The organism is Brachybacterium sacelli (assembly GCF_017876545.1).
Taxonomy (GTDB): domain Bacteria; phylum Actinomycetota; class Actinomycetes; order Actinomycetales; family Dermabacteraceae; genus Brachybacterium; species Brachybacterium sacelli.
Window position 1 is genome coordinate 397,514 of record NZ_JAGIOD010000002.1, and the last position, 110,591, is coordinate 508,104.

Here is a 110,591-nt window from a genome sequence, read left to right on the forward strand (position 1 = left end):
TACAGTTCGCGCACCTTGCCGGTGACGGCATGGTCCCAGCCCGGCAGCTGCGGGGCCTCGATCAGGGGCGTGGAGGTGGTGGCGCTCATGCGGGGGATCCGTCCTCGGGCGTGGGTGCCGGATGCGCTGCCTGGGCGGCCTGTGCGTCCTGCGCGGCGGTGCGGGCGATGTCGTGGCGGTGATGGCTGCCCTCGAGCGAGATGGCCTCGGCGCCTGCCAGGGCCAGGGCACGAGCGGCCTCGAGGTCCTCCCCGGTGCCGACCACCGAGAGCACCCGGCCGCCGGCGCTGCGAAGAGCGCCGTCCTCGTCGCGGGCGGTGCCGGCGTGGATCACGTGGGTGGCGGGGCCCTCGGTGGCCTCGAGACCGGTGATGACGTCACCGGTGCGGGTCTCGGCCGGGTAGCCGGCGCAGGCCACGACCACGGTCACGGCAGCGGACTCGTGCCAGCTCGGAGCCGGGGCGTCGCCGAGGTCGCCCCCGGCGGCGGCGAGCAGCAGCGGGGCGAACGGGGAGGCCAGACGCTCGAGGACCACCTGCGTCTCGGGGTCGCCGAAGCGCGCGTTGAACTCCACCACCCGCACCCCGCGGGAGGTCAGGGCGAGGCCGCAGTACAGCACGCCGACGAACGGGATCTCGCGGGCGGCCAGCTCGTCGATCGTGGGACGGGCGACGGTCCGGATCACCTCGTCGACGAGGTCCTCGGGCGCCCAAGGCAGCGGCGAGTAGGCGCCCATGCCGCCGGTGTTGGGGCCCTCGTCGTCGTCCAGGGCCCGCTTGAAGTCCTGGGCGGGGGCCAGGGGCAGCACACGGTTGCCGTCGCTGACGCAGAACAGGGACACCTCGGGACCGTCGAGGAACTCCTCGAGGACCACGGAGCCGCCGGCGGCCAGGACGGCCTGGGCGTGGGCGATCGCCCCGTCGCGCTCGGGCGTGACCACGACGCCCTTGCCCGCGGCGAGCCCGTCGGCCTTCACGACGAAGGGCACGTCGCCGAGCGGGTTCACGCGGTCCAGGCCGGCGTCGAGCTCCTCGAGCGTGGTGACGGTCACGGAGGCGGCGGTGGGTACGCCCGCGGTGGCCATGATCTCCTTCGCCCACGACTTGGAGCCTTCGAGCCGGGCGGCGGCGGCCGACGGGCCGAACACCGTGAATCCAGCCTCGCGCAGACGGTCCGCGCTGCCCGCGACCAGCGGTGCCTCCGGGCCGATCACCACCAGATCGGGAGCCAGGCGCCGGGCGAGCGAGACCTGGGCGTCGAGGTCACCGACGGCGACGTCGTGGCAGGTGGCGAGCTCGGCGATCCCGGGGTTGCCGGGAGCGGCATGGAGCTCGGGGGCGGGGCGGTCGGCGGCGAGGCGACGGATGATCGCGTGCTCGCGGCCTCCGGAGCCGATGACGAGGATCTTCACGCAAGTCAGCGTACCGAGCAGGCAGTACATCCCGTAGAAGTGCCCGCACTGCGGCATCGGACGCCAGGACGGGCACCTCCCGGATCCCGGCGGGACCCTCCCGCGCCGTTACGATCTGAGCCATGCCCGCCGCGTTCCCGGACCCTGCCCGCACCGCCACCCCGGTGGAGTGGACCGTGCCTCGAGGGGCCCCTGGCGATGAGCGGACCGCTGCAGTCGGGGCCCCGACTGCCCGGCTGCGCCTGGACCTGTCCTACGACGGCACCGACTTCCGCGGCTGGGCCGCCCAGCCCGGCCGGCGCACCGTGCAGGGTGAAGTGGAGGAGGCCCTGGCTCGCATCTGCCGGGTCCCGCTGCGCGTGAGCGTGGCCGGCCGCACCGATGCCGGGGTCCACGCCCGCGGGCAGGTCTGCCACCTCGATGTGCCGCACGTGGTGCTGGACACCCTGCCCGGACGCTCCGACCGCAGGCCGGTCGATGCCCTCGTCACCCGGCTCGCCGGAGTTCTGCCGTCCGACGTCGTCGTGCACGTGGCCCGAGAGGTCCCCGACGACTTCGACGCCCGGTTCGGCGCCCTGTGGCGCCGCTACCGCTACCGCCTCTCGGACGGGCCCGCGGTCCACGACCCGCTGCGTCGTGACGTGCTGCGCCACCGCCGCCACCTCGACGTGTCCGCGATGGCGCGCGCGAGCACCTCTCTGCTCGGCGAGCACGACTTCCTTTCCTTCTGCAAGCCCCGCGACGGGGCGACCACCATCCGCACCCTGCGCGAGCTGCGCTGGGAGCGTCCGGACATCGGCCGGGCGGACGAAGGCCTGGTCGTCGCCACCGTGGTCGCCGACGCCTTCTGCCACCACATGGTGCGTTCCCTGGTCGGCGCCCTGATCGCCGTGGGGGAGGGGCGACGGGGGGAGGACTGGCCCGCCGAGGTGCTCGCCGCCCGCACCCGCGAGGCCGCCACCCGGGACGGCCGCGGCTCGGCCCCCATCTGCCCGCCGCAGGGGCTGACCCTCGACCACGTCGCCTACCCGCCCGACGAGGAGCTCGCCGCCCGGGCCGCGCTGGCGCGGGCACGGCGGGGCTGACAGAGCCGGAGATCACACCCGTGCCAGGGCCTCCTCGCGTTGACGCTGCCTGCTCGTGCGCACTATCGTTGAGGGTCGTTGTGCCTTGATGTGTGCCCGACTCCGCAGCCGATTTCTCACGCCCGGCGCGAAAAGGGCATCTCACACACATCCAGGACCGCCGTCGCATCGTGTGCGGAGCGGGACGGGTGCAACGTCAGGGCCATGCTTTTACCCGAAGGAAGCGTGCCCACGGTCCATCGAACCGTGTCCGGTCAGCGATCAGCTGCCCGGGCACCATGACGAGAGAAGAAGGCACGAGTGCGTACGTTCACCCCGAAGCCCGACGATGTCGAGCGTTCCTGGTACGTCATCGACGCAACGGATGTCGTCCTCGGCCGGCTCGCTTCCCAGGCTGCTCAGCTCCTCCGGGGAAAGCACAAGCCGGTCTTCGCACCCCACGTGGATGCAGGCGACTTCGTGATCATCATCAACGCTGACAAGGTCGCGCTGACCGGCAACAAGCGGGAGACCAAGCTGGCCTACCGCCACTCCGGCTACCCGGGCGGCCTCCGCGGCATCCCCTACTCCGAGCTGCTCGAGAAGCGCCCGGAGCGTGCGGTGGAGAAGGCCATCCGTGGCATGCTCCCCAAGAACAAGCTTGCTGATCAGCAGATCAAGAAGCTGAAGATCTACTCGGGCTCCGAGCACCCGCATTCCGCTCAGCAGCCCGTCCCCTTCACCATCGATCAGGTGGCGCAGTAAGCGGGGGCGTCCCGCCACTCCGCCCTGCCGCACGGAAGAACCAAGGAGAACCGTGACTGAGACCACCCCCGATACCACCGAGGCCCTCGAAGCCGTGACCGAAGAGACGGACGAGAACTTCCCGTCGAACTTCACCACCGAGTCCACCGGCGAGGCCGCCGTCGGCGCCGGTCAGTCCGCGACCGCGCCGGGCTACGGCACCGGTCGTCGCAAGCAGGCCGTGGCCCGCGTGCGTCTGATCCCCGGCTCCGGCCAGTGGACCATCAACGACCGCAGCCTCGAGGACTACTTCCCGAACAAGCTGCACCAGCAGGAGGTCAACGACCCGTTCACGGTCCTCGACCTCCAGGGCCGTTTCGACGTCGTCGTCCGCCTCACCGGCGGTGGCCCGTCCGGTCAGGCCGGTGCCGTGCGCCTCGGCGTCGCCCGTGCCCTCAACGAGATCGATCGGGACAACAACCGCCCGACGCTCAAGAAGGCCGGCTTCCTCAAGCGCGACGCGCGCATCATCGAGCGCAAGAAGGCCGGACTGAAGAAGGCCCGGAAGGCGCCGCAGTACTCCAAGCGCTGATCCACGGCATCCCCACGGGATGCTGATCCGCGGCTCGTCCGCCGGATCGCTGACGATGCCCTCGACCTTAGGGTCGGGGGCATCGTCGTGTCCGGGGTGCGGTGGGTTGCGGGGCGAGGTGCGTGCAGTTCGGGGGTACATGGTCGGGTACTGGCGCTCAGCGAGGCGCTGTGGCCATATAGCCAGAGCGCATGCCATAGCGCCAGTAGTCGGAGAAGAGCGGGGCGAGACGGGTGAGGCAGGCGGGACAGGCGAGACCGGCCGGGCGAGACCCCCCGGGCGAGAGGGGCAGGCGAGGCGGGTGGGGCAGGCGGGATAGGCGAGACGGGCGGGGCGAGAGGGGCAGGCGAGACGGGTGGGGCAGGCCGGACGGGCGGGACGGGCGGACTAGGCTCCGCCCATGGAGCCCACGCCTCCCACGCCTCCCACGCCTCCCACTTCTCCCGCGCCTCCCGCGCCTCGACGATGGTGGACCGGACCGTTCGACGTGGAGCACCTGGCCTGGTCCGCGGTGACGGCGGTGCGCGATGCCGCCGCGGAGCTGGCCGCCGCGCGGGGCCTCGATCTCACGATCGACACCACTGCCGAGCTGGTCGCCGCCTCCTTCGCCGCCCTCGAGAACCTCCGGATGGACGGCCACGCCCCCACCGCCTGGGGCGAGCTGTCCGGCTTCGTCGCCGCCCGGGACGGCTGGGTGCGCCTGCACGGCAATTATCCCCACCACGCCACGATCCTCCGCGAGGTCCTCGGCGCGGACCGTGCCTCCCTGGAGCGGGCGGTGTCCCACCGCGACGCGGCGGAGGTCGAGCACGCCATCGCCCACGCCGGCGGCATCGCGGTGGCCGTGCGCACCCGCGAGGAATGGGAGGCACATCCGCACGCCCGCGCCACGGCCGAGGCGCCCTGGTCCGAGGTCGTGGTCCGCGGTGAGCGCCCAGCCCTCGGACACGTGGGCGCCGTGCGCGTCGCGGGCGAGGAGGCCGCCGGGGGACGCGATCGAGCCCCGCGCAGTCCGCTCCGCGGGGTCCGGGTGCTGGACCTGACCCGGGTGATCGCCGGACCTACCGGCTCCCAGCTGCTCGCCTGCCTCGGCGCCGACGTGCTGCGCCTGGATCCACCGCACCGGCCGGAGATCCTCGACCAGCATCGCTCCACCGGCATGGGCAAGCGCTCCGCCGTGGTGGACCTGCGCCGCGAGGCCGAGCGGGTGCGCACCCTCGCTGCGGGCGCCGACGTGATCCTCGACGGCTACCGGCCCGGTGCTCTCGCCGGGTTGGGCCTCGGCACCGCGGACCTCGAGGAGCTCGCCCCGCAGGCGATCCTCGTCTCGCTGTCGGCCTGGGGCGAGACCGGTCCGTGGGGAAGCCGCGCCGGATTCGACTCGATCGTCCAGGCGGCCACCGGCATCGCCGACTGCTGCGGAACCTCCGACCACCCCGGCGCGCTCCCGGTGCAGGCCCTCGACCACACCACCGGTCACCTGCTTGCCGCGCACGTGCTCGAGGCGCTCGCCCGTCGCCAGGCCGCCACGATCCACATGAACCTGCTCGGCGCCGCCCGCACACTGCTCGCCGCGCCGCCGGCGCCCGCGACGCCGCCGACCCCTCTCGAGGTGCCGCGGGTCCGGTTCGACGAGGTCGACGGGTCGCTGGACCTGGTGCCCCCGCCCCTGCTGATCGACGGACGTACCGTGGAGCGGCCGGTGGGCAGATACGGTGCGGCGCGGCCGGAGTGGATCCGCTGACCCCCACCGACGACTGGATCAGCTCAGCAGCTCCCGGATGTCGTCGGCGGTCATCGCGGAGCGGAAGGCTTCCCCACCGTCGGTGAAGGCGTCGAACAATTCCGCCTTGCGCTGCTGGAGCGCGAGCACCTTCTCCTCGATCGTGTCCTCGGCGACCATGCGGTACACCATGACCTGGCGGTCCTGGCCGATGCGGTGGGCACGGTCCACGGCCTGGTTCTCCGCCGCCGGGTTCCACCACGGGTCCAGGAGGAACACGTAGTCGGCCTCGGTCAGCGTCAGCCCGAATCCGCCCGCCTTGAGCGAGATGAGGAAGACCGGGGCGTCGCCCTGCCGGAACCCGGCTACCGCGGCGTCGCGGTCGCGGGTGGAACCGTCCAGGTGCGCGTAGCGGATGCCGCGCACCTCGAGCTCGCCCGCGACCCGGTCGAGATAGGAGGTGAACTGGCTGAACAGCAGCACCCGATGCCCATCGCCGATGACCTCCGCGAGTCGGTCGAACAGGGCCTCCAGCTTCGAGCTGGGCACCTCGCCGTACGCCTCGGCATCGACCAGGCGAGGGTCGAGCGCCATCATCCGCAGCAGCGTCAGCGACCGGAAGACGATGAACCGCTGCCGGTCGAGGTCGGATTCGATGATGCCCAGGACCTTCTTGCGCTCGCGCTGCAGCACCGAGTCGTAGACGGCGCGGTGCTCCTGGCCGAGGGTCACCGTCAGCACCTGCTCGTGTTTCTCGGGCAGCTCGGAGGCCACCAGCTCCTTGGTGCGCCGCAGCAGGAACGGTCGCACCCGTCGGCGCAGCAGCTCCATCCGGCCGGGATGCTCCCCGGTCTCGATCGGCAGTGTGTACCGCTGGCGGAATCCGTTCGCGCCGCCCAGCAGCCCCGGGGTGACCAGGTCCAGGATCGCCCACAGGTCATCGAGCGAGTTCTCCATCGGCGTGCCCGTGATCGCCAGGCGGAAGTCGGCGCGGATGCTCTTGGCCGCGCGGTGCGTGCGTGCACGGCGGTTCTTCACGAACTGCGCCTCGTCGAGCACGAAACCCTGGAAGGTCTGCGCGGCGAAGCGCTCGTCGTCGATGCGAAGCACCGTATAGCTGGTCACGACCAGGTCGGCGCCCGCGATCCGGGCGTCCAGGTCCACGCCGTGGGAGGCGGAGGTGCGGTCCAGCACCCGCACGTCCAGGCCCGGGGTGAAGCGTTCGGCCTCGTGCCGCCACACCGGCAGCACCGAGGCGGGGGCGACCACCAGGAACGGGGGCGCCTCGGGCCCGGCACCCTCACGGGCATGAGCGATCAGCGCGAGTGCCTGGAGGGTCTTGCCCAGGCCCATGTCGTCGGCCAGCACGCCGCCGAGCCCGTGCGCGAACAAAGTGGCGAGCCAGGTGAAACCCTCGCTCTGGTAAGGGCGGAGGTCGGCGTCCAGGGTGCGGGGCAGCGCCGGCGGTGCGACGTCCTGCGCGGCCTGCACGCGGCCGACGGACCGGTCCCAGGCGGCGCTCGCGGTGGCCTCCTCGGCCATCTCCTCGAGGTCGTTCCACATGTCCACCTGGAAGCGGCTGAGGCGCTGCTGCTCGGGCTCCCATTCTGCGAGCGCCTCGCCCTCACGGATCAGTTCGCGCAGGGTGTCGAAGGCCGGATGGTCGAGGGAGAAGTAGGTCTTGTCCGGCAGCAGCAGCCTGCTGCGCCCGCGGGCGAGAGCGACGAAGAGGGTCGGGAACGGGATCTCCCGACCCTCGATGGTGATCTGGAAGCCGAGGTCGAACCAGTCGTGCTTGCCCGGGGTCGCCTGCTGGGTGATCCGGACCCGGGGGTCCCCGTCGAGCTCGCGGTAGGCGTGGCGGGTGCCCACCACCTCGGTCTCCACGTGGTCCAGCGCCTCGAGCGCATCGAGCACGTGCTCGGTGAAGCGGGCGGTGTCGGGGCCGCTGAGCAGTTCCGGGTCCGGGGAGCCGGCCCCCGGCCACAGCGTCATGGCCTCGGCGATCACCTCGTCCTCGTGCACGGGGTCGCGCCGCGCGCCCTGGCGCCGGTCGATCGGCAGCAGGCGATCGGGGTCGTGGTAATGCCAGGACCAGCGCAGCGTGAGGCGGTCACCGGAGGCGTAGGAGGCGCTCAGTCGCAGGCTGGGGCGCCGGGCGGCAGGGATCTCGACGCTGTCGTCGGAACTGGTGACGCTGGTGAGGGCGCGCAGCTGGGGGTAGGCGACCTCGAGGAAGGCCACGCGATCCGCGGCCGGGACCTGCAACGGTCGGCGGCGCTGGAGCAGCGTGCGCAGCGCCCGGGGGACCGGGGAGGCCAGCGGCGCGATGCGGGCAGCGAGGGCGTCCTCGCCGTGCGGGGCGACGTCGAGCACCCCGGCCGAGCCCAGCAGCCGGGCCTGCTGGGCGGGCTCGCCGGCGAGAGTGAGGCGGGGGATCACCTGCAGGTCCTGCGCCGTCTCATCGAGGCGCAGGTCCAAGCCGACGTCGGCCTCGTCCAACAGAGCGATCGAGGTCAGGCCCGCTCCCGGGAGGAGCTCGACCCCGGCATCACGGGCATGGGCCAGCGACTGCCACAGCAGCGGGGAGGTGATCGTGTTCAGCCAGAGGTGGTCGATCGCCCCGCTGGAGTAGGAGCGCTCCGCGGAGGCGGAGGCGAAGATCCGCGAGAGGGCCTCGGTCTGGACCGCGTCGTACTCCCGTGCCGACAGACGACCCTCGAAGCTGCGCCAGGAGAGGTCCCCCTTGATCCACGAGCCCGTACGCCCGCGGGTCAGCGGTCGCAGTCCCAGCCACAGGTCGGCGTCGGTCCCCAGATCCGCCGGGACGGCGGTCTCCCGCCGGTTCCGGGACGCGCCCGTGCCGGCGGGACCGGCCTCGAGGTCCACGCCGATGGCCAGGGGGCGGGCCGCGCCGCGAGGGCCCGAGGTGCCCAGCAGGGGACGCAGCACGCTGCGCCATTCGGCGGGCGGATCCGAGGCCTCGGCCCGGGTGCCCAGGTCGTTCAGGCGGTACAGGAGCGCTGCGACGTGCTCGCAGCTGCCCTCGGCGGCGCAGCTGCACCAGGAGGCGCTCGGCCGCCACAGCCCGCCGGGGGCCGACGGCAGGAACCGCCGCGAGACGGCGTCCTCCTCGTACTCGACGAGCACCGCGCGAGGGTGGTGGACGGTGCCGTCCTCGTCGGTGACGGCGGCGGCGACCGTCGAGGCCTCCGCGTCCCAGGCGAGGTCCTCGACACGTCCGCCCCGGGCCCGTGCGAGCCCGCGGCCCGCGGACCGATCGCCGACATGGTGGCTGATGGCCGACGGCAGCAGGCGAGGGAGGAGGACGGCGTCAGGCATACCTACCAAAGTAACCGTGACAGCGGACGGGTGACGAGACGAGACGGGAGCAGCGGGTAGTCTCACAGCGGACGTCCGGCCTGGGCCCCGCCCCGCGGCGGTCCCGCCAGGACGACGACATCCCCGTCCTCATGAGGAGAACCCTGTGGCACGACTGTTCGGAACCGACGGAGTGCGCGGACGCGCCAACGGTGACATCACCGCGGAGCTCGCGGTCGAACTCTCCGTCGGAGCGGCCCACGTCCTGGGCACCCTGGGCGCCTTCGGGGGCACCCGGCCGCGCGCCATCGTCGCCCGTGACCCCCGCCCTTCGGGAGACTTCCTCTCCGCCGCCGTGTGCGCGGGGCTCGCCTCCGCCGGTGTCGACGTGCTCGACGCCGAGGTGCTGCCCACTCCGGGACTGGCCCACCTCGTCCAGTCCACCAGCGCCGACCTCGGGGTGATGATCTCCGCCTCCCACAATCCCGCGCCCGACAACGGGATCAAGTTCTTCGCCCGCGGCGGCACGAAGCTCCCCGACGAGGTCGAGGACGCGATCGAGGCCCGGCTCGGCGAGAAGTGGGACCGTCCCGAGGGCACCGAGGTCGGCTCCATCACCCGGTACGAGGGGGCCGTCGATGCCTACGTGGAGCATCTGGTCGCCACCTTGAACCGCTCCCTCGAGGGGATCACCGTCGTCGCCGACTGCGCGAACGGCGCGGCCTGCGAGACCGGCCCCCAGGCGCTGCGGCGCGCCGGGGCGACCGTCCATGTGATCGGCGACCGCAGCGACGGGGGCCTGATCAACGACGGCATCGGCTCCACCCATCTCGGCCCTCTGCAGGAGGCGGTGCGCGTCCACGGCGCCGACGTCGGTGTCGCCTTCGACGGCGATGCGGATCGCTGCCTCGCGGTCGACGCGGACGGCGAGATCATCGACGGCGACCAGATCATGGGCATCCTCGCCGTCGACCTCAAGGAGAAGGGGCGACTGCACGACGACACCCTCGTGGTCACCGTGATGAGCAACCTCGGCCTCAAGCTCGCCATGCGCGAGCACGGGATCCTGCTGGGTCAGACCGGTGTCGGCGACCGCTACGTGCTCGAGGAGATGAACCTCGGCGGCTACTCCATCGGCGGCGAGCAGTCCGGGCACGTGATCATCGCGGAGCACGCCACCACCGGCGACGGAGAGCTGACGGCGCTGCACCTGATCCAGCGCATGGCCGAGACCGGCCGTGCCGCCCGCGAGCTGGCCGACGTCATGACCCGCATGCCCCAGGCGCTGATCAACGTCAAAGGCGTCGACAAGGCCCGCGCCACCATCGACCGCGGCGTGCTCGACGCCGTCGCCGAGGCGGAGCGGGAGCTGGGGGAGACCGGACGGGTGCTGCTGCGCCCCTCCGGCACCGAGCCCGTCGTCCGGGTCATGGTCGAGGCGCCCTCCGACGAGGTCGCCACCACGGTCGCCGACCGCCTCGCCACCATCGTCCGCGACCGCGTCGGCCTCTGACCCCGCCGGCCGCGCAGGGGCCCGATCGCCGTCTCAGGACCGATGCTGCGCATCACACAGGTCCTGAGCCGGCAATCGGATGCTGTGGGGCGAGTCGGCCGGAAGCTGTGGGGCGGGGTCCGGGTGGCCCGGGGCGGCGGTGCACCCCGCCGGTGCGCCTCAGACCTTGCGCAGGAGCACCGAGTGCACGCGGTGCTGGCCGTCCTTGCGCAGCACGAGGTCGGCGCGGCCGCGGGTGGGCAGTACGTTCTCGGTGAGGTTGGGACCGTTGATGGTGCGCCAGATCCGCAGCGCCGTCTGCACGGCCTCGTCGTCGGTGAGGTCGGCGTAGCGACGGAAGTAGGAGCGCGGGTCGGAGAAGGCCGTGCGCCGCAGCTGCAGGAACCGGTCGACGTACCACCGCTGGACGTCCTCGAGTCGGGCATCGACGTACACCGAGAAGTCGAAGAAGTCGGAGACCGCCATGCCCAGTCGCCCGTCACGGCGCGGCCGGGCCGGCTGCAGCACGTTCAGGCCCTCCAGGATCAGCACGTCGGGCTGCTCGACCACGACCCGCTCGTCCTCGAGGATGTCGTAGGTCAGGTGCGAGTACACCGGGGCCTCGACCCGCTCCTGCCCGGACTTCACATCGGCGACGAAGCGCAGCAGGCCGCGACGGTCGTAGCTCTCGGGGAAGCCCTTGCGGTGCATGATCCCGCGCTTCTCGAGCTCGGCATTGGGCAGCAGGAACCCGTCGGTCGTCACCAGCTGCACCCGCGGTGTCTCCGGCCAGCGCGCCATCAGCTCGCGCACCAGGCGCGCGGTGGTCGACTTGCCGACCGCGACCGACCCGGCCACGCCGATGATGTACGGCGTGCGGTGCTGTCGCTGGGCGAGGAAGTCCTCGCGGTCCCTGCGCAGCGCTTGCGCACCGGCCACCTGGATGTTCAGCAGACGGGAGATCGGCCGGTAGACGGCGTCGACCTCGCGCAGGTCCAGGCGGTCGCCCAGACCGCGCAGCTTCGCGATATCGGCCTCGGACAGCGGCAGGGGGGTCTGGTTGGACAAGCGCGCCCAGTCATCGCGGGGGATCTCTTCGAACGGGGTGACGGTGCTCGACGGTGACGCGGCCTTCATGGTCCCGATTCTTCCAGCATCGGGCGGAGAACCCGGCCAGGGCGCTGTGAGATGAGACCCGCGCCGGGCCCCTGCGTGAATCTGACCGGTCGTGCGCGGGTTCGGCCAGGCGCATGCACGGATCCTCGTCAGGGTGAGGAACGACTCGCGCCGACGACTTCCTGATGCGGCGCACAGGTCGGGAGATCGTTAGCGTGTTCACCATGTGTGGAATCGTCGGATACGCAGGCCCGCAGGCCGCAGCCCCCTCTACCCGTCCCGTCGACGTCGCCCTCCAGGGCCTCGCTCGCCTCGAGTACCGCGGCTACGACTCCGCGGGCGTCGCCGTCCTCGACGACGACACCGTGCGCGTGACCAAGCGCGCCGGGAAGCTCGCCAACCTCCGGGAGGCGCTCGAGAACGACACCGAGACCACCGGGCGCGTCGCCATCGCCCACACCCGCTGGGCCACCCACGGCGGCCCCACCGACGTGAACGCCCACCCCCACCACGGTGGCCGCGAGGGTGAGCTGGCCGTGGTCCACAACGGGATCATCGAGAACTTCGCGACCCTGCGCGCCGAGCTGGAGGGCCAGGGCTACACCTTCACCTCCGAGACCGACTCCGAGGCCGCCGCCCACCTGATCGCCCACGAGATGGAGTCCGCCGGCGACCTCACCGAGGCGATGCGCCGCACCGCCTCCCGGCTCGAGGGCGCCTTCACCCTGCTCGCCGTGCATCGCGACGCCCCGGACACCGTCGTCGCCGCCCGCCGCAACTCCCCGCTGGTCGTGGGCCTCGGCGAGGGCGAGAACTTCCTCGGCTCCGATGTGGCCGCCTTCGTCGACTCCACCAAGGAGGCGCTCGAGATCGGCCAGGACCAGATCGTCACCGTCAGCTCCGACGCCGTGCGCATCATCGACGTCGAGGGTCACGAGGTCACCGACGCCAAGCGCTACACGATCGAATGGGATGCCGCCGCCGCGCAGAAGGGCGGCTACCCGTCCTTCATGGCCAAGGAGATCCACGAGCAGGCCGGCGCGGTCGCCGACACCCTCCTGGGCCGCCTGTCCGACGGGTCCCTCCAGCTCGACGAGATGGACATCGACCCCTCCGTGCTGCGCAGCGTCGACAAGATCGTCGTGGTCGCCTGCGGCACCGCCGCCAACGCCGGCGAGGTCGCCAAGTACGCCATCGAGCACTGGTGCCGCATCCCCACCGAGGTCGAGCTCGCCCACGAGTTCCGCTACCGCGACCCGGTCGTCACCGAGAAGACCCTGGTCGTGGCGATCTCGCAGTCCGGCGAGACCATGGACACCCTGATGGCCGTGCGCCACGCCCGCGAGCAGGGCGCGAAGGTGGTCGCGATCTGCAACACCCGCGGCTCCACGATCCCGCGCGAGTCCGACGCCGCGCTGTACCTGCACGTCGGCCCCGAGATCGCGGTCGCCTCCACCAAGGCGTACCTGGGACAGATCGCCGCCTGCTACCTGCTGGGCCTGTTCCTGGCGCAGGTGCGCGGCAATCTCTACCCCGACGAGATCGCCGCCCTGATGGCGGACCTCGAGCAGATCCCCGACCAGATCCAGCAGGTCCTGGACAACTCCGGCCAGATCGAGCAGCTCGCGGCCGACATGCAGGACGCCAACAGCGTGCTGTTCCTGGGCCGCCACGTCGGCTACCCGACCGCGATGGAGGGGGCGCTGAAGCTCAAGGAGATCGCCTACATCCACGCCGAGGGCTTCGCCGCCGGCGAGCTCAAGCACGGGCCGATCGCCCTGGTCGAGGAGGGGCAGCCGGTGTTCGTCATCGTGCCCTCGCCCCACGGCCGGCACTCGCTGCACTCGAAGGTCGTCTCCAACATCCAGGAGGTGCGTGCCCGCGGCGCCCGCACCCTGGTGATCGCCGAGGAGGGCGACGACGCGGTGCTTCCCTACGCCGACGAGGTGATCCGGGTGCCCGCCACCCGCACCCTGTTCGCCGCGCTGCTGACGGTGATCCCGCTGCAGATCTTCTCCTGCGAGCTGGCCACCGCGAAGGGCCTGGACGTGGACCAGCCGCGCAACCTCGCCAAGTCCGTCACGGTCGAATGAGCATCGGCGGGTGAACGGCCGGACCGTGCGGTGACCGGCCCACACCCCACCTCCCGGGTCGGGGTGTGATACTGCGGGGATGAGCAGCTTTCCGACCGCGACGCCGACGCCCGGCCCCGACGACAGCTTCGGGGGCCGGGCGTTCGCGCCTCGCGAGGACGGCACCGTCGTCGGCGTGGGCGTCGACGTCGTGGACGTCTCGCGCCTGGCCGTGCTGATCGACCGCACCCCCGCGCTGCTGGACCGGCTGTTCACTCCGGGGGAGCGGCAGCTCTCGGCCGCCTCCCGTGCCGCCCGGGTCGCCGCGAAGGAGGCCGTGGGCAAGGCCCTCGGCGCCCCGGGAGACTTCTCCTGGCAGGACGTCACCGTCGAACGCACCGAGGCCCGCCGCCCCTACCTGCGCCTGCGCGGCGCCACCCTGCTCGCCGCCGAGGCCCAGCGGGTCACCCACCTGCACCTGTCGCTGTCGCACGACGGCGACATCGCCACTGCGATCGTGGTCGCCGAACGCGAGGGGGCACGATGATCCGCGGCTACACCGCCGAGGACGTCCGCGCGGCGGAGCGCCCGCTGCTGGATGCCGGTGAGCCCCTCATGCAGCATGCCGCGCGCGCTCTCGCCGGCCGGGCCGCCGAGCGTCTGCGCACCCCTGACGAACCCCAGGTCGTGGTCCTCGCCGGCAGCGGCGCCAACGGCGGGGACGGGCTCCATGCCGCCGCCCTGCTGCGCCGCCAGGGGATCCTCGCCGACGCGATCGCCACCGCCGACGGGCTCCACGCGGGCGGATCGGAGGCCCTGCGGGAGGCCGGCGGCACGTTACGCGCCCTCGAGGACACCGATCCCGAGGACCTCCGCGCCCAGCTCGCCGACGCGGATCTGGTGCTGGATGCGATCGTCGGCATCGGCGGTCGCCCCGAGATCCCCGCCCACCTCACGGCGCTGCTCCAGGAGGTGCGCCGCAGCGGCGTCCCCGTGCTCGCGGTCGACGTGCCCAGCTTCGTGGACGCCTCCACCGGACAGGCGGCCCCCGGTGCCCTCGCGGCCCGGGAGACCGTCACCTTCGGCGCCGTCAAAGCGGGCCTGCTCCTGCCCGGCGGCGCCGACCTCGCCGGTCGCCTCCACCTCGTCGACCTCAGACTGAGCGAGCATCTCCCGCCCGAACCCGCAGTGCTCCGCCTGGGGGACGCCGACGTGCAGGACCTCTGGCCGCACCCGGAGCGAGATGCGACCAAGTACTCACGGGGCGTGGTCGCGATCGCCGCCGGCAGCCCGCGCTTCCCGGGCGCTGCCGTCCTGACCGCCTCGGGCTCGGCACGCACCGGTGCCGGGATGGTGCGCGTCATCGCCCCGCAGAGCGTGCTGGATCTCGTGCTGCGCACCCGCCCCGAGATCGTCGGGCATCCCGCCGAGACGGTGGACCCCGAGTCGATCGGTCGTCTGGACGCCCTCGTCGTGGGCCCGGGCCTGCCGGGTGATGATCCTCGCACCCGCGCCGGTGCGGAGCTGCTGAGCATCTCGGGAGGAGAGCTCGGCCGCGGCGTGCTCGATGCCGGCGGTCTCGACGCGATCGACCCGGAGCACCGCTTCGGCCCCGACGTCGTCCTCACCCCGCACCGCGGGGAAGCGGACCGATTGGCCCAGCGTCTCGGGATCGGCACGGAGCTCCCGGGACCCGAGCTCGCGGCCGCGCTCGCCGCGGCGACCGGGGCGACCGTCCTGCTCAAGGGCGCGATCACCCTCATCGCGCCCGGGGACGGCGGGCCGCTGCGCGCGCAGGACGACGCCACGCCCCAGCTCGCCACCGCCGGCACCGGGGACGTCCTCGCCGGGGTCCTGGGCACCCTGCTCGCCGCCGGGCTGCCCGGACCGGACGCCGCGACCCTGGCCGCGATCCTGCACGGCCGAGCCGGGCGCCGGGCCTCCCGGGACGGGGTGCTGCCCCTGGTCGCCCTCGACGTCGCCGCACACGTCCCGGAGGCACTCGGGACTATCCTGGCGGGCGCCCTGACGTGAACCGAGGAGCTCGATGACCATTCCGATCCCTGCCGAGGACCCTCGGCACGTGCCCAACCGGGCCGTGATCGACCCCGCGGCGATCACCCAGAACACCCGGGCGCTGACCGGGCTGCTCGAGGAGCAGACGGCCCTGATGGCCGTGGTCAAGGCCGACGGCTACGGGCACGGCATGCTCACCGCCGCCCGGGCCGCGCTCGAGGGCGGCGCCACCTGGCTCGGCGTCGCCCATCCCGCCAGCGCGCTCGCCCTCGCCCGCGCCGGCCTCGATGCGCACATCCTCACCTGGCTGTACGAGCCGCGCACCGCCGCCACGGTGCTGCCCGAGGTGCTCTCCTCCGGGATCGACGTGTCGGTCGGCTCCCCGGAGATGCTCGCGCTGGTGGCCGAAGCCGCCCGCCAGGCAGACCGTCGGGCCCGCGTGCATCTGAAGATCGACACCGGCATGGGACGTAACGGCGTCCTGCCCTGGCAGATCCGCGAGCTCGGCCCGGCGATGGCCGAGGACGACTACACCCAGGTGGTCGCCGCCTGGACCCATCTCACCAGCGCGGACGACCCCGCCGACCCCGCGACGGACCAGCAGGTCGAACTGTTCGACTCGGCCTGCGAGGCGCTGGCCGACGAGGTCGGCCCCGTCCCCCTCCAGCACATCGCGAACTCCGCCGCACTGCTGACCCGCCCCGACCTGCACCGGGATCTCGTGCGTCCCGGCATCGCCCTGTACGGCTACCCGCCGGTCTCCACGGACGTGCCGCTGCGCCCCGCGATGACCCTCACCAGCCGCCTGGCCCTGGTCAAGGAGGTCCCCGAGGGGCACAGCATCGGCTACGGACGCATCCACAGCACGGCGCAGCGCACTCGCGTGGGCCTGGTCCCCCTCGGCTACGCCGACGGGCTCCACCGCGCCGCCAGCGACCGCTGCGAGGTGCTCGTGCGCACCGAGTCCGGTGACCGCCGCGCACCGCAGGTGGGCCGGATCAGCATGGACCAGATCGTCATCGACCTGGGCCCGGACTCCGACGCCCGCGCCGGGGACGAGGTGTTCGTCTTCGGTGACGCCGGGGGAGTGCCCAACGCCCCCTCCGCCACCACCGCCGACGACTGGGCGCGCGCCGCGGGGACCATCCCCTATGAGATCCTCACGTCCGTCTCCGGGAGGGTCACCCGGGAGGTGCTCTCGTGAGCGGCCTCGAGGTCCGCACCCACGACGCGGCCGGCACCCGCATCGCCGCCGCGGCGCTCGCCGGCGTGCTGCGCGCCGGGGACCTGCTGGTGCTGGACGGCCCTCTCGGCGCCGGGAAGACCACCTTCACCCAGGGGCTCGGCGAGGGCCTCGGGGTGCGCGGCCCCATCGCGTCGCCGACCTTCGTCATCGAGCGCGTCCACCCCAGCCTGACCGGCGGGCCCGCCCTCGTGCACGTGGACGCCTACCGTCTCGGAGGGGGCGGTGACATCGACGACCTCGACCTCGAGGCCGATCTCGACGCCTCCGTCACGGTCGTCGAATGGGGCCGCGACCGGGTCGAGCACCTCGTGGACTCCTTCCTGCTCATCGAACTGGAGCGGCCCGACCAGGTCGAGGATCCGGAAGATCCCGACGAGTCCCGCGCCCTGCGCCTGACGCCGAGCGGCGGCCGTTGGGACGAGGCGGCGCGGGCCGCGCTCGCTGCCGCTGTGACCGCGCTCGAGGGATCCGCCACCGCCGAGGAGAACCGCTGATGCTGCTGGGAATCGACACCTCCGGAGCGGTGAGCGTCGCCGTCGCCCGCGGCGCCCTCGTCGAGGCCGCGCCACCGGAGGTCCTCGCCGTCCGCGGCGATGACCGCGCCCGTCACCACGACGAAGTGCTACTGGCCCGGATCGACGAGGCGATGCGGGAGGCCGGTGCCGAGCGCCGGGACCTCACCGGCATCGTCGTCGGCCGCGGGCCGGGCCCGTTCACCGGGCTGCGCGTGGGGCTGGTCGCCGCCCGCAGCATCGCCGGGGTGCTGGACCTCCCGCTGCACGGCCTCAGTTCGCTCGACGCCCTTGCGCACCAGGCCCTGGCCGGGGCGAGCGTCGGCGGGGCGGCACCGGTCACGGTCGGTGTCGCACTGGACGCGCGTCGCCGCGAGGTCTACCACGCCCGCTACCGGCGCGCCGCCGACGGCACGGTGACCCGCGAGGCCGGTCCTGCCGTCGACGCCCCGGCAGAGGTCGCCGCCGAGCTCACCGCCTGCGACCTCCTCGTCGGCTCCGGCACCGGGCTGTACCCGGAACTGCTCCCGGCCACCGCCGAGATGGCGCACGCCGACGCCGGGCACCTGATCCTCGCCGCCGCGCAGCTGAGCGCCCAGGGCGCGGACCTCTCCGACACCGCGCCGCTGTACCTGCGGGAGCCCGACGCCGCCAAGCCCACCGCGCGCAAGAGCGCTCTGGGTCGCTGAGATGCCCGCCGGGACGGGCAGCGCGGCTGCCGCGGGGCCGTGGGCCCTGCGCCCGGTCACTCCCGAGGACATCGAGGTGATCGCCCACGCCGAGCTCGAGCTGTTCCCCGACGAGGCCTGGAACGTCTTCCAGCTCGCCGAGGAGATCTCCCACCGCGACCGTCGTTACGTCCTGGCCGCCGAGGGAGCCGAAGCGGGTGGGAGCCTGCTCGGATACGCCGGGATCATGCTCGCCGGCGACCTGGCCGACCTGCACACCATCGGCACTCTCCGCGAAGGCGCCGGCATCGGCCGCGCGCTGCTGATCTGGTGCGAGGAGCAGGCCCGCGCCGGGGGCGCCGTGCGGATGCTGCTCGAGGTGCGGGAGGACAACGACCGGGCGCGCCGCTTCTACGCTGCGGCCGGCTACCGCGAGATCGACCGGCGCCGCGGCTACTACCCGATCCGCGGCAGGCGCATCGACGCGCTGGTCCTGGAGCGCACGCTGACCGCGTGACCGCGTGACCGCGTGACCGCGTGACCGCGTGACCGTCGGGCCGTTCGGCCACGAGGCCGGGTCAGAAGCGGCTCACAGGAAGTCGCGGACCTTCCAGAAGAGTTCCGGATAGCGGGCCTCCAGCCGCACCGTGCCGATCCGCATCCCCACGAGGAAGGCGACCACGCCCAGGACGAGGGAGACCAGACCGGCTACCAGCAGCAGCACCTCGCTGCCCACCACCAGGCCCCAGATCGCGATCCCGATCGTCGGGATCTGCGGGACGAACACGGCGACCATCGCGATCGTCATCGTGAGCATCGCGTTCGCGCTGGAGGCCGACTTGTCCTTCATCGGGTTGGTGCCGGGAGGGGAGGACGGGTACGGCATGATCGCGCCGACCGCGACCGACGCCCCCCATCCGGTGACCATGACCCCCAGGGATGCGAGCGCCGTCAGCGGGATCAGGTGCGCCATGTCGTACAGCAGCGGCATCACGATGGTGATCAGCAGCACCGGCGGGACCATGATCAGGGCGATCGCGGCGACGCGACCGAGGAGGTTCGCGCGGGCGGGCAGATTGGCGGTGATGTTGACCCAGCCGGAGGGGCCGTCGAAGCCGATCTCGTTGCACAGGGTGATGCCCGTGAGGCCGCACATGAAGATCGTCATCGTCAGCATCATCGGCCGCGACTCCGGCAGCATCAGCCCCATCGCCACGAAGAACACGATGATCAGCGGATAGATGCCGATCGAGGCCAGGTAACGGGTGTCGCGCCGCCAGTAGCGCAGTGACTTGCCCATCACCGCCCCGAAGGCCGTGGGCCGGACGAACCGCGGCACCAGGGAGGAGACCTTCGTGGTACCGGAGGAGGCGTCACCGCTCAGCGCGGAGGTGAGGGAGGCGTCCAGCGAGCGCCGCCACCACAGCCAGGTCGCCGCGATGGTGGCCGTGCCAATCAGCAGGCGCACCAGCGCCGGGAGCACCTCGCCCTCGGCGAGGTCCATCGGCACGGCGAACAGTGCCCCGAACGGGGTCCAGGCCAGCACCTCGACCACGCCCGGCAGTGCCTGCCGCACCTGCTCGAAGTCCAGGTCGTCGATGCGCTGCATGCCGAGCGAGAAACCGTATATCGCCGCGAACATGGCCATCATCGCGACGATGCCGCCGAGTTCGCGGCCGCTGCGGGAGGAGGCTCGGCTCGCCGAGTGCGCGAACCAGGCCCGCGGCAGCAGCAGGCACAGCCCCAGCCCGGCGAGGTTGGCGGGGATCAGCAGCACCACGGCGGCGAGGATCCATCCCGCGCCCTGCCCGAACAGCACCAGCCACAGCACCTCGAATGCGGTGGCCACGGCCACGGCGAGCAGGGTGAACAGGCCCGGCAGGCTGAGGGCGGACGCGGCGAACAGCCCCGGCTGCAGCTCCTTCGCGCTGCGGGGGAACAGGGCGAAGGATCGTGGGTCCAGGGTGTCGTCCATGCCGAAGGCCACCACGGGGATCAGGAACCACGCCAGCACCGTCACCGCGCCCAGGCCCCGGATGATCTGCGGGAAGAGCTCGCCTTCCCCGGCCCACAGGGTGGTGCCGAGGAACGCGAACACGAGGGCGACGAGACCGGCCAGGGCGTACAGCGATCCGAAGATCGTGCCGATCAGCTTGCCGATGTTCTTGCGGTAGGACCGCTTCCACAGCGTCCACTTCAGGTGCAGCAGGAGCCGCACGAGGGACTTCTGGGCGACCGCGCCGTGGTGGACGTCGGCCGCCGAGGCGGTCGCGGCATGCTCGCTGCTCAGGACTCCAACCACGACAGGCTCCCCTCCGCGACGTCGCCGCCGCCGACGAGGTCGATGAACGTCTGCACGAGGCTGCCGCCGCGGCGGACCTCGTCGAGCGTCCCGTCGGCCAGCAGCTCGCCGTGCGCGATGATCGCGACATGGCTGCACAGTTCCTCGACCAGCTCCATGACGTGGCTGGAGAGCACCACGGTGCCGCCGCCGTCGACGTAGGCGGTGAGGATCGTGCGGATCACCTGGGCCGAGACCGGGTCCACCGCCTCGAGGGGCTCGTCGAGCACGAGCAGACGAGGCGCATGGAGGAGGGCACTGGCCAACAGGATCTTCTTGGTCATGCCGGCCGAGTAGTCGACGACGAGCTTGCCGTCCTCCCCGGCGAGGTCCAGCGCCGTCAGCAGCGACTCCATCCGCTCTTCGACCACGTCGGCCTGCATCCCGCGGATCAGACCCACGTAGGTCAGCAGCTCGCGGCCGGTGAGGCGGTCGAAGGTGCGCAGCCCGTCGGCGAGCACCCCGAGCTGGGCCTTCGCCGTGGTGGGATCGCCCCACATGTCGGTGCCCAGCACGTGCGCGGTGCCACCGTCGGGGCGCAGCAGCCCGGTGGCCATCGACAGGGTGGTGGTCTTGCCGGCGCCGTTGGGGCCGACCATGCCGTAGAAGGAGCCGCGCGGAACGTCGAGGGAGATCCCGTGGACCACCTCGGTCCTGGCGAAGGACTTGCGCAGTCCGCGGATCGACAGCGCCGCGTCGGCCGGGGCGGCCGCATCGGCCATGACCGGGGCGGCGGCACCTTCGACCGCGGGCGAGCCGACCGGCTGGTCGGCGGCGGCGGACGAGCCGGACGGGGTCGGGGAGGAGGCGTCGGCGAAGTGCATGGGATCACGGTAGCGGGGCTCACCCCGGTCCCGCTCCCCCTGACGGCCATGGGCAGGCCGACCTTCGTCGGGGTGCGGCGAGTGCGCAGGTGCGCAGGCAGCCGACTAGGATGCCCGCAGTCGACCTGCAGCTGATGGAAGGAACCCCATGACGAAGCTGAGCCCGACCCCACGGGCACCTGGCCTCGCCCCCGAGGTCGAGGAGATCCCGCTGGGGATCCGTCGGCTCGCGGCCTGGTCCTGGCGGATCCTCGTGATCGTCGCCGCCGCCGTCCTGATCCTCTACGGCGCGCTGCAGGTGACCGGCATCGTGATCCCCGTGCTGCTGGCCGTCCTGCTGGCGGTGCTGCTGACCCCCGTGGTCAAGGTGCTCACGCGCTACACGTTCCTGGGTCGGGGCGCGGCCAGCGGTATCGCGCTGCTGGGCCTGCTGCTGGTGGTCGCGGGAATGTTCACGCTCGCGGGTCGTCAGCTGATCGCGCAGTGGGCGGACATCCAGTCCAAGGCGGTCACCGGTTTCCAGTCCGTCACGGACTGGGCCACCACCACCTTCAAGATCGACACGCCGATGATCAACTCGGCGATCGACGAAGGGCTCACGAAGCTGCAGGAGAATGCCGACACCCTGCTGAACTCGGCGGTGACCACGGCGGCCGTGGTCGGCAACCTCGCCACCGGCATCGTGATCTGCCTGTTCTCCCTGTTCTTCCTGCTCTCCAGCGGTCCGACGATCTGGCGCTGGGTGGTGGGCCTGATGCCGCCGGCCGCGCGCCTGGGCACCCATGAGGCGTTCCGCCGCGGCTGGAAGGCGCTGTCGGCCTACGTGCGCACCCAGATCCTGGTCGCTGCGGTCGACGCCGTGGGCATCGCGATCGGCATGGTCTGCCTGGGCCTGGGCTCCTACGCGGTGCCGATCTGGCTGCTGGTGTTCCTGTTCTCCTTCATCCCCCTGGTGGGCGCGATCGCCTCGGGCGTCATCGCGGTGCTGCTCGTGCTGGTGCTGCAGAACTGGCTGTTCGCCGTGATCATGGCGGGGATCGTGGTACTGGTCCAGCAGCTCGAGAGCAACATCCTCCAGCCGTTCCTGATGGGCAAGGCCGTCGAGCTGCATCCGCTGGCGGTGTTCCTGGGAGTGGCTGGCGGTGCGATGATCGCCGGGATCCCCGGCGCGCTGTTCGCGATCCCGCTGATCGCCTTCGTCAATGCGACGCTGCTGTACATCGTCGGTCGCGACCCCAGCCCCGAGCTGGGCGTGGACCGACCCGTCGCGGACCACTTCGCCGCCCTCAGCGCCGCGTCCCGCAAGCACGCCCAGGAGACCCGGGCCGCGTTCGCGGAGTCCCTGACCGCGGTGCCGGCCGGAGCCGCAGCGGCCGCAGAGCCGACGGGGAGCGCCGACGACGATCAGACGGTCGACCCGGAGCCCCCCGCCACGGAGCCCTCCGCTCCCTCGAACCCCACGGCGGATCCGGCCCCCGACGAGTCGTCGCAGACTCCGAACGACCCGGAGGACCCGACCTCGCCGCCTCGCCGGGAGTGAGCTGCTGAGGCGGCCAGGATGCACGACGACGGCCCCCGGTCCGGCATGAGCCGGGCTCGGGGGCCGTCGTGGTGCACGGGGCGCGGCGCTCAGGAGGCGAGCGGCGCGCGCCTCACGGGCGGTAGGGGCTCGCCTTGACGATCTCGATCGGGAACGACTTCCCGGTCGGCGCGGTGTAGTCGACCGTGTCGCCCACCTTCGAGCCGTGGATCGCGCTGCCCAGCGGCGACTCGGTGGAGTACACCTCGAGATCGGAGGAACCCTCGGCGATCTCGCGGTTGCCGAGCAGGAACGTGCGGTCCTTGCCGGCCAGGGTGATGCTGACGACCATGCCGGGCTCGACGACGCCGTCGTCCTTCGGCGACTCACCGACCACGGCGTTCTTCAGCAGACGCTGGAGGTCGGCGATGCGCGCCTCCATCTTCCCCTGCTCCTCACGGGCGGCGTGGTATCCACCGTTCTCCTTGAGGTCGCCCTCGTCGCGGGCGGCGGCGATGCGCTCCGCGATCTCGGTGCGACCCGGCCCTTCGAGCTCATCGAGCTCCTTGGCCAGGCGGTCGTATGCGTCCTGGGTGAGCCAGGCGCCATTCGGCTGGCTGCTCATGGGTTCACTCCTGTCGTCTTCGGTCCATGCGCATCGGAACCCGAAAAAGAGCCCCCATACGCGAATCACGGGGCACATGTCCTCATGCGCCCCGTGCTGCGGGTGATGATCCCCGGCACGATGCCGGTTTCGAGATACCTTACACCGCTCGTTTCCGTGTTCCCGGGACCTCCGAGCGCATTTCGCGTTCCGAGGAATCCTCACCCCGCAGTGCGGTGACCGGGCGGGGGAGGCGGGCGAACGGACGCTGCTGCGCGCCTTATGGCTCAGGTGGGCTCGCAGCCCAGCACCTCGGCGGAGACCGCCTCGCCCTGGGTCGAGATCTCCACATGGTGGGCCGTGCGACGGCTGGACTGCGGCGGGATGGTCGTCTCGACGAAGCCGACCTGGGCGCGGCCCTCGTTCATGGCCTGGATCCGGCAGACTGCCTCCGTGCCCGGATCCATCGTGATCGTGTAGTCCACGGCGATGACGTTCTCGGCGAGGTGGTCGTACCCGACCATGTCGGAGCGGATGGGCGGGCTGGCCACCCAGTAACCGACCACACCGACGACGGCGAGGAACACGGCAGCGGCGAGACCGATGAGGACGCGCGTGGCGCGCTTCGAGAGCAGCGGTGCGCCGTAGCGATCCGCCGGACGCTGCACAGTGCCGTTCATGCCCTCATCCTCCCAGAGCCCGACCACGCGGTCTCCCAGGAGCGTGCACCGGTGGCGAGGTACCCGTCACGTCGATGCCCCACCAGGATTCCCGCTCACGACGGCACGACGACTGCTCAGGCACGGTGGCGTAGGATCGGTCGCTGGTGCGGCCCCCGTCCGAGGCCGTACCGGTCCCCGGGGTACCTCGTCCCCGTCCAGTCGTTGCCGAGGAGAATCGTGACCGTCCAGCTGCCCGCCCCTGATGAGACCCTGCGGATGGTTGCCGTCCACGCGCATCCGGACGACGAGTCCTCCAAGGGTGCCGGAACGACCGCCCGCTACGCCCGGGAGGGCGCCCAGGTCACCGTCATCACCTGCACCGGCGGTGAGCGCGGTGACGTGCTCAATCCGCGTCTGCGCGACGATCCCGAACTCACCGTGGACCTCCCCGCGGTGCGCCGCCGCGAGATGGCGACGGCACAGGAGATCCTCGGCGTGGACCACGAGTGGCTCGGGTTCGTCGATTCCGGGCTCCCTGAGGGAGATCCGCTGCCGGCGCTGCCGGAGGGCAGCTTCGCGACCCTCCCCGTCGACGAGGCGGCCACCCCGCTGGTGGCGGCCGTGCGCCGGCTGCGCCCGCACGTGCTGACCACGTACGACGAGAACGGTGGCTACCCCCACCCCGACCACATCCAGACCAACCGGGTCGCCCTGGCGGCCTTCGATCTCGCGGCCGATCCCGACTTCGCCCCGGAGCTCGGCGAGCCCTGGGCGGTCGCCAAGCTCTACTACATCAACGGCTTCCACCGGCAGCGGTTCTCCGCCGTCGCCCGGCACCTGCGGGCCTCCGGCGCGCCGAACGAGGAGCTGGAACAGATGCTGCAGCGCTTCGACGAGTCCACCGATCGGCTCCTGACCACGCGTATCGACGTGCGGGACTACCTCGGAGTGCGTGATGACGCCCTGCGCGCCCACGCGACCCAGGTGGACCCCGACGGCCCGTTCTTCCGCATCACGCACGACGTCGAGTCCGCCGTCTGGGGCACCGAGGACTACGAGCTGCACATCTCCCGCATCGGCGTGAAGCTGCCCGAGGACGACCTGTTCGCCGGTCTGCGCCACGAGCACGTGGAGGCGCGACCGTGATCGGGGCGGGGCTGGACGTCGTGCCCGCGGCCGGCGGAGTCCTGCTCGCGGAGCCGTTCCCCTCGGACGACGGCGGGTTCAACTCCGTCACCGTCTCCCCGGGGTTGGGAGGCTTTCTCGCGATGTTCGTCCTCGCGGTGGCCGTGGTGCTGCTGGTGGTGGACATGACCCGTCGGACGCGTCGTGTCCGTGCCCGCGCCGAGGCAGAGACCCGGGTGGAGGCCGAGCGCGAGGCGGAGAAGGCCGGCGAGGAGCGTGGCGCAGGCGACGAGGCCGAGGCGGCCGCGAGCGGTCCGGCCGGCGGGGAGCCCGGCTCCCGCTCGGACGGCGACGCTGCCTCATCGACCGACGGCGACCGCTCGAGCGAGGTCGATCGCTCTGCCGACGACGACTCGCCGGCCGGCAGCGACCTGGGCACCCCGGGCGACGACCGCCGCTGAGTCAGAGGACGGCGGTGGCGACCGCCGCGAAGTGGCAGCCGAAACCGATGAGCGTGCCGGCGTGGAAGATCTCGTGGAACCCGAACCAGGCCGGTGACGGATTCGGCCTCTTGAGGGCGTAGACGACCGCCCCCACCGTGTAGGCCAGACCCCCCAGGACCAGCAGCCAGACCACGGACCAGCCGCCCGTGGCATGCAGCGCAGGCATGTAGAAGACCGCCACCCAGCCCAGGGCGATGTAGGCGGGCACGTAGAGCCAGCGCGGTGCCCCGGTCCAGAACAGGCGGAAGCACACGCCGATCAGCGCGCCGCCCCACGCGATCGAGAGCAGCGTGATCGCCTGGCGCGGGGCCAGCAGGGTGGCCGCGATGGGGGTGTACGTGCCGGCGATGATCAGGAAGATGTTCGCGTGGTCGAAGCGGCGCAGCATGATCGCGCGCTGCGGGGACCAGGTGCCGCGGTGGTAGACGGCGCTGACGCCGAACAGCAGGCCGGCGGTCAGGACGAAGACGGCGCAGGCCAGACGGATCGCGAGCGTCTCACCCACGGCGATCAGCAGCAGTCCCACCACCAGCGAGGTGGGGAAGGCGATCAGATGCAGCACGCCGCGCAGGCGGGGCTTGGGCAGCTGCAGCCCGAGCTGACGGGCGCGGACCGCCATCGACCGGGTCAGGGTCCGGGGCGCGAAGGGGTAGTCGTCCGCGGTGGGGATGTCCTCGTCGGCCGCTGAACGTGGCTCGCCCGATTCGGCGACGGCCTCGACGGCCTCCTGCAGCGCCGGGTCCCGCGACTCGGAGGAGCTCGCGGGGTTCCCCGGAGCGGACGCCGGGACGCGGTCGGGGGAGGGGTCGGGCGAGCTCGCGCCGCTCTCCCTGCGGGAGCCGGTGTTCATGGCGACGAGCGTAACCTACGCCAGCGTAGGTTCGTGATGCGGCGCTGTGACGATCCGGTGTGGATCCCTCCGGCGCGTCCGGTGCACCCTCCGGCATCGTCGATAATGAGAGAGTGCGGTGAGTGGGTCGGGCCGCACAGCACCGGATCACGGTGCTCGGATGCCCGCGGCGAGTCGCGCACGGGGGAGACACCCGACCCGAGGAGCGGAGGCTGCAGTGGACGACGACGGCCTTCTGTACCGCGTGTACGAGCGCCGGCTCATCAGGGAGCTCGAGGCCTTCGACCTCCCGCAGCACCTCGGCGTCATCGTCGACGGGAACCGACGGTGGGCGAAGGAAGCCGGGGAGACCACCGAGCACGGCCATCGCGTCGGCGCTGCGAAGATCGCGGAGTTCCTCTCCTGGTGCGAGGGCCTGCGGATCCCGCTGGTCACTGTGTGGATGCTGTCCACCGACAACCTCAGCCGCACCCCGGAGGAGCTGGAAGCGCTCTACGAGATCATCACCGCCACCGTCGAGCAGATCGCCGAGGCGGGGTACTGCGTACGGCTGGCCGGAACCGCCGAGGGCCTGCCCGAGGAGGTCCGCGGGGGCATCGCCCGGATCCAGGAGCGGGCCGCGCCGGAGTCGCAGCTGACGGTCAACGTCGCCATCGGCTACGGCGGGCGCGAGGAGATCGTCGACGCCGTCCGGGAGCTGGTGCGCGACCACGGCCAGCGGGGCCGCAGCCCCGAGCAGATCGCGGAGGCGATCAGTGTCGATTCGATCGCCGAACACCTCTACACCCGCGGCCAGCCCGATCCCGACCTCATCATCCGCACCTCGGGGGAGCAGCGGCTCTCCGGTTTCCTGCTCTGGCAGTCGGTGCACTCCGAGTACTGGTTCTGCGAGACCTACTGGCCGGGCTTCCGCCGGGTCGACCTGCTACGTGCGCTGCGCGACTTCTGCCGGCGGGAGCGCCGCTTCGGCGCGTGAGCCGCCCTCCGGCCCACGGCGACTCTCCGTGGCGCAGATCCCTCCCGTCGCGCCCCCGCGGTGGCAGACTGGCCGCACCGGGAGGTCGGCAGAACTCCGGGTGACGATCGGGTGAATGTCGAGCCCGCACACGGCGGGACGCGCCCGAGAGCGGGAGCCGACGGGGCTAAGGTCCAGGCATCCGCGAGATTTCGGGAGGCTCCGATGCATGAGACCACCACTGCCCGCGAGACGATGACCGCCGATCCGGCGCTCACCGGCGCCGGGGCCGGCATCGGCTCCGAGGTGATCGGTGAGGCGAACCCGGACGGTTCGCCCGTGGTGCCGTCGCTGGTGCCCGGGGCCGCCCAGCAGATGCTGGCCGACGTCGAGACCGGGCTGATCACCTACGTGCTGGACACCTCGGTGCTGCTGTCCGACCCGCTGTCGCTGCACCGATTCGCCGAGCACGACATCGTGCTGCCGATCGTGGTGGTCACCGAGCTCGAGGCCAAGCGCCACCACCCCGACCTCGGCTACTTCGCACGCCAGGCCCTGCGCCTCCTCGACGACCTGCGCGAGCTGTACGGGAACCTCTCGGTGCCGCTGCCGATCGGCAAGGACGGCGGCCACGTGCACGTCGAGCTGAACCACATGAGCCCCGCCTCGCTGCCCGACGGTTTCCGACTCGGGGACAACGACACCCGCATCCTCGCCGTCGCGAAGAACCTGCAGCTCGAGGGTCACAACGTCGTGCTGGTCTCCAAGGACCTGCCGATGCGGATCAAGGCCTCGGCCTCGGGGATCCATGCCGAGGAGTACCGGGCCGAGCTCGCCCGCGACCGCGGCTACACCGGGATGGTCACGGCGGGTGTCGACGAGCAGACCATGACCGATCTCTACGACGGTCAGACCGTCGAGATCCCGGAGGTCGCCCACCAGCCCGTCCACACGGGGCTGACCATCACCAGCCCGCGCGGCTCGGCCCTGGGACGCGTGACCCGGGACAAGCAGGTGCGACTGGTCCAGGGCGATCAGACCGCGTTCGGGGTCGCCGGGCGTTCGGCCGAACAGCGCGTGGCGATCGACCTGCTGCAGGACGAGTCGGTCGGCATCGTGTCGCTGGGCGGTCGCGCCGGCACCGGCAAGAGCGCCCTCGCGCTGTGCTCGGGTCTCGAGGCGGTCCTCGAACGTCGCACCCAGCGCAGGATCATGGTGTTCCGTCCGCTGTTCTCCGTCGGCGGCCAGGAGCTCGGCTACCTGCCCGGCGACCAGAGCGAGAAGATGGGCCCCTGGGGGCAGGCCGTGTTCGACACGCTCGGCTCGATGGTCTCCCAGAACGTCATCGACGAGGTGCTCTCGCGCGGCATGCTCGAGGTGCTGCCGCTGACGCACATCCGCGGCCGCTCCCTGCACGACGCCTTCGTGATCGTCGACGAGGCCCAGTCCCTGGAGCGCAACGTGCTACTGACGATGCTCTCCCGCATCGGGCAGAACTCCCGCGTGGTCCTCACCCACGACATCGCCCAGCGCGACAACCTGCGCATCGGCCGCTACGACGGCATCGCCTCGGTGGTCGAGGCGCTCAAGGAGAAGGAGCTGTTCGCGCACGTGACCCTGCAGCGCTCCGAGCGCTCGAAGGTCGCCGAGCTGGTCACCCACGTCCTGGACGAGCCCGTGATCTGACCGCGGCGTCCGCGGGGCGGCTGGCACGGCACGGCACGGCGGAGCTGGTGTTGCCGGCCATGTCCTGAACGGGCCGCTGGTGACGTTAGCTGGCAATATTGCCACTTCGCCTCATCATCGGCCCGTCGGTGCTCGGTGCGGCGCGGCCTGGTGCGGCGGTCCTGGCGGAGGATGGGCGGCACGGTCCAGCCGATGCCGGGGTTGGCGGAGTGGGACATGTCCTGGATGGGCCGCTGGTGATGTGAGCTGGCAGCATCGCCAGGTCGCCTCACCGTCGGCCCGTCGGCACTACGGGAACGGACGGGGCGATCGGCCCAGGCCTGCCGGTGCCGGCAGCACTACGGCGCCGGGAGAGGGCAACGGACGGCGCTGACGGCTCCTCCCCACGTCCCGATCATCCACAATCGTGGCCGTCTCTCCCACCAGACAGCACGGGGATGGTCCGATCGCCGAATGAAGATCCAGGGAGTGATCCTCAAATCAGAGCTGTCAAGGGTCGAGCCGAATCCTCGTCGCCGTCGCGCCTGGCTGCGCGACGGCACGGTTCGTTCTGCGGGGCAGTGGTACGTGACCTCTGAGGCGCCTGACGATCTGGTGGCGCTGCTCGCGCTGGGGGTGCGCCCCACCTGTCTGGAGGCCGCGGCTCTCCATGGTCTGTGGGTTCCGCTCGCGGACGGAGTCCACGCCTACCGCCCCCGAGCCGTGGAGGTCCCGCCTCCGACGCCCCACCTGATACAGATTCGACGTCACGTCGATCCGGAGACGAAAGAGCTGGTGCCGCTCCCGGAGCCCGCCGCCGGCGCACCCCGGCGCAGGCCGCAGCCCCTGGTGCTGCATGGCCCCCGCATGAGGGCGTGGGGAGGAGCCGATCCGGTCCCCGACATCATCCAGGCCCTCGATCACGCGGCACGCTGCATGTCTACCATGAAGGCGGCGATCCTCATCGAGTCCGCGCTCAATCAGGGCAGGCTCAGCAGGGCGGGACTGGAGCAACTTCTCGGGAAGCTCCCGCAGAGGTACCGGTCTCCGCTGTCCCGCGTCCGCTCCGACGCACAGTCCGGCACGGAGACGGCGGTGCGCTGGTGGCTGGAAGAGCGGTGCGTACGGGTCCGCAGCCAGGTGCAACTGGCGCTCGGGATCCGCGTCGATCTGCTGCTGGGCACCAACTGGGTGATCGAGTGCGACAGTCGGCGCTTCCACGACGATCCGGACCAGTACCGAGAGGACCGACGGCGGGATCTGGTGCTGGCTTCCCGCGGGTACCGGGTTACGAGGCTGACCTGGGAGCAGGTCTTTCTGGAGTGGAAGGCGACTGAGCGGATGCTGCAGACGATGCTCCGCCGGCGTGATCACCGTCGTGCGCTGCCCGCGTGAGACGGTGCGCCACGGGAGCGGATGCCGCGGAAGGTCATGTCACACACGGGCCGATGCCGTGACGAGCTGTTGATATCGCCAGCCCGCATCGTCACCGGCCTGTGTGTGACAGGGACCTGGTCGGCTAGGCAACCTACCGTCGTCGGAGCGGTCAGCCGAGCAGTTCGAGACCCTCGAGCGTCGAGTCGCGCAATAGTGTCCTCGCTCCGACGACCTCGACACCCAGGAGACGGCCGTCGGCATCGACATCGAGGATGATCGTGCCTCCGGGTCGCTCGATCACCGTGTTCTCGACGGCCTCGCCGTGCCCGATGTGCGAGACGAGGGAGAAGTACGCCGCGTCAGCCTGTGCATCGAAGGTCGCGGCGCCGTCGTCGAGCAACGTCAGAGGTGCATAGGAAGGGAATTGCTGCAGAGCCTCTACGGCCAGCAGCGAGAGCTGATCGATTGTGCGCCCTGCAGCCAGGACGATCCCATTCACGTCTTCGTCGTCGATGTCGTGGCGGAGATCGCCCTCCACCTGCACTTCGACGATCCTGCCCCGGTGTCGGAGGTCGATCGCGCAGCCTTTGCTATCCGCCGTGACATGGATGTCGAAGGATCGCGGCATCGAACTGCTGAACAGACGGGCGCCTGTCTCCTCGCGGAGCTCACGGGCGAGCGTCTCCGCGGTCGTTTCGCCGGGTTCGGGGGAGCCGCCGGGCAAGTCGAGCAGACCGGTGTAGGGGCCGCGGCTCTTACGGACCAGGACGAGTCTGCCCTGATCCCGCCACAGGCCGTAGATGCCGAAGTGCTGAGTAGTTTCCATCCCAGGATCCCATTCACGACGCGGGCCGGAAGGAATTTTCCGCCACCGCTGGTCGCGGAAGCTGTCTGCGTTGTGGTGGATCACGTCGTGAGGGGTCCGTGTGTCCGGGTGCGCGGTAGCTCTCATGGCGGGCCGCGTCGTGCGATGGCCGTTGGTGCGGTGACCTGGCCATATCGACAGCTCCCCTCACCAGAGGCCTTCCCGCGACACCGCCGGGGCCGGTGCCGGGTAGGACGGCTCATAGTCCGGCGACGGGGCTCCTCCCGGCGACGGGGTGCCCCACCGGCGATGGGACGCCCCGTCGCTGGGGTCGATCTGGAGCTGGGCATCTCAGGGCGTGCCGCGGGGCCAGGCCGAGGTCGGGCCGTGGCCGAGATCAAGCCTTCGGAGCCGTCATCGAGAGCACGTCGAGGGCGGAATCGAGCTGCTGCTCGGTGAGCTCGCCGCGCTCGACGAAGCCCAGCGCGAGGACTGCCTCGCGCACGGAGATGCGCTCGGCCACCGCGTGCTTGGCGATCTTCGCGGCACTCTCGTAGCCGATCAGGCTGTTCAGCGGGGTCACGATCGAGGGGGAGGCCTCGGCGTAGAAGCGGGCCTTCTCCTCGTTCGCGACCAGACCGTCGACCGTCTTGTCGGCCAGCGCCACGCTCGCGTTGGCGAGCAGACGGATCGACTCCAGCAGGCTCGTGCCCATCAGCGGGATCTGCACGTTGAGCTCGAAGGAGCCCTGCGCGCCGCCCCAGGCGACGGCGGCGTCGTTGCCGACGATCTTCGCGCACACCATGAGCACGGCCTCGGGGATCACCGGGTTGACCTTGCCCGGCATGATCGAGGAGCCCGGCTGCAGGTCCGGGATCGCGATCTCGCCCAGACCGGTGTTGGGGCCGGAGCCCATCCAGCGCAGGTCGTTGCAGATCTTGGTGACGGAGACGGCGATCGTGCGCAGCGCTCCGGACATCTCGACGAGACCGTCGCGCGCCGACTGCGCCTCGAAGTGGTTGCGCGCCTCGGTCAGCGGAAGCCCGGTCTGCTCGGCGAGGTTCGCGATGACCTTCTGCGGGAAGCCGGCCGGGGTGTTGATACCGGTGCCCACGGCGGTGCCGCCCTGAGGGACCTCGGCGGTCCGCGGCAGGGCCGCCTCGACCCGCTCGATGCCGTAGCGGATCGCGGCCGCGTAGCCGCCGAACTCCTGGCCGAGGGTGACCGGGGTGGCGTCCATGAGGTGGGTGCGGCCGGACTTCACCACGGCCTTCCACGCCTCGGCCTTGGTCTCCAGTGCCTCGGCGAGGTGGGCGAGGGCGGGCAGCAGCGTCTCGACGACGCCCGCGGTGACCGCGACGTGCACCGAGGTGGGGAACACGTCGTTGGAGGACTGCGAGCAGTTCACGTGATCGTTGGGGTGGACGTCGAGCTCGCCGCCGGAGGCGAGGGTCGCGAGCACCTCGTTCATGTTCATGTTCGAGCTGGTGCCGGAGCCGGTCTGGTACGTGTCCACCGGGAACTGGTCATCGTGCTTGCCGGCGACGACCTCGTCGGCGGCCGCGATGATGGCGCCGGCGATGTCCGCCCCGAGGACGCCCAGCTCGCGGTTGGCGCGTGCCGCGGCCTTCTTCACCTGGGCCAGGGCGTGGATATGCGCGGGCTCCAGGCCCTGTCCGGAGATCGGGAAGTTCTCCACCGCGCGCTGGGTCTGGGCGCGGTACAGGGCCGAGGCGGGCACGCGCACCTCTCCCATGGTGTCGTGCTCGATGCGGTAGCCGTCCTGAGTGGTGTCGGGCGTGGACTGGGACATGGAGAGGCCTCCCTCGGGGTTGCGGTGGCTGGGTGCGGGGTGCAGCGGGTGGGACGGTCGACGGAGCGGATCAGGTGAGCTCGTGGCTCCACGGGGGATTCGCCCCGGCCCGCGAGACGGTGATGGCAGCGAGTGAGGCCGCACGGCGCAGCACGGTCGCGAGGTCGTCCGACGGGATGGCCGCCAGCTGCTCGCGACGGTCCGCGCCCAACAGGCCCTTGGCCGCGAGGGCATCGAGGACGCCGGCGGAGAAGGTGTCCCCGGCGCCGACGGTGTCGACTGCCTTGACGGTCACGGGGGAGACCTGGACCCGGCCGGAGCGGGCGAAGGCGACCGCACCCTCGCCGCCGCGGGTCATGACGGTCAGCGCCGGCCCGTGCGCGAGCCAGGAGGCGACCACGTCCTCGACGTCGTCGGTGCCGTACAGCCAGGCCACGTCCTCGTCGGAGGCCTTGACGACGTCGCTGAGGGCGATGTTCGCCTCGACCCGCTCCCGCACGGCGGCCGGGTCGCCCATCAGGGTGGGGCGGGCATTGGGGTCGTAGCTGATCGTTGCACGATCTCGGGTGCGCCGCAGTACGTCCACGACGGTGGCCGCCCCGGGGACCATCACGGCCGCGAGGGACGAGGTGTGCACGGCATCGACCTGCTCGGGCAGCCCGGAGGGGTCCGGGTCCCACACCAGGTCGAAGGTGTACGTGGCGGCGCCGGTCGGGTCCAGCGTGGCCTGGGCGGTCGAGGTGGGGGCGTCGACCGAGCTGCCGGGGGTGAGCGCGACGCCGGACTCGGCCAGGTGCGCGCGGATCGCCTCGCCGCGGTCGTCGCGGCCGATGCGGGTGAGCAGGTGGGCGGCGTGGCCGAGGCGGCTGAGGGCCACGGCCACGTTCAGGGGGGATCCGCCGGGATGCTCGCGCCGCGCGCCGTCCGCGTCGACGACGATGTCGGTGAGAGCTTCTCCAGCGATGAGGAATGTCGCGGTCACCGCTCGATCATCGCAGGTTTCCCCGGTCAGGGCGAACTCCGAGGACTTCATCGGCCACGGCGGCGCGGATCGCGGGGGATCCGCGTGCTCCCTGGCCCAGGGCCGTGCAGGTATCGCCCGGTGCCCGCGGCACGCACCCTGGGAACGAGACTGCCCGATGGCGAGGACAATGGGGGCATGCACGTGCCCCACGACCAGACCCCGGAGGCGCTCGAGAGCGCGGAGGATCCCGCGACCTCGGAGACCCCGCAGCCGACGGTGGAACCGCGTCCGCAGCCGAAATCCGCCTATGAGCTGCCGTCGAAAAAGAACACGGTGCTGCGCAACATGGTCTGGGCGCTCGCGCTGACCATGGCGGTGGTGGTCGTGGTCGGCATCGCGTTCTTCGGGGTGGGCAGCGACGCAGGGCGGGAGCCGCTGGCGAACTCGGAGCTGGACGTGGCCGCGAGCGCCGAGCGCGCCCAGGACGTCGCGGACTTCCCGGTCGCTGCGCCGGAGCCGGGGGAGGGGTGGACGGAGCGCTCGGCGCGCTTCACGACGGGGGAGTCTGCGCAGTGGACGGTCGAGTACACCTCCCCGAGCGAACATCTGGTGACCCTCACCGAGGAAAGCGAGGTCAGCGCGCCGTTGCTGTCCTCCGTGCTCCCGGGGGCGACGCTCGAGGAGGAGCTCAGCATCGACGGCGCCGACTGCCAGGTGCTCAGCGGCGGCGAGAGCGGGGCGACGAAGCGCGGCATCTCCTGCCAGGGCGAGGAATTCGGCCTGCTCGTGCACGGTGCGACGGACCGCGAGGAGCTCCAGGCCCTGATGGAGCGGGCACTCGCCGGCGTGCGGGAGTGAGACATGCGGGAGTGACCCGCGCGGTCACTCTCCCTGTCGGCGCGCGCTGACGGCCTCGTCGAGACGCTCGCGCGCCCCGTCGAGCCACTGCTGGCAGCGACGGGCGAGCATCTCCCCGCGCTCCCAGAGACCGATCGAGTCCTCGAGCCCGCCCTGCCCCGACTCCAGGCGGCGCACCACCTCGACCAGCTGGTCCCGCGCGGCCTCGTAGGACAGCGCGGCGATGTCCGGAGGCAGCTGGACGTCCTCGGTCGGGGTGACCTCGGGCGCCTGCGCGGCGGCGTCCTCGACGACGTCGGCAGGATCCGCTGCGTCAGCCGCATCGGCGGGTGAGCTCTCGGCGGGGGACTGGGTCATGACGACTCCTCGGGTGGGGCGGACGGTCGGGGGCGGGAACGGAGATGGGTCGAGCCCTCAGGCGGCCGGAGGTATGTATGGGTCCGTCTCGGTGCGCTCGACGCCGAAGCGGCCGCCGGCCACCCGGACCGAGAGCGCCTCGCCCACGGAGGTGGCCTCGGGGGCGCGCACGATCGTCCCGTCCGGGCTCTGCACCACGGCGTAGCCCCGCTCGAGAGTGGCCAGCGGGCTGAGGGAGCGCACCTGGCGGCCGAGATGGTCGACCTCGTCGGCCGCCCGATCCAGGCGGGCCCCGACCAGGGTGCGAGCCAGGGCGATCCGGGAACGGATCTCGTCGGCACGGCCGGCCAGGATGGTGGAGGGGTCCTCCAGCACGGGCCGGGAGCGCAACGCGTCCAGCCCGGACTGCTCGCGCTCCAGACGGGCGCGGATCGCCGATCGCAGCCGAGTGCGTCCCAGGTCCAGCTGTTCCAGCTCGGCCTGGATGTCCGGCACCACCCGCTTGGCGGCGTCGGTGGGGGTGGAGGCGCGCACGTCGGCCGCGAGATCGATCAGCGGGGTGTCCACCTCGTGGCCGATCGCGGAGACGATCGGGGTGCGGGCGCCGACGACCAGGCGGGTCAGCTGCTCGTCGGAGAAGGGCAGCAGGTCCTCGAGGGAGCCGCCGCCGCGGGAGACGATGATGACGTCGACGTCCTCGCGCTCGTCGAGCTCACGCAATGCGGCGGAGACCTCCCGCACCGCCTTGTTCCCCTGCACCGCGACCTCGCGGATCTCGAACTGCACGGCCGGCCAGCGGCGACGGGCATTGACGACCACGTCACGCTCGGCCGCCGATTCGCGTCCGCAGATCAGCCCCACCGCTCGCGGCAGGAACGGCAACGGCTGCTTGCGGGAGGCCTCGAACAGACCCTCCGCGGTCAGCACCCGCTTGAGCTGCTCGAGTCGGGCCAGCAGCTCACCGAGTCCGACCGGACGGATGTCGTCGGCCTCGAGCTGCAGACTGCCCCGCTTGGTCCAGAAGGTGGGCTTGGCGTGGACCACCACGCGCGCGCCCGGGACCGGTTCGATCGACAGGCCGCGCAGCACGTACTCACGCACCGGCACCGAGAAGGACATGTCCACGTCCACGTCCCGCAGCGTCATGAAGGACAGCCCTGCGCCGGGGCGCCGATTGAACTGCACGATCTCGCCCTCGACCCACAGCGGCGACATGCGGGCGACGTACTCACCGACCTTCACCGACAACTGTCGCAGCGGCCACGGATTCTCCGCCGTGGTCCCAGCGGCGGTCGGAGCCGGTGCCGGACGCGGCGTCCCGCCGTCGGTGTCCTGCTCGGACGTGCTCTCGGTCATGGGCACCACTGTGGCACGACGGGCGGACACCTCGCGCGTCCTCCCCGGATTGGGGACGGAGCCTTCCTGGGGAGGGCGGGTCCGTCCCGAGGTCGGCGGTGGGCCTGCGGGGGGCGGGGGATATCGGCATGATGGGCGCGTGAGCTCCCACACGCTGACCCGTCCACCGGTCGTCGCCTTCCTCGTGATCATGCTGGCGTCCCTCATCGCCCTCGCGCCCCTAGGGCTGCCGCGGGCGCACGCCGAAGGGTTCAACACCGGTCGTACTGCTCCGTCGATGCTGGTCATGGACGGCTCCGGGTCGATGTCCGCCGAGGATGTGGGCGGGCGCAGCCGGATGGAGGTCGCCAAGGAGGCGCTCACCACCCTCGTGCCGATGCTGCCCGAGGACGCGAACGTGGGACTGATGACCTACGGCAACTCGGATCCGGCGACGGCCGCGGATCAGGAGGCCGCCTGCCAGGACGTGAAGACGCTGGTGGAGCCCGACGGGCTGGACCGTGACGGGCTGCTCGAGGCGATCAGCGGGGTGAAGCCCTCGGGATACACCCCGATCGGGCTGTCCTTGCAGAAAGCCGCCGGCGCTCTCCCCGAGGCCGAGATGCGCTCCATCGTCCTGGTCTCCGACGGGATCGACGAGTGCGGCGGTCCGCCTCCGTGCGAGGTCGCCGCCGATCTGGCCGCGGCGCATCCCGAGCTGCGCATCCACACCATCGGCTTCAAGGCCGAACAAGATGCCCGCGACCAGCTGGCCTGCATCGCCGAGGCCACGGGCGGCACTTTCGCCGACGCCACCGACGCGGAGACCCTGCGCGATGAGCTGCTGGTGAAGATGACCCGCGCGATCCAGGGGTACGCCTCGCAGGGAAGCCCCATCACCGGCGGCACGACGCCCGAAGAGGCCGTGGACCTCACCCCGGGCTCCTACCTGGACGTGCTGGAGCACGGCAGCGCCGGCATCGACGACGGCGAGGGCTTCTCGCGCTACTACCGGCTGCAGATCGCACCCGGGGAGGTCGCGCACCTGTCGGCGACGATGATCCTGCCCGGCGGTGAGGGCGCCGACAACAAGCTCGCCCAGCTCCAGCTGCGCACGATGAGCCCTGACGGCGTGGACTGCCGCATCGGTGAGGTCAACGCCCGCGCCGAGGCCGATCTGGGCAAGGGGCCGATCACGGCGACGATCGCGACCCCGCGCATGGGGGCGACGGAGAACCTCTCCTGCTTCGGGGAGGACTCCGACGGCGCGGTGATCCTCGAGGTCGAGCGCACCGGAAGCCCCTCGCAGGAGGAGGCGGTGCCGGTCGAGGTGCAGTTCTTCGCCGAGGAGGCGGTGGACCTCGACGGAATGCCGCCGGCCATGCAACATGTGAGCCCGCTGGATCCGCTGCCGGCTCCGACCGATGGCGCGCAGATCCAGCCGGCGTTCTCCTTCGCCTCCGCGCTCCCGGCGACCGACGGACCGATGCGGGGCACGATCATTCCTGGTGAGGTGCAGTTCTTCCGCGTCCCCGTCCAATACGGCCAGCAGGTGCGCAGCGCCCTGACACTGGGGGACTTCGAGACCCCGGAGGGGATGGAGCTGACGCTGCAGGCCACGCTCCTCTCCCCGCTGCGGGACGGGGTCTACTCGACCCTCCCACCGCTGACCGATCCCGACCCGTCGGGGTTCTCCGAGCCCGCGACGCCCGGCGCGACCATGCAGCTGAACCAGGCCACCCCCGTCCAGTTCCGCAACCGGGACGAAGGCGGGACGGCGGCGAGAACGTCGTTCCTGGCCGGTGATTACTATCTGCAGCTCGCCGTGGTGCCCTCCAGCTACTCGGCCGACCGGCTGTTCGAGGTGCCCTATGTGATCGATCTCGAAGCGTCCGGCGAGGTCGGGAAGGGGCCGGAGCTGACCGGTCAGGGGGCCGCCTCGGCCGAGGACCGTACGGCGGAGGACCCAGGTGCGGCCTCGCCGTCGGACGGCGGTGGAGCGACGGTGCCCGAGCTGGAGGATCCGCCGAGCGAGGCGGATACCGCCGGATTCCACCTGCCGGCCGTCGCCTGGGTGGCGATCGGAGGAGCGGGCGGCGGCATCGCGCTCGGCGCCCTCACGATCGGGGCCGTGGAGCTGGTGCGCCGGCTGCGGTGATCTCGACCCGCGGCAGGGGCTCCGGGCCGGCGAAGCCCTGTCGGCTCCGGCTGTTCGATCTCGCGCCGCCGGCCCCGCTCGCGGAGCCGCCGAATTGTTCGGACCGCCGAACTGACCGATCGGTGGCATCCGTGCCCGGAGCGTTCCCGCGGGAACGTCGTCGTGTTGTCAGACTGCGCGGTCCTCGAACCCCGTGTGTCGTCCCCGGTTCTCCGTCGACCCGGCGAGATCGGCGATCTCCGTCTCCTCCAGGGTGCGGGAACGCCGGGTGAGCTGGTCGACCTCGTCGACGGGCGTACCCGCCAGGCCGAGGTCCTCGAAGCGCCGTGCGGTCACCATCACCCGCGACTGCAGGGAGCCGACCGCCTCGTTGAAGGCGGCGACGGAGGAGTCCAGGGAACGCCCCACCTTGCCCAGGTGAGAGGTGAAGGTGCCCAGGCGGTGGTGCAGCTCGCGGCCCGCATCGAGGACTGCCCGGGCGTCACGGTTCAGAGCATCGGTGCGCCAGGTGTGGGCGACGGTGCGCAGCAGCGCGACCAGGGTCGCGGGGGAGGCGATCACGACGTCCTTGCCGAAGGCGTCCTCCAGCAGCGCCGGGTCCGTCTCCAGCGCGGCGGCCAGCACGCCGTCACTGGGCACGAACAGCACGGTGAACTCGGGGGTGTCCCCGAGCGACTTCCAGTACGCCTTCGAGGAGACGACGCCGACGTGGTGGCGCAGTGCCTTCGCATGCGCGGTCCGTCGGGTCGCGGCGCGCGCCGCGTCGGTCTCCTCCGTGGCGTCGAGGTAGGCATCCATCGGGGCTTTCGCGTCGATGACCACGTGCCGGTCCCCGGCCAGGTGCACGACGAGATCCGGGCGCTGGCCGGCGTTCCCGTCGGCCCGGGTGCCGGGCAGCTGCTCGGTGAAGTCGACGTGCTCGAGCATGCCCGCGGCCTCGACGATCCGGCGCAGCTGCACCTCGCCCCAGCGCCCCCGGGCCGTGGGCGCGCGCAGCGCAGCGGTGAGCGCACTGGTGCCGGCCTCCAGGGACTGGGCACGCTGGGACAGTTGGGTGAGATGGGAGCGCAGCGCCCCCTCGGCCTCCCCGCGGGCAGCCTCGGAGCGGGCCAGGGATCGCTCGAGGTGGGAGAGGGTCGCGGTGATGGGCGCGAGCGTGCGCTGCAGCTCCGCCGCGCGCTCCTCCTCGGCAGCGTCCCGGCGCGACACGTCCCGCTCGTGCCGTTCGTCGGCCAGGCGCAACAGCCGGTCGGCGGCGACGGAGTCGGCACGATGACCCTGCTCGAGAGAGCGGGCCTGTTCACGGGTGAGCAGCCAGGTCACCACGGCGCCGAGGGCCGCCCCCAGCACGAGTCCCAGCAGAAGCATCGGTGTACCGCTCATGGCTTCAGGACACCACGGGGGTGTGACACGCGAGCGGCACCACGCCCGCCCGGCGTGGACCTTGACGCCACAGTCCCGCGGGTCATACATTATTCAATGTTCAAGCAGTTCATCGGGTCGGCAGATCGAGCATCGGCCGACGGCGCCAGGGGGCGCGGGAAGGGAGCGGGCATGGCACGCATCGTGGTTCTCGGGGGCACCGGATACGCCGGCGGCCACCTCGTCGCGACGGCCGTGACGCGAGGCCACGACGTCCTCGCCGTCAGCCGTACCGCTCCCGCGGAGCCTGTCGAAGGTGCTTCCTACCGCACCGCCGACGTCCGTGACGAGACCGCCCTGGCGGCCCTGCTGGAGGGGGCCGACGTCGCCGTCTCCGCCCTCTCTCCGCGCGGTGACATGGCAGATCCCGACCTCTTCCGCGGCATCGAGTCGACCCTGGCCCGCCTCGCCCGGTCGGAGGGCGTGCGCCTCGGCGTGATCGGCGGCGCCGGCTCGCTGCTGGTCGCCGAGGGTGGACCGAAGCTCGTCGACACCCCGGATTTCCCGTCGGAGTTCGCCCAGGAGCCGCGGATCCTCGATGCCGTGCTGGAGGACCTGCGGTCCTCGGACGAGGGCCTGGAGTGGTTCTTCGTCAGCCCCGCCGGCGGCTTCGGTGACTTCGCCCCCGGCGAGGCGACCGGCACCTACCGCCTCGGCGGGGACGTGCTACTGACCGATGACGAGGGGAAGTCCTACATCTCCGGCCAGGATCTCGCCCTCGCGATCATCGACGAGGTCGAGGAGCCCGCGCATCGTCGTCGTCGCTTCACCGTCGCGTACTGATTCCTCTCAGCGGTACCGCGGAGATCTGAGACCAGCGGCTCACCCTCTGGATCCCCGGCGCCCCGGAACGGCCCCGTAGAATCTCCTCCCGTGGCTCTTACTATCGGAATCGTCGGGCTGCCCAACGTCGGCAAGTCCACCCTGTTCAACGCCCTCACCCGCGCCGAGGTCCTCGCCGCGAACTACCCGTTCGCGACCATCGACCCCAACGTCGGCGTGGTGCCGCTGCCCGACCCTCGGCTCGGTCAGCTCTCGGGCATCTTCGACAGCGAGAAGCTGGTCCCGGCGACCGTCTCCTTCGTGGACATCGCCGGCATCGTCAAGGGCGCCAGCGAGGGAGAGGGACTGGGCAACAAGTTCCTCGCCAACATCCGCGAGGCCGAGGCCATCTGCCAGGTCACCCGTGCCTTCTCCGACCCCGACGTGACCCGTGTGGACGGATCGGTCGACGCGGCCGGGGACATGGAGACCATCACCACCGAGCTGATCCTCGCCGATCTCCAGACCATCGAGAACTCGATGCAGCGCCTGGAGAAGGAGACCAAGCGCGGACTGCTCGAGCCCTCCGTGCTGGAGAACGTCACCACGGCGAAGGCACTGCTCGAGACCGGAAAGACCCTGTACCAAGGGGCCGAGGCCGCGGGGATCGACGTCGCCGAACTGCGCGAGCTGCAGCTGATGACCGCCAAGCCCTTCATCTACGTCTTCAACACCGACGAGGACGGCCTCGCCGACACCGCGATGCAGGAGCGGATGCGAGCACTGGTCGCCCCCGCCGAGGCGATCTTCCTGGACGCCAAGTTCGAGGCCGAGCTCATCGAACTCGACGCCGAGGAGGCCGCGGAGATGCTCGAGTCCACCGGGCAGGAGGAGTCAGGTCTGGACCAGCTGGCCCGAGTCGGCTTCGACACGCTCGGCCTGCAGACCTATCTCACCGCCGGCCCCAAGGAGGCGCGCGCCTGGACCATCCCCAAGGGCGCGACCGCACCGCAGGCCGCCGGCGTCATCCATAGCGACTTCGAGCGCGGCTTCATCAAGGCCGAGATCGTCTCCTTTGACCAGCTGCTGGATGCCGGCTCGATGGCAGAGGCGAAGGCGCGGGGCAAGGTGCGCATGGAGGGCAAGGAGTACGTCATGCGCGATGGCGACGTGGTGGAGTTCAGGACGGGACTTACGTCTGGGGGTAAGAAATGAAGCCCTACGATCTAAAGCCGATTATGGGCCACGATTCAAATGCATTTGGTCATGGGAGCTACCGTCGTTCCGGCCAAGTGAGAGGAAAGGGTGAATGATGACGTTCCTGCAAGAGCTGGAGGCTGTGCTCCATAATGATGAACGTTTCGTCTCGCAAGATGGCCAGTTACTTAAGCCCCGCATTCAAGATGCTATAACTCGTCTAGACTCCGACCTCCTCCGTGCGTTGCTAGCGTCAACCTCCCTAAGATCCTATTTCTTCAAAGACGTCGATGGCATCACGGTCTTCGACCAGGAGAAGTTCATGTGGGTCGTCAACTCCAAAGAGTTCCTGCCCGACAGCTACACGAGCTACCGCAACAAGATAGGACTCTCCGCCAACGACCACGACCTCCTCACTTCGTCAAACGAAGTCTCCCTTGTCTGGCCATACAAGGATTGCGTACTCGAAGGCGGTCAAGACAAAGAAGACGAAAAGCGCGACGAAGTCTTCTACAACGAGACGCTTGCACCCGACGAAGTAGGCAGACTCCTAGCGCCCAAGGTCTTCAGCAACGCCATCAGGTACACCGCAGAAGGAGAAGAACGCGTCACGGAGTTCGACGAGCACGACAATCTTCTCATCAAAGGCAACAACCTGCTCGCCCTGAGCTCACTGCTGGAACGATACGAAGGCCAGATCAAATGTATTTATATTGACCCCCCATACAACACTGGAAGCGATGGGTTTAACTACAACGACCAGTTCAATCATTCAACATGGCTCGCATTTATAAAGAATCGCTTGTCGCTTGCTCGGCGACTGCTAGCTGACGATGGCGTAATTTTCCTTAGTCTTGATGACAAGGAAGCGCACTATTGCAAAGTTCTCATGGATGAGGTTTTTGGTCGGGAAAACTTTGTGGCTGATATTTCCCATAAGGCGCGATCTTCCGTCTCCAACGACAAAGTTATTTCAGTGAGCCACAATCATCTGCTAATGTTCGCGCGGAACGAACGGCGAATCTATACCCAGCGAGAGAAGTATGGAGTAGCGAAAGATACTTCCACCTTCACCCTGAAGGACGACCGTGGTTATTACAAGCTCGTGCCAGTTGATGGCCCCGGAGGTGCGCGAAAAGGTAACCCCTACTACGAATTCCTAGGGGTGGAGGGCTACTGGAGGTTCTCCAAGGAAACGATGCAAGAAATGTACGACAATGGGCTGATCGTCAAACAAGGTAAATCGCTTCAGCAGAAGTACTACAAGTCAAAGGCAGAGGGGCAGCGGCAAACTATTACAACCTGGTGGGATGAAGGTTTGCTGACTTCAAGTGCTAGCTCGGAGTTGAAGAACAAGCTGGATCTGCAGTTTAGTAACCCAAAAAACGAAGCCCTGCTTGAGCTGGTTCTAGAATTCGCCACCCAAAGTGGAGATCTGGTTCTCGACTTTTTCCTTGGTTCTGGGACTACTGCTGCGGTGGCTCATAAGATGGGGCGTCGCTATATCGGTGTCGAGCAGATGGATTATGTCTCGTCTGTGACGGTTCCGCGTTTGCAGAAAGTCATTGCTGGGGAGCAAGGCGGTGTCTCGAAGACTCAGGAATGGGAGGGTGGTGGCTCGTTCGTCTACGTCGAGCTTGCCGAGCAGGGCGAGAAGTTGATGCGCGAGCTGCAGGATGCGACAACTTCGGACGAGGTTCAGGTTGTGCTTGATCGGGCAACCGAACGCGGACTGTTGCGGCCGTCTGTCCTACCTGAGCAGTTAGCGACTTCCTCATCGGAGTTTGAACAGCTGTCCCTCGATGACCAGAAGCGGACTGTTGCTGACCTGATTGACAAGAACCGGCTGTACATTAACGCTTCAGATGTTGAAGACACTGACCTTGGATTGTCGGAGGCTGACATCGCGTTCACGAAGTCCTTCTACCAGAAGGGCGAATGATGAGCACCCCATCTAACCAGGACATGTTCCTGTTCCAGCAGCTTGACCTGTTTTATGACTTTGGCACGCAACACGAGCTGCCGGCTCATATTGCGCAGAATCTCGCCCCGCACATCGAGCTGCGTGAATACCAGGAGCACGCGTTCTCGAACATGCTCGAATATCTGAGCAATGAGAATTTCTCGAAGAACCGCCAGACGCATTTGCTGTATCACATGGCGACTGGTTCAGGTAAGACCGTGATGATGGCAAGCCTCATCCTGCACTACTACTCGCTCGGCTACCGAAACTTCCTGTTCTTCGTGAACCAGACGAACATCATTGAGAAGACCAAAGTTAACTTTCTGGATACAGCCTCAGGTAAGTATCTGTTCGCCGAGTCAATCGAGATCGATGGCATGCGGGTTCCCATCAACGAGGTCGGCAACTTTGCTGCCGCCGACCCGAACGCAATCAACCTCTGCTTCTCGACGACACAAAAGCTGCACATTGATTTCCTCGCCCCGAAGGAAAACTCCCTCACAAGCGATGACTTCGAGGATGCCCCAGTGGTGATGATTTCTGACGAGTCACACCACGTGAATACACGAACCAAGAGGGCAACGAAGGCTGAGGACGAGGAAGACCGCTCCTGGGAATACACGGTCAGCTCAGCCTTCCTGGGCAACCGGGATAATGTGCTACTGGAGTTCACGGCGACTGTCGATCTACGCGACCGCAACATCCTACAGAAGTACAAAGATAAGATCGTCTTCGACTACCCGCTGGCACGCTTCCGTGAGTCAGGGTTCACGAAGGACTTCCAAAACTTCCAGTCCGCCCTTGACCCGTGGGGAAGGACTCTTCAAGCACTGGTCTTGTCGGAGTATCGCCGCGCATCATTCGCTGACGGCGGCGTCTACTCGAAGCCCGTTGTGCTGTTGAAGTCGCAGCGGATCGACGATTCGGAAGCGTTTTACGACGAGTTCTTCCAGCGACTCCACCGGCTCACTGAGAACGAAATCTTGGACATGGCCACCGACGGTCTGATGAAACAAGCAATCGGCTACTTCCAGGAGAAGGACCCGAGCCTGCGCTCCCTGCGATCGAGCATCCAGCAGGGGTTCGCCGAAGAGAACGCCATCATCATGAACGGCTCGACCGACAACTCGACTGACAAGCAGCTGGCGGTGAACTCGCTCGAAGATCACTCCAACCCGTATCGGATTATCTTCACGGTGGACATGCTCAACGAAGGCTGGGACGTCCTCAACCTCTACGACATCGTCCGCCTCTACGAAACACGTCAGGGAGGCAAAGCAGGCAAGCCCGGTGCGTACACGATCAAGGAAGCGCAGCTGATTGGGCGCGGAGCCCGCTACTTCCCGTTCTTGCTCGACAACGAGTCCGTGGACCGCGATCAAGAAGACATGTTCGTCCGCAAGTACGATCACGACCTTGACAGCCCGAGTCGGCTCCTTGAAACCCTGCTCTACCACTCCAAGCAGGACTCGAAGTACATCACCGAGCTGCGCCTCGCACTGCGCGAAACCGGCTTGCTGCCCGATGAAGTCACCGAAGTCACCTACGAACTCAAACCGTCGTTCAAACAGACGGACTTCTACCACAAAGCGATGGTGTTCAGTAACCGCCGCGAGGAAATCTCCCGCCACGAGGTCACTCAGCTGGATAACCGGGTGAAGTCGGCGATCTACCAGCTTGATGTCCGCCACGCGCCCTCACGGCTCGTGAGCCTCTTTGAAACAGACACTGGGCAAACAGAAGCGTCCAAGAGTCCGAAGGTTCATACGATCCGCCGAAAGATCAACGAGATGCCGTTGAATGTGGTCTTGGGATCGTTGGCGTGTTACGACGCACTGCGCTTCGAGGCGCTCAAGCACTATTTCCCTCACCTGGAATCGACCCGCAGGTTCGTTACATGTAGCGACTATCTTGGTGAAACTGAGATCACCTTCGAAAGCGACACCGAAGACCTCACTGCGGCCGACCTGCGGGCAGGCTTGGACAAGGTGTTCCGAGCCGTCGCCAGCTACCTGGCAGGCATCAAGGCCACCTACAGAGGTACGCACCAGTTCGAAGCCACACGGTTGAATGAGGTGCTCCGGAACAAGCGCCTACAGATCGCGAACCCGGTCGAAGGCGGGATCGGCACCAGCCAAACCAACGATCCCGAGTCCAGCCGCCGCATCGACCTCGAAAACGCAGACTGGTACGTCTACAACGACAACTACGGCACCAGCGAAGAGAAGTCCTTCGTCAAGTACTTCTCGACCGTCGTCGACGACCTCAAGAAGCAGTATGACGAGGTCTTCCTCGTGCGCAACGAACGGCTGGCGCCGTTGGCCATCTACTCGTTCGCAACCGGAGAGAGATTCGAGCCTGACTACCTACTCTTCCTGCGAGAAGGGGGGCAGCCCTATAAGCAGGAACAGATCTACGTGGAACCGAAGGGAACGCACCTACTCGAAACCGACAAGTGGAAGGAAGAGTTCCTCCTCGCGCTCAGGGAGAACGCGGTCCCTCACACAAATTATGTGGACAATACGGAGTATCGGATAATTGGGCTTCCGTTCTATAACTCGGACATTCGTATGGGTGACTTTCGAATGGCTTTGGAAGCGGCAGTCGAGAACTAGCCTTAATGTAGCAATGCGCGGAGTTGAGGGAGGGCCACGAGCCCAGACTTCATGTACCTGCTTAAGCGCGACGATGGCGGGCTCCCGCGTAACCACATCATCGAAACCAAGGACGTCAAGAAGCGCTCCGACCTGCGAGAGAGCGAGAAACTCAAAACGACGGCAGAACGACGGTGCTTCAGGTCGATGAGCTCGGAGGGTATTGAAGTGACGTTCCGTGAGCAGGTTCAGCGGGATGACATCGCGGCGTTGATCAAGCGGGTCTTGGCAGGCTGATCGGTCGGCCTGGGAATGTTCGCGCGTAAAGCGAAGGTTGTCTCACGTGGCTTCTCAAGCCGTGGACCCTGTCTAGACAGTTGGGGCACTCGTGGCTTGGTCGGGGGTCCAGCTCGAGTTCGAGTTTTCTGCCGCGATCTCTTTCGCTCGGTGGTAGAGGGCGCTCGCGTATGTGTCGACCGTTGCCGTCCATGCATGCTGGATGATATCTCGGACATCCGTAGTCTCGCCGCCCTCCGGCGACGTAAACGTCAAGACACGCTTGAAATCATTGTCGGCGTCGATGTTCGTATCGATGTTAGGCAGCCGGCCATCGAGTTGAAGAGCGTTGAGTAGTTTTTTGAATTCGGAGTCAATCCACATTTCCCACAGTGACGCTGACTCTGTGAACCGGGCGCGGTCGGTCTCGACGAATTCTTGAACGAGCCTCTTAAGCTCGGGGTGGAGTCGGCTTGCGTGCTCGGCAAGGTCGGGGAAGCTGAGCGTCAGCTGCGGCATGGTTGTCTCCTGGGGCATCTTGTGCGTTTGGTCGGCTAATGCAACTCTACCATTATGCAGAGTGATGGGGACAGTATCAGTTGCGTACGGAGCTTACGGCATGAGGTAGTCTGGGTACATGAACGAGCGTTCCAGTGCACTACGCAAGGCAGCCATCTACCTCCGCATCTCGCAGGACCGCGAGATGGACGGTCTCGCCATCGACCGCCAGCGCGAGGACTGCGAGAATCTCGCCCGGTTCCGGCGCTGGGAGGTCGTCGAGACCTACGTGGACCAGTCGAAGAGCGCCACCGACCGGACCGCGATCCGCCCGGACTATGACCGCATGGTCGCCGACTACCAGCTCGGGCGCTTTGACGCCATCATCTGCTACGACCTCGACAGGCTCACCCGACAGCCCCGGCAGCTGGAGGACTGGATCGACGCCGCCGAGCTGCGAGGTCTCGCCCTCGTCACAGCCAACGGCGACGCGGACCTCTCCACCGACGGCGGTCGCATGTACGCACGCATCAAAGCCGCAGTGGCGCGCGCCGAGATGGAGCGCAAGAGCGCCCGTCAGTCCGCGGCACAGCGGCAGCGCGCCATGCAGGGGCGTGCCCCGAAGGGCATGCGCCCTCTCGGCTATGCCGTCGACGGCGAGGTGATCCACGACGAAGCCGAGGCCGTGAAGGCGATCTACGACCTGTTCACCAGGATCGAACGTCCAGAGTCTCTGCGCTCGCTTGCCCGGGCGCTAAGTGGCACTGAGAAGATCGAAGGGCTCTCTCCTATTCCCAAGCACACGCACACGGTGAGCGTCGAGCGCGCCGCCGCCCGCGAGAACCAGGGCCTCCACCCTCGACCGATCGTCGAAGACGGTCCGTGGTCCCCTTCGACCGTGCTCGGCATCCTGCGCAACCCGCGTTATGCGGCGCTGAGCACTTACACGCCGAAGTTCGCCCAGGCCGACGGGAAGCGTCGCCGGATGTGGAAGGCGCAGATCCTCCGCGATGACGCTGGAGAGCCGATCCGGGGCCAGTGGGAGCCTATCGTCGATGATGAAACCTGGTGGAAGGTCCAGGAGATTCTCGACGACAAGAAGCGCGTGACCAACACCAGCGGTGCAACCAAACGCAAGCGCCTCGGGAGTGGACTGTACCGCTGTGGCGTTGTCGTCTCTGTGGCTGGAGAAGTCTGCGGCAAGAAAGTCACAGGCGCGCCACGCGGGTACACGTGCCCAGGACACTTGGTCCGCTCTGGTCCTGCCATAGACGAGTACGTCACGGAGGCAATCAGCGCCCGTCTCGCCAAGGATGACGCGGCGAAGAAGATCCTCAAGCCCAAGGACAGCTCACAGACCGAGGCCCTCGACGCTGCGATCAGCGACCAGCGAGCCAGGATCAGTCGGGCGCAGCACGACTACGACGAGGAGATCATCGAGGGGCGCGACCTCAAGCGCGTGCGCGACGCCGCCGAGGAGCGCATACAGGAGCTGGAGGCCCAAAAGGCACTTCGGGGACGGGCCGGTGTGCTGCGACCAATCCTCGGCACCGATGACCCGCCGGGAGCGTTCAGAGACGCATCGCTTGAGATCCGACGTCAAGTCATCGACGCGCTGGTTGCTGTCACGGTGTTCCCGCAGCCGAGAGGACGCAAAGGGTTCGATCCTGCATCGGTCGAGATCGTGTCGAAGTAGGCCGCGGTCCGCGAAGCGGACCCGGGAGGTCTCCCGAGAGCGGCTGACGCGGCGTAAGCGCGTCATTTCACTAGAGCCTGACTGCCCAGTCGCGCCACCGCTCTCCTCAACACAGAGGAGACCGCCATGACAGCGACCATCAATACCACACCCCGGGTTTGGATCGGATGCCTCCAGTGCTACAACGAAGGCAATCTCGTTGGTGACTGGTACAGCGCATCTGAAGCAGACAAGATCACGACCTCGAAAGTGCACGAACGCGTGATCAACCCCGGCACCCATGAAGAACTCTGGTGCCTCGATCACGAGAACCTGCCAATTACAGGGGAGTGCTCACCCTATGAGGCCGCGGAGCTGGCCCGTGCCATCGAGCAAGTTCCTGAAGGCGAGCTCCCAGCTCTTAATGCCTGGGTGCTATCGGGTGACTACATCGAAGATGGGGACGGGTTGCCGAGCATCAGCGACTTTGAAGAGCGTTACTGCGGAGAATGGTCATCATTCCGCGAGTATGCCGAGCAGCTTGCTGAAGACACAGGATTGCTCACCAACGTGCCCGAGGCAGTGGGCCGCTATTTCCACTGGGAGGCATGGTCACGCGACCTCGCGTTCGACTACGTGGTGTTGGACGCAAGCCCGCACTGCGTCCACGTCTTCAGGAATCTGTGATGGCGGGCAACGATCTGAAGCTCTGCCTGTGTTTCGATTGCTCGCCACCTGCGTTCGCCGACCGCGCCTATGTCTTCGTGCCTGACCGAGGTCTCTGGCGCGTCCACACCTGCCACATCCACGGCCCTGTTTCGGTGGCAGAGGTCGCCGTCAAGTCGGACGGTACCTGCGAGGAGGAGTAAAGATGTCCGCTGAAAGCAATGCCCGCGTCCACATCCATGCATTCCGGTGGTGGGTGGGCAATCCGGAGATGACACGTGCCGAAGCTGAATTGCGGGACCTCGCCGCTCTGCGTGACGCCGTTGCATACGAGATCGGAATTCACGCGCACGAGGTCGCCACCTACGAAGGCATCTCCTGGGCAACTGTCGCTGATGCGCTCAGCATCAGCCCCGCCGCTGCCCGCCGCCGCTATGAGCGTTGAGGCGTGTTCGGGTCGTCAACACCGGCCGTTAGCATTGCCAGGTTGTCCACGCGGAGGGCCTCGGCAAGAGCGTCGATCGAGTCGAGCGTTAAGTTGCGTTCGCCTCGCTCGATGCCTGCCAGATAGCGCGGTGTCACATCGAGGTATTCGGCCAGCTTCTCTTGGGTGAGCCCTCTCGACACGCGCAGGGCGCGGAGGTTCCGGCCCAGGCGGTGTTTGAGGGATTCCTTCACCCTTCAAGCCTCAAAGAAGGAAGCGAAGAGTACCAGGTACTCATCACTTCCACTAGGATCAGTAGCGAGACCAGGACATGTACACAGAGAGGAACGCGCTTACCCGCGCATGCGAATGATGATGAGAACACTGCACCGACCAGCGGCGACGATCGCCGCAGCGATCCTCGGCCTCTCCCTTGTGGGATGCGCCTCCGACCCGGCGGAGACCCCGGACGACGAGACCGGCGGTGACTCAACTGCCAGCGTCTACGAGTTCCAGACCAACGGTGTTGAGCCGTCGAGTGAAGTGACGGTCCGTGTTCCTGACGACCTCCGCGAGGTTATGGGAGCGGACGCCGGCGGCTTGGTCATTGACCAGATCGTCGTGACGGCACATGAACTTGAAGATGCTCAGTACTGCGCCGCCGATCTCTCCATGAACTACCTCGGGAACCAGCCACTAGACATGATTGCGGCAAACGATAATCCTACCGACCGGGAGAGCGCGGTGCAGACCTTCATCAACAGAATTCCGAACAGCGGAGTCGATGACGAAGCATCCGTTATCGAATGGCTTGACAGCGCCATCGAAGCCGACATTGCGAATGGTTACAGCGAGAGTGACATCGCCGATTCTTTTGAAAAATTGTTCGGCACGCCTGCCGATCTGGAGAACGATACATATCTCAGTCCATACCAGGACGGCGACACCGGCCAGGACGTCTTCGACCGCTACGTCGGCAGCGCATCCGACGAGCAGGCTCCGGGAACCACCATCGTTGCGGAGAGCCTCGGACTCGATGACGCCCATCCGCAGACCGACCTCGACGAGTCCGCGCCCGAATCAGGCACCTATGTCAGCGAGGACTACACGACTATCACCGTAGTAGGCGACTGCGCTGCATCCGCGACCGACCCGGACAACGCAATCGCGATCGAGCTTCCCTCCGTTGATGCCGACGGGAAGAGCAGCGCTGCTGCGACGGTGGAGTTTTCGGTGATGACGGACGGCACCATCGGTGTTGCAGGTGAAGTCAAGGGCTACATGCGCGACGCAAACGACAATTGGATCACCAACTGAGGAGTACCAGGACGATATTTCAACCACGACACTGAATGCCCCGGGCGGCTATTGCCCGGGGCATTCGTTTTTCTCGTGTGGCTCACCACCCGCGATAGTTCTCGTAGAGCTTCTTCCCGCACCACCACACGGACAAGCCGAACAGCCCGCATCCAGTGAGGGTGCCGACGGCGATCAGCACTTTGGCCCACCAAGTAGTCGCGGTCGCGAATGAGTCCCACGCCCACGAAAACAGCGGACCAGCACCGATCATCTGAGTGACGCCACCGACGAGACCCCCGAAGATGATGAAGACCGCTGCGAAGGGCAGCAGCGCCAGGCACACTCGGCCCACCGTGGTCCAGGTCATCGCGGTCGAGAGCCGGTCGATACGACGCTCTGCGGCGTCCGCCGCCCGCTCCAACTTCTCTGCCCGGGAGGTCACGTTGTCGAGCTTCTCGGTGCTGATGTTCGCGACGCGGCGCTCGAAGCCCTCGACCACCTGCTCCACGCCGCGCACAGGAGCCTCAACGGCATGAGCGAGCCTCGCGTCGAGCACCTTCACCGCATGCTTGGTCAGTTTGTCGGTGTCGATGGTTACCTGCCCGCGCTTGCGTACGGCTTCGGCAAGGTCAGCCGAAGCCGAGGTCGTCGTCTCCAGCTCCGTGCGGACCGTCTTCAATACCGACAGTGCTTCCAGGTCCGACTTCTTCATCGACGATCCGTTGCGCAGCTTCACGAGTGCGCTCTCGCTGAGCTGCTGAGCGACTGCGGCGAGAGTGCTTTCGATCTCGCTCAGCCTTGTCTTCGTGTCGTCGTCGAGCGATACCGTCGAGGGCTGCTCGGGCTGCTGCGAGGTCGACAGCTGACCCAGGCGCTTCGTCTGCTCCTCGTCCATCAGCTTGATATACGCGTTCTGCTCCGCGACGGCATTCGTCAGCTTCTCGATCTGCTGCCTGTCGGCGTCGTGCTCGGAGGTCAAGGCCTCCAGCATCCGAGTAACGCGATGCAGCTCGTCCTCCTGTCCCATCCGTTCCAGTGCTTCCATGCTTCTTTCCTTTCTGTGCGTGGTAGTCGAAGATCTGCTGCGCCCCCTCCGCAGTGAATTCGGTGGTGAGCCCGGAGGCCTTCTTGCGGCCGAGCTTCCCGTTGTCGTCGCGGCGCATCTTGTAGCTCCACCCGTCGCGGTTCGTGACCGCGAGAGCGACGCCGTGCTCGGCGAGCACCTGCTCGAAGGCATCCTGGTTGGCCGAACGAGAGTCGATGAGCGCGGCGAGCACTTTGTCGCCGAGCACCTGCTCGAACCCACCAGGTTTGAACGCCTCCCGGCGCAACTCCCAGTCCGGCTTCGGCTCCTCAGGATCAGGCAGCACCTGCAAACCCTCGTCCCGCATCAGTTCATCGTTGAGCTGGCGCAGACCGTGCTTCCACGCCGTGTACCGCTGAAGACTCCCGCCGGTCAGATCGTCGTGGTTGGTGACGAGGACGTGTGCATGCCCGTGCTTACCAGCCGAGTCGGCGTGGACGACCACCATGAAATCGGCGGAGTGCATCCTCTCCGCGAGTTCAACGGCCACATCCCGGATTCGATCGAGGTCCTCCTGTTTCGTAACGTCGAACTCGTCAGGGCTGAACGCGAGGACGTAGCTCTGAAGCTGGTTCTTCCGGCCATGCGCACCCGCGAGAGCTTGAGCGCGCTCGACGAACGCCAGCGGCGTCGCCGTGTTGTCGCCCGCGACACGGATAGCGAACGACCCCGCCCGAGTCCGAGGTTCTCCGGAGAGCAGCTTCACGCGTCCCTTGTACCCATGGCCGTACAGCACGTAGGCGGCCGATCCTGCAGCATCCCGCGACGGGCGAACATTGATGGTGCTCATGACGCCGTCCGATCCCCAAGTGCGGCCCGCACCTCGTCGACAGCATCGCGCAAGGCGACCACGCGGTCAGCGTCGAGCACCGTCGCCTTGCCGGAGTTGATCGCGCGCATGCACTGGTTGAGGTTCGAGCCGACCCGGCGAAGCTCGGTCACCGCACGTCCGAGTTCGGGGGCAATGGTCGGCACCGCCCCCGACGTGAGCGCTGCCCGTTCGATCTTCTCGATGTTCGAGGAGCGGGCGTCGAGGGCGTCGAGGATGACGGCCCGTGCCCACGAGCTCGGCCGCACACCGAGGACACGAGCCCGCCGGAGAACCGCTTCGCGATCCTCCGCGGACAGGCGAACGTCGAGCTTCGCCCGACGGTTCCGACGCGGTGCGTCGGCAGGCCCTGCCGCTTCCGTATCCCCACGACCGGTGTTCACCTGGGAGTCGTGGGGATGCTCCAGCGTCAGTGCCTGGTCTTCCGTCCACCCTTCCGAACGAACTCGACCAGCGTTGCTTCGGGTGTCGAGTTCGTCCTCCAGGGCGTACGGAAGACTGCCAGCAGGGTTCTTGTCCGACATCTCGCTGACGCTCATGTCGCCCAAGAACCGCTGGCCTCCGTCCTCGGTCGCTGCGCTCCCTGCGGGCGGAGGTGCACCGGGACGCTGGCGCAGGTCCCGGATCGGAGTCGTCAACCGTTCCACGGGGTCTCCTCCTCAGGCTCAGGATCGACGGCCTGCTCGCTCGGTCCGTCGACCACACCCTTCGAACGCGATGCCGCCTTCTTTGCACGCTTCGCGCGCTTCGAACGCTGAGTCCTGAGGTGATCAGCCGACAGCTGAGTGAGCCGTTCGTAGAGATCGCTGTGCTCCTCGCGGAGCAGCTCGACGACCCTGGCATCGACACGGCGCTGCTCTGCGGCAGCGGCGTGCTTGAGCTTCGCGATGCGGTCAGCCGCACGGCGACGCTCCTGCGCGATCAGCTCGTCGATGTTGGTTGAGATCTGGTTAGTCATGGTCAGTTCCTTTCAGTTAGTACGGAAGCCGGTCGGCATCCGTAAGGTGGTTCGCAGTTGACGTTGCTTCCCCGGAGCGACCAGCGGGAAGTGCCAACGGCATGTCACGGCTGTGCTCGGCGAGCCCATCCAGCAACTCGTCGACAGCAGAGTCAGCGTCGCGAGTGCCACCGCCTGCCGGGGCATAACTCAGCGACAACCACTCAGTGTTGCCGTAGTAGCCGTTGCGGATGGCACGTCCATAGGTGGCGACCTTCCCAACGGGCTGCACGAGGTAGCGCAGGATGTCGTCTTCCCGATAAACCCGCACCACTGACTGCAAGCGGCGGATGAACTGGTCGAGTGCTTCGTCGACGTTGCCCTTCTGTCGGGCATAGAAGAAGAACTCGACCGGCTCGATGGTCGCAGTGATCACGATGAGCCGGGGAGCGACCTCCCCCTTGTTCTTGTACCGCGCCCGAGCAGGCGATGCATTGTGCGGATCGAGCAGAAGCAGCCAGTCGTTGGCATCCATAGCTGAGGCCCGCAGATCATCAAGTAGCATGATCTCCTCGCCCCGCCAGTCATCGAGCGGGTTCGTCGTCGCGGCACGGTAGACCTGCCACCGCTCCCCGTATTCCTTGGCACACGAGATCGCCTCCTGGATGAATGCGTTCGCGAACCTGGTCTTGCCGACCCCTGCCTCGCCATGGATGAAAACGACCTGGGTCGAAAACTCCCCAGCACGTAACTTCGCCGCCGCGCGGTAAGCACGGCGCTGCCCATAGGCTGACAGGGCGTCGTCGATCTCCCGCTGATGTCGCGAGTAGATATCGAAGTACTCATCGGTGAGCATGATCTGGTCACGCGTGAGTTCGCCCTGGAGCACCATCTCCCGGAATGACTCGAACTCCAGCTTCGCCCGCTTCGCCTTGACGTGAGCGCGGCCCTTCCGCCACGCCAGATACCGCTCGAGGTACCCCTGCTGATAGTCCATGCCCCGTACCGAGGCAACGTGCTCCGGCGGGTACTGGAACTTATCGGAGTACTTCACGTGAGTGAGGTAGGCCAAGCCGTTATCGTGCTGCTGCGTGATTTTCTTACCGCAGGCCTCGACAGCTGCACCGCCGCGCGACTTGTCGAGTTCGACGTACTGCACCTCGACTCCCAGGAGCGCGGCCAGCTTCTCCACTGTTGCCGAAGTCTCACGGCTCTTGAACTTCAATAGCAGATGCAGGTGCAGGTACTTCAACACCTCGACCATCGCAGCGGTCGCATCATCCCAGCCAAGCTGAGTGTCGTCACCGTGCAGGATGCAGTGAGCCTCTTCGACCACGAGACCAAAAGATTCCAGCAGCGCGACCAAGTACTCCGCGATTGCAGTGGCAGCCTCCCGTAGTGCATCGACACGCGTCGGATCATCCTTCGGGAGACCGTTCGCTGCATGTGCCTGCTCCAACAGACCGACGAACACCGGATCGGCCGAGTGCTGCCAGCACTCCGCCTTGATCTGCTGCACCAGCATGACCAAGGTCGGGTTCGCTGCCTTACGCGCCATGACGACTACCCCCGAGACGGTGAACATCGAGGCGCATCGACTCGCCGATGTACCCCCGATGTACCCCAGGCGACGAGAGGTAGCGAATGGCGGAACGAAGCGGCAGGACCAGCGGAAACGCGCCGGTTTCCGGGTGGCGCGGCGAATCTACAAGCCCTTCGCCGCGCCCGTAGATGGCGTGTAACTGCTCAGGTTCCACAACACTCTTCGCAGCATGGATGCGCACTCGATAACGGGGCTCAGGGGGAATGCGTTCTTCAACGGTTGCAGGAGTAGCACTCACTTGGCACCGCCAAGGAGAGCGCGCAGACGCCTGATCTGCTCATCCGACAGCGGGGGAGAGGACGCGACGACCCGCTCGGCGGCGGACTCCATTGGCTCGAAGCTACTCGCAGGCTTCGGCACGGCCAACGCGTCGAGATCGGCCCGCAGAACCTTGACGCGGCCACCGATCTTTACTGCCGGCAGCTTGCCCTGGGTGATGTATCGACGAAGCGTCTGATACGCACCGTATCCGAGCTGTACAGCTTCGGTCAGGTTGACGTAGTGGGACAGGTCGGACTTGGGCGGAGCGGTGTACCCCATGAGAACTCCAGACAGAAGAATCTGTCCGGAGACGGGGGAATAGTTGTCCGGCTACTTTCCCGGTCGCCGTGCGCGATGCTCCACTGGGTCCTTACGGACCTCCGTGCCTTACGGGAGAAGTCACTCCCAGCCGGGTCGTCTGTCTCTCAATCTCGACGTGGTTCCCGGTGCTACCCGGTGCTGACTAGGCGCTGCTCAACACAGCCCACGTGGGGGTGACCCCCCTTCCTCAATCTTGCGTTCGCGATCTCAGAAGTCTTTTCGCGATCCTATCCGCCTTGTCAAGCAAGGTCAAGCCCGAGTGCTCTTTACGTTAGTGCTGTCCGGAACGTGGTGGAGTTTCGGTTTAACGTCTAGCGTTAATGACGGACTCCGTTATACTCTGGTCCCGTGATCAGATCGTTCGGGAGTAGGGACACCGAACGCATCTGGCATGAGCAGTACGTCAAGCGCGTTGATCGGACCGTGCAGCGAGCGACCCTGCGGAAGCTCGAACTGATCCATGCGGCGAAGGACGTCGAGGACCTGCGGATTCCCCCAAGGAACCGCCTGGAACGCCTCGTCGGGGATCGTCGTGGGCAGCACAGCATCCGAGTCAACGCGCAATGGCGTCTCTGCTTCGTCTGGAGAGATGGAGGTGCGGACAATGTCGAACTCGTCGACTACCACTGAGACCGACCTGATCGAGCCGATCCATCCGGGAGAGATCCTGATGGAGGACTTCATCGAGGGCTTCGGGATCACGCAGAACAAGCTGGCCGTGTCGATCGGTGTGCCGCCGCGTCGGATCAACGAGATCGTGCACGGCAAGCGGGGGATCACAGCGGACACGGCGATCCGTCTGGCGCGGTACTTCGGAACGTCCGAGGAGCTCTGGATGAACCTGCAGTCGAACTACGAGCTGCGGCTCGAGCGTCGGACGCTGCGCGACAAGGTCGCTGCGATCACGCCGCTGGCAGTCGCGTGACCGGTCGCCTCGTCGTTGTCTCCGGTCTGCCCGGGGTCGGCAAGACGAGTGTCGCCGTGATCGTCGCTGTGAACACGGGATCGGTCCACCTTTCCATCGACGCAGTCGAGGATTCGATTCTCGCCTGCGGACTGCCGCCAGGGTGGCAAGTCGGCGTCGCGGCGTACGAGACGGTGCGCGCGATGGCGGAGCAAAATCTGCGGCTCGGTCACGATGTCGTCGTCGATGCTGTCAACGACAGCGAAGAGGCTAGGCAAACGTGGCGGACGGCGGCCGCGCGTACGGGCGCATCCATCGAGTTCGTGCACCTCATGATCTCCGATGCGCTGGAGCATCAGCGAAGGCTCAGCGGCAGGGATCGCTGTCTCACCTACGTCGGCGAACCGACCTGGGCGGACGTGCAGCGCCGTCGCGCTGACTACGCCGCGTGGTCCGATGAGGTCTTGGAGTTCGATACGGCAACGTGGGCTGCGGACGAGGTCGCGGACGCGCTCACCGCGCGCCTCAGCACGAGATGAGGCAAGGTCATCGCTGATGGTTCTCCGTGCCGTAACCCTGTGAGAGTTCCGATTCAACGTGTAGAGGGAAGCTTGTTTCGCGTTATTCATGCGTTCGTCATGTCGCGCCTGTCGGGCGCTATCGCAGCCTACGGCTCATGTAGAGCGCTGTGTCGTTGCTGGGGCAATCTCCATACAGCGTTTGATCAAGGCCCACGATGCGGAACCCCATGCTCTCGTAGGCGCGGATCGCCGGTACGTTATCCACCTGTGTCTCAAGCCAGACATGTTGCGCGTCCGCAGATTCGGGCGCGTTGAACAACGTGTTGAGGAGTGCTCGTCCGATGCCCTGCCCACGCATCTGTGAGTCCACGTACATGTGAAGGAGGCAGAGCCGTCGGTTCCAGGATCTGAGGGTACCCGCAGCGAATCCGCAGACCCGATCGTTGTGCGTCGCCAGATATGCACAGTCCCACCCCGGAGGATCTTCCGCCAAGTACTGAGCCAGATCGTGTCGCTTGACGGTGGGGAAGGCCAGCGTCATCTCTTGCCAGGTGAACGAACCGTTGTGGAATTCAACGTCTGCGTACGTCGTGAGTGGCGTTGCTGTATCAAGGTCGATGACCGCTTCACGGTCGGTGCTGTCGTACGTCCTCACCTTCACATTGAAGAGTCTAGCAGACAGTCGGCGGGCCGAACCGGGAGGCACAGGGTCTGGCGTCGTTGGACGAGAACCCATTCGCGGAACAGTGTCCCTCAGGTCGTGATGTTCTCGGTGCACAACCTGTCCGTTGTTCCTGCCGGTGCTGCCGTGAGCTAACCCAGCGTGGATTACAGATGGCTCTAGGTGCTGGAACTCGGTGGAGTTCCGGTTTAACGTCTGATCATTGTGCACGACGAATAGGTTGGAACTATCGGATCATCCGGTAGAAACCGGGAAGAGCGCGCATTCCGCTTCGCTTGAGCGTTCCGCGCACGACGCGGTGGAAGCTCGGGCGGAGCAACTGATTCACCAGGAAAGCCGGAGGGCTGCTTGGCAGGCGCACGTAGTTGACGAGAGGGAACTTCGAGGCGCTATCGCCGCGGAGCGCAGTTGAGTTGTCGACGCCGATCGCCGTTGTGTACCAATCGGTCAGCCCCAGCCAGGCGTCGATCGGGTCGAGGTCGCCGTCCGTGGTGAAGTGGTTCAGTAGGAAGTCCCCCTTGCCGCTGGACTCGGTCTCGCCGATCTTCGCCGCGTTCGAGCCCGCGAGGAGCGTCGTCGTGTCGAAGCCCGTGAGCGTGTCGCTCTCGCGCACGGCGGCCACGTCTGCGGGAGATGTTGTGCGAATGAGAAGTGTCAGATCGTGCCTCGGCATGCCGTGCAGCGGGGGCAAGATGCGTGAACGGAACACGCGGACGTAGGCCACATCCTCTCGGCTCTCGAGCGATCCGGCTGCCGCGACGACCTGTGCGGCGAGCTGGCGGCGGCGACGGTTCCAACGGACGAGCGGCAACTTCGGCGGCGATGAGGAGTTTACGCCGACGAGCAGGAAGCCCGAGGTCTCTGGGGCGACCAAGGGGAGCGGTGTGTTTGATGGCATGATGATCCTTTCTGAACTGAGTGAGTGCCCACTCAGCCTAGCATTGAGTGTGCACTCACTCAGGTACCATGAAGACATGGATGCTCTGCCCCTCATGCGCGAACGAATCCTCGATGCTGCGCTGGCCTGCATGCGCGAGACCGGTGTGCGCGGTGCAACGACAAAGGCCATCGCGCGACATGCCGGGGTCGCTGAGGGCAGTATCTACAATCATTTCGCGAATCGCTCCGAGCTGATCGTCGCCGCGTTCAGACGAGCCACGCAGGGGGTCCGTGAACATGCGGTCGGGCTCCGAGAGCGGGTGGGCGAGGAAACTGTGGAGGCGAATCTCGTTCGACTCATGGATGAGGCGATCGAGTTTCTCGGGGAGATCCTCCCTATCGCCGGCTCCGTCATGGGCGATCCCTCGCTACGCGAATGGTTCAGTGCTCAGGAGTCGACGGGTGACGGCGACGCAGTGACCCCGCTCCTCGGTGTCGTGGAGATCGCACGGTATCTGGAGGCCGAGGCTCAGCGAGGGCGTATCCCCGTGCGGGAGTCGTGGGTTCCGGCCGCGGCAATGCTCAGCGGGGCGTGCCTGCAGTATGCCTATGCGGGCCACCTGTCGCCCTCGGGAATCGGTGGCATGCTGCCGGGCGATGCGAGCTCCCCCCGGGATTATGCTCGCGCCGTCGTAGGATCACTGTTCGAGTTTCCGGCAAGTTCTTGAGTGCGGTCCGCTGCGCGGTCCGGTCGACGCGCTTGACGTACTGCTCATGCCAGATACCGGCTGGCAGCGGCGATCGCGGCTGCGATCCAGCCATAGCGGGATACGCGTTCGCTGCTCACCTTGGATGATGTTGCGGCTAGGGAGTACGCCGAGGTGTTCGTCGCGCATGAGCGTGCCTGGTTGCCGATCACCATGGCTGATGCCCAAATCGTCGCGATTTGTCGCGTTCGCCATGCCACGTGTGCGACTCGGAACATCAAGGACTTCGCTCATAACGGCGTAGAGTTGGTCGATCCCTGGTCAGGGTCGTGAGTGGCCTGTTTGCGGCTCGCTGGCAGGGGCGGGTACGCGAATCAGGCCGTCCGACTACTGGTCGCCGAGCTCGTGGACCGGGGTGTGCAGCAGGTCGCGCACATTCATCCGGTCACCTGGCGTTGCAGCAAGTCGCCGGATCCATCGGATTCTCTGCGACCGATGAGGTGATCGACGGCAAAGGTCGCTGGGCCGATGCTATCGGCTAAGCGCTCCGGCCCCGTGCCTGCCAGAGGTTGCCAAGTACCAGAACTAGGTGGAATTCAGGTTTGCGCTCTAGCCTCTGGAGCTCTCTCACGGGTCAGCCTCCTCCTATTGCCCCGTAGATCCTGTAAGGTCTACACTGGTGACATGTGAAGCGTGGACATCGAGCTGATTGCTGGGTGGCTCGTTTCGCTGGATGACGGTTCGCGTGAGCAGGTGGTCGCCGCGATCGAGTTGTTGGAGGACAGAGGTCCTCGGCTCGGGCGGCCCATCGTTGACACCGTGAGCGCATCCCGGCACAAGAACATGAAAGAACTCAGGCCAGGTTCGTCCGGCCGGTCCGAGCTGCGCGTTCTGTTCGCATTCGATCCAGAGCGATCGGCGATCATGCTGATCGCCGGAGACAAGGCCGGCGACTGGAAACGCTGGTACAAGAAGAACATCCCGTTGGCCGATGACCTGTTCGAGGACCATTTGAGCAGACTGAGGGGAGAATGACTGCAATGGCAAAGACTTTGAAGGGCTTCGTTGCGGAGCACCCTGTCGACCGTGGGCGTGTCGAGGCGCACAAGGAGCGGATGCTGGCTGAGGTTCGCGCCTACCGCCTGCGCGAGCTGCGGGAGCAGGCCGGACTCACGCAAGCGCAACTGGCAGAGCGTATCGGTGTCGGGCAGCGACAGGTTTCGAAGATCGAGCATGGCGACCTCGACAGCGCGAAGGTCGGCACCATCCGCAACTACCTCGAGGCCGTCGGTGGTGAACTCGCTCTCGAGTACGTGATGGGTGACCAGCGCGTACAGGTCGCCTGATTTCAGACGTTACTCGGCTACGGAACGTGGTGGAGTTCAGGTTCAACGTCTAAAAAGCGCCTCTGACCAGGGGTTTTATCTTCTCGACTTCCTGTTGGGCTCGACGGAAGAGTTTCGATCTACCATCAGCTGCTTAGCGTTTATCCCGCTGACCTGCGCTTTTAGTCGGCCCCTTCGGAACCTCCGCAGGGGGCCGACTCTTGTTTCTGCGGTGCGGGAGCGTCTCTGGGACGCAGCCTCGGCTGGCCAGTGCTGTGGCGGGTTCACATCGTTCGGCGCGCGATCTCTCGGGCGGTGCGCTGACTCAAAAATCAGTTTGACTCAAAAGTCGGGTGTCCCAACAGCGCCGCGGTTCACTGGGGCAGGTCTCGTTCTGCCAGAGTGCGAGTGATCTCGTCCCATTGGGAGCTCGCGACCAATTGGCGGTGCCGGCGCAAGGCGGTCTGCCATGACCCGAACTCCGCTGGCAGCTCGCGCCACGTGATGGCGGTGCGGGTCTTGTAGAGAGCCGCGTCGACGATCGTGCGTATGTCAGTGCGTGGACGCCCGCGGCGAGGGCCCTCTTCTGAGCCTGGATGCGCCGGCCGGATTCTGAGTGCGTTTCGCGGGAGGTTCGGGAGGGAATCCACGGGCGGTTCTGGTGAATGGCGTGGGGTAGCTGCCGGTCTGCCCGGCCTTTCCACTGTCGATTCCTTCTCGTCGGGGCAGGGGCTGCAGGTCACGCTGTCATAGGGAGCTTCTCGGTGGCCTCGAACAGTGCTTCCCAGCCTGATTGCCAGGGCCAGTTCCGCGGTAGGTGCAGTCGCCAGGAGCGGGCCCGGTTGGCGATCCGGGCTGGCACCGCGATCAGCTGGGCAAGGATCGTGGCCGTCCGCGCTTTTGCGTGGAGCTTCGAGGCGAGCACGCCGGCGGCGCGGGTGAGGTTGAAGGCGATGGCTGCCAGGACGGTCCAGGCGCTGTTGGCGGTGAAGACCCCGGAGGGCAGGTGTGCCAGCGGCCCGTTCTTGAGGTCGGCGATGATCTGCTCGACGATCGCGTGATCACGGTGGGAGGCCTCCGCGTCCAGCATCGAGAGCGGGAAGTCGGTGAACACCGCGTGGTGACGGTAGGCGGCCAGTAACTCGTCCTGCCCACCACCGGTGGGGTCCAGGCGTTTGACGCGCCGCACGATCAATCGGGCGGTGACGTGCTGGTCCTGTCTGCGGGAGGTGAAGGCGGTGTAGGGAATCTCGGCGACCTCGGCATCAGAGACCCAGCGCTGCTCACGCTCGTCCCAGATCGCCTGTGGGTACTTGATCCCCACCCACGCGTCCTCGGGGATCCGGGAGATCGCCGCGACCACGCCCGGGTTCATCCGGGCCGTGAGCGAGAAATGCGCTCCGCCGCGGCGGGCGGCGGCCACCACGCTCTGTTGGTAGTAGGCGCTGTCGGCCCGCACCGTCACAAGACCGCCGGCCCCGGCACGTCTCGCGGTGGCCAGGGACTCGGAGATCAGCTTGGCGGCCCCGTGAGCGGAAGCGGACGAGCCCTTGCGCAGCCGGATTCCGGTGATCGCCGGCGCCGCCAGCGGGGTCGAGAGCGTGGCGACCTGGGCGTTGAGTCCTTTGACGCCGCTGTAGCCGTAGCCGGCGCCCTGCTTGGCATACCCGTGGGTGGCGCGGATCGTGTCATCGACATCCAGGTAGGCCACCTGTCCGGCGCCGGCCAGCAGGCCCGGCACCCGGCCGGCCAGGCCGGCCAGGAGCCGGGAGGCGACCGCGTCGAGCTGTCGCACGTGCCCGAAGGTGTAGCTGCGGACATGGGTGCCCAGCGTGGTCGGGGCCCGCCGCTCGGTGAAAGCGCGGCCCATCCCGCCATGGCGCAGCAGGTCCATGTCGGAGATGCTGTCCGCCCCAGCGACCATCCCCGCGACCAACGAGGAGACCTTCACCGTCGCGTTCGCCCCGGGGGGTGCCGGCGACGCTCACATGCTCGGCCACCAGGTCGCTCAGCCCGGCGGACTCGGCCAGGGCCATCACCGGGACCGGGCCCGCCCTCGCGATCAGATTGCCGTCATCGAACTCGGCGGAGAAGTCATGGGATACTCGCACTACCGGTGCTCCTGTTGCTCGGCGATCTGGAACCCTTATCAAGTCCCATTATCGCAGGCCACAGGAGCATTCGGCTGTCACGACCCACCCACCCCGCCGGCGGATCCAGGATGAGTACTAGAGGTTGGTATGTGCGGGAACGTGGTGGAGTTCCGCTTTTCAAACTAACGTCTGGTGAGGTCTGACGGGCAACGGCTGCACATCGCCACACTCCACGTCCCCGTCGATCGGGACGTCGAGCCGTCCGAGCGCATCTACGACGGCCTAGTGTTGAGTTAGGCACTCTGTACGCGCGGCGCGAATCCTGCCCGCTGGCACGGCGTTGGTTTGATCGAAGAAGGTCTCTTGTCTACCTCCTGAACCGCTGTGCCTCTCCGAAGCTCGTGGCACTCGCCTACTGCAGCTTCTCAACCCTGCTCAACCGGCCGAGCCATTCGATGAGGAGCTGGGTCTCCGCCCTGCCGAGGACATCTGGTTGTGCTGCAGCGAGCTCGATGGCAGTGGTGAGCGAGTCGTTGGCTCGTGTTCCCTTGCCGGTGATCGCCGAGATAGCGCCTTCACGGACAGTTTGAGACAGGGCAGGATCCGGCGCTGCCAGGATGATCTGGCGCAGGGTGACGCCGATGTTGGTCACTAGGATGTGCGCGGCAGCCTGCTCAGAGGGCACCAGAAGCCTGCCCTGTTCGGCGGCCCGCGCCGTGAGCGCGCGCAGGATCTCGCTGGGACGGGACTGCGCCTCGGGGGAGTGCCCAGGGCGGACCTTCCCGTACATCAGAGTGTAGAACCCGGGGTTGGCCAGACCGAAGGCGACGTGGGCATCCCAGCCGGCACGGATGTCCTGGATGGGATCGCCCGAGGACTCCATCGACGACTTCTCGTTCAGGTAGAGGTCGAACCCGTGCTCGATGACAGCGTCGATCAGCCCTTGCTTGGAGCCGAAGAAGTGGTAGAGCGTCGGCATCTTCACCCCGACTGCGTCGCACACCGCGCGCAGGGAGAACTCCTCGCCGGGGGCGGCGGCGATGAGGTCGGCGGCTGCCGCTATCAGTCGCTCCCGTGTATCGCTTGTCGGTGCTCCTGTCATAGTGCTACGTTAGCGTATGTAGCAGAGTAATACTGTTGCATACCAACGATATGGAGGGCTGTCATGGCCGATCACACGCTCAACGGCAAGAACGTCCTGATCGCGGGCGGCGCGAAGAACCTCGGCGGGCTGGTCGCTCGTCACGCAGCCGAGGCCGGCGCGAACGTCGCGATCCACTACAACTCCGACTCCAGTCGCGCGGACGCGGAGCAGACGCTGGCCGCCGTCGAAGCGGCTGGAGGCAAGGGCGCGGTGTTTCAGGGGGACCTCACGGTTCCGGCGAACGTGGCCGAACTGTTCGCCGACGCTGAGGCGGCTCTGGGGACGATCGATGTCGCGGTGAACACGGCGGGCAAGGTGCTGCGCAAGCCGATCGTGGAGACCACCGAGGACGAGTACGACTCGATGTTCGACATCAACTCCAAGGCCGCTTACTTCTTCATCCAGGAGGCCGGCAAGAACCTCGCCGACGGCGGCAAGATCATCACCATCGTCACCGCGCTGCTGGCCGCGTTCACCGACGGCTACTCCACCTACGCCGGAGGCAAGTCGCCGGTGGAGCACTTCACTCGCGCCGCGGCCAAGGAGTTCGCCGGCCGAGGCATCTCCGTCACCGCGATCGCGCCCGGTCCGATGGACACGCCGTTCTTCTACGGCCAGGAGACCCCGGAGCGGGTCGAGTTCCACAAGTCGCAGGGTATGGGCGGTCAGCTCACGAAGATCGAGGACATCGCCCCGATCGTCCGCTTCCTCGCCTCCGAGGGCTGGTGGATCACCGGCCAGACGATCTTCGCCAACGGCGGCTACACCACCCGCTGAGCTCGACCCTACGAAATAAGGAGCGCCCCATGGCAGCACCCACCATCCCCGAACCCGTGGCCTCGTTCATCACCGCGGTCAACGACCACGACGAACAAGCCTTCCTCGACGCCTTCGCTCCTGACGGGACCGTCGACGACTGGGGCCGCGACTTCACTGGGCGCGAGCAGATCAAAACCTGGAGCGACAAGGAGTTCATCGGTTCGCGCGGCACCCTCGCGGTCGAGGAGGTCGACATCGCCGCTAGCACGATCACCGTCATCGGCGACTGGCGCTCCAACCACGCGAACGGCCGCTCGAAGTTCGTCTTCGACGTCGACGGCGACAAGCTCGCGAAGATGACGATCCGCGAAGGCTGAGAGCCGGCACGAGCGTCTCGAGCGGGCGTCCAGCCAGTTGGACGCCCGCTCGTCGCTGTCGTCTTCGAGGCCCCCGCACCACACATACGAGGTTCACCAACCATGACTACCGTCCCGCTCGCCCGCATCGGGCACCGTCGATCCGAGGTCGGCCCCGTCGAGCTCTTCTTCGACCTGGTCTACGTCTTCGCCATCATCCAACTCTCGCACCTGCTCATCGAGCACCTCTCCTGGGAGGGCGCTGCCCAGACCATCGTGGTGTTCGCCGCGGTGTGGTGGGGCTGGAACTACACCGCCTGGGCGATGAACTGGCTGGATCCGAGCCGCACCCCAGTGCAGCTGCTCTCCGGGGTGCTCATGCTCGCCGCACTGGGCATGTCGATCGCTATACCCAGCGCCTTCGGCGACGGAGCCTGGCTCTTCGTCGGGTGCTACCTGTTCATGGGCCTCCTCCGTCCTATGTTCATGATGATCACCTACCGCGGCCACCAGCTCGCAGCCAACTACCGCATGCTGCTGCTGTGGACCCTGCTGGCCGGCATGTTCTGGGTCCTCGGTGCGGCACTGCCCCTCGAGTGGCGGCTGGGTCTCTGGTTGATCGCGGTGCTCATCGACTACGCGGCCCCGCTCGCCCACTACCGGATCCCCGGTATCGGCGCAGCCCCCATGCACCAGTGGGACACCGACGCCGAGCACCTGGCCGAGCGCAACCGACTCGTCTTCATCATCGCCCTGGGCGAGTCCATCCTGCTCATGGGCGGCAGCATCGTCTCCCACGGGCAGCTCACCCCCGGCCTCGCTCTGAGCTTGATCGTCGGCTTCGCGTCCCTGTTCGTGCTCTGGTGGAACTACTTCGCCCTCGCTGGCCCTGATACCCACGGCGGGGACTCGTCAACTGGGGCTCTCCGATCGGCCTACGCCTATGCGCATGCTTTTATGGTCTTGGGCGCGATCCTCGTCGCCGTCTCCATCGAGCTGCGGCTCTCCCACGACCACCTCACGCCCGCAATCGTTCTCGTGACGGCCGCAGGTCCGCTCGTATACCTGGCAGGGAACCTGCTGTTCCTCCGGTCCCGATTCGGACGCCTCGCACGGTCACGATTCATCGCAGCAGCCGTGCTGGTGGGGATCATGATCGCCGCGATGCTGCTGATCGATCACCTGCCGGTGATTGCGTTGAGCGTCGCTGTACTCTCCGTGACGGCTATTCTCGCCGCCCACACCGCGTACACGACATCGAAACAGTCGGCGCTCGATAACCGGCGATGACCTGGCAACCTCTATCTGAGATCCTTCTGCGCCCGATCGCGGTGCTCAGGAGCGAGCGACGCGCTTTGCTTTTCAACTGCGATCCTCGGTCATAGCTGGCCGACCGCATCGCGGTGAGAATGCTCCTTTGCGTCGCCGGTGGCTATGCGCACCTGGTCTCGGCCGTGCACTGTACGAACGGATCAGAGCAACGCTCTGACCCGCGGGATGATTAGCGCTGGCAACTTGACTACTCATCGTCAGAGGTTGGTTTGTAGCGAAACTCGGTCGAATTCCGCTTCAACGTCTGACTTGTCCCGGCCGGGGCGATCAGGCTGATCCAGTCTGCTTCGCGTCGGCACGTCGCGAAGCACGCGACGTGAAGGATCCCGCAGTGAGCATCGCCAGGGCTGCGGATCCTGCGCCTATTCCGCTCCAGACCGGTAGACCGGAGATGCCGCTCAAGGAGAATCCGAAGACGATCCAGAAAACGAGAGCTCCAGTGCCTGCCGACAATGCTCCCAGCCATGCGCGCGAGGTGATCGAGCGGTTTCGTTCTCGCGTCCACAGGATCATACAGATGGCATAGAGCGCGCTGGCTGCGGCTGCGGTAAGCGCGCCGAAGAACGCCCCGTAGAACGGCATTAACACCAGGGCAGACTCTTCGCCCCGATCAAGCGGGACGAGCCTCGTGAAGACAACGAAGAGGAACACCCCTGCGGTTACGATGCCCACGACGAATAGCCAGCCGATCACGAGCCCGTACGACTTCCAGAACACCTAATGACGATATCGCTTCGCGACGTGACGCATCGCTATCTCGGTGCGTTACTGGCCTTGGCTTGTAACGAGTGCTGCTAACGAAACCGCTCATGGCGACCCGGTCGAGTTCCGCTGCAACGTTGCACGGCTCGATCGCGGGCTCATTGCGAGTAGACCATGCGGGGTCTATACTGGAGGTATGTGGAGCGTGGACATCGAGCTGATCGTTGGGTGGCTCGCTTCGCTGGACGATGAATCTCGTGCGCAGGTGGTCGCTGCAATCGAGCTACTTGAATACCGCGGTCCTCAACTTGGGCGGCCTATCGTCGACACGGTGGCATCGTCGAAACATCGCAATATGAAGGAGCTCAGGCCGGGGTCGTCCGGTCGGTCAGAACTGCGTATCCTGTTCGCTTTCGGTCCAGAGCGCTCGGCGATCATGCTGATCGCCGGTGACAAGTCCGGCAATTGGAAGCGCTGGTACACGAGAAATATCCCGAGGGCCGACGACCTGTTTGACGTTCATTTGCGCAGATTGAAAGGAGAGTGATCGAGATGGCCATGTCGCTGAAGGACTTCGTCGCCGAGCACCCTGTGGACAGGGAGCGTGTCGATGCGTACAAGGAGCGGATGCTCGCCGAGGTGCGCGCTTACCGTCTCCGCGAATTGCGCGAAGAAGCGGGCCTGACCCAAGCGCAGCTCGCGGAACGTATCGGCGTGGGGCAGCGTCAGGTCTCCAAGATCGAGCGCGGGGACCTCGACAGCGCGAAGATCGGCACGATTCGCAGCTACCTCGAAGCGGTCGGCGGGGGCTTGGCGATCGAGTATGTGTTGGGTGACCAGCGCGTGCAGGTTGCTTGACTCCAGATGTTCCGCAAGTGACGAAACGCGGTGGAGTTCCGGTTTAACGTCTAGCGTTAATAGCGACGGTCGTTATACACTGGTCTCGTGATCAGATCGTTCGGCAGCAAGGACACCGAACGCATCTGGCATGAGCAGTACGTCAAGCGCGTCGACCGGACGGTGCAGCGGGCGACCTTGCGGAAGCTCGAGCTGATCCATGCGGCGACGGATGTCGAGGACCTCCGGGTCCCGCCGGGGAACCGCCTGGAGCGGCTGGTCGGCGACCGTTGCGGGCAGCACAGCATCGGCGTGAACGCGCAATGGCGTCTCTGCTTCGTCTGGAGAGAGGGAGGTGCGGACGGTGTCGAACTCGTCGACTACCACTGAGTCCGATCTGATCGAGCCGATCCACCCGGGAGAGATCCTGATGGAGGATTTCATCGAGGGATTCGGGATCACGCAGAACAAGCTGGCGGTGTCCATCGGTGTGCCGCCGCGTCGGATCAACGAGATCGTGCACGGCAAGCGAGGGATTACGGCTGACACGGCGATCCGTCTGGCGCGGTACTTCGGGACGTCCGAGGAGCTCTGGATGAACCTGCAGTCGAACTACGAGCTTCGGCTCGAGCGGCGGGCGCTGCGCGACAAGGTCGCTGCGATCACGCCGCTGGTAGTCGCGTGACCGTTCGCCTCGTCGTGGTCTCCGGTCTGCCCGGGGCCGGGAAGACGAGCGTCGCCGAGATCATCGCTGCGCGCACGGGGTCGGTCCATCTTTCCATCGACGCAGTCGAGGAGTCGATCCTCGCCTGCGGTCTGCCGTCAGGGTGGCAAGTCGGCGTCGCGGCGTACGAGGCGGTGCGTGCCATGGCGGAGCAGAATCTGCGGCTCGATCACGATGTCGTCGTCGATGCTGTCAACGACAGTGAAGAGGCTCGGCAGACCTGGCGGACGGCGGCCTCGCGAACGGATGCATGCATCGAGTTCGTGTACCTCATGATCTCCGATGCGCGGGAGCATGAGCGAAGGCTCAGCGGCAGGAATCGCGGTCTCGTTTTCGTCGGTGAGCCGACCTGGACGGACGTTAAGCGCCGGCGCGCTGACTACGCCGCGTGGTCCGATGAGGTCCTGGAGTTTGACACGGCAGCGCGGACTGCGGACGAGATCGCAGACGCACTCACCGCGCGCCTCAGCACGAAATGAGGCAACGTCATCGCTGATGGTTCTCCGTGCTGGCATGCGGTGGAATTCAGATTCAACGTGTAGAACCGCCACTGACCAGGCGTTCTAGGCGCGCAGTTCGAGGCTCTCACCCCACGAATGCGATTCCGTTGCCGTCCGGATCTCGAACGATGAAGTCGGTGCCGCCCCACGCCTGCTTGGTCAGCTTCTGCACGATCTCGACGCCCGTTGCCCGGTACTCGGAGTACAGTTCCCGAACACTGGGCGCGTCGATGTACGCCATGATCAGTCCCTCCCTCCGCGCGGCATTAACGTCGAATACCGACTCATGCACGAGCTTCAGGTGCAGCCGTGCGCCGTCCCGTGAGGCCGCTCCGTAGAACGGTGGGCTCCCGTGGAGGAAGTCGATCCGAAATCCGAGCTGGTCCCGATAGAACGTAGCTGAGATGTCGACATCGGCGACGTGCAGCACCGGCGTGCTGAATAGCGTCGCGGATTCTCCCTGTTCCGGCCGTTCGCCGACAGGAGGGGCGGTGTCGGCGCTCGTCTTCAAGTCGGCCCAACTGGTGTACCCCGCTTCGAGGGCGATGATCTCCTGGGCCTCGTGGAGGGGGAATGGCAAAGCGAGCGCTTCACGGTCGGACAGCGCCCGATAGCGTGCGAGCTGCCGGATGCGACCGCCGATCGAATGGTTGCCCTCGCGATGCCAGCGGACCAGCAGTTTTGCCTGCTTCTTGTAGGTGTCGATCGTGGGCATGACTCCTTCTTCCGAAGTGACGTAGGTGGGCCTAGCCCTTTCGGCTCTTGTGCCGTTGCGCCCTACGACCGGGAGTGTCCCGCGCCTGCGTCGTAGAAGCTACCACGGGGTGTCTGTCGCGAAGACGTGAGCAGCCTGAACCGCCCTGGGTTTCGTTCCGTTCTTCATGCAAGGATGGAACCGAACCAGAGATGCTCTCCCGAGATGCGCGAGCGCGCCCTCCGGATGCTCGATGAAGCGCGCGCGAGCGGCGGTCGACCGAACCTGATGTCCGCGGTGCGGCATGCCGCCTCGGCCTGCTCGGTATGAGCGCCGCGACCGAATCAGCCCAGCGAACGCTCGCTGGATAGGGAACCCGATAGGGACGAAACTCAGAGCGATTCAGTTCGCGTCGTGACTGAACATGTTCGAAGGCTGGTTCTCGGTTCTCACCGCAAGGCGAGCTCATCGAGTGCCGCGCTGAGCGCATGAGCCAACGCCTGGCGGGTCGCCGGCGACAGTGCGGTCATCTCAGCCTCGGCATCGTTGTAACGCGCGCGCGCGAGCCGCTCCAACAGGGCTCTGGTCTTCGCAGTGACAGTGATCGTCTTGCTCCGCCGGTCGACGGGACTCTTAGTACGGCGTAGGTAGCCCGCAGTTTCCAGACGATCGATCATCTGCGTCGCAGAAGGTTGTGACAGCCCGAGCGAGAAAGCGATCGTCGAGGGAGTCGATGCCGCGCCGCGCGCCACTCGATCAAGCAGGATCGCCTGGGTTGCCGTCACCGACGCTGCGTCGAGGACCGCCAGATCACCGCGGCGAACGCTGCGCACCCGGTCCGAGACTTGCACGAACAGCGCAGCGAGATTTGCGTCGTCGGTCATAGGTGCGGAGCGTTGAACATTACCTTTGCCGACTCATCCATCTTGGTGTTCTGGTAGGCGGTACAGAACCACCGCTGTCCACGACGTACGAACGTGAACGTCTGAAACTTGTCGTGAGGCGTATCCTCGGCACCTAAGCCGCCGACGGTGGTGAACACTGCCGAGGTCTCCGAAAGCTGCACCTTCCGGATCGGCGTCACCCGCATCTTCTTTCCATCGAGCCACTTCGAGAAGATCTCCGCGTGGCCCTCGACGATTCGCTGGCGGCCGTGCTGCAGCTCGCCGGACCAGGCCACGTAAGTCGCATCCTCTTCGAACTCGGCACCGTACGCCTCGGCATCTGCGTTGTTCCATGCATCGCGGATGCGGTCCAAGCATGCTTCAGGTGTATCCATTTCCGTCATCCTCCCGAGTAGTTGTCTCCATAGTAGTTCACGCGCATGAAGCATTCAAGTGGTGTGATGCATCGCTGGGGGTGGCTCGTGCTCGTGTGATCTTGATCATGATGTCCTCGACGGTCTCAGTCCACATGAACGGTTGGGGGTCGTCGTTCCAATGTGAAGCTCAGTGGTCGATCGCGCTCTCTAGGACATGGCTTGTAAGCATCGCTGGGTCCAGGCGATCACCGCGTTGAGCACCACGGCGGCGCGGAACACGATCGCGAGCTTGTCGTAGCGCGTCGCGAGCCCACGCCACTGCTTCACATCACTGAAGCGCCGCTCCACGACGTTGCGCCCCTTGTATTCGACTGCGTCGAAGCCAAGAGGGCGCCCGCCGCGCGACCCGCGTCGTTTGCGGTGAGCCTGCTGATCGCGCGGTTGCGGGATCACGGCGCGGATCCCGCGATCGCGCAGGTGGGCGCGGATTGCGCGGGCGGAGTACGCCTTGTCTCCACGGACCGCGTCGGGACGCGTGCGGGGACGCCCGAGTGGGCGCGCGACACGGAGCCTGGATAGCAGTGGCAGTAACGCGGGCGCATCGCCGGACTGGCCGGGCGCAACGGCGACCACCATCGGGAGCCGATGGTCGTCGACAAGCTGGTGGATCTTCGTCGACAGCCCGCCGCGGGAGCGTCCGACCGCGTGATCAGGCTGCTCGACGGCCGGATCCGTGTAATTCAATCCAGCCCCCTGTGGGGCGCGTGACATTGGTCGCGTGCTGATGCGCACGGGCAATCGACGAGTCCACCGACACCGTCCAGCCGATCTTCCCGTCCCGATCAGCGGCGGCCAGCAGCCTCTGATGGATCTGGTCCCAGGTGCCGTCGCCGGCGAGGTTGCGGTGCCACCGCCACACGGTCTGCCATGGGCCGAACTCTCGCGGCAGGTCGCGCCACGCAATCCCGCACCGGTATCGGTAGATGATGCCCTCCACGATCGCCCGCGCGTCCGAGAACGGGCGGCCCTGGCGGCCCGTTCGGGACGGAAGGAACGGCGCGATCAACGCCCACTGATCATCGGAGAGGAGCTGGAAGCGCGACACCCCTCCAGAGTCTCAGCCAGACCGCTCAACCTTTATAAGACACGCCCTAGCTGTTGCGGGTCATGACGTTGTGGTCACGGCGTATGGGATGAAGGAACGGGCCCCTGGACTGCACGATGGGTGGTGTCTAAGCAACCGTCTCGCAGGAAGAGGCCCGTTCCATGCACCACCGTAATGCGCCGCTGACCGTCGTTGGAAGGCAGCGAGCTGTCGCGCAGGTCATCGACTCCGGTCGCCCGATCGCCCACGTCGCGGCCGAGTTTCACATCGCTCGCACCACGCTCTCGAAATGGGTCGGCCGCTACCGCGAGCACGGCGACCCAGGCCTGCAAGACCACTCCAGCGCGCCGGCGAACCGCCCCACCCGCCTCCCGATCTGGGTGCTCGAGCTGATCGAGTCCTGGCGGCGGAAGAGGAAGTGGTCCGCGCGCCGGATCGCCCGCGAGCTCGCCGACGGCCACGGGTTCGCGTGCTGCGTGAGGACGGTGACGAGGTGGCTGGACCGCCTCGGCTTGAACCGGATCCGCGATATCACCCCAGACGGTGAGAACCTGCGTTCACCAGGGAAGATCACCGCCCGCTACCCCGGCCACATAGTCCACATGGACGTCAAGAAGGTCGGTCAGATTCCCGACGGCGGCGGCTGGCGGGCCCATGGTCGTGGCAGCGAACTGGCCCTCGCCGGCAAGCGCGCCCACAAGCAAAAGGTCGGCTACACCTACCTCCACTCCATGGAGGACGGCTTCTCCCGCCTGTCCTACACCGAGTCGCTCGAGGACGAGAAAGCGATCACGACCATCGGGTTCTTCCATCGCGCCCGCGTGTTCTTCGCCGCGCACGGCATCACCTGGATCACGCGGCTGGTCACCGACAACGGCAGCAACTACACCGCCTCAGCGTTTCGGCGATCGACCTGCGCTTTCATCTCCCGGCACCAGCGTACGAGGATCTACACACCTCGCCACAACGGCAAGATCGAGCGCTACCAGCGGATCCTGGCCGAGGAGTGCCTCTACGCCCGCCCCTACGGCTCCGAGACCGAGCGGCGCGAAGCGATCGCGATCTGGGTCCATCACTACAATTTCCACCGACCCCACACCGCCTGCGGCGACCAGCCCCCGGCCTCACGACTTCACACCGGCGTCGACAACGTCATGACCAACTACACCTAGCCGCGGGCCCTCTGGATCGCTGGACTCGGTGAGGCGGAGGATCGTCCAGAGGTTGGTCTGTGCCGGAACGCGGTGGAGTTCAGATTCAACGTGTGAACCCCAGATGAGAGGCTCAGTTGATGCTGCAGGGAGGCGTGCCTGACTCCGGCCTGTAGCATGCTCGCAGGGCCCGCATCGCGCGGCAGATGAGCCGCGGGCGCAGTCTCTTGGGGTCGCCGTGGATGCCGTGCGGGGCGGCAATGACGATGGTCCGCTGAGCGACCGTCACGGTGCATCGAGGTCAGTGCAGGAACAGGGCCGTGACGGCTTCGACGAATGCGATGCCGAGAAGCACGATGATGATCGCCGGATAGAGGCGGATGTTGTCCTTGATGCCGGCGAGGTACCCTTCCCAAGCCGACGAGAGATTGCGTCGCCGGTACCCGAGGGCCGACCGCCACAGGATGATGGAGCCCAGCATCGCCAGGACGTAAGCCTGGAACTCGAGCAGCAGTACCGGTGACGTGACGATGAGCGCGATGAACCCTTCCAATGATGTCGGAGCGAACGGCATGCCGATGAAGACTGCGCGCCCGATAGTCGCGACCACACCGAAGAAGGGAATGATGAGTGAGGGTAGCGTCGTCGTCGCCAAGGCCGCGAACAGGAGGTTGCCGAGAAGCGTCATCAGCGCTGCTCTCACGATGCTGCCACTGGCATAGGCCTCGACAACCCAGAGCGACCCGGGCGAGCCCAGGAAGGCTTCAGTGTTCCTGAGGCCCACGCCATGGAGCCCGGGAATGTAGACGGTCGCGATCATCGTCATGACGAGAGTGCCGTAGACCACGAGGTTCGATACCAGGTACGTATACCAGTTGTCCCGCAGCACTGTTCGAAGGTTCTCAAGAATTCGCATGGAGATGCTCCCTTGTCGTGGTGAGTAGGTGAACCGCGCATATCGAGGTCGCGGCGTCGTGGAGCCGCAGTTCGGGCTGGTCCAGCAATGACGTGACATCACGACCGGCTACGAGAAGCTGGCGACCACCTATCAGGTCACGGCGTGCGGAAATTGATGATCGGGCCTGTGCCTGCGCCGCGAGCTGATCGAGCCCGCCGTCGGTGGCGGTCTCGTCGATGGTCATGCGGCAAGTTCAAACTATGACGTCGCGTCACGGTCAAGCTCGTGCGGAGCACGTCGCGGAGAATCCCCATCACGTCGCGGTGGCGCTTCTGCGTGAGCCAGAGGGCCCTATCCGCGGCGACGCGGTGGAGCTCCGCGTCGACGGGACGTCGGGTCCCGGCGCACCACCGGGTCGCGGGTTCCGCTCGTCATGGGCAGATCCGCCAGGTGCTCACATCGCACTGCAGGTCGGTGCCGTCTCCCGTCGCCACCACGGTCCCGTCGGCGAGAAGTCCCAGCGAGTGCTTCGATCCGGCCGCGATCGCCGTGACGTCGCGCCACCTCTGCACGTCGCACTGCCCGGACTGATTGTCTCCGACGGCGCGGACCGTCCCGTCAGCACAGAGCGCGAGGCTGTGATGGCTGCCTGCCGCCACCGCTGTGGCGCCTCTCCACGGAGCGACATCGCACTGACCTGAGCTGTTCCCACCGGTCGCCACGACGGTTCCATCCACGCGCCATCCGATCGTGTGGAGATGACCGGCGGAGATGCCGACCAGCTTTGTCCACTCGCCGACCTCGCATTGTCCGTACCGGTTGTTGCCGGTGGCGAGTGCTCTGCCCTCGTGACGAACAGCGACGGTGTGCCAGTCCCCACCGGCGATCGAGACGACGTCTTCCCAGGCACCTACGTCGCATTGGCCCTCCGCCCGGCGTCCGGTGGCGATCACAGTGCCGTCCCTCCGGAGTCCGAGAGTCGTTCTCCATCCGGCGGCGACGGCGGTGATCTCGCTCCACGTGGAGACGTCGGTCTGTCCTTCGCGATTCCAACCGGTCGCGAGAACGGTGCCGTCGGCGCGCAGTCCGATCGTGTGTGATCGACCGGTGTTGCGCGCAGTGTGCACGTTCCCGGCCGCGACGGCGGTGACGGCCGACCAGGAGGCGACGTCGCACTCACCGGCACGACCATTGCCGACGGCGATGACGGACCCGTCGTCGCGGCATGCCACGGAGTGTCGTCGGCCGGCGGCGAGGACTGCCATGTGTTCTCCCGGTGTTGCTCTCGGGCACTCACACTAGGTCCCGGGACTGCCGCTGCCTCGAGACTTCCGCGATGCTCGGGACGGGGTGACGTCAGCCCTCCGGCGTCAACGTCCTGGTGTACTGCACGTCGCCGTTGGCGTCGATCAGTTCGACGGTGAACTCCTCGCCGTGCGGGGCGACCTGGACCCGGCCGAAGAACTGGCCCGTGCCGTCACGCGGGGATCCCATCTCGGGGCCGGCCTTCTGGAAGTCCACCCTGGGCCCGAAGGTCCCGTCCATCTCGTTGGGCCCGAACGAACCGGAATTGATGGGGCCGGCCACGAACTCCCAGAAGGGATCGAAATCCGTGAACGCGGCCCGCTCCGGGGAATAGTGATGGGCTGCGCAGTAGTGGACGTCGCCGGTGAGGAACACGACGTTCCGCGTGCCCTGATGCTTGATCCCCGAGAGCAGTCGGGCGAGCTCGAGTTCGCGCCCCAGCGGCGCACCGTTCTCGGCGTTGGAGATCGACTCCTGGCCCTCCCCGTCGGGGACGATGATGCCCAACGGGAGATCGGCGAGGATCACCTTCCAGGTCGCCTTCGACCGTCGCAGGCCGTGCAGCAGCCACTGCAGCTGTTCCTCGCCGAAGATCGAGGTGGCGTGCTGCTCCAGACCGTCCGTGTTCTCGCCCTTGTGCGTGCGCATATCGAGCACGAACACGTCCAGGTCCGGACCGCGTTCGATCTGTCGGTAGATGCGCGTCGGCTCGAAACCGGAGCCCTGGGACAGGGCGCGCACGTCGGCGATCGGCTGGTACTCCTGCCAGGCGCGTCGGCCGCGGGCAGCAAGGGTGTCCACGTCACGGACCGTGTACTGCTCGTCCGTGAGCACCTCGCCGGACCACCAGTTGTTGGTGGTCTCGTGGTCGTCCCAGGTGGCGATGACGGGAACCTCGGCGTACATCGCGCGGATGTTCTCGTCCATCAGGTTGTAGCTGTGGCGACCGCGGAACTCCCGCAGCGTCTCCGCCACCTTCGCCACCTCGTCGGTCACCACGTTGCGCCACACGGCGCCGTCCGGCTCCTCCAGGGTCTCGGCGATCGGGCCGTCCGCGTAGATGGTGTCGCCGGCGTGCAGGAAGAAGTCGGGGCTGCACGAACGCATGGTCTCGTAGCCGAACATGCCGCCGACGTCGGGGTTGATGCCATAGCCCTGACCTGCGGTATCGGCGGTCCAGACAAAGGTCTGTGCGCCGTCGGACCGCTTGCCCGGAGCCGTGCTGAAACGCCCGGCGCCGACCTCGCTGCGCTGCCCGTTCTCGTCCTCGAAGAACAGCTCGGTCTCGAAGGTCGTACCGGAGGGCAGACCCTCCGCGCTGATCCGCGCGGTGAAGTCGGTGTCAGCGGTGGCCCATGGGCCGCGCAGGGTGATCGGTCGCCCGTCGTGGCCGCGGCCCTTCCCCCGCCTGCGGCCGTTGCCGGTGAGGCGTTCGCCCTGGGAGTCGAGTGCGTGCAGCACGGCGTGGAGCCGTCCCGCGCCCGATGCGCGGGACCAGAGCACCGCAGAGCGCGAGGTGACGTCGCCGGTCTGGAGACCGGAGGGGAGCGTCAACCGGGACCCCACCGGACCGGGAGGCGTGGCCGGCGCGGCGGACGCGGATCCGGCGACGGGCAGGGACGTGGCGAGGGCCGCGGCGGCGGCACCTTTGAGCAGGGTGCGGCGGTTCGGCGACGTGAGGCTGTCCATGGAGCCAGTGAACTCGGCCGCCGTGACCAACTCGTGGCGGCGGGATGAATGGAAAGAGACCGGGCCTCCCGTAGGGTCGAGCATGTGAGCGACGACCTGCAGATCCGGGCCCTCCATGACGAGGGGGAGTATCCGCAACTGATGCGCGTGTGGCGCAGCGCGGTCGACGCCACTCATGACTTCCTCACGGAGCAGCACCGTGCGGAGATCGAACAGAATCTCTCGGACGTGTACCTGCCGGCGGTGAAGGTGGTCGTCGCGGAGCGCCGAGGGAGGCTCATCGGTTTCGCGGGCACGGACTCGAAGAAACTGGAGATGCTGTTCGTCGATGCCGAGTACCGCGGCGGCGGGATCGGGAGCACGCTGCTGGATCATGTGATGGCGGCCCATGGAGTGACCTCCGTCGACGTCAACGCACACAACGAGCAGGCGGTCGGCTTCTACAGGCGCGCGGGGTTCACAGTGACCGGCCGGAGCGCGACGGATGACGACGGCCGCCCGTACCCCCTGCTGCACATGACCGTGGAGAAGCAGTCGCGGCCGCCGACGGACCCGTCGAATCGCGGATCAGACCTGGACCGACCCGCAGGCGCATCGCAGGAGACACGGTGAGTGAGTACACGGACTGGTCGACGCGCACCGCCACGGCGGGCCTGGCGGTGATGCTCCCCGGCCGTGGCTACACCTGCCAGATGCCGCTGCTCAACTTCGCCGCTCAGGTGGCCGACAGCCACGGCTGGCTCGTGCGTGAGGTCGGGTGGGAGCCGTCGGAGGAGTGGGGGACCCAGGAGGTCGGGTGCGAGCTGGCCGAGGCGATCGGCGATCACGAGGGACCGGTGCGGGTGATCGGCAAGTCCTTGGGGACGCTCGCGGCCCCGTACGCCGCGGAGTGCCGACTCGACGCCGTCTGGTTGACTCCTCTGCTGACTCTGCCTCCGGTGGCCGAGGCGATCGATGCGCACCCGGGGAGGCAGCTGCTCGTCGGGGGCACCGGGGATGTCGGGTTCTGGGATTCCGGGATCGCCGCAGCGCTCTCGGCCGAGGTGCTCGAGATTCCTGGGGCGGACCACGGTCTGCGGGTCAAGGACCCTGTGCGCACGGCCGAGATCCACATCGAGGTGGTTCGCGCGCTGGACCGGTGGTTCGCCGAGGGGTGAGGCGGGGCGTCAGGCGACTCGGAAGACGTCAGCGTGCTCGACGGCGAAGCGGCGGAAGTCGCGGGCGGGTCGACCCAGGAGATCGGGCACGGCCGAGGTGACCTCCGTGGCCTCGCCTCTGGCGTAGTGAGCGTAATCCTCGAGGAGCCCTTCGATCTGCCAGGTGGGGAGGACCGGCGCCAGGACCTCCGCGAACTGTCGCGGGTCGACGTCCTCGAACCGGATCCTCCGTCCGGTGACGGTGCTGAGGTGGTCGGCCAGCTCCGCGTGCGTGAGGGACTCGGGTCCGGTGAGCGTGCGGACGCCGAGAGGTGTGGGAGCGATCAGGGCATTCGCGGCGACCTCCCCGATGTCGCGTACGTCGATCACGCTCACCGGGGCGGAGCCGATCGGTGCGGGAAGAGTTCCCGTACGACGGACCGTCTCCGCCAGCGCGAGCAGTCCCTGCATGAACAGGTTCGGGCGCAGTGCGCTGATGCCGATTCCGAGTCCTTCGGCATGGTTCTCCACGGCGGCGTGATACCGCAGGAAGCGCACCGGTGAGTCGATGTCAGCTCCCAGCTGGGACAGCAGGACGACGTGCTCGACGCCGGCGGCGACGGCCTCGTCGAGGAAACGCCTCTGCTGCGTCTCCGCCGCCTCGGTGGAGGGTGTCACGAGGTACGCCGCACGGACGCCATTCAGTGCCTCACGGACGCCCTGCGCATCGTCGAGGTCGCCGCGGACCGGCGTGGCGAGCTCGCCCGTCACGCGGGTCGTGTCCCGCGACATCGCCCGATGGGCAATCCCTTCTGTGGCGAGCGCGCCGCTGACGGCCCGTCCGGTGGAGCCCGTCGCTCCGACGATGAGGATCTCAGGCGCTGTCGTCATGGGTTTCTCCTGGGGGATCGAGATGTCGGATGCCGTTCGAGAGGGTCCTGGCCCATTCGGCGTCGACCTCGGCGATGTCGGCGGTCGCGATGAGATGGCAGAGCTGCCCGTAGGCGATGAATCGCTGCACCGCAGCGTCGTCGGCGCCGGATCGTTCCTTCGCGACGCGAGTGATGCGGGCGAGCCCGCCTCTGAGCGCATCGCCGATCGCGGGGACGGAGGCGACGGACTGGGCGTGGACCTGGATCAGCAACAACGTGCGATCGGTGATGAGCTCGGCGTAGGCATCGCCCATCGCGTCGAGGATCTCGGACGGTGTGGACCGGCGGGACTCGGCGGCCGCTTGGTCGAGGGTGGCCTCGATCTGCTCGAAGCAGGCGTCGACGGCCGCCACGAAGAGTCGCTCCTTGCCGGGGAAGAGTTTGAAGACATAGGCGCTCGAGATGCCCGCATCGCGGGCGATGTCCGCCACCGTCGTGCCCCCGTACCCGCCACGGGAGAACGCGCGCAGTGCAGCGCTGGTGATGACCGGGCGTCGGGATTCTGCGGTGGAGAGCGTGCCGGATGCCATGTGAGTGACTGTACACTCACTCTTCGGGGCGGGCAAGGCCTCGGGTGGCACCGACCCTCCGGATACGTGGAAGCGGACCGCGGTCCATGGGCCCGTGCCAGACTCCGATCGGCCACGAAGCGTTGATCGACCGTGCTCGTGCCCGGATCGTCGCCACGTAGGATCGAGGCATGGTGGCGACCGATGTGCGCGCATATCGCGAGGAGGATCGAGCAGAGCTCCTCGCGCTGTTCGAGAGCGCCGGTGAGGGAGCCCCTACGGAGACGCTCTGGGGTGACCCTGCCTCCGAGGCCGACGTCTACCTGACCCCGTACCTCGATCACGAACCCGAATCCGTGCTGGTGGCCGTGAACGAGGAGGAGCTGGTCGGCTACCTCGTGGGGAGCACGGGCCGCGGCGATCTGCCCAGCGAGGACGAACTCCTGGTCCGGGCGGTGCGGAGTCATCGCCTCCTTCTACGGCGGCGGGCGCTGACCTTCTTCTCCCGGAGCATGCTCGATGCCGTGGGGGACACCCTGAGGCGACGGCCGCGAGCCGGTGCGCTGGACGATCCCCGGTGGCCCGCCCACCTGCACATTAACGTGCAGCGACGAGCTCGTGGCACCGGTGCTGCCCAGAACCTCATCGCCGCCTTCGTGCACCATCTGCGCCGGGAAGGGGTCCCTGGAGTCCACCTGCAGACCCTCGTCGAGAACCCGCTCGCAGTGCGCTTTTTCTCCGCACAGGGCTTCACGCAGCACGGTCCGACGCCGCGGGTGCCGGGGCTCCGCCATGAGGGCCGGTCGACTCACCAGCTGACGATGGTCCGGAGCCTCGGGACGGGGGAGGACGTCACTCACTGAGCATCTTCGAGTGCGATCCGCCGAGGACGGTGGCGTCAGCTCCGCGGCGCTCTGGCGACGGGAACCTCGATCGAGCGGTGGTGCTCAGTGTGTCCCAGTGCGATTCCACTCAGCGCGACGTCGTGCGGTGCTCGCTGCACGATCAGCCGCGTCGGCCTCCGAGGACCCGCTCCGCCGGGATGCTTCCGTCCTGCCAGGGAGCCAGGATCCAGGCCGCCAGGTACGCCCCGACGCCCAGTACCGGAAGCGCGAAGGAGGCGAGGACAAGCACGCGGACCAGCCAGACGTTGAGTCCGAGTTTCTCGGCCAGGCCTCCGCCGATACCCGCGACCACACGTCGAGGTCCGCGCCGGAAGCCGATGCTGCGGAGGGAGTCGAAGAATCTGCTCATGCCCTCCACGGTACGCAAGCGCGGTGGGAGCCGCAGGGGAGATGACCCTCGAACAGGGTGGGGGACATCCGGAAACCTCGTCCTGTCGCTTCGGGTCCTGTGCGCTCCGGGGAACCTGCTGACGGGACTCGACCAGGTCATGATGGCCGGTCGGAACTCCTGGTGTTCCTGTAGGGATCCCGGCGGGCGGCGTACGCCGGGGCAGCGTGCTCGCGGGCGTCGTCGCCGATCGGCACCCGCGGCGGGAAACGACGCTCGTCCCCGTCCGCGGCCGCACCTCTCACGATTCCCGCAGAGCCTCACCCGTCGCGCTGTCGGTGAGGCCATCGACCGGTCCGCTGTACAGCACCCTTCCACCGTGGCGACCTGGCCCAGGGCCCAGGTCGACGACCCAGTCGGCGCGGCGGATGACGTCGAGGTCGTGCTCGATGACGACGACGCTGTGCCCATGGTCGATGAGGTCGTCGAGCACGGTCAGCAGTCCGTCGATGTCCCGCAGGTGGAGCCCGGTGGTGGGCTCGTCGAGCACGTAGAGGGACGGCTCATCGGCATCGCGCAGCTCCTTGGCGATCTTCACCCGCTGGGCCTCGCCGCCGGAGAGGGTGTTCAAGGACTGCCCGAGACGCAGGTAGCCGAGGCCGACCCGGTCCAGCTGATGCAGGCGGGCACGGATTCTCGGCTCGTCGAGTCGCTCCAGGGCTTCGGCGATGCTCAGGTGCTCGACATCGGCGATCGTGAGGCCGTCGAGCGTGTGGGAGAGGGCCTCGGCCGTGAACTTCCTTCCCTGGCAGGTGGGGCAGACGGTCTCCTGACCCTCCATAAAGGCGAGATCGGTGTACAGGATGCCGAGGCCCTTGCACTGCGGGCATCCGCCCGTGGAGTTCGCGCTGAACAGGCCCTCGGGCGCCCCGGTGCGGCGGGCGAACAGGGCGCGCAGCGGTCCGGCGATGTTCGTCGAGGTGATCGGGGTGGAGCGTCGGTTCACGGAGACCGGACGCTGGTCGATCACCAGGGCCGGGTGCTGCGTCGTGAGCTCCGCGGCCAGACTGGACTTGCCCGATCCCGCGACTCCGGTCAGCACCGTCAACACGCCGAGCGGGAGGTCGACGGTCACGTCCTGCAGCGTGTTCCGTCGGGCGTCACGGACCGTGATCCAGCCCCGGGGAGAGCGGGGCGCGACGACCTCGGGATGTCGCGCCGCGAGGGCGCGGCTGGTGGGGGTATCGGCGGCGCCGAGCTCCGAGAAGCTGCCCTGGAAGACCAGTCGTCCGCCGCCGCTGCCGGCCTCCGGGCCGATCTCGATGATCTCGTCGGCCACGGCCATCACCGCCGGGTCGTGCTCGACGACCAGGACGGAGTTGCCGCGGTCGCGCAGCTGGGACAGCAGCGTGACCATCGAGTCGATGTCGTGCGGATGCAGGCCGACGGTGGGTTCGTCGAACACGTACAGCATCTCGATGAGGCTGGAGCCGAGGTGCTTGACCGCCTTGATGCGCTGGGACTCCCCGCCGGAGAGTGTGGTGGTGGCCCGGGCCAGGTGCAGGTAACCCAATCCGATCGTGATCATCGCGTCGAGCCGTTCGACCAGCGCCTGGACCACGGAGGACACCTCCGGACGCTCCACTCTGCGGACCGCCTCGCGCAGCTCGGGGATCTCCATCCGGCTCAGTTCGCCGATGGTGCGGCCCTCGATCACGGCTGTGCGGGCCGCCTCGTGGAGACGGTCGCCCCGGCAGTCCGGGCACGGCGACGTCTCGGTGAACTCCTCGATCGTCGTCCGCTTGCGATCCGAGAGGCTGTCGGAGGTGCGCAGGTGGATCCGCTCGAAGCGCGCGACGACCCCCTCGTAGTCCGATGGCGGGCGGGTGCCGAGGGCGGCCGCGTGCTTTCCGCCGTACAGAAGGGCCTCGCGCTCGCCGGGCGTCCAGTCGCGCAGGGGAGTGTCGGTGTCGAAGGAGCCGATGTCCGCGTACTTGGTGTACCAGTAGCCGCCGTTGCCGAACCCGGGAAGCCGGATGGCGCCGCCGGAGAGGCTGCGGTCCAGGTCCAGGAACCGTTCGACGGCGGAGGTCACGACCTCGCCGAGACCGGAGCAGGTGGGGCACATCCCGGCCTGGTCGTTGAAGGAGAAGCTGGTGGACTCGCCGACGTGCGGTTCGCTCACGCGCGAGAACAGCAGGCGCAGGTAGGTCCATGTGTCGGTGATGGTGCCGACGGTGGAGCGCGCGTTGCCGCCGAGGCGCCGTTGGTCCACCACGATCACGGGGGAGAGGCCCTCGAGGGAGCCGACCTGTGGGCGGGTCCAGGTCGGCAGCCGGTTGCGGGTGAACGGCGGGAACGTCTCGTTGAGTTCGTGCCCGGCCTCCGCGGCGATGGTGTCGAAGACCAGGGAGGACTTCCCGGAGCCGGAGACGCCGGCGACGACGATCAGCCGGTTGCGGCGGATGTCCAGGTCGAGATGATCGAGGTTGTGCGTGTGGGCGTCGCGGATTCGGATGCTCTGCTCGGGCATGGGATCGACGCTACGGGCAGATGCGGCCGTATCTTGTCCGCGATCGATGGGACCATCGACCATGGCCGATGTGACCCGACGGATGCTGGATCTGCTGACCCTCCTGCAGACCGGCCGGCAGCTCCCGAGCGCGGAGCTGGCCCGTCGGCTGGGCGTGAGTCCGCGCACCGTGCGGCGCGACGTGGACCGTCTGCGCGGCTACGGCTACCCCGTCCGGACCCGTCCCGGCCCCGGCGGCCACTACCGTCTGACCGCTGGTCGAGCCGTTCCGCCGCTGATGCTCGAGGATGACGAAGCGGTGGCCGTGCTGCTCGCCCTCGCTTCGACCTCCGCCACCGATCCCGGTGAGCCGGGCAGTGTCGGCGGGGCGGCGGCCCGGGCCTACGGGAAGCTGGACCAGTTCCTCCCTGCCCGCTTGGCCGCGACGGTCTCGACGCTGCGTGCAGGCCTCGAGGCCGACGCCCCCACCGCTCCTCCGACCGACATCGGCGCCCTGTCCGTGCTGTCGACGGCGATCAGGGATCGGCGGGTCGTCGAGTTCGTCTACCGCGGCCGCGAGACCGAGACCACCCGTCGGGTGGAGCCGCACCGGCAGGTTCATCACCTGCTGCGCTGGTACCTGCTGGGGTGGGATCTGGACAAGCAGGACTGGAGGATCTTCCGCAGCGACCGGCTCCGCGATCTCCAGGTGCGGACACGTGTGTTCGAGCCACGGGACCTGCCGGCAGGGACTGCCCTGGAGTACCTGCTCGAGGGGATCAACCGGAGCGCCCGCAGGGTGGAGCTGACGGTCCGCCTGCCTGCGGCGGAGGTCGCCTCGGCGCTGCTGTACCAGTCGATGGACCTCACCGACGTGGGGGAGGGGTGCACCCGGATCGTGCTGCACTGCGAGGACCGGCACTGGCTGCTGCTGCACCTGAGCCGTCTGGACGCCGAGGTCGAGATCCATGAGCCGCAGGAGTGGGCCCGGGAGATCCGTCGCGTCGCCACCCGGCTGCTCGAGGGCTCACCCGAGGACGAGGTGTGACCTCGCCGAGGCCCAGTCCTCGGGCGGGTCCTGACCGCGGCCTGAGTCGCCGCCTCAGCGGGCGAGCTGGTCCGCCAGCTGATCGGTGATGCTGCGCGGCTCCCGTCCCAGCAGCCGGTTGAGCACGGGGTCGCCGTGGGCGAAGAATCCCGTCCGGGTCGCCTGGAACATCGTGAGGATGAAGCGGGCGGCTTCTTCCGGGACGCCCTTCGCCACCTCGTCGCTGACCCATTGCTCGTCGTCGACCACCACGCGCTCGATGGTGCGGCCGGTCAGCTCGGAGGCCGCGGCGGCGAAGTCCTCGAAGGTCACCGGCGCGTTCGGGACCACGTCGACGGGGCCGTCGAAGGTCGCCTCGCCCGCGAGGATCGACGCGGCGGCCTCCCCGGCATCACGCCGGTCGACCCAGGGGAACGGGCCGGCGGCAGGCCTGGTGATCCTCCCGGATTCCTGCCAGGGGCCGACCATCTGCTCGAGGTCGCCGAAGAATCCGTTGCGCAGCGCGGTCCACGCGACCCCGGAGGCGGCGAGGTGTGCTTCCGAGGCGGCGTGGATCGCGTGCGGAGGATAGGGCGTGTCGAAACCGGCTCCCTGCGCGCTCGTGTACAGGATGCGCTGGGCGCCGGCGTCGACGGCGGCGTCGATCGCCGTGCGGTGCTGCGCGAGGACGTCGGCGGCGAGATCGCTCGAGGAGACCAGGAGGATCTGCTCCGCGTCGGCGAAGGAGTGGCGCAGCGCCGCGGGATCGTCGTAGGTCCCCTGGCGCACGCGGACGCCGCGCTCGGCCAGATGCTTCGCGCGGCCGGGATCGCGCACGCTCACGCCGACGTCCGCGGCGGGAACGCGCTGGAGGAGATGCTCGACGGTGGCGCCGTTCAGAGTGCCGGTCGCTCCGGTGACGATGATCATGGCGGTGTCCTTCCGTGGAGGCCCGGTCACGGACCTGGTGTGGTGAGGTGGCGGGGGGGGGGTGTCCTCCTCGGCCCGACAGAAGTTGACTCGGTGAGTCAACTTGTCGTGCGGCCTACGCTAGGTAAACTTGACTGCATAGGTCAAGTTCTCTGTCGGTGAAGACCCTCATGGGTAGAAGAGAGGGGGAATGGTGGTCGAGTCCCGCAGGGCGCCTGCGCTGCGCACCGATGCCCGTCGCAACGCGGACCGGATCCGGGTCGCTGCACTCGACGTGTTCCGGGAGTGCGGGCTCTCCGTGCCGCTCGAGGACGTCGCGGCGGCGGCGCACGTGAGCAAGGCGACCATCTTCAACCGGTTCGGGGGGCGGGTCGGACTGATCGAAGCGGTCATCGACGAGGTGGTCGCGAAAGAACTGCACCGCATCATCGAGGCCACGCGATCGATCGACGACGCGGCGGAGCGGATCGCCCACTATCTCGGCGCGATCCGGGACCTGCAGTACCGCCGGCCCGCGGTCAATGACGTCCTCCTGCAGGAGTTCCCCCACTCCGAGCAGCTCATGGCCATCTGCCACGCCGCAGGCGAGATCTACGACGAGCTGATCGAGGCGGGCCGCACGGCCGACGTGCTCGCCGCGGGATTCGGCCGGGACGACCTGCATGCCCTCATCGTGGACAACGGCCTCGCCCTCAAGCACGGGACCCATCCGTCACGGGAGGACTACGACCGTCGGACCGGGTTCGTCCTCGGTGGGGTGCTCGGCCCGACCGCTGCCCCGGGCGCGGCGCCCCGGAGCGGGTAGGGCGCGAAGGGTCGGCATACCCCTCACCGATGTCGACGGACTCGAGCGCGGCGCCGGGGCCTCGCTCCCTCGTGGCGCCCGGATCGCTCCGGGCAGGCAACGATTTGATCAAGGGTCCTGCGACCACGATGAACAGTCGTGCAGAACCTATAGTCTCGCCGCTATGACGCAGAGCACACCGTGTCCCGAAGGCGCCCCGTCCGGCACCGCCGCCGAGAAGCGCGCCCTCGTGGAACTGACGAACGTCACCAAGCACTTCGGGTCCTTTCAGGCCCTCAGCGACATCAACCTGACCATCCCGGAAGGTCAGGTGGCGATCGTGATCGGGCCGTCCGGCTCCGGCAAGTCGACCCTGTGCCGCACCATCAACCGGCTGGAGACCATCGACGACGGCGGCAGCATCCGTATCGACGGCAAGGAGCTCCCGGAGGAGGGCAAGGCCCTCGCGCAGCTGCGCGCCGACGTCGGAATGGTGTTCCAGTCCTTCAACCTGTTCGCCCACAAGTCGATCCTGGAGAACGTCACGGTGGGCCCGATCAAGGTCAAGGGCCTGAAGAAGGCCCAGGCCACCGAGGAGGCCATGGCGCTGCTGGAACGCGTCGGGGTCGCTCAGCAGGCCAAGAAGATGCCCGCCGAGCTCTCCGGCGGTCAGCAGCAGCGGGTGGCCATCGCCCGGGCCCTGGCGATGACGCCGAAGGTCATGCTCTTCGACGAGCCGACCTCCGCCCTGGACCCCGAGATGGTCCAGGAGGTCCTGGACGTCATGGTGCAGCTGGCCCAGGAGGGCATGACCATGGTCGTCGTCACCCACGAGATGGGCTTCGCACGCCAGGCCGGAGACCGCGTGATCTTCATGGACGAAGGGTTCGTCCTGGAGGACACCGACCCCGAATCGTTCTTCACCCGGCCGCAGCACGAACGCGCCAAGAACTTCCTGGGGAAGATCCTGGCGCACTGATCGCAGCACTCTGCCTCATCCGGCTCTCCCCTCACACCTGGAGGAATCATGCGCACCAAGCTCATCTCCGCAGCGGCACTGGCCGCATCGGCCGTTCTCGTCATGACCGCTTGCTCGCCGTCCCAGTCCGGCGGCGGCGGCGGTGGCGGCGACGGTTCCGACGGCGGTGGCGGTGACGGCGTTCGAATCGGGATCAAGTACGACCAGCCGGGCCTGGGCTTCCGCGAGGGCGACGGCGACCCGACCGGCTTCGACGTCGAAGTGGCCAAGTACGTCGCCGGTGAACTGGGCTACTCCGAGGACCAGATCGAGTGGGTCCAGACCCCGTCGGCCAACCGTGAGAACGCGCTGGAGGGCGGCGAGGTCGACATGATCCTCGCGAGCTACTCCATCACCCCCGAACGGGACGAGCGCGTGGACTTCGCCGGCCCCTACTTCGTGGCCGGCCAGGACCTGCTGGTCCGCGCCGACGAGGAGGAGATCACGGGCCCCGAGACCCTCGACGGCAAGAACCTGTGCTCGGTCACCGGCTCGACCTCGGCACAGAAGATCAAGGACGAGTACTCCCAGGGCGTGGAGCTGGTCGAGCAGGGAGGCTACGCCGAGTGCGTGACCTACCTCGAGTCCGGTCAGGTCGATGCCGTCACCACCGATGACATCATCCTCGCCGGTCTCGCCGCCACCCCGGAGAACGCCGAGAAGTTCAAGATCGTCGGCAATCCCTTCAGCGTGGAGCGCTACGGCGTCGGCATCCCCACCGGCTCCGAGCAGTGCGAGGCGATCAACGAGGCCATCACGACGATGAAGGACGACGGTGCGTGGCAGGAAGCTCTGGACGCCGCCACCGAGGGCACCGGCTACACCCCGGACGAGGAGCTGAACACGGGCCCCGAGTCCGAGCTCGAATCCTGCGACGACTGACCCGGACCCCGGATCGGCGGCGGGTCGGGCACCTGTCCGACTCGCCGCCTCCGTCGTCGTCCTCCGGCGTTCGCCCGCGGTGCACCCCCGGCCGCAGGCCACCGAGACAGGAAGCGCATGAACGGATTCTTTGAACTCTTCGCCGAATACGATGTGCTCGGCGCCTTCTGGATGAACATCAAGCTGATGCTCCTGGCCGCGGCCGGCTCCTTCGTCCTGGGCACGATCCTGGCCCTGTTCCGGATCTCCCCGGTCGCGTCCTTCCGCACCCTCGGCACCGCCTACATCAACGTCGTGCGCAACACCCCGCTGACGATCATCATGGTGCTCGGCGTGCTCGCCGTGTGGGGGCAGCTGAAGATCGAGTTCTTCGACGACTTCGACCTGAACTTCTTCACCTACGCCGTGATCGCCCTGACGCTCTATCACGCGTCGTTCGTCTGCGAGGCGATCCGCTCCGGCGTCAACACGGTGCCGCTGGGCCAGGTGGAGGCGGCCCGGGCCATCGGGCTGACGTTCCTCCCGGCCGCGCGGATCGTGGTGCTCCCGCAGGCGCTGCGCGGCGCCATCACCCCGCTGGGCAACACCCTGATCGCCCTGACCAAGAACACCACGGTGGCCGCCGCGGCCTCCGTGGCGGAGGCCTCCGGCCTGATGAGCACGATGATCGAGTTCAACCCGGATCTGATGATCTACATCTTCCTCACCATCGCGATCGGCTTCTGCCTCCTCGTCATCCCGATGGGGATCGCGACCACCTGGCTCTCCGACAAGCTGGCGGTGGCACGATGAGCGCCCAGCCCGGCATCCTGTTCGATGCGCCCGGTCCCCGCGCCCGGCGCACTGTTCTCCTCGCCAACCTGCTGGCGCTCGCCGGCGTCCTCGTCGTGGTCGCCGTGGTGCTGATGCAACTGGACAGCCAGGGCCAGCTGGCTCCGCAGCACTGGGTGAACGCCCTGAACGGCAACGCGTGGGCGAACTACTACCTCCCGGGCCTGCAGTTCACCGTGCAGTCCTCCGGCATCGCCGTGGTGACGGCGATGATCTTCGGTCTGATCTTCGGATTCCTGCGCCTGGCCCCGTTCGCCATCGTCCGTGGGGCCTCCGCCGTCGTCGTCGAGTTCTTCCGCGCCGTGCCCGTGCTCGTGATGATGTTCTTCCTGTATTTCTTCCTCTCGCGCCAGATCGCCCCCACGGGAATGATCGCGTCGGAGGATTCCGCCTACTTCGCGGTCATCCTGGGCCTGACGGTCTACAACGGGGCGGTGATCGCCGAACTCATCCGCTCGGGCGTGAAGTCACTTCCCAAGGGCCAACGGGAAGCCGCAGCCGCCGTCGGCATGACACGCAACCAGTCGCTGCGGATCGTGGAGGTCCCTCAGGCGCTCACTGCCATGCTGCCCTCGCTGCTGAGCCAGTTCGTGGTCATCCTGAAGGACTCTGCCCTGGGCTTCCTCATCGGCTTCTACGAGCTGCTGCAGTACTCCCGCCAGCTCGGCTCCGGGTACTCGAACATCCTGCAGACCCTCGTGGTCGCGGCGTTGATCTTCATCGTCATCAACTACCTCCTGACCCGCCTGGCCACGTGGCTCGCCGGCACCCTGTCCTCCCGGACCGGCGGAGCCACGGCCCCGACCACCTCCACCACCATGGTCTCCACCATGGGTCAGGACGTGAAGTAGCGGCACCGCGCTCCCGACGGGAGGAGGGGTGGCTGTCGGGGATTGCGCTCCCGATGCCGGTGTGACACGTTGGCGCGAGGAGACGGCCACGACGTGAGGCCGTCGACTCCCGACGGACCGCCAGCAGGTCGCATTGCTGAACTGGCTGCTGAGAGCGCGCCGGGCGCGCGGGGACGTGCGCGCCGCGCAGCGCGGACCCGAAGCCGTGGGCAAGCGCGTCGGCCGACGGACGGCGCACCGGCTGTTCCGCCGACTGATGCGCTAGTTCTCGGAGATCCCGCGCTTCGCTCAGTACAGCTTGTTCGCGCCGCCGTCGGCCATGAGCGTCTGGCCGGTCATGTACGCCGCGTCGTCGGAGAGCAGGAACGCCACGATCGGGGCCACGTCGGCCTCCGGATCGCCGAATCGCCCCAGCGGCACCTTCGCGAGCGAGGCCTGGTAGAGCTCCGGCGAGGATCTGCTCCATGCCTCGACGCCCTCGGTCATCGCCATCGGGCACACCACGTTGACGCGGATGTCGTCTCCCGCCCACTCGTTGGCGACCACCCGCGAAAGTCCGCGGATCGATTCCTTCGCCGCGGCGTAGGCGGCCTGCGTCGGCTGACCGACGAGCGCAGCGCCTGAGCCGAAGTTCACGATCGAACCGCCGGAGCGCGCCAGCTGCGGATGGGCCGCGAGCATGAAAGTGCGGGTCGCGGTGAAACCGGTCGCGAACGAGAGGTCCCACATGTCCTCGGTGAGATCGACGAAGGGCGCCTGACGGGAGGCGTGGGCGTTGTTGACCAGCCCCGTCAGCCCACCGAATCGCTCGACGGCCGTGCGGACGGCGAGGTCGGCGGTCCCCTTCCGCGCCACGTCGCCCTCCAGGAAGGTGACCTCGTCACCGAACTCGCTCGTCAGCCGCGCGCCGGCCTCCGCGTCGAGGTCGACCGCGACCACCTTCGCGCCGCGCCGGGCGAGGACCCGAGTGATGGCCCCGCCGATGCCGGAGGCCCCTCCGGTGACTATCACGATCTTGTGCTGCAGCTGCATGTCTGCGTCCTTCCTCTGCGGAGTGCGGTGCTCCCATCATCCTGCGTCGAGGAGAGCATCGCGCCGGGGGCGACGAACTGCCCGTTTCGTCCTGTTGACCCAGCAGTTGAGCGTGAAGTAGGCCTCTGCGCGCTGGTTGGTCAGGAGAAGCCGTCTAGACTCTCACAGCGATGGTCGCCGATTCTCAGAGGTCCCCCGACGCCCCGATCGACTCACCGCTCGACCGCGGCCTGTTCCAGGCTCGGGGCGGGAGCTGGATCGGCCGTTTGACCTCCCCGTGGACGCTCGGGATAAGTCTGCTCGCGGTGATCCTCATCGCCGGAGGCCCCCTGCAGCAGCTGGACCTGTTCCTGGCCAAGATGTGGCTCTACCGTCTCGAGCCCGACCTGATCTGGTTCGCGCAGAACGTCCTGGACCGCATCGCCAGCAACGCGGTCTGCCTGCCCATCCTGTCCGTCATCGCGATCGTGCTCGCGCGGCGTCGGCGCACCTGGCGTCCTATCGTGTTCACCCTCCTGACCGAGGCCGCCTTCCTCATCGGGGTCGGCGGGATGAAGATCCTGCTGGCGCGCGGAGTGACCTACGATCGCGACCCGCGGTTCTTCCAGGCCGGCTACTTCGAGATGGGGTCCGAAGGGATCAGCTTCCCCTCCGGGCACGCCGCGGAGGCCGTGCTCATCTACGGCGCAGCCGTGTATCTGATCGCCTGCTACAGCAGCGCCTCCCCGCGGGTGGTGCGGCTGCTGTGCTGGGGTGTCGGCGTGATCACGGTCAACTCCGTGACGGTCTCCTTCATGCTGGGCTGGCATTGGGCCAGTGACCTCGTCGGCGGCGTGCTCGCCGGCGGACTGTTCCTGCGCCTCCTGATCGACTGGGACCGACGCGGCCGAGCACGGCTCGCCACCGCGGACGACCCCGGCTCGACTCCTGTCGCAGACCCCACGAGCACGGCCGGCGCGGCGCGCGCCACGGACCGCCCCGACTGACGCGGACGGAGCGGGACGGCGCCGGTGGTCGTCGAGTCCTTCGTGGTGACGCCTCAGCCGACCGATTCTGCCAGAGCGACGATGATCCCCTCCGGCCCGCGCAGGTAGCACAGGCGATACGCCTGCTCGTACTGCACGATCTCCCCGATCAGCTCTCCTCCGTGCTGCTGCAGGTGCGCGACCGTCGCGTCGACGTCGTCGACCTCGAACATCACGGAGCGGTAGCCCAGGCCATGGGGTTCGTCCTTCGGCCGGTCACCGCCGACGGCGGCGGGGGAGGAGAACCGGGAGAGCTCGATCCGGCCGCTTCCGTCCGGGGTGCGGAGCATGGCGATCTCGGTGTGCATGCCCGCCAGTCCCGTGACCCTCTCGGACCAGTCACCGCTGACCTCTGCCCGTCCCTCGATCTCCAGTCCGAGCTCGGAGAAGAAGCGGATCGTGGCGTCGAGGTCCTCGACGATGAGACCGATGTGATCCATCCGCAGAGTGCTCATGTCCCGTCACGGTAGACCCTTCGTCGCGACGTGGCCATGATGCGCGGGCACGCGATCGGAGCGCCGCACCGCCTCCGCCGAGACTGGACGGGCCAGGGTCGAACCCATGCGCACCGACATCGTCGTCCGGCAGGCCCGCGCGGAAGAGGCCGAGGAGATCTCTGCTCTGGCCCTGCGTTCCAAGAGCCACTGGGGATACGACGAGGAGTTCCTCCGGGCGTGCCGGGACGAGCTGACGGTGACCCCCGAGATGTGCACTTCGGGCACGGTGCGGGTTGCGGTGCAGGACACCCGGATCCTGGGCTACCACCGCCTCGCGGGTTCTCCTGCGCACGGGGAGCTCTCCGCGCTCTTCGTCGATCTCGAGGTGATCGGGCACGGTATCGGCGGCGTGCTGCTCGAGGACGCCCTCGCCCTCGCGACGGCGCGAGGATTCCGGAGCCTCGTGCTCGATGCCGACCCCGGGGCCGAGCTGTTCTACCGCCGATTCGGAGCGGTCCGTCTCGGCGAATCCCCCAGCGGCTCGATCCCGGGCCGCACTCTGCCGAGGTTGCGGTTCGACCTCACGACCGGGACGACACCTTCGCAGCGCCGAGCCGAGGACGGTTGAGCACAGGGACCGATCGTGAGTGCCGGGCCGATGGGCCGCGACCGCTCGCGACGCCTCACCCCTCCCGCTCCTCCTCGCGCAGTCGCGGCTCGACCCGCTTGTGCGGGTGGACGCCACCCTTGTCGGCGTAGAACGCACGGATCCGATCCATGTCCGCAGTGACATCCCCGGTGAGAGTAAAGGTCGGGCCGAGCCCGGTGGTCCGCGTCGGCCGATCGACATACCCGAGAGTCAGCGGCATCCCGGTGGCTCGCGCGATCCGGTAGAAGCCGGACTTCCAGTGGGTGTTGCCGCTGCGGGTGCCGTCCGGGGTGACGACCAGGCAGAACTCCTCACCCGCGTGCACCCTGGCCACGACGTCGTCGACGACACGGCTCGGATCCGAGCGGTCGACGGGGATTCCTCCGAGGGCGCGCATCAGCGGGCCGCGCCAGCCGACGAACAGGCTGTGCTTGCCCAGCCAGCGCACGTGGATCCCCAGCCGCCAGGCGATCGCGAGCATGAGCACGAAATCCCAGTTGGAGGTGTGCGGGGCGCCGACCAGCACGGTGGACCGGTCCGGGCCCGGCTGCGTGGAGAGTCTCCAGCGGCTCAGTGACCAGAACGCACGAGAGAGAAGGCGTCGCAGCACACGGGCCACTGTAGAGCAGTCCGCGGTGGTCGATGCCCGGCGGCGTCGGGCTGAGACGACGGCGCCGGGCTGTGCTCTCGGCGCCGTGCTGAGCCAGCAGCGCCGGGTCGAGACAGGTGGGCGCTCATCTCCCGCCGTCGGTCAGCGGCCAGGAGTTCGGCTCGCACCCCTGAAGGCTCATCGACTGCTGCAGCATCACGGGCGCGGGCTGTCCCTCGCCGCCGCACGAGGCGTGGTCATGACCCAGGAAGTGGCCCACTTCGTGGTTGACCATGTAGGCGCGGTACGCCGGGAGGTCCTCATAGGTGGGTGTCATGGTCTTCCACCGGTCCGAGTTCAGCACCACGTCCTCGCCGACCCGGCAGTTCCACAGTCCCTGGGTCCGGGCCGGCAGGCAGAGCTCATCGGCGGTGGGCGGGGACGCGAGGGAGATCGTGAAATCCGCCTGCTCGGCGGAGGCGACCCGCTGGAAGGCGACGTCCTCGAGCGAGGTCCACCCGCGTTCGTCGGCCAGGATGCCCTCGATCTCGCCGGCCACCTCCTCGGCATCGAGGTCGATGCCGCTCTCCACGCGCACCGCGTAGGTGTGGACGGTGCCCGCCTCGGGCTCCGACCCGTCGTCGGCCTCCGCCAGGGTCCAGGTCCCGTCGCCCGTGTCGCCGGTGCGCTCGATCTCCTCCGTCGTCGATGTCGCGGCCGCCTTCGCGTCGGAGGCGGGGGTCTCGGCCTCCGGCGTCGCGGACGCGGCCTCGGCCGGCTCCGCCCCGCCCGCGTCCGACGCCCCTCCGCTGTCCGACGCACCAGGGTCATCGGATGCACCTCCGGCGTCGGATGCGTCGCGGGAACCCGCGTCCTCGGCCGTCGCGCTGGTCGCGGACGCGGCCGCGGAGGGCGCGTCCCCGTCGCCCGCGAGCGCGCGCACCACGGCGGTCACGGCGAGGACGAGGAGGATCAGCACCACCAGGACCAGTCCTGTGCGCAGGAGCCGGCCTCGGCGCGTGAGCTCGAGGGGTGGGTGGTCGTCCGGCGGGGGAGTCACGCCGTCAGGGTAGGCGACCTCGTGCGCCTCGGACGGCGGCGCGCGGACATCCCCCGGGGGTATTCTCCGCCGCCGATTCCGGCTAAGGTGCCCGACACACGCGTGGCCGTGGCCTCAGCGAGGGGCGCCGCGCCATGAAGGAACTCTCGGCCCACGACGACGTGCGGAGGACCTGATGACACCCGAAACGATAGAGCTGTCCGCGGCGAGTCTCTCCATCGTCGGCGTGATCGTGGTGATCGCCCTGGTGGCGATCGCGATGGCGCTGCGCTTCCGGACCGAGGTGCTCCGGGCCGATGTCGGCACGACGACCATGAACACGGTCGCCGCAGCGGTGCAGGAAGGTGCCGCGGCCTATCTGCGCCGGCAGTTCCGCACCCTGGGCGTGTTCGCGGTGATCGCCTTCGTGCTGCTGCTCCTGCTGCCGACGCACGGTGCGACGGGGGCGGAGGGGGTGCTGCTGCGCGGGGCGCGCTCGGTGGCCTTCGTCGGGGGCGCTGCGTTCTCCGGTCTGATCGGCTACCTGGGCATGTGGCTGGCCGTGCGTGCGAACGTGCGGGTGGCCGCCGCCGCGCGGGTCGCGGGACGGGACCCGGCGATGCAGATCGCCGTCCGCACCGGTGCCTGCGTGGGGATGGCGACGATCGGCTTCGGCCTGCTGGGCGCCGGGGCGGTGGTGCTGCTGTTCCGCAGCGACGCACCGCTGGTCCTGGAGGGCTTCGGATTCGGTGCGGCGACGGTGGCGATGTTCATGCGCGTCGGCGGCGGCATCTTCACCAAGGCCGCCGACGTCGGCGCCGACCTGGTGGGGAAGGTGGAGCAGAACATCCCCGAGGACGACCCCCGCAACGCCGCGACCATCGCCGACAACGTCGGCGACAACGTGGGCGACTGCGCGGGCATGGCCGCGGACCTCTTCGAGTCCTACGCGGTCACGCTGGTCGCGGCGCTGATTCTGGGCAAAGCCGCCTTCGGGGAGGCCGGGATGGTCTTCCCCCTGCTGGTCCCCGCGATCGGGGTGATCACGGCCCTGATCGGCATCTACCTGACCGTGGCGCGCTCCGGGGAGAGCGCCCTGCGCGCGATCCGCCGCGCGTTCCTGCTCTCCGCCGTGGTCTCTGCACTGCTGTGCACGGTGGCGGCATTCGTCTACCTGCCGGGGAGCTTCGCCGAGCTCGGCATCGAGGAGGTGACCGCGGCCGTCGACGACCCGCGCGCGGTCGCCTCCGTCTCCGTGGTGATCGGCATCGTGCTCGGAGTGCTGATCCTGTTCCTGACCGGGTACTACACCAGCACGGAGGACAGGCCCGTCCGCCAGGTCGCCGGGACCTCGCGCACCGGCGCGGCGACGGTGATCCTCGCCGGCTTCTCCCTGGGGCTGGAGTCCGCGGTGTTCACCGCCCTGGTGATCGCCGCAGCGGTCTTCGCGACCTTCCTGATCGGCGGTGCCGGCATCGCGGGGCTCTTCGCGGTCGCCCTGGCCGGCTGCGGGCTGCTCACCACCGTCGGCGTCATCGTCGCGATGGACACCTTCGGACCGGTGACCGACAACGCCCAGGGCATCGCCGAGATGTCGGGGGACGTCGACGACGAGGGCGCCCAGGTGCTGACCGAGCTCGACGCCGTGGGCAACACGACCAAGGCGATCACCAAGGGGATCGCGATCGCCACCGCGGTGCTCGCCGCGACCGCGCTGTTCGGTTCCTACACCGACGCCATCCGCGGCGTGCTCGGGGACCGCTACCAGGACTTCTTGGACCAGTCCGTCGTGTTCGCCCCGCAGACCCTGGTCGGGGTGATCACCGGCGCCGCGGTGGTGTTCCTGTTCTCCGGCCTCGCGATCAGCGCGGTCGGACGGGCCGCCGGGGCCGTGGTCCTCGAGGTCCGACGCCAGTTCCGTGAGATCACCGGGATCATGGACGGCAGCGCGAAGCCCGAGTACGGCCGGGTCGTCGACATCGTCACCAGGGACTCCCTGCGCGAGCTGGCCACTCCGGGACTGCTCGCGGTCGCCGCCCCGATCGCCGTCGGCTTCGGGCTCGGGGCCCCCGCGCTGGCGGGCTATCTGGGCGGCGCCATCGCCACCGGTGTGCTGATGGCGATCCTGCTCGCCAATTCCGGCGGCGCGTGGGACAACGCGAAGAAGATCGTCGAGGACGGATATCACGGCGGCAAGGGCTCCCCGGCCCACGAGGCCACCATCATCGGCGACACCGTCGGCGACCCGTTCAAGGATACCGCCGGGCCGTCGATCAACCCTCTGATCAAGGTGATGAACCTGGTCGCCGTGCTGATCGCCCCGGCGGTGGTCGGGATGTCCGCGCTCAGCGGGGACCAGAACCCGCTGCGGTTCGCGATCGCCGCCGCGGCCGTGGCCGCGATCGCCGTGGCCGTGGGGATCTCCATCCGGCGCGGCGTCGTGCTGGATGCCCCGACGGACGACGAGTCGGAGCCGGGAACCGCCGAGGAGCCTCTCGCCGCGGAGACGGCCGCCGAGGGGACCCCCGGACGCCGCCACGCAGAGCCTGCCGACGAGGAGCGCTGACGGGGTCGCCGCGCCCGCGTGCCGCACGGAACCTGTCGGCGCGGTGCGCTGACTCGACCTGCGGTTCGTGAACCCGACGCTGCTGGTCGCGCGGGTCGGCGACACGGACGACTGAGCGCACCGTCGGACTGCTCGCGCCTGCTGAGGGCCGCGGACCGTTCAACGAATTCTTCGCTCAGCGATCGCCGGCTGCTCGTCTCCGCTCCCGTCCCCGCGGTCCGGAGGGTGGCGCGGGGTCCTGGTCGGGCTGCTGGGCGAGCAGCTCGTCCAGGCGTCCCAGCACCTGCAGCTGCGCGGGGTTGTACAGCTCCACCAGGGCGTGAGCCATCGCTTCGCGGGCCGCATGCCCGCCGTCCGGTGCGCTCGGCGTGGGGTCCACCAGCCCGGGGTGCTCGCGGCGTGTCCTCCGTGTCCCCGGCACCATCCGTCGTGCGAGGTCGTCGATGACGTCCGCGTCGGCATCCGCGGGCAGCTCCTCGAACTCGCGGTCGGTCTCCTGGGGGTCGGCCAGAGCCTCGCGGAACTCCTCCACCGCCGAGGCGTCGAAGACGGTCGCGTACACGGCGAGCAGGGACTGCTGCGCGTCGGTGAGCCCGGGGGCGAGCTCGGCGAAACCGGCCGGGGTCACCGCCGGCGCGCGGTGCTCGAGGACCTGGGCCAGATCGGCTCGTGCCCGCGTCAGCCGCGCGATCGACTCCTCGAGCTCGGCGTCGACCCGACGGAGCTGGTCGCGAGCGTCGGGATCGTCGCGATCCACCGCGGCGATCTGCGCCAGGGGGATCCCGAGCTCGCTCAGCCGGGTGATCTGCAGCAACCGGATCAGGTGGGCGGCCCGGTAGAGCTTGTAGCCGTTGGCGGCGCGCTCGGGCTCGGGGAGCAGGCCCACCTTGTGATAGTGCCGCACCGTGTTCACGCTGGTGCGCGCGAGCTCGGCGAGCTGTCGGGTGCTCCAGGTCATGCATCGTCTCCGTCCTGGGGGCGCCGGCGGGGCCGCGGCGTCGGTCTGCATTCATCATCGCGCAGCCCGCCCGTCCGGCGACCCCGGCGCGTCCTCAGGCCTCGCCGACCGCCTCGCTCATCGCGCTGATCTGGAACGTGGAACCGGAGGGATCGGCGATCGTGGCGATGCGACCGAAGGGTGAGTCGACCGGGCCGTCCAGGATCTTCCCGCCCAGTTCGGTGACTCTCGCCAGCGCCGGCTCGGAGGCCTCGACGGCGAAGTAGATGCGCCACCCGGTGGCCTCTGCGGGCATCACGCCCGTCGCATCGCACATGCCCCAGCTCGCACTGTCGCTGGAACCGTTGGTCGCGTAGCGGAAGGAATCCTCCTCCATGGGCTCGCCCATCGCCACCAGGTGCGCGTCGAAGACCGCGGTGTAGAAGGCGGAGGCCGCATCGAACTGGTGGGTCATCAGCTCGAACCAGACGGGGCAGCCGGGGCTGCCGGTGAACTCGAAGCCTTCGAGGTCTCCGGCCTGCCACAGGCCGATCGTCGCCCCGGTGGCATCGAGGGCGATGGCCATGCGGCCGGAGTCGCCGATGGCATCGGGTGGGACGACGACGGTGCCCCCGTTCTCGGTGACCTTCGCGGCGCGTGCGTCGACGTCGTCGACCGCGAGGTACACCCCCCACTCGGCGACCAGAGGGTCGCCCGCCGGACAGGTCATCCCCGTGACATCCATCAGCCCGCCCACGAGAGCGCCGTCGTTGCGGATCAGGTGATAGTGGTTGAAGGTCTCGCCGAGATCCTCGAACTCCCAGCCGAACAGTCCGGAGTAGAAGGTCTTCGCTGCCGCGAGGTCGGTGACACTGGCGTCGAGCCAGGTGCTGGTGCCGGTCGTGGTGGTCATGTCTCCTCCTGGAGTGGGCGGGCTCGCGGGCCCGAGATGGTGACTCCACGCTAGGCGCGCGGCGAGCGGGTTCTTTGTCCGATCCTGCGCATCGCGATCATCGGGTGCAGAGACTGGGCAGGGCCGTCAGCAGCGGTGGGCGCGGGGTCGTGGGGGCGGCGAAACGCAGCGTGACCTGCCCGGACCGGGTGATCGGAACGGGATGGACAGCGACCACCGGGGCCGTCGGCGCCAATTGGTCGAGGGGATCGGCGTGCAGGGGCACCGCGAATCCCAGCAGGAACGGGGCACCCGGGCACAGCGGGAGCCGGACCGACTCGGTCCCCGAGACCAGCACGCCTGAGAGGGGCAGACCGATCGGGGCCGGATGCGGGTACCAGCCCACCCAGATCGAGGGGTCGCCGCGCGGGCTGAACCCCTCCGACAGCTCGAGGCGTGCGCTGACGGCTCCCGGCCCGGGGGACAGCAGGGAGAAGGGCAGCGGGGGCTTGTCGCTGAGATGATCGGCGAGATGGCGCAGCCGTCCCGGTGGCACGCCGACCGTGGCGCGGAAGCGGCGGGTGAAGCTGGAGAGGGAGTCGAAGCCGACGGCGGTGGCCACGTCGATCACGGCATCGGCGTCGGTTAGGAGCAGGCGCTTCGCCATGTCGATCCGGAGCGCGGTGAGGTACTGGCCGGGGCCGATCCCGACCTGTCGGGCGAAGAGCCGGGAGAAGTGGAACGGGCTGTATCCGGCGTGGTCGGCGAGGTCGGTGACGCTGAGCTCGGCGGGGCTCCGGCGGGCGAGATCGAGCGCGGAGGTGAGAGCATCCTCCGTCGCAGGTGCTGTGAGCGAGGTCACGGCACCGAGTGTACGGCGGGGCTCAGTCGATGCCGGGCCGTCTGCGGTTCTGCTTGGTCTGCGCGCGCTGTCGCTTGCTCTCGAGTCGGCGTCGCTGCGCGCCGCGGGTGCGCCGGGTCGGTCGACGCACCGCGGGCGGCGCCACGGCCTCGCGCAGCAGCCCGGCGAGACGCTCGCGGGCCGCGACGCGATTGCGGCGTTGGGATCGGTGCTCCTCGGCGCTGACGGTGAGCACGGTGCCCGCCAGGCGAGGGGCGAGATGATCCAGGGTGCGGGCGCGCTGGTCGTCGTCCAGCGCGGTGGTGGTGGCCAGGTCGAGGCCCAGCTGCACCCGGGAGTCGGCGGTGTTCACGCCCTGCCCGCCGGGTCCGGAGGAGCGGGAGAACTGCTCGGTGAGCTCTGCGGCGGGGACCCTCAGGCCGTGCGGTGCCCCGGGACCCGGGGTCACCAGCAGATCGTCCATCCCTCGAGTGTGCCGCACTCGCACGGCACCGGGCTCAGCGCCGAGCGCGGTGGCGTGGAGGGTTCCTTCACTATCTAGCCGCGCTCCAGACGGCGTGACAGCGAGCTCTCGCGACGCAGGCCCTCGAGCTCCCACCGCTCGGGCTGCCGGTCACGGCGCAGATGGAAGGCGGCCAGGGTCAGCAGCTGTGCCCACCAGTCCACCAGGAGCATGCGCCATTCGTGGTCGGTCAGCGGATCGATCCGGTCCAGGGCGAGCACCAGGTCGTCGTACCGGCAGCGCCAGGTCATCATCAGCTCGGTGACGCGGCGGTCGACGCTGGCGAGCTCGAGGTCCAGCAGCCCGGTCAGCCGTTCGCCCTCCCACAGCAGGTTCCAGTCGGTGAGGTCGCCGTGGACCAGGACGGTCCGGGACGCCGACCAGTCGATGCCCTCGGCCAGTGACCTCGCCTGCTCGTGCCGTCGCTGCAGCCACGCACGGTCCTCGGGATCGGTGCACCGGCTCAGCACGTCCTCGGCGTCGGCGGCGGTGAGGATCGCCAGATGATCGGGGGTGTCGGGGCGGGGGCGGAGGCGTTCCCGCGGGAACGTCTCCGCATGCCAGTCGGCCAGGAGCCGGGCTCGCTCCGGGGCGGTCGTGGTGCGGGCCTGTCCGGGGAGGAAGTGCTCGAGCGTCCACCAGCCGCCGGCGTGCTCGATCGGCTCGCCGAGAGGGCGTGCCGTCGGCCATCCCGTCTCGGCCGCCAGCTCGCGCATCTCGGCCTGCCACGCGACGCTCAGCCCGAGCTGGTCGTGCCCGCGCTCGAGCAGGTCGTGATGCCGGCGCAGGACGAGGTCCTGGTCCCCGCGGCGCATCCGCCACCCGAGGTTGCTGCGTGCGGGCAGGGTCGCGACGAGGTCGAGGTCGAGCCGTGCCGCGAGTTCCGCCGCCTCACCCGTGAGATCGTGCGCGGTCACTGCCCGACCCGACCGTCGATGCACTCCCGCAGCAGATCGGCGTGCCCGCAATGGCGCGCGTACTCCTCGATGCGGTGCACCAGCAGCTCCCGGATCGCGATCTGCTCGCGGCCGACGCGCTCGCCGAGATCCCGGTGCGCGCCCAGGGCCTCATCCGTCCAGCGCTGCTCCCGGGCCAGGTCGGCGAAGGCCGCGTCGACCAGAGCCTGGTCGGCTCGTGCTCCGTCGAAGTCGGCGTCGTGGGGGCCGTAGAGGCGCGACAGCGGCTCCTCGGGGGAGATCCAGGTGCGCCAGTCCCGCTCCGTCTCGCCGAGATGGCGCACCAGCCCCAGCAGCGACATCGTCGAGGGCGGCACGGACCGGCGCGCGAGCTGCTCGGGCGTGAGGCCCTCGCATTTCATGAGCAGGGTGTGGCGGTAGTCCGCCAGGTACTCCTCGAGCGTGGCCAGCTCGCCGTCGGGGCTCGCCCCGTCGCTGTTGCGAGGATCGTCCTGCGGGTTCACCCACATGTCGGGGTAGACCGTCGCCCGGGTCCAGCGCTGGAGTCCTTCGCTCACGACCCGGTCCGGCCTCTGGGTCCACCCGCTCGAAGGAGCGGACGTGCCTTCGCCCGCAGCGACCAGAACATCATCCGCGCCATCGCCATCGGGCTGTAGTGGGCTCCGTCGACGTACGGCCGGTCGGAACGCAGCGCCGCGTCGGCCCCGCCGTCGACGAACACGATCTGCCCGGCCATGAAGGAGTTCTGCTCGCTGACCATCCAGCTGATCGCGTCCGCCACGGCCCGGATCGGCCCGGGCAGGCCGAGCGGCTGGGGGAGCGCGGTGCGCAGGACGTTGAGCTGGTCCTGATCGGCGAGCATCACGTCCCGCGCGGTGTCGGTCTCCACCAGGCCGGGGGCGACGACGTTGACGACCACGCCGGTGCCCGCCCATTCCTCGGCGGTCGCCGACTGGCGCACCCACCGGTTCAGCGCGATCGCCGCGGACCGCGACAGCTCCCCGCCCCGGCCGCTCGCGACGGCGACCTCCGCGGCGGCGCCGGCCAGTTCCTCGTCCCCGCGCAGGCAGGCGCTGATGACGTCGCCGTCCCCGGCGGTCAGCGAGGAGGCCGAGGTGACCAGCACGACGCGCGGGGACCGTTTCCGGCGCAGCACGACGCGCAGGCCGGCCAGCACCGCGAGGGAGCCGAAGTAGTCCTCGTGCACCGTGCGCTCCGAGGCCGTGACGGGTCCGGTCACCAGCACCAGCCCGTCGATGCCTCCCGGCGCGCGGCGGCCGACCTCCTGGACCAGCTGATCGCGCCCCGGATCGTCGGCGAGGTCCGCGCGCACGTCGATCTCCGGGCCCTGACCACAGCGGATGACCCGCGCGCCGTGGTCCTCTAGCGTCCCCGCGACGGATGCACCGATGCCGCCGTCGGCCCCGGTGACGACGTAGGTGCGACCCTCATGGAGGGGCATGGCGGCTCCCTGGTCCGTGACGTTCTCGTCGAGCGCTCCCGACGACCTGGTTCCGAGATTACGCGCGAAGTCCGCGGAGGTCACGGCTCGGGCCGCTCCCGCGGGCGATCACCCGCCGCCGGGGCACGGGCGGGACGGGCGTCCCTTCCCGGGTGTCCGTGCGCTCCGTAGTCTGATCTCATGATCGAGAACTCGAAACTGACCGTCGTCGGGGCGGGCGCCGTCGGCTCGAGCGTCGCCTACGCCGGCCTCATCCGCGGCTCGGCGCGTCACATCGCGCTCTACGACATCGACCCCGCGAAGACCGAGGCGGAGGTCCTCGACCTCGCCCACGGCACCCTGTTCACCGGCAGCAGCGACATCGCCGGCGGCTCCGACATCGAGGTCGCGGAAGGCTCCCACGTCGTGGTGATCACCGCCGGTGCCAAGCAGCGCCCCGGCCAGACCCGCCTCGACCTCGCCGCGACCAATGCGCGGATCATCGGCGACCTCGTCCCGCGGCTGCTGGAGGTCGCGCCCGACGCGATCCTCGTGATCGTGACCAACCCCTGTGACGTGCTCACGATGCTGGCCCACGAGGCCTCCGGCCTGCCCGCCGAGCGGGTGTTCGCCTCGGGGACGGTGCTGGACTCCTCGCGGCTGCGCTGGGAGATCGCGCGCCGCGCCGACGTGGCGGCCGGCAGCGTCCACGCCCAGATCATCGGCGAGCACGGCGATTCGGAATTCCCCCTGTGGTCCGCCGCCCGCATCGGTGCAGTCCCGATCCTGCAGTGGCGTCGCGACGGCGAGCTCCTGTTCACCCGCGAGCAGCTCGACGCGATCGCGGCCGACGTGCGCGACGCGGCGTACCGGGTGATCCGTGGCAAGGGGGCGACGAACTATGCGATAGGCCTGTCCAGCGCCCGGATCGTCGAGGCGATCCTGCGCGACGAGCACGCCGTGCTCCCGGTCGCCCCGGTGCTCAGCGACTTCCACGGCATCGACGGCGTCGCCCTGTCGGTGCCGAGCATCGTCAGCGCCGAGGGCGCCCGGCCCCTGCACGAGACCCCCTTCTCCGGGGAGGAGCTCGCCACCCTGCGCGACTCGGCCGAAGCACTGCGCGGGGTCGCCGCGGACCTCCGCGGCTGACGACGCCGCCGGCCGCGCGGTGGATGCCGGCCGCGGAGAGGACGCCGGCCCCCGTTCGCGGAGTCAGGCCGGCAGGTCCTTCGCGGAGAGCTCCTTGAACGCGCTGCGATGGAACACCATCGCGTGCGCCCCCGGCACGCTGTCGATCGTGAGCACCTCCAGCAGCACCATGTCGTGATCCCCGGCGGCCGTGGTGGCGTAGATCTGCGTGGTCATCGTGGCCGGGGCGTCCTCGAGCGTCAGCGCACCCGTCCCGTCGACCTCGACGCCCACCCCGGCGAAACGGCGCTCCCGGTTCGTCGAGGCCAGCTGACGGGCGACGCCGGACTGGTCGCGGCCCAGCAGCGAGACCCCCAGCCCGGGACGCTCCGCCAGCAGCGGCCAGGTCTGCGAGGAGTGCTGGACGGCGAGCGCGACCAGCGGCGGGTCCAAGGAGACCCCTACCGTGAAGGTCGAGGCCACCAGCCCGTGCGGCACCCCGTCGATCTCGGCCGCGACGAGGACCACACCCTGGGGGAAGTGGGAGAAGGCCTCGCGCAAGGTGGAGTCGGTCAGCATGCTGTGCACGATAGGCCCGTGGCGGCGTGCGATGCCCGGGTGCTTCTCCATGTGGGACCCGCTCGCGGAGCGACGCACCTCACCCTGGAGGGGCGGGGGTGAGCGGGAGGCGACATCCGTCCTGGGCACGGCGAAGTCACGGGCCGATACCGACTCGCGGCAGCTCGGCTCGTCCCCTGTACGGTCGTGGAGGGGCCGTGTGGTCCCGCAGCCTGTCCCTGCCCCCGACGTGAACGGAGTCGCACTGCGATGAACGACGACGAGCCCGCCGCCCGCCGGAAGCGGCCCGACAGGGAGGCACGGGCGGATCGTCCTGCCGGTCACCCCCTGGCGAGCATCGACTACTCGCGTCCCCAGTACCCCCACGACATCCACCCGGCGCTGGTGCCGGGGATCGGGATCGACGAGCAGCGCCGCCGCTACGGCATCGACAAGGTCGTCTTCGGCGTCGCCGGGGTGCTCACGGTGGCCTTCGTGATCTGGGGCATCGCGGACCCGGCGGGCGTCGGCGAGGTCGCCGACGTCGCGTACGCCTGGACCATGAGCCACCTCGGCTGGCTGTTCAACGCGGTCGCCACCGTGGTGCTGGTCTCGCTGCTGATCCTGGCCTTCTCCCGGTACGGGAAGATCATCCTGGGCAAGGACGGGGAGAAGCCCGAGTTCTCCACCTTCTCCTGGGTGGCGATGCTGTTCGCCGCCGGACTCGGCATCGGCGTGATGTTCTGGGGCCCCTCGGAGCCGCTGACCTACTTCCTCACGCCGCCTCCGCTGACGAACGAGCCGGAATCGGTCGAGGCGATGCACCTCGCGCTCGCCCAGACCTACTACCACTGGGGATTCCATGCCTGGGCGATGTACGCCCTGGTGGGCGGCGCCGTCGCCTACGCCGCGTACCGGCGCGGCCGCACCCTGCTGATGTCCTCGATCTTCCAGCGCCTGTTCGGCAAGCGGCTCACCGACGGCTGGGCCGGGCAGCTGGTGGACATCTTCGCGATCATCGCGACCCTGTTCGGCACCGCCGCCGCCCTGGGGATAGCCGTGCTGCAGATCGGCGAGGGCGTCGTGATCGTCTCCGGCGCCTCGGAGCTGACCAACACCATGATGATCCTGATCATCGGCGTGCTCTCGGCCGGCTTCGTGATCTCGGCCGTCTCCGGGGTCTCGCGCGGCATCCGCTACCTCTCGAACATCAACATCGTGCTCACGATCGGTTTCGCGGGGCTGCTGTTCATCCTGGGGCCCACCCTGTTCCTGCTGAACCTGCTGCCCTCGGCGGTCATGGAGTACATCGGCTCGCTGTTCCAGATGATGGCGCGCTCGGCCTCCTGGGGCCAGGCGACGCTGGACTTCCAGTCCACGTGGACCGTCTACTACTGGGCCTGGTGGATCTCCTGGTCGCCCTTCGTCGGCGTCTTCATCGCCCGCATCTCGCGCGGTCGCACGATCCGCCAGTTCCTCCTCGGCGTCATCCTCATCCCCTCGTCCCTGCTGTTCGTGGCCTACGGGATCATGGGCGGCACCGCGATCTCGATGTACCGGGACGGGCAGCTGGGCGAACTGGAGGAAGTGGTCCCTGCCCAGGTGCTGTTCTCGATGGCGGAGAACCTGCCGCTGTCCAACGTCCTCCCCCTCCTGATCATGGCCATCCTCGCGATCTTCTTCATCACCGCCGCGGACTCCGCCTCGGTGGTGATGGGCATCCTCACCACCCGGGGGAGTCAGAGCCCACCGAAGCTGGTGGTCGTCTTCTGGGGCCTGGTGATGGGCGGGATCGCCGTGGTGATGCTGCTGCTGGGAGACGAGAGCGCACTGGAGGGGCTGCAATCGCTAGTGATCATCACGGCGGTGCCGTTCGCCCTGGTCATGCTGCTGATCATCGTCGCCTGGTTCCGGGAGCTGCGCAGCGACCCGTACACCCTGCGCCAGCAGTACGCCGAGGCCGCGGTCAGCAATGCGGTGGTCGACGGCGTGGACCGCTACGACGACGACTTCAGCCTGCAGGTGGTGCGCACCGAGCCCGGCGAGGGTGCCGGTGCGGACGTCGACTCCACCCATGAGGAGTACACCGGCTGGTACCAGCGCACCGACGAGGAGGGTGAGCCGGTCGGCTTCGACTTCGCCACCGGGGAATGGGCCGACGGATGGCGCCCGGAGACCGGGGAGATCGAGACGGTCCCGCCCGATGCGCACGAGAACCCCGACCTCGATCCCGACACGACCCCGAGAGAGGACCCCCGAGCATGAGACCGAACATCGTCGTCATCCAGGCCGATCAGATGGCCGCCCAGGCGCTCGGCGCCTACGGCGACCCGGCCGCCCGCACTCCGCACATCGATGCCCTGGCGGCCGATGCCGCCGTGTACGACCGGGCGTACTGCACCACCCCGCTGTGCGCTCCCTCCCGCGCGTCGATGATGACGGGACGGATGCCCTCGGACATCGGCTGCTACGACAACGGCGACGACTTCGCCGCCTCGACGCCGACGTTCGCCCACCATCTGCGGGCGGCCGGCTACCACACGGCGCTCGTCGGCCGGATGCACTTCATCGGGCCCGATCAGCACCACGGCTTCGAGCAGCGCCTGACCACGGACGTCTACCCGGCGGACATGGACATGGTCCCGGACTGGCGCCGTGACCCGGCCGAACGTCTGCAGTGGTATCACGACGCCGACGCGGTCTTCACCGCCGGGGTCTCCCAGGCGACGGTCCAGCAGGACTTCGACGACGAGGTGGGCTTCCGCACCCTGCGCCACCTCAACGACCGGGTGCGGGCGAATCGTGCCGCGGGGGAGCGGATCCCCTTCCTGATGGTCACCAGCTTCATCCATCCCCACGACCCGTACGAGCCGCCGCAGGAGCACTGGGATCGCTTCGCGGACGTCGACATCCCCGATCCCGCGCACCCGGAGGTCCCCGATCCCGCGCAGGACCCCCACAGCCACCGGCTGCGGGCGATGAGCGGCTTCGACCGTCGCGAACCCAGCGGCGAGGAGGTGCGGCGGGCCCGGCGCTCCTACTACGCCGCGGTGAGCTACATCGACGACCACATCGGCGGGATCCGGGAGCGGCTGAAGACCCTGGGCCTGGCGGACGAGACCATCATCATCGTCACCAGCGACCACGGCGACATGCTCGGTGAGAAGGGCCTGTGGTTCAAGATGTCGCCCTACGAGGAGTCCTCCCGGGTGCCGCTGATCATCCACGGCCCCGATCACCTCGTGCCGGGCGGACGCTATGCGAACCCGGTCTCGCTGTTGGACCTCATGCCCACCCTGCTCGAGCTCGCCGACGCCGAGCAGACGGAGGCCTCCGGCGGCATGCTCGAGGCCGGGGCGATCCCGCCCGCGCGCCAGGGTCTCTCGCTGCTGGAGTCCGCCCGCCGTGAGCGCCGCGGCACGACGGCCCCGACGGACCGCGACGTGGTCATCGAGTACCTCGCCGAGGGCACCCTGCGTCCGCAGCTGACGCTGGTGCGCGGCCGGTACAAGCTCGTGGTCTGCCCCGGCGACCCCGACCAGCTGTTCGACCTGGAGACCGACCCTCGCGAACTGCGCAGCGTGGCGGACGCCCCGGAGCACGCGGAGGTGGCGGCCGGGATGCGCGCCGAGCTCGAGGCGCAGTACGACCTCGCCGGCCTCGAGGCGGGGGTCCTCACCAGCCAGTCACGTCGTCGCCTGGTGGCGGAGGCGCTCCAGCAGGGCACCGCCCGCCACTGGGACTTCGAGCCCGATCCCGAGCAGCGTTACGTCCGCGGCGACTTCTGGGGCGCGGTGCAGTTCGGGCAGATCCGGAACGCGCAGGGCCAGGCTGCCGACGGAGCCTGACAGCCGGCTGGCCCCGGTCCTCCCGGCGCCGCTGCGCGCCGGGGCGGCCGACGGCTGGTCCAGGTGCCGTCCGCACGGCGGTGAGCGCCGGCGGCGTCCCGTCGCGTCACCGACAGTAGGGTGAGCCCATGACGAAGCCACGCAGCGCCCTCCTCGCGGACGGGCGCCGGATCCTCGTGAGGTCGGCCGCGACGGCCGCCGGGGCGTTGGTCGGCGCGCAGGCACTCGTCATCGCGACTCTGGTGGTGGTCGACGGAGTCAAGGAGCGCGGCCGCAAGGTGCGCGGCGCGCCGCGCCCCGGGACGTTCCACGCGCAGGTGGAGCAGTCGCAGCTCAGCATCTACACCTCGGGGGCCACGCTCTACGACGACATGATCGAGGCGATCGACTCGGCCCGCACCTCGATCCAGATGGAGACCTTCATCTGGAAGGGTGACGAGGTGGGCCAACGGTTCATGGATGCCTTGAACGGTGCCGCAGAGCGAGGCGTCGAGGTCCACGTGATCTACGACGGGTTCGCCAACCTGGTGGTGCGGCGCTCGTTCTACCGGCAGTTCTCCGAGCGGATCCACGTCTGGAGGATGCCGCTCGTGCGCCGGAAGTTCTGGAAGGGGATCATCCGGCTCTCCGGGCTCAACCATTCCAAGATCATGGTCGTGGACCACCACATCGGCTTCGTCGGCGGATACAACATCGGCGCGCCCTACGCCCTGCGGTGGCGCGACACCCACCTGAGGGAGATCGGTCCTGCCGTGTGGGAACTGCGCAATGCCATCGCGCAGGTCTGGAACGAGGGCCGTGAGGCCGACGACCAGATCGCGTGGGTCCCGCCGCGCAGTGGGGACCCGGAGGTGCGGGTGGCCGCGAACCTTCCTGTGCAACTGGTCTACCCCATCCGCGGCACCTACCTGGCGGCGATCGAGCGCGCCCGGAGCCATATCTTCATCACGACCCCGTATTTCGTCCCCGACCAGCAGATCCTCGCCGCACTCGTCAAGGCTGCGCAGCGCGGGGTCGACGTGCGCGTGATGCTCCCCGAGGAGTCCAACCACATCGTCGCCGACTGGGTCTCGCGCGGCTTCTACGGGCAGATGCTCGATGCGGGGATCACGATCCTGCTGTACCGCGCGGCGATGATCCACGCGAAGACGGCCACGATCGACGGCCGGTGGTCCACGGTGGGCACCGCGAACATCGACCGCCTCTCCCTGTCGTTCAACTACGAGACCAACGTCGAGATCATCGATCCGGGCTTCGCCGCCCAGATCGAGAAGATCTACAAGGCCGACTCCGAGCATTGCGAGATGCTCACCTCTCCGGACTGGCGCGACCGCCATCCCATGGCGCGCCTCGCCGAAGTGATCCTCTCCCCGCTGCGCTCACTGCTGTGACCTCACCGCCGTCCCACGCCCGGCGGGTGCGCAGGGAGGGCCGGCGGGACGACGCAGAGCTC

General features: G+C 68.3%; 114 protein-coding genes and 1 pseudogene (1 of these 115 cut by a window edge). 61 read left to right on the forward strand and 54 right to left on the reverse strand.

Going from position 1 to position 110,591, the window contains the following annotated elements; genetic code table 11:
• A protein-coding gene (locus tag JOF43_RS15970) for a phosphoribosylaminoimidazolesuccinocarboxamide synthase (protein WP_209903892.1) crosses the window boundary here: on the reverse strand, positions 1–89 show its start. It extends 829 nt beyond the left edge of the window; only the first 89 of its 918 coding nucleotides appear in the window; its start codon is at positions 87–89; its stop codon lies off the left edge, out of view.
• Complete coding sequence (gene purD, locus JOF43_RS15975) at positions 86–1,411, reverse strand: phosphoribosylamine--glycine ligase (RefSeq protein ID WP_209903894.1); 1,326 nt, start codon at positions 1,409–1,411, stop codon at positions 86–88. Before purD ends, JOF43_RS15970 begins: the two co-directional genes overlap by 4 nt.
• 122 nt (positions 1,412–1,533) lie before the next feature.
• On the opposite strand from purD, the gene truA reads away from it, so the two are divergent.
• The 4 genes from truA to JOF43_RS15995 all read left to right on the forward strand — a co-directional run bounded on the left by truA (position 1,534) and on the right by JOF43_RS15995 (position 5,555).
• On the forward strand, positions 1,534–2,496 hold the full coding sequence (truA, locus tag JOF43_RS15980) for a tRNA pseudouridine(38-40) synthase TruA (protein WP_209903896.1): 963 nt from the start codon (positions 1,534–1,536) through the stop codon (positions 2,494–2,496).
• Between the two features lie 300 nt (positions 2,497–2,796).
• Positions 2,797–3,240 carry a 50S ribosomal protein L13 gene (rplM, locus tag JOF43_RS15985; protein WP_209903898.1) on the forward strand — a complete coding sequence of 148 codons (444 nt, stop codon included), beginning with the start codon at positions 2,797–2,799 and terminating at the stop codon, positions 3,238–3,240.
• 52 nt (positions 3,241–3,292) lie between these two features.
• Complete coding sequence (gene rpsI, locus JOF43_RS23030; protein ID WP_209903900.1) at positions 3,293–3,811, forward strand: 30S ribosomal protein S9; 519 nt, start codon at positions 3,293–3,295, stop codon at positions 3,809–3,811.
• A 487-nt stretch (positions 3,812–4,298) separates the two neighbouring features.
• Positions 4,299–5,555: a CoA transferase gene (locus tag JOF43_RS15995; protein ID WP_342592211.1), complete on the forward strand. Its 1,257-nt coding sequence runs from the start codon at positions 4,299–4,301 to the stop codon at positions 5,553–5,555.
• An 18-nt stretch (positions 5,556–5,573) separates the two neighbouring features.
• On the opposite strand, the gene JOF43_RS16000 is transcribed toward JOF43_RS15995, so the two are convergent.
• Entirely contained in the window at positions 5,574–8,876 is a 3,303-nt protein-coding gene (locus JOF43_RS16000) for a DEAD/DEAH box helicase (protein WP_209903903.1), read from the reverse strand.
• Between the two features lie 145 nt (positions 8,877–9,021).
• On the opposite strand from JOF43_RS16000, the gene glmM reads away from it, so the two are divergent.
• On the forward strand, positions 9,022–10,368 hold the full coding sequence (gene glmM / locus JOF43_RS16005) for a phosphoglucosamine mutase (RefSeq protein ID WP_209903904.1): 1,347 nt from the start codon (positions 9,022–9,024) through the stop codon (positions 10,366–10,368).
• A 159-nt stretch (positions 10,369–10,527) separates the two neighbouring features.
• Here the strand turns inward: glmM and coaA are convergent, their stop codons facing one another.
• A complete protein-coding gene (coaA, locus tag JOF43_RS16010) occupies positions 10,528–11,484 on the reverse strand; it encodes a type I pantothenate kinase (protein WP_209903905.1) in 957 nt (318 codons plus the stop codon).
• A gap of 203 nt (positions 11,485–11,687) precedes the next feature.
• Here coaA and glmS point away from each other — a divergent pair, with 203 nt between their 5' ends.
• The 7 genes from glmS (at position 11,688) to JOF43_RS16045 (ending at position 18,494) form a co-directional block, all read left to right on the forward strand.
• Entirely contained in the window at positions 11,688–13,556 is a 1,869-nt protein-coding gene (glmS, locus tag JOF43_RS16015; RefSeq protein ID WP_209903906.1) for a glutamine--fructose-6-phosphate transaminase (isomerizing), read from the forward strand.
• A gap of 79 nt (positions 13,557–13,635) precedes the next feature.
• Positions 13,636–14,082 (forward strand): holo-ACP synthase, encoded by a 447-nt coding sequence (locus tag JOF43_RS16020; RefSeq protein WP_209903907.1) that lies wholly within the window; start codon positions 13,636–13,638, stop codon positions 14,080–14,082.
• Positions 14,079–15,569 (forward strand): NAD(P)H-hydrate dehydratase, encoded by a 1,491-nt coding sequence (locus JOF43_RS16025; protein ID WP_209903908.1) that lies wholly within the window; start codon positions 14,079–14,081, stop codon positions 15,567–15,569. Before JOF43_RS16020 ends, JOF43_RS16025 begins: the two co-directional genes overlap by 4 nt.
• 13 nt (positions 15,570–15,582) lie before the next feature.
• On the forward strand, positions 15,583–16,755 hold the full coding sequence (alr, locus tag JOF43_RS16030) for an alanine racemase (RefSeq protein ID WP_209903909.1): 1,173 nt from the start codon (positions 15,583–15,585) through the stop codon (positions 16,753–16,755).
• Entirely contained in the window at positions 16,752–17,291 is a 540-nt protein-coding gene (gene tsaE, locus JOF43_RS16035; protein ID WP_209903910.1) for a tRNA (adenosine(37)-N6)-threonylcarbamoyltransferase complex ATPase subunit type 1 TsaE, read from the forward strand. Before alr ends, tsaE begins: the two co-directional genes overlap by 4 nt.
• Positions 17,291–17,998, forward strand: coding sequence for a tRNA (adenosine(37)-N6)-threonylcarbamoyltransferase complex dimerization subunit type 1 TsaB (tsaB, locus tag JOF43_RS16040; RefSeq protein ID WP_209903911.1), 708 nt, complete (start codon positions 17,291–17,293; stop codon positions 17,996–17,998). Before tsaE ends, tsaB begins: the two co-directional genes overlap by 1 nt.
• Position 17,999: 1 nt before the next feature.
• Positions 18,000–18,494 carry a GNAT family N-acetyltransferase gene (locus JOF43_RS16045; protein WP_209903912.1) on the forward strand — a complete coding sequence of 165 codons (495 nt, stop codon included), beginning with the start codon at positions 18,000–18,002 and terminating at the stop codon, positions 18,492–18,494.
• A 72-nt stretch (positions 18,495–18,566) separates the two neighbouring features.
• Here the strand turns inward: JOF43_RS16045 and JOF43_RS16050 are convergent, their stop codons facing one another.
• Both JOF43_RS16050 and JOF43_RS16055 read right to left on the reverse strand, forming a co-directional pair.
• Positions 18,567–20,279 (reverse strand): hypothetical protein, encoded by a 1,713-nt coding sequence (locus JOF43_RS16050; RefSeq protein ID WP_209903913.1) that lies wholly within the window; start codon positions 20,277–20,279, stop codon positions 18,567–18,569.
• The gene (locus JOF43_RS16055; RefSeq protein ID WP_209903914.1) at positions 20,264–21,142 is read right to left on the reverse strand and encodes an ABC transporter ATP-binding protein; all 879 of its coding nucleotides are present in this window, start codon (positions 21,140–21,142) and stop codon (positions 20,264–20,266) included. Before JOF43_RS16055 ends, JOF43_RS16050 begins: the two co-directional genes overlap by 16 nt.
• 148 nt (positions 21,143–21,290) lie before the next feature.
• Between JOF43_RS16055 and JOF43_RS16060 the strand changes: the two genes are divergently transcribed.
• Positions 21,291–22,682 (forward strand): AI-2E family transporter, encoded by a 1,392-nt coding sequence (locus tag JOF43_RS16060; protein ID WP_209903915.1) that lies wholly within the window; start codon positions 21,291–21,293, stop codon positions 22,680–22,682.
• Between the two features lie 112 nt (positions 22,683–22,794).
• Here the strand turns inward: JOF43_RS16060 and greA are convergent, their stop codons facing one another.
• On the reverse strand, positions 22,795–23,286 hold the full coding sequence (gene greA / locus JOF43_RS16065) for a transcription elongation factor GreA (RefSeq protein WP_209903916.1): 492 nt from the start codon (positions 23,284–23,286) through the stop codon (positions 22,795–22,797).
• Positions 23,287–23,552: 266 nt separating this feature from the next.
• The gene (locus JOF43_RS16070; RefSeq protein WP_209903917.1) at positions 23,553–23,945 is read right to left on the reverse strand and encodes a DUF4307 domain-containing protein; all 393 of its coding nucleotides are present in this window, start codon (positions 23,943–23,945) and stop codon (positions 23,553–23,555) included.
• A gap of 219 nt (positions 23,946–24,164) precedes the next feature.
• Here JOF43_RS16070 and mca point away from each other — a divergent pair, with 219 nt between their 5' ends.
• Positions 24,165–25,073 carry a mycothiol conjugate amidase Mca gene (gene mca / locus JOF43_RS16075; protein WP_209903918.1) on the forward strand — a complete coding sequence of 303 codons (909 nt, stop codon included), beginning with the start codon at positions 24,165–24,167 and terminating at the stop codon, positions 25,071–25,073.
• Positions 25,070–25,513 carry a hypothetical protein gene (locus tag JOF43_RS16080; RefSeq protein WP_209903919.1) on the forward strand — a complete coding sequence of 148 codons (444 nt, stop codon included), beginning with the start codon at positions 25,070–25,072 and terminating at the stop codon, positions 25,511–25,513. The genes mca and JOF43_RS16080 overlap by 4 nt, the downstream gene beginning before the upstream one ends.
• 1 nt (position 25,514) lies before the next feature.
• Here JOF43_RS16080 and trhA read toward each other — a convergent pair whose 3' ends face one another.
• Positions 25,515–26,405 carry a PAQR family membrane homeostasis protein TrhA gene (trhA, locus tag JOF43_RS16085; RefSeq protein WP_209903920.1) on the reverse strand — a complete coding sequence of 297 codons (891 nt, stop codon included), beginning with the start codon at positions 26,403–26,405 and terminating at the stop codon, positions 25,515–25,517.
• Between the two features lie 217 nt (positions 26,406–26,622).
• Between trhA and JOF43_RS16090 the strand changes: the two genes are divergently transcribed.
• The 3 genes from JOF43_RS16090 to JOF43_RS22720 all read left to right on the forward strand — a co-directional run bounded on the left by JOF43_RS16090 (position 26,623) and on the right by JOF43_RS22720 (position 30,420).
• On the forward strand, positions 26,623–27,381 hold the full coding sequence (locus JOF43_RS16090) for an isoprenyl transferase (protein WP_342592212.1): 759 nt from the start codon (positions 26,623–26,625) through the stop codon (positions 27,379–27,381).
• 204 nt (positions 27,382–27,585) lie between these two features.
• Positions 27,586–29,046, forward strand: coding sequence for an RNA 5'-3' helicase PhoH2 (gene phoH2 / locus JOF43_RS16095; protein WP_209903923.1), 1,461 nt, complete (start codon positions 27,586–27,588; stop codon positions 29,044–29,046).
• 915 nt (positions 29,047–29,961) lie between these two features.
• Positions 29,962–30,420 carry a hypothetical protein gene (locus tag JOF43_RS22720; protein WP_245354577.1) on the forward strand — a complete coding sequence of 153 codons (459 nt, stop codon included), beginning with the start codon at positions 29,962–29,964 and terminating at the stop codon, positions 30,418–30,420.
• 151 nt (positions 30,421–30,571) lie between these two features.
• Here JOF43_RS22720 and JOF43_RS22725 read toward each other — a convergent pair whose 3' ends face one another.
• The 3 genes from JOF43_RS22725 to JOF43_RS16120 form a co-directional block, all read right to left on the reverse strand.
• A complete protein-coding gene (locus JOF43_RS22725) occupies positions 30,572–31,228 on the reverse strand; it encodes an NUDIX domain-containing protein (RefSeq protein WP_245354578.1) in 657 nt (218 codons plus the stop codon).
• A 376-nt stretch (positions 31,229–31,604) separates the two neighbouring features.
• Complete coding sequence (locus JOF43_RS16115) at positions 31,605–33,020, reverse strand: class II fumarate hydratase (protein ID WP_209903927.1); 1,416 nt, start codon at positions 33,018–33,020, stop codon at positions 31,605–31,607.
• Positions 33,021–33,090: 70 nt separating this feature from the next.
• Positions 33,091–34,002 carry a carbohydrate kinase family protein gene (locus JOF43_RS16120; RefSeq protein WP_209903928.1) on the reverse strand — a complete coding sequence of 304 codons (912 nt, stop codon included), beginning with the start codon at positions 34,000–34,002 and terminating at the stop codon, positions 33,091–33,093.
• A 177-nt stretch (positions 34,003–34,179) separates the two neighbouring features.
• Between JOF43_RS16120 and JOF43_RS16125 the strand changes: the two genes are divergently transcribed.
• On the forward strand, positions 34,180–34,842 hold the full coding sequence (locus JOF43_RS16125) for a DUF4245 domain-containing protein (protein WP_209903930.1): 663 nt from the start codon (positions 34,180–34,182) through the stop codon (positions 34,840–34,842).
• Positions 34,843–34,866: 24 nt separating this feature from the next.
• Here the strand turns inward: JOF43_RS16125 and JOF43_RS23295 are convergent, their stop codons facing one another.
• Together JOF43_RS23295 and xseA are read right to left on the reverse strand one after the other, a co-directional pair.
• Complete coding sequence (locus JOF43_RS23295) at positions 34,867–35,199, reverse strand: exodeoxyribonuclease VII small subunit (protein WP_377782224.1); 333 nt, start codon at positions 35,197–35,199, stop codon at positions 34,867–34,869.
• Between the two features lie 57 nt (positions 35,200–35,256).
• A complete protein-coding gene (gene xseA / locus JOF43_RS16135; protein WP_209903932.1) occupies positions 35,257–36,555 on the reverse strand; it encodes an exodeoxyribonuclease VII large subunit in 1,299 nt (432 codons plus the stop codon).
• Between the two features lie 139 nt (positions 36,556–36,694).
• On the opposite strand from xseA, the gene JOF43_RS16140 reads away from it, so the two are divergent.
• A complete protein-coding gene (locus tag JOF43_RS16140) occupies positions 36,695–38,692 on the forward strand; it encodes a vWA domain-containing protein (RefSeq protein WP_342592213.1) in 1,998 nt (665 codons plus the stop codon).
• Between the two features lie 168 nt (positions 38,693–38,860).
• On the opposite strand, the gene JOF43_RS16145 is transcribed toward JOF43_RS16140, so the two are convergent.
• Positions 38,861–40,075 carry a DNA recombination protein RmuC gene (locus JOF43_RS16145; RefSeq protein ID WP_245354580.1) on the reverse strand — a complete coding sequence of 405 codons (1,215 nt, stop codon included), beginning with the start codon at positions 40,073–40,075 and terminating at the stop codon, positions 38,861–38,863.
• 171 nt (positions 40,076–40,246) lie between these two features.
• Here JOF43_RS16145 and JOF43_RS16150 point away from each other — a divergent pair, with 171 nt between their 5' ends.
• The 5 genes from JOF43_RS16150 to JOF43_RS16170 all read left to right on the forward strand — a co-directional run bounded on the left by JOF43_RS16150 (position 40,247) and on the right by JOF43_RS16170 (position 46,927).
• Positions 40,247–40,897, forward strand: a complete 651-nt coding sequence (locus JOF43_RS16150) for an NAD(P)-dependent oxidoreductase (protein WP_209903934.1) — start codon at positions 40,247–40,249, stop codon at positions 40,895–40,897.
• Positions 40,898–40,987: 90 nt separating this feature from the next.
• A complete protein-coding gene (gene ychF / locus JOF43_RS16155; RefSeq protein ID WP_209903936.1) occupies positions 40,988–42,091 on the forward strand; it encodes a redox-regulated ATPase YchF in 1,104 nt (367 codons plus the stop codon).
• A 94-nt stretch (positions 42,092–42,185) separates the two neighbouring features.
• Positions 42,186–44,015: a DNA methyltransferase gene (locus tag JOF43_RS16160; protein WP_209903938.1), complete on the forward strand. Its 1,830-nt coding sequence runs from the start codon at positions 42,186–42,188 to the stop codon at positions 44,013–44,015.
• Between the two features lie 23 nt (positions 44,016–44,038).
• Complete coding sequence (locus JOF43_RS16165; protein ID WP_209903939.1) at positions 44,039–46,651, forward strand: DEAD/DEAH box helicase family protein; 2,613 nt, start codon at positions 44,039–44,041, stop codon at positions 46,649–46,651.
• A gap of 51 nt (positions 46,652–46,702) precedes the next feature.
• The gene (locus tag JOF43_RS16170; protein WP_209903941.1) at positions 46,703–46,927 is read left to right on the forward strand and encodes a restriction endonuclease; all 225 of its coding nucleotides are present in this window, start codon (positions 46,703–46,705) and stop codon (positions 46,925–46,927) included.
• A 72-nt stretch (positions 46,928–46,999) separates the two neighbouring features.
• Here the strand turns inward: JOF43_RS16170 and JOF43_RS16175 are convergent, their stop codons facing one another.
• Complete coding sequence (locus JOF43_RS16175; RefSeq protein WP_209903943.1) at positions 47,000–47,425, reverse strand: hypothetical protein; 426 nt, start codon at positions 47,423–47,425, stop codon at positions 47,000–47,002.
• 118 nt (positions 47,426–47,543) lie between these two features.
• On the opposite strand from JOF43_RS16175, the gene JOF43_RS16180 reads away from it, so the two are divergent.
• The 4 genes from JOF43_RS16180 (at position 47,544) to JOF43_RS16195 (ending at position 50,190) form a co-directional block, all read left to right on the forward strand.
• Complete coding sequence (locus tag JOF43_RS16180; RefSeq protein WP_209903944.1) at positions 47,544–49,100, forward strand: recombinase family protein; 1,557 nt, start codon at positions 47,544–47,546, stop codon at positions 49,098–49,100.
• Positions 49,101–49,226: 126 nt separating this feature from the next.
• A complete protein-coding gene (locus JOF43_RS16185; RefSeq protein WP_209903946.1) occupies positions 49,227–49,766 on the forward strand; it encodes an antirestriction protein ArdA in 540 nt (179 codons plus the stop codon).
• Entirely contained in the window at positions 49,766–49,948 is a 183-nt protein-coding gene (locus tag JOF43_RS16190) for a hypothetical protein (protein WP_209903948.1), read from the forward strand. Before JOF43_RS16185 ends, JOF43_RS16190 begins: the two co-directional genes overlap by 1 nt.
• Positions 49,949–49,950: 2 nt before the next feature.
• On the forward strand, positions 49,951–50,190 hold the full coding sequence (locus tag JOF43_RS16195) for a hypothetical protein (RefSeq protein WP_209903950.1): 240 nt from the start codon (positions 49,951–49,953) through the stop codon (positions 50,188–50,190).
• Here the strand turns inward: JOF43_RS16195 and JOF43_RS16200 are convergent.
• Entirely contained in the window at positions 50,178–50,423 is a 246-nt protein-coding gene (locus JOF43_RS16200) for a helix-turn-helix domain-containing protein (RefSeq protein WP_209903952.1), read from the reverse strand. The genes JOF43_RS16195 and JOF43_RS16200 overlap by 13 nt on opposite strands.
• 109 nt (positions 50,424–50,532) lie before the next feature.
• Here JOF43_RS16200 and JOF43_RS16205 point away from each other — a divergent pair, with 109 nt between their 5' ends.
• Positions 50,533–51,486: a hypothetical protein gene (locus JOF43_RS16205; RefSeq protein WP_209903953.1), complete on the forward strand. Its 954-nt coding sequence runs from the start codon at positions 50,533–50,535 to the stop codon at positions 51,484–51,486.
• 82 nt (positions 51,487–51,568) lie between these two features.
• Here the strand turns inward: JOF43_RS16205 and JOF43_RS22730 are convergent, their stop codons facing one another.
• The 6 genes from JOF43_RS22730 to JOF43_RS16230 all read right to left on the reverse strand — a co-directional run bounded on the left by JOF43_RS22730 (position 51,569) and on the right by JOF43_RS16230 (position 56,461).
• Positions 51,569–52,180 carry a BAR domain-containing protein gene (locus JOF43_RS22730; RefSeq protein ID WP_245354581.1) on the reverse strand — a complete coding sequence of 204 codons (612 nt, stop codon included), beginning with the start codon at positions 52,178–52,180 and terminating at the stop codon, positions 51,569–51,571.
• On the reverse strand, positions 52,098–53,342 hold the full coding sequence (locus JOF43_RS22735; protein ID WP_245354582.1) for a relaxase/mobilization nuclease domain-containing protein: 1,245 nt from the start codon (positions 53,340–53,342) through the stop codon (positions 52,098–52,100). The genes JOF43_RS22730 and JOF43_RS22735 overlap by 83 nt, the downstream gene beginning before the upstream one ends.
• Entirely contained in the window at positions 53,339–53,920 is a 582-nt protein-coding gene (locus JOF43_RS16215) for a hypothetical protein (RefSeq protein WP_209903956.1), read from the reverse strand. Before JOF43_RS16215 ends, JOF43_RS22735 begins: the two co-directional genes overlap by 4 nt.
• A 95-nt stretch (positions 53,921–54,015) precedes the next feature.
• Positions 54,016–54,339: a hypothetical protein gene (locus JOF43_RS16220; RefSeq protein WP_209903958.1), complete on the reverse strand. Its 324-nt coding sequence runs from the start codon at positions 54,337–54,339 to the stop codon at positions 54,016–54,018.
• A 16-nt stretch (positions 54,340–54,355) separates the two neighbouring features.
• On the reverse strand, positions 54,356–55,903 hold the full coding sequence (locus JOF43_RS16225; RefSeq protein ID WP_245354583.1) for an RNA helicase domain-containing protein: 1,548 nt from the start codon (positions 55,901–55,903) through the stop codon (positions 54,356–54,358).
• A 252-nt stretch (positions 55,904–56,155) separates the two neighbouring features.
• Positions 56,156–56,461, reverse strand: coding sequence for a helix-turn-helix domain-containing protein (locus JOF43_RS16230; RefSeq protein WP_209903960.1), 306 nt, complete (start codon positions 56,459–56,461; stop codon positions 56,156–56,158).
• Positions 56,462–56,851: 390 nt separating this feature from the next.
• Here JOF43_RS16230 and JOF43_RS16235 point away from each other — a divergent pair, with 390 nt between their 5' ends.
• From JOF43_RS16235 to JOF43_RS16245, 3 genes are read left to right on the forward strand one after another with little or no spacing between them, the layout of a single operon-like run.
• Positions 56,852–57,133 carry a type II toxin-antitoxin system RelE/ParE family toxin gene (locus JOF43_RS16235; protein WP_209903962.1) on the forward strand — a complete coding sequence of 94 codons (282 nt, stop codon included), beginning with the start codon at positions 56,852–56,854 and terminating at the stop codon, positions 57,131–57,133.
• Positions 57,108–57,428, forward strand: a complete 321-nt coding sequence (locus tag JOF43_RS16240) for a HigA family addiction module antitoxin (RefSeq protein ID WP_209903964.1) — start codon at positions 57,108–57,110, stop codon at positions 57,426–57,428. The genes JOF43_RS16235 and JOF43_RS16240 overlap by 26 nt, the downstream gene beginning before the upstream one ends.
• Complete coding sequence (locus tag JOF43_RS16245) at positions 57,425–57,946, forward strand: P-loop nucleotide/nucleoside kinase family protein (RefSeq protein ID WP_209903966.1); 522 nt, start codon at positions 57,425–57,427, stop codon at positions 57,944–57,946. Before JOF43_RS16240 ends, JOF43_RS16245 begins: the two co-directional genes overlap by 4 nt.
• Before the next feature lie 118 nt (positions 57,947–58,064).
• On the opposite strand, the gene JOF43_RS16250 is transcribed toward JOF43_RS16245, so the two are convergent.
• Both JOF43_RS16250 and JOF43_RS16255 read right to left on the reverse strand, forming a co-directional pair.
• On the reverse strand, positions 58,065–58,589 hold the full coding sequence (locus tag JOF43_RS16250; protein WP_209903967.1) for a GNAT family N-acetyltransferase: 525 nt from the start codon (positions 58,587–58,589) through the stop codon (positions 58,065–58,067).
• Positions 58,590–58,836: 247 nt separating this feature from the next.
• The gene (locus JOF43_RS16255) at positions 58,837–59,508 is read right to left on the reverse strand and encodes a hypothetical protein (RefSeq protein WP_209903969.1); all 672 of its coding nucleotides are present in this window, start codon (positions 59,506–59,508) and stop codon (positions 58,837–58,839) included.
• A gap of 76 nt (positions 59,509–59,584) precedes the next feature.
• Between JOF43_RS16255 and JOF43_RS16260 the strand changes: the two genes are divergently transcribed.
• The 3 genes from JOF43_RS16260 to JOF43_RS16270 all read left to right on the forward strand — a co-directional run bounded on the left by JOF43_RS16260 (position 59,585) and on the right by JOF43_RS16270 (position 61,542).
• Complete coding sequence (locus tag JOF43_RS16260) at positions 59,585–60,217, forward strand: TetR/AcrR family transcriptional regulator (protein WP_209903971.1); 633 nt, start codon at positions 59,585–59,587, stop codon at positions 60,215–60,217.
• A gap of 672 nt (positions 60,218–60,889) precedes the next feature.
• The gene (locus tag JOF43_RS16265) at positions 60,890–61,231 is read left to right on the forward strand and encodes a type II toxin-antitoxin system RelE/ParE family toxin (RefSeq protein ID WP_209903973.1); all 342 of its coding nucleotides are present in this window, start codon (positions 60,890–60,892) and stop codon (positions 61,229–61,231) included.
• A 5-nt stretch (positions 61,232–61,236) separates the two neighbouring features.
• The gene (locus JOF43_RS16270) at positions 61,237–61,542 is read left to right on the forward strand and encodes a helix-turn-helix domain-containing protein (protein ID WP_209903974.1); all 306 of its coding nucleotides are present in this window, start codon (positions 61,237–61,239) and stop codon (positions 61,540–61,542) included.
• A 353-nt stretch (positions 61,543–61,895) separates the two neighbouring features.
• Here JOF43_RS16270 and JOF43_RS22740 read toward each other — a convergent pair whose 3' ends face one another.
• From JOF43_RS22740 to JOF43_RS16285, 3 genes and pseudogenes are all read right to left on the reverse strand, one after another.
• Positions 61,896–62,264 carry a transposase gene (locus JOF43_RS22740; protein ID WP_342592214.1) on the reverse strand — a complete coding sequence of 123 codons (369 nt, stop codon included), beginning with the start codon at positions 62,262–62,264 and terminating at the stop codon, positions 61,896–61,898.
• Positions 62,261–63,632 (reverse strand): annotated as a pseudogene (locus JOF43_RS16280) (IS1380 family transposase). The gene JOF43_RS22740 and the pseudogene JOF43_RS16280 overlap by 4 nt, the downstream one beginning before the upstream one ends.
• Before the next feature lie 394 nt (positions 63,633–64,026).
• Positions 64,027–64,716, reverse strand: a complete 690-nt coding sequence (locus JOF43_RS16285) for a TetR/AcrR family transcriptional regulator (protein WP_096160935.1) — start codon at positions 64,714–64,716, stop codon at positions 64,027–64,029.
• A 63-nt stretch (positions 64,717–64,779) separates the two neighbouring features.
• Between JOF43_RS16285 and JOF43_RS16290 the strand changes: the two genes are divergently transcribed.
• The 3 genes from JOF43_RS16290 to JOF43_RS16300 all read left to right on the forward strand — a co-directional run bounded on the left by JOF43_RS16290 (position 64,780) and on the right by JOF43_RS16300 (position 67,163).
• The gene (locus tag JOF43_RS16290; RefSeq protein ID WP_209903976.1) at positions 64,780–65,535 is read left to right on the forward strand and encodes an SDR family oxidoreductase; all 756 of its coding nucleotides are present in this window, start codon (positions 64,780–64,782) and stop codon (positions 65,533–65,535) included.
• A 29-nt stretch (positions 65,536–65,564) separates the two neighbouring features.
• A complete protein-coding gene (locus JOF43_RS16295; protein WP_076808295.1) occupies positions 65,565–65,894 on the forward strand; it encodes a nuclear transport factor 2 family protein in 330 nt (109 codons plus the stop codon).
• 102 nt (positions 65,895–65,996) lie between these two features.
• Positions 65,997–67,163, forward strand: coding sequence for a low temperature requirement protein A (locus JOF43_RS16300; RefSeq protein ID WP_076808293.1), 1,167 nt, complete (start codon positions 65,997–65,999; stop codon positions 67,161–67,163).
• A gap of 309 nt (positions 67,164–67,472) precedes the next feature.
• Here the strand turns inward: JOF43_RS16300 and JOF43_RS16305 are convergent, their stop codons facing one another.
• Positions 67,473–67,922, reverse strand: coding sequence for a hypothetical protein (locus JOF43_RS16305; RefSeq protein WP_209903978.1), 450 nt, complete (start codon positions 67,920–67,922; stop codon positions 67,473–67,475).
• 181 nt (positions 67,923–68,103) lie between these two features.
• Between JOF43_RS16305 and JOF43_RS16310 the strand changes: the two genes are divergently transcribed.
• The 5 genes from JOF43_RS16310 (at position 68,104) to JOF43_RS16330 (ending at position 69,947) form a co-directional block, all read left to right on the forward strand.
• Positions 68,104–68,454, forward strand: a complete 351-nt coding sequence (locus JOF43_RS16310) for a type II toxin-antitoxin system RelE/ParE family toxin (RefSeq protein ID WP_209903980.1) — start codon at positions 68,104–68,106, stop codon at positions 68,452–68,454.
• Positions 68,455–68,459: 5 nt separating this feature from the next.
• Entirely contained in the window at positions 68,460–68,765 is a 306-nt protein-coding gene (locus tag JOF43_RS16315) for a helix-turn-helix transcriptional regulator (protein WP_209903981.1), read from the forward strand.
• An 87-nt stretch (positions 68,766–68,852) separates the two neighbouring features.
• Positions 68,853–69,134, forward strand: coding sequence for a type II toxin-antitoxin system RelE/ParE family toxin (locus JOF43_RS16320; protein ID WP_209903983.1), 282 nt, complete (start codon positions 68,853–68,855; stop codon positions 69,132–69,134).
• A complete protein-coding gene (locus JOF43_RS16325) occupies positions 69,109–69,429 on the forward strand; it encodes a HigA family addiction module antitoxin (RefSeq protein WP_209905362.1) in 321 nt (106 codons plus the stop codon). The genes JOF43_RS16320 and JOF43_RS16325 overlap by 26 nt, the downstream gene beginning before the upstream one ends.
• Positions 69,426–69,947, forward strand: a complete 522-nt coding sequence (locus tag JOF43_RS16330; protein WP_209903985.1) for a P-loop nucleotide/nucleoside kinase family protein — start codon at positions 69,426–69,428, stop codon at positions 69,945–69,947. The genes JOF43_RS16325 and JOF43_RS16330 overlap by 4 nt, the downstream gene beginning before the upstream one ends.
• 106 nt (positions 69,948–70,053) lie before the next feature.
• Here JOF43_RS16330 and JOF43_RS16335 read toward each other — a convergent pair whose 3' ends face one another.
• From JOF43_RS16335 to JOF43_RS16350, 4 genes are all read right to left on the reverse strand, one after another.
• Positions 70,054–70,683, reverse strand: coding sequence for a VOC family protein (locus tag JOF43_RS16335; protein ID WP_209903986.1), 630 nt, complete (start codon positions 70,681–70,683; stop codon positions 70,054–70,056).
• 428 nt (positions 70,684–71,111) lie between these two features.
• Positions 71,112–71,546, reverse strand: coding sequence for a MarR family transcriptional regulator (locus JOF43_RS16340; RefSeq protein WP_105554486.1), 435 nt, complete (start codon positions 71,544–71,546; stop codon positions 71,112–71,114).
• On the reverse strand, positions 71,543–71,941 hold the full coding sequence (locus JOF43_RS16345) for an SgcJ/EcaC family oxidoreductase (protein ID WP_181148610.1): 399 nt from the start codon (positions 71,939–71,941) through the stop codon (positions 71,543–71,545). The genes JOF43_RS16340 and JOF43_RS16345 overlap by 4 nt, the downstream gene beginning before the upstream one ends.
• 189 nt (positions 71,942–72,130) lie before the next feature.
• Positions 72,131–73,028, reverse strand: a protein-coding gene (locus JOF43_RS16350; protein WP_209903988.1) for an IS5 family transposase whose coding sequence is annotated in 2 segments (ribosomal slippage) — positions 72,131–72,676 and positions 72,678–73,028 — 897 coding nt in all. Because the reading frame shifts where the segments join, the coding sequence is not laid out codon by codon here.
• A 161-nt stretch (positions 73,029–73,189) separates the two neighbouring features.
• Between JOF43_RS16350 and JOF43_RS16355 the strand changes: the two genes are divergently transcribed.
• The gene (locus tag JOF43_RS16355) at positions 73,190–74,200 is read left to right on the forward strand and encodes an IS481 family transposase (RefSeq protein ID WP_209903502.1); all 1,011 of its coding nucleotides are present in this window, start codon (positions 73,190–73,192) and stop codon (positions 74,198–74,200) included.
• Between the two features lie 280 nt (positions 74,201–74,480).
• Here JOF43_RS16355 and JOF43_RS16360 read toward each other — a convergent pair whose 3' ends face one another.
• The 4 genes from JOF43_RS16360 to JOF43_RS16375 form a co-directional block, all read right to left on the reverse strand.
• Complete coding sequence (locus JOF43_RS16360; protein WP_209903990.1) at positions 74,481–75,095, reverse strand: hypothetical protein; 615 nt, start codon at positions 75,093–75,095, stop codon at positions 74,481–74,483.
• Positions 75,082–75,321, reverse strand: coding sequence for a hypothetical protein (locus JOF43_RS16365; protein ID WP_209903992.1), 240 nt, complete (start codon positions 75,319–75,321; stop codon positions 75,082–75,084). The genes JOF43_RS16360 and JOF43_RS16365 overlap by 14 nt, the downstream gene beginning before the upstream one ends.
• 187 nt (positions 75,322–75,508) lie before the next feature.
• Complete coding sequence (locus JOF43_RS16370; protein ID WP_209903993.1) at positions 75,509–76,342, reverse strand: RCC1 domain-containing protein; 834 nt, start codon at positions 76,340–76,342, stop codon at positions 75,509–75,511.
• 91 nt (positions 76,343–76,433) lie between these two features.
• A complete protein-coding gene (locus JOF43_RS16375; RefSeq protein ID WP_209903995.1) occupies positions 76,434–78,071 on the reverse strand; it encodes an alkaline phosphatase D family protein in 1,638 nt (545 codons plus the stop codon).
• 84 nt (positions 78,072–78,155) lie between these two features.
• Here JOF43_RS16375 and JOF43_RS16380 point away from each other — a divergent pair, with 84 nt between their 5' ends.
• Both JOF43_RS16380 and JOF43_RS16385 read left to right on the forward strand, forming a co-directional pair.
• On the forward strand, positions 78,156–78,683 hold the full coding sequence (locus JOF43_RS16380; protein WP_342592215.1) for an acetyltransferase: 528 nt from the start codon (positions 78,156–78,158) through the stop codon (positions 78,681–78,683).
• A complete protein-coding gene (locus tag JOF43_RS16385) occupies positions 78,680–79,228 on the forward strand; it encodes a hypothetical protein (RefSeq protein ID WP_209903999.1) in 549 nt (182 codons plus the stop codon). Before JOF43_RS16380 ends, JOF43_RS16385 begins: the two co-directional genes overlap by 4 nt.
• Before the next feature lie 9 nt (positions 79,229–79,237).
• Here JOF43_RS16385 and JOF43_RS16390 read toward each other — a convergent pair whose 3' ends face one another.
• Positions 79,238–80,098 carry an NmrA family NAD(P)-binding protein gene (locus JOF43_RS16390; RefSeq protein WP_209904000.1) on the reverse strand — a complete coding sequence of 287 codons (861 nt, stop codon included), beginning with the start codon at positions 80,096–80,098 and terminating at the stop codon, positions 79,238–79,240.
• Complete coding sequence (locus JOF43_RS16395) at positions 80,082–80,669, reverse strand: TetR/AcrR family transcriptional regulator (protein ID WP_209904002.1); 588 nt, start codon at positions 80,667–80,669, stop codon at positions 80,082–80,084. The genes JOF43_RS16390 and JOF43_RS16395 overlap by 17 nt, the downstream gene beginning before the upstream one ends.
• A 170-nt stretch (positions 80,670–80,839) precedes the next feature.
• On the opposite strand from JOF43_RS16395, the gene JOF43_RS16400 reads away from it, so the two are divergent.
• Positions 80,840–81,511, forward strand: a complete 672-nt coding sequence (locus JOF43_RS16400; protein ID WP_209904004.1) for a GNAT family N-acetyltransferase — start codon at positions 80,840–80,842, stop codon at positions 81,509–81,511.
• A gap of 142 nt (positions 81,512–81,653) precedes the next feature.
• Here JOF43_RS16400 and JOF43_RS16405 read toward each other — a convergent pair whose 3' ends face one another.
• Together JOF43_RS16405 and JOF43_RS16410 are read right to left on the reverse strand one after the other, a co-directional pair.
• Positions 81,654–81,902, reverse strand: coding sequence for a PspC domain-containing protein (locus JOF43_RS16405; protein ID WP_209904006.1), 249 nt, complete (start codon positions 81,900–81,902; stop codon positions 81,654–81,656).
• Positions 81,903–82,182: 280 nt separating this feature from the next.
• Positions 82,183–84,414, reverse strand: coding sequence for an ATP-binding cassette domain-containing protein (locus JOF43_RS16410; protein WP_209904008.1), 2,232 nt, complete (start codon positions 84,412–84,414; stop codon positions 82,183–82,185).
• A gap of 61 nt (positions 84,415–84,475) precedes the next feature.
• Here JOF43_RS16410 and JOF43_RS16415 point away from each other — a divergent pair, with 61 nt between their 5' ends.
• Entirely contained in the window at positions 84,476–85,441 is a 966-nt protein-coding gene (locus JOF43_RS16415) for a helix-turn-helix transcriptional regulator (protein WP_209904009.1), read from the forward strand.
• A gap of 54 nt (positions 85,442–85,495) precedes the next feature.
• Here the strand turns inward: JOF43_RS16415 and JOF43_RS16420 are convergent, their stop codons facing one another.
• Entirely contained in the window at positions 85,496–86,350 is an 855-nt protein-coding gene (locus tag JOF43_RS16420; RefSeq protein ID WP_209904011.1) for an NmrA family NAD(P)-binding protein, read from the reverse strand.
• Between the two features lie 190 nt (positions 86,351–86,540).
• Between JOF43_RS16420 and JOF43_RS16425 the strand changes: the two genes are divergently transcribed.
• The 5 genes from JOF43_RS16425 (at position 86,541) to JOF43_RS16445 (ending at position 90,716) form a co-directional block, all read left to right on the forward strand.
• Positions 86,541–87,155: a TetR/AcrR family transcriptional regulator gene (locus JOF43_RS16425; protein WP_209904013.1), complete on the forward strand. Its 615-nt coding sequence runs from the start codon at positions 86,541–86,543 to the stop codon at positions 87,153–87,155.
• 163 nt (positions 87,156–87,318) lie between these two features.
• Positions 87,319–88,113 (forward strand): amino acid ABC transporter ATP-binding protein, encoded by a 795-nt coding sequence (locus tag JOF43_RS16430; protein WP_209904015.1) that lies wholly within the window; start codon positions 87,319–87,321, stop codon positions 88,111–88,113.
• Positions 88,114–88,161: 48 nt separating this feature from the next.
• The gene (locus JOF43_RS16435; protein ID WP_209904017.1) at positions 88,162–89,034 is read left to right on the forward strand and encodes a glutamate ABC transporter substrate-binding protein; all 873 of its coding nucleotides are present in this window, start codon (positions 88,162–88,164) and stop codon (positions 89,032–89,034) included.
• A 117-nt stretch (positions 89,035–89,151) separates the two neighbouring features.
• Positions 89,152–89,826 (forward strand): amino acid ABC transporter permease, encoded by a 675-nt coding sequence (locus JOF43_RS16440; protein WP_209904019.1) that lies wholly within the window; start codon positions 89,152–89,154, stop codon positions 89,824–89,826.
• Positions 89,823–90,716, forward strand: a complete 894-nt coding sequence (locus JOF43_RS16445) for an amino acid ABC transporter permease (protein WP_209904021.1) — start codon at positions 89,823–89,825, stop codon at positions 90,714–90,716. Before JOF43_RS16440 ends, JOF43_RS16445 begins: the two co-directional genes overlap by 4 nt.
• A 288-nt stretch (positions 90,717–91,004) precedes the next feature.
• Here the strand turns inward: JOF43_RS16445 and JOF43_RS16450 are convergent, their stop codons facing one another.
• Positions 91,005–91,748 (reverse strand): SDR family NAD(P)-dependent oxidoreductase, encoded by a 744-nt coding sequence (locus tag JOF43_RS16450; RefSeq protein WP_209904023.1) that lies wholly within the window; start codon positions 91,746–91,748, stop codon positions 91,005–91,007.
• A 170-nt stretch (positions 91,749–91,918) separates the two neighbouring features.
• Between JOF43_RS16450 and JOF43_RS16455 the strand changes: the two genes are divergently transcribed.
• A complete protein-coding gene (locus JOF43_RS16455) occupies positions 91,919–92,734 on the forward strand; it encodes a phosphatase PAP2 family protein (RefSeq protein ID WP_209904025.1) in 816 nt (271 codons plus the stop codon).
• Between the two features lie 53 nt (positions 92,735–92,787).
• On the opposite strand, the gene JOF43_RS16460 is transcribed toward JOF43_RS16455, so the two are convergent.
• Positions 92,788–93,228 carry a VOC family protein gene (locus JOF43_RS16460; protein WP_209904027.1) on the reverse strand — a complete coding sequence of 147 codons (441 nt, stop codon included), beginning with the start codon at positions 93,226–93,228 and terminating at the stop codon, positions 92,788–92,790.
• Between the two features lie 106 nt (positions 93,229–93,334).
• Between JOF43_RS16460 and JOF43_RS16465 the strand changes: the two genes are divergently transcribed.
• Complete coding sequence (locus JOF43_RS16465) at positions 93,335–93,838, forward strand: GNAT family N-acetyltransferase (protein WP_209904029.1); 504 nt, start codon at positions 93,335–93,337, stop codon at positions 93,836–93,838.
• 55 nt (positions 93,839–93,893) lie between these two features.
• Here JOF43_RS16465 and JOF43_RS16470 read toward each other — a convergent pair whose 3' ends face one another.
• Positions 93,894–94,469: a 1-acyl-sn-glycerol-3-phosphate acyltransferase gene (locus JOF43_RS16470; protein ID WP_209904031.1), complete on the reverse strand. Its 576-nt coding sequence runs from the start codon at positions 94,467–94,469 to the stop codon at positions 93,894–93,896.
• Between the two features lie 124 nt (positions 94,470–94,593).
• A complete protein-coding gene (locus JOF43_RS23035; RefSeq protein WP_209904033.1) occupies positions 94,594–95,508 on the reverse strand; it encodes a DUF3152 domain-containing protein in 915 nt (304 codons plus the stop codon).
• A 175-nt stretch (positions 95,509–95,683) separates the two neighbouring features.
• Between JOF43_RS23035 and JOF43_RS16480 the strand changes: the two genes are divergently transcribed.
• Positions 95,684–98,053 carry a sodium-translocating pyrophosphatase gene (locus JOF43_RS16480; protein ID WP_209904035.1) on the forward strand — a complete coding sequence of 790 codons (2,370 nt, stop codon included), beginning with the start codon at positions 95,684–95,686 and terminating at the stop codon, positions 98,051–98,053.
• 175 nt (positions 98,054–98,228) lie between these two features.
• On the opposite strand, the gene JOF43_RS16485 is transcribed toward JOF43_RS16480, so the two are convergent.
• From JOF43_RS16485 to JOF43_RS16515, 7 genes are all read right to left on the reverse strand, one after another.
• Positions 98,229–99,011, reverse strand: a complete 783-nt coding sequence (locus JOF43_RS16485; protein WP_209904037.1) for a MerR family transcriptional regulator — start codon at positions 99,009–99,011, stop codon at positions 98,229–98,231.
• 94 nt (positions 99,012–99,105) lie between these two features.
• Positions 99,106–99,903, reverse strand: coding sequence for a VOC family protein (locus tag JOF43_RS16490; RefSeq protein ID WP_209904039.1), 798 nt, complete (start codon positions 99,901–99,903; stop codon positions 99,106–99,108).
• Positions 99,904–100,000: 97 nt separating this feature from the next.
• Positions 100,001–100,744 (reverse strand): helix-turn-helix transcriptional regulator, encoded by a 744-nt coding sequence (locus JOF43_RS16495; RefSeq protein WP_209904041.1) that lies wholly within the window; start codon positions 100,742–100,744, stop codon positions 100,001–100,003.
• 22 nt (positions 100,745–100,766) lie between these two features.
• Complete coding sequence (arfB, locus tag JOF43_RS16500) at positions 100,767–101,207, reverse strand: alternative ribosome rescue aminoacyl-tRNA hydrolase ArfB (RefSeq protein ID WP_209904042.1); 441 nt, start codon at positions 101,205–101,207, stop codon at positions 100,767–100,769.
• A gap of 74 nt (positions 101,208–101,281) precedes the next feature.
• Positions 101,282–102,163 carry a phosphotransferase enzyme family protein gene (locus JOF43_RS16505; protein WP_209904044.1) on the reverse strand — a complete coding sequence of 294 codons (882 nt, stop codon included), beginning with the start codon at positions 102,161–102,163 and terminating at the stop codon, positions 101,282–101,284.
• Entirely contained in the window at positions 102,160–102,720 is a 561-nt protein-coding gene (locus JOF43_RS16510; protein WP_342592216.1) for a DinB family protein, read from the reverse strand. The genes JOF43_RS16505 and JOF43_RS16510 overlap by 4 nt, the downstream gene beginning before the upstream one ends.
• A complete protein-coding gene (locus JOF43_RS16515) occupies positions 102,717–103,625 on the reverse strand; it encodes an SDR family oxidoreductase (protein ID WP_209904046.1) in 909 nt (302 codons plus the stop codon). The genes JOF43_RS16510 and JOF43_RS16515 overlap by 4 nt, the downstream gene beginning before the upstream one ends.
• 180 nt (positions 103,626–103,805) lie before the next feature.
• Between JOF43_RS16515 and JOF43_RS16520 the strand changes: the two genes are divergently transcribed.
• Positions 103,806–104,753, forward strand: a complete 948-nt coding sequence (locus tag JOF43_RS16520; protein ID WP_209904048.1) for an L-lactate dehydrogenase — start codon at positions 103,806–103,808, stop codon at positions 104,751–104,753.
• Between the two features lie 63 nt (positions 104,754–104,816).
• Here the strand turns inward: JOF43_RS16520 and JOF43_RS16525 are convergent, their stop codons facing one another.
• Positions 104,817–105,311: a flavin reductase family protein gene (locus JOF43_RS16525; RefSeq protein WP_209904050.1), complete on the reverse strand. Its 495-nt coding sequence runs from the start codon at positions 105,309–105,311 to the stop codon at positions 104,817–104,819.
• Positions 105,312–105,560: 249 nt separating this feature from the next.
• On the opposite strand from JOF43_RS16525, the gene JOF43_RS16530 reads away from it, so the two are divergent.
• The 3 genes from JOF43_RS16530 (at position 105,561) to JOF43_RS16540 (ending at position 110,529) form a co-directional block, all read left to right on the forward strand.
• Complete coding sequence (locus tag JOF43_RS16530; RefSeq protein WP_209904051.1) at positions 105,561–107,555, forward strand: BCCT family transporter; 1,995 nt, start codon at positions 105,561–105,563, stop codon at positions 107,553–107,555.
• On the forward strand, positions 107,552–109,138 hold the full coding sequence (betC, locus tag JOF43_RS16535; RefSeq protein ID WP_209904053.1) for a choline-sulfatase: 1,587 nt from the start codon (positions 107,552–107,554) through the stop codon (positions 109,136–109,138). The genes JOF43_RS16530 and betC overlap by 4 nt, the downstream gene beginning before the upstream one ends.
• Positions 109,139–109,266: 128 nt before the next feature.
• Positions 109,267–110,529 (forward strand): phospholipase D-like domain-containing protein, encoded by a 1,263-nt coding sequence (locus JOF43_RS16540; RefSeq protein WP_209904055.1) that lies wholly within the window; start codon positions 109,267–109,269, stop codon positions 110,527–110,529.
• Positions 110,530–110,591 lie beyond the last annotated feature (62 nt).

Excerpts from the sequence above, each read along its gene's own strand:
- truA (WP_209903896.1), top strand. The coding sequence starts at position 1,534 with ATGCCCGCCGCGTTCCCGGACCCTGCCCGCACCGCCACCCCGGTGGAG.
- JOF43_RS16000 (WP_209903903.1), bottom strand. The coding sequence starts at position 8,876 with ATGCCTGACGCCGTCCTCCTCCCTCGCCTGCTGCCGTCGGCCATCAGC.
- coaA (WP_209903905.1), bottom strand. The coding sequence starts at position 11,484 with ATGAAGGCCGCGTCACCGTCGAGCACCGTCACCCCGTTCGAAGAGATC.
- glmS (WP_209903906.1), top strand. The coding sequence starts at position 11,688 with ATGTGTGGAATCGTCGGATACGCAGGCCCGCAGGCCGCAGCCCCCTCT.
- JOF43_RS16020 (WP_209903907.1), top strand. The coding sequence starts at position 13,636 with ATGAGCAGCTTTCCGACCGCGACGCCGACGCCCGGCCCCGACGACAGC.
- JOF43_RS16025 (WP_209903908.1), top strand. The coding sequence starts at position 14,079 with ATGATCCGCGGCTACACCGCCGAGGACGTCCGCGCGGCGGAGCGCCCG.
- alr (WP_209903909.1), top strand. The coding sequence starts at position 15,583 with ATGACCATTCCGATCCCTGCCGAGGACCCTCGGCACGTGCCCAACCGG.
- tsaB (WP_209903911.1), top strand. The coding sequence starts at position 17,291 with ATGCTGCTGGGAATCGACACCTCCGGAGCGGTGAGCGTCGCCGTCGCC.
- JOF43_RS16045 (WP_209903912.1), top strand. The coding sequence starts at position 18,000 with ATGCCCGCCGGGACGGGCAGCGCGGCTGCCGCGGGGCCGTGGGCCCTG.
- JOF43_RS16055 (WP_209903914.1), bottom strand. The coding sequence starts at position 21,142 with ATGCACTTCGCCGACGCCTCCTCCCCGACCCCGTCCGGCTCGTCCGCC.
- JOF43_RS16060 (WP_209903915.1), top strand. The coding sequence starts at position 21,291 with ATGACGAAGCTGAGCCCGACCCCACGGGCACCTGGCCTCGCCCCCGAG.
- greA (WP_209903916.1), bottom strand. The coding sequence starts at position 23,286 with ATGAGCAGCCAGCCGAATGGCGCCTGGCTCACCCAGGACGCATACGAC.
- JOF43_RS16070 (WP_209903917.1), bottom strand. The coding sequence starts at position 23,945 with ATGAACGGCACTGTGCAGCGTCCGGCGGATCGCTACGGCGCACCGCTG.
- trhA (WP_209903920.1), bottom strand. The coding sequence starts at position 26,405 with ATGAACACCGGCTCCCGCAGGGAGAGCGGCGCGAGCTCGCCCGACCCC.
- phoH2 (WP_209903923.1), top strand. The coding sequence starts at position 27,586 with ATGCATGAGACCACCACTGCCCGCGAGACGATGACCGCCGATCCGGCG.
- JOF43_RS22720 (WP_245354577.1), top strand. The coding sequence starts at position 29,962 with ATGTCTACCATGAAGGCGGCGATCCTCATCGAGTCCGCGCTCAATCAG.
- JOF43_RS22725 (WP_245354578.1), bottom strand. The coding sequence starts at position 31,228 with ATGGAAACTACTCAGCACTTCGGCATCTACGGCCTGTGGCGGGATCAG.
- JOF43_RS16115 (WP_209903927.1), bottom strand. The coding sequence starts at position 33,020 with ATGTCCCAGTCCACGCCCGACACCACTCAGGACGGCTACCGCATCGAG.
- JOF43_RS16125 (WP_209903930.1), top strand. The coding sequence starts at position 34,180 with ATGCACGTGCCCCACGACCAGACCCCGGAGGCGCTCGAGAGCGCGGAG.
- JOF43_RS23295 (WP_377782224.1), bottom strand. The coding sequence starts at position 35,199 with ATGACCCAGTCCCCCGCCGAGAGCTCACCCGCCGATGCGGCTGACGCA.
- xseA (WP_209903932.1), bottom strand. The coding sequence starts at position 36,555 with ATGACCGAGAGCACGTCCGAGCAGGACACCGACGGCGGGACGCCGCGT.
- JOF43_RS16145 (WP_245354580.1), bottom strand. The coding sequence starts at position 40,075 with ATGAGCGGTACACCGATGCTTCTGCTGGGACTCGTGCTGGGGGCGGCC.
- JOF43_RS16150 (WP_209903934.1), top strand. The coding sequence starts at position 40,247 with ATGGCACGCATCGTGGTTCTCGGGGGCACCGGATACGCCGGCGGCCAC.
- JOF43_RS16160 (WP_209903938.1), top strand. The coding sequence starts at position 42,186 with ATGATGACGTTCCTGCAAGAGCTGGAGGCTGTGCTCCATAATGATGAA.
- JOF43_RS16165 (WP_209903939.1), top strand. The coding sequence starts at position 44,039 with ATGTTCCTGTTCCAGCAGCTTGACCTGTTTTATGACTTTGGCACGCAA.
- JOF43_RS16170 (WP_209903941.1), top strand. The coding sequence starts at position 46,703 with ATGTACCTGCTTAAGCGCGACGATGGCGGGCTCCCGCGTAACCACATC.
- JOF43_RS16175 (WP_209903943.1), bottom strand. The coding sequence starts at position 47,425 with ATGCCGCAGCTGACGCTCAGCTTCCCCGACCTTGCCGAGCACGCAAGC.
- JOF43_RS16180 (WP_209903944.1), top strand. The coding sequence starts at position 47,544 with ATGAACGAGCGTTCCAGTGCACTACGCAAGGCAGCCATCTACCTCCGC.
- JOF43_RS16185 (WP_209903946.1), top strand. The coding sequence starts at position 49,227 with ATGACAGCGACCATCAATACCACACCCCGGGTTTGGATCGGATGCCTC.
- JOF43_RS16190 (WP_209903948.1), top strand. The coding sequence starts at position 49,766 with ATGGCGGGCAACGATCTGAAGCTCTGCCTGTGTTTCGATTGCTCGCCA.
- JOF43_RS16195 (WP_209903950.1), top strand. The coding sequence starts at position 49,951 with ATGTCCGCTGAAAGCAATGCCCGCGTCCACATCCATGCATTCCGGTGG.
- JOF43_RS16205 (WP_209903953.1), top strand. The coding sequence starts at position 50,533 with ATGCGAATGATGATGAGAACACTGCACCGACCAGCGGCGACGATCGCC.
- JOF43_RS22730 (WP_245354581.1), bottom strand. The coding sequence starts at position 52,180 with ATGAAGAAGTCGGACCTGGAAGCACTGTCGGTATTGAAGACGGTCCGC.
- JOF43_RS22735 (WP_245354582.1), bottom strand. The coding sequence starts at position 53,342 with ATGAGCACCATCAATGTTCGCCCGTCGCGGGATGCTGCAGGATCGGCC.
- JOF43_RS16215 (WP_209903956.1), bottom strand. The coding sequence starts at position 53,920 with ATGAGCGTCAGCGAGATGTCGGACAAGAACCCTGCTGGCAGTCTTCCG.
- JOF43_RS16220 (WP_209903958.1), bottom strand. The coding sequence starts at position 54,339 with ATGACTAACCAGATCTCAACCAACATCGACGAGCTGATCGCGCAGGAG.
- JOF43_RS16225 (WP_245354583.1), bottom strand. The coding sequence starts at position 55,903 with ATGTTCACCGTCTCGGGGGTAGTCGTCATGGCGCGTAAGGCAGCGAAC.
- JOF43_RS16230 (WP_209903960.1), bottom strand. The coding sequence starts at position 56,461 with ATGGGGTACACCGCTCCGCCCAAGTCCGACCTGTCCCACTACGTCAAC.
- JOF43_RS16240 (WP_209903964.1), top strand. The coding sequence starts at position 57,108 with ATGTCGAACTCGTCGACTACCACTGAGACCGACCTGATCGAGCCGATC.
- JOF43_RS16255 (WP_209903969.1), bottom strand. The coding sequence starts at position 59,508 with ATGCCATCAAACACACCGCTCCCCTTGGTCGCCCCAGAGACCTCGGGC.
- JOF43_RS16260 (WP_209903971.1), top strand. The coding sequence starts at position 59,585 with ATGGATGCTCTGCCCCTCATGCGCGAACGAATCCTCGATGCTGCGCTG.
- JOF43_RS16270 (WP_209903974.1), top strand. The coding sequence starts at position 61,237 with ATGGCAAAGACTTTGAAGGGCTTCGTTGCGGAGCACCCTGTCGACCGT.
- JOF43_RS16285 (WP_096160935.1), bottom strand. The coding sequence starts at position 64,716 with ATGACAGGAGCACCGACAAGCGATACACGGGAGCGACTGATAGCGGCA.
- JOF43_RS16290 (WP_209903976.1), top strand. The coding sequence starts at position 64,780 with ATGGCCGATCACACGCTCAACGGCAAGAACGTCCTGATCGCGGGCGGC.
- JOF43_RS16295 (WP_076808295.1), top strand. The coding sequence starts at position 65,565 with ATGGCAGCACCCACCATCCCCGAACCCGTGGCCTCGTTCATCACCGCG.
- JOF43_RS16300 (WP_076808293.1), top strand. The coding sequence starts at position 65,997 with ATGACTACCGTCCCGCTCGCCCGCATCGGGCACCGTCGATCCGAGGTC.
- JOF43_RS16310 (WP_209903980.1), top strand. The coding sequence starts at position 68,104 with ATGTGGAGCGTGGACATCGAGCTGATCGTTGGGTGGCTCGCTTCGCTG.
- JOF43_RS16315 (WP_209903981.1), top strand. The coding sequence starts at position 68,460 with ATGGCCATGTCGCTGAAGGACTTCGTCGCCGAGCACCCTGTGGACAGG.
- JOF43_RS16335 (WP_209903986.1), bottom strand. The coding sequence starts at position 70,683 with ATGCCCACGATCGACACCTACAAGAAGCAGGCAAAACTGCTGGTCCGC.
- JOF43_RS16340 (WP_105554486.1), bottom strand. The coding sequence starts at position 71,546 with ATGACCGACGACGCAAATCTCGCTGCGCTGTTCGTGCAAGTCTCGGAC.
- JOF43_RS16345 (WP_181148610.1), bottom strand. The coding sequence starts at position 71,941 with ATGGATACACCTGAAGCATGCTTGGACCGCATCCGCGATGCATGGAAC.
- JOF43_RS16355 (WP_209903502.1), top strand. The coding sequence starts at position 73,190 with ATGCACCACCGTAATGCGCCGCTGACCGTCGTTGGAAGGCAGCGAGCT.
- JOF43_RS16360 (WP_209903990.1), bottom strand. The coding sequence starts at position 75,095 with ATGCGAATTCTTGAGAACCTTCGAACAGTGCTGCGGGACAACTGGTAT.
- JOF43_RS16365 (WP_209903992.1), bottom strand. The coding sequence starts at position 75,321 with ATGACCATCGACGAGACCGCCACCGACGGCGGGCTCGATCAGCTCGCG.
- JOF43_RS16370 (WP_209903993.1), bottom strand. The coding sequence starts at position 76,342 with ATGGCAGTCCTCGCCGCCGGCCGACGACACTCCGTGGCATGCCGCGAC.
- JOF43_RS16375 (WP_209903995.1), bottom strand. The coding sequence starts at position 78,071 with ATGGACAGCCTCACGTCGCCGAACCGCCGCACCCTGCTCAAAGGTGCC.
- JOF43_RS16390 (WP_209904000.1), bottom strand. The coding sequence starts at position 80,098 with ATGACGACAGCGCCTGAGATCCTCATCGTCGGAGCGACGGGCTCCACC.
- JOF43_RS16395 (WP_209904002.1), bottom strand. The coding sequence starts at position 80,669 with ATGGCATCCGGCACGCTCTCCACCGCAGAATCCCGACGCCCGGTCATC.
- JOF43_RS16400 (WP_209904004.1), top strand. The coding sequence starts at position 80,840 with ATGGTGGCGACCGATGTGCGCGCATATCGCGAGGAGGATCGAGCAGAG.
- JOF43_RS16405 (WP_209904006.1), bottom strand. The coding sequence starts at position 81,902 with ATGAGCAGATTCTTCGACTCCCTCCGCAGCATCGGCTTCCGGCGCGGA.
- JOF43_RS16410 (WP_209904008.1), bottom strand. The coding sequence starts at position 84,414 with ATGCCCGAGCAGAGCATCCGAATCCGCGACGCCCACACGCACAACCTC.
- JOF43_RS16415 (WP_209904009.1), top strand. The coding sequence starts at position 84,476 with ATGGCCGATGTGACCCGACGGATGCTGGATCTGCTGACCCTCCTGCAG.
- JOF43_RS16420 (WP_209904011.1), bottom strand. The coding sequence starts at position 86,350 with ATGATCATCGTCACCGGAGCGACCGGCACTCTGAACGGCGCCACCGTC.
- JOF43_RS16425 (WP_209904013.1), top strand. The coding sequence starts at position 86,541 with ATGGTGGTCGAGTCCCGCAGGGCGCCTGCGCTGCGCACCGATGCCCGT.
- JOF43_RS16430 (WP_209904015.1), top strand. The coding sequence starts at position 87,319 with ATGACGCAGAGCACACCGTGTCCCGAAGGCGCCCCGTCCGGCACCGCC.
- JOF43_RS16435 (WP_209904017.1), top strand. The coding sequence starts at position 88,162 with ATGCGCACCAAGCTCATCTCCGCAGCGGCACTGGCCGCATCGGCCGTT.
- JOF43_RS16440 (WP_209904019.1), top strand. The coding sequence starts at position 89,152 with ATGAACGGATTCTTTGAACTCTTCGCCGAATACGATGTGCTCGGCGCC.
- JOF43_RS16445 (WP_209904021.1), top strand. The coding sequence starts at position 89,823 with ATGAGCGCCCAGCCCGGCATCCTGTTCGATGCGCCCGGTCCCCGCGCC.
- JOF43_RS16450 (WP_209904023.1), bottom strand. The coding sequence starts at position 91,748 with ATGCAGCTGCAGCACAAGATCGTGATAGTCACCGGAGGGGCCTCCGGC.
- JOF43_RS16455 (WP_209904025.1), top strand. The coding sequence starts at position 91,919 with ATGGTCGCCGATTCTCAGAGGTCCCCCGACGCCCCGATCGACTCACCG.
- JOF43_RS16460 (WP_209904027.1), bottom strand. The coding sequence starts at position 93,228 with ATGAGCACTCTGCGGATGGATCACATCGGTCTCATCGTCGAGGACCTC.
- JOF43_RS16465 (WP_209904029.1), top strand. The coding sequence starts at position 93,335 with ATGCGCACCGACATCGTCGTCCGGCAGGCCCGCGCGGAAGAGGCCGAG.
- JOF43_RS16480 (WP_209904035.1), top strand. The coding sequence starts at position 95,684 with ATGACACCCGAAACGATAGAGCTGTCCGCGGCGAGTCTCTCCATCGTC.
- JOF43_RS16485 (WP_209904037.1), bottom strand. The coding sequence starts at position 99,011 with ATGACCTGGAGCACCCGACAGCTCGCCGAGCTCGCGCGCACCAGCGTG.
- JOF43_RS16490 (WP_209904039.1), bottom strand. The coding sequence starts at position 99,903 with ATGACCACCACGACCGGCACCAGCACCTGGCTCGACGCCAGTGTCACC.
- arfB (WP_209904042.1), bottom strand. The coding sequence starts at position 101,207 with ATGGACGATCTGCTGGTGACCCCGGGTCCCGGGGCACCGCACGGCCTG.
- JOF43_RS16515 (WP_209904046.1), bottom strand. The coding sequence starts at position 103,625 with ATGCCCCTCCATGAGGGTCGCACCTACGTCGTCACCGGGGCCGACGGC.
- JOF43_RS16520 (WP_209904048.1), top strand. The coding sequence starts at position 103,806 with ATGATCGAGAACTCGAAACTGACCGTCGTCGGGGCGGGCGCCGTCGGC.
- JOF43_RS16525 (WP_209904050.1), bottom strand. The coding sequence starts at position 105,311 with ATGCTGACCGACTCCACCTTGCGCGAGGCCTTCTCCCACTTCCCCCAG.
- JOF43_RS16530 (WP_209904051.1), top strand. The coding sequence starts at position 105,561 with ATGAACGACGACGAGCCCGCCGCCCGCCGGAAGCGGCCCGACAGGGAG.
- betC (WP_209904053.1), top strand. The coding sequence starts at position 107,552 with ATGAGACCGAACATCGTCGTCATCCAGGCCGATCAGATGGCCGCCCAG.
- JOF43_RS16540 (WP_209904055.1), top strand. The coding sequence starts at position 109,267 with ATGACGAAGCCACGCAGCGCCCTCCTCGCGGACGGGCGCCGGATCCTC.